At 56.7% G+C, this 112,084-nt stretch carries 109 protein-coding genes; 48 read left to right on the top strand and 61 right to left on the bottom strand.

All coding sequences use genetic code 11. The features are described 5' to 3' along the window. The first annotated feature begins 281 nt into the window (after positions 1-281). Positions 282-890, top strand: coding sequence for a DUF2026 family protein (locus tag G6L28_RS10465; RefSeq protein ID WP_174063694.1), 609 nt, complete (start codon positions 282-284; stop codon positions 888-890). 187 nt (positions 891-1,077) lie between these two features. On the opposite strand, the gene G6L28_RS10460 is transcribed toward G6L28_RS10465, so the two are convergent. Both G6L28_RS10460 and G6L28_RS10455 read right to left on the bottom strand, forming a co-directional pair. Then, positions 1,078-2,127 (bottom strand): bifunctional monoglucosyl/glucuronosyl diacylglycerol synthase, encoded by a 1,050-nt coding sequence (locus G6L28_RS10460; RefSeq protein WP_174063693.1) that lies wholly within the window; start codon positions 2,125-2,127, stop codon positions 1,078-1,080. Between the two features lie 94 nt (positions 2,128-2,221). Then, positions 2,222-3,139 (bottom strand): PfkB family carbohydrate kinase, encoded by a 918-nt coding sequence (locus G6L28_RS10455; RefSeq protein WP_174063692.1) that lies wholly within the window; start codon positions 3,137-3,139, stop codon positions 2,222-2,224. Between the two features lie 164 nt (positions 3,140-3,303). On the opposite strand from G6L28_RS10455, the gene G6L28_RS10450 reads away from it, so the two are divergent. Beyond that, the gene (locus G6L28_RS10450) at positions 3,304-4,971 is read left to right on the top strand and encodes an alpha-glucosidase (protein WP_174063691.1); all 1,668 of its coding nucleotides are present in this window, start codon (positions 3,304-3,306) and stop codon (positions 4,969-4,971) included. A gap of 64 nt (positions 4,972-5,035) precedes the next feature. Here G6L28_RS10450 and ade read toward each other — a convergent pair whose 3' ends face one another. Both ade and G6L28_RS10440 read right to left on the bottom strand, forming a co-directional pair. Beyond that, a complete protein-coding gene (gene ade / locus G6L28_RS10445) occupies positions 5,036-6,730 on the bottom strand; it encodes an adenine deaminase (protein ID WP_174063690.1) in 1,695 nt (564 codons plus the stop codon). Between the two features lie 127 nt (positions 6,731-6,857). After that, positions 6,858-7,961, bottom strand: a complete 1,104-nt coding sequence (locus G6L28_RS10440; RefSeq protein WP_174063689.1) for a branched-chain amino acid ABC transporter substrate-binding protein — start codon at positions 7,959-7,961, stop codon at positions 6,858-6,860. Positions 7,962-8,241: 280 nt separating this feature from the next. Here G6L28_RS10440 and G6L28_RS10435 point away from each other — a divergent pair, with 280 nt between their 5' ends. After that, positions 8,242-9,405: a DUF3095 domain-containing protein gene (locus G6L28_RS10435; protein ID WP_174063688.1), complete on the top strand. Its 1,164-nt coding sequence runs from the start codon at positions 8,242-8,244 to the stop codon at positions 9,403-9,405. A 113-nt stretch (positions 9,406-9,518) separates the two neighbouring features. Here G6L28_RS10435 and G6L28_RS10430 read toward each other — a convergent pair whose 3' ends face one another. From G6L28_RS10430 to G6L28_RS10415, 4 genes are all read right to left on the bottom strand, one after another. Further along, positions 9,519-9,836, bottom strand: coding sequence for an ArsR/SmtB family transcription factor (locus G6L28_RS10430; protein ID WP_174063687.1), 318 nt, complete (start codon positions 9,834-9,836; stop codon positions 9,519-9,521). Between the two features lie 464 nt (positions 9,837-10,300). Continuing rightward, positions 10,301-11,347 (bottom strand): choline ABC transporter ATP-binding protein, encoded by a 1,047-nt coding sequence (choV, locus tag G6L28_RS10425; protein ID WP_174063686.1) that lies wholly within the window; start codon positions 11,345-11,347, stop codon positions 10,301-10,303. Further along, positions 11,344-12,195: a choline ABC transporter permease subunit gene (choW, locus tag G6L28_RS10420; protein WP_174063685.1), complete on the bottom strand. Its 852-nt coding sequence runs from the start codon at positions 12,193-12,195 to the stop codon at positions 11,344-11,346. Before choW ends, choV begins: the two co-directional genes overlap by 4 nt. Positions 12,196-12,285: 90 nt before the next feature. Then, positions 12,286-13,245, bottom strand: a complete 960-nt coding sequence (locus G6L28_RS10415) for a choline ABC transporter substrate-binding protein (RefSeq protein WP_174063684.1) — start codon at positions 13,243-13,245, stop codon at positions 12,286-12,288. A gap of 287 nt (positions 13,246-13,532) precedes the next feature. On the opposite strand from G6L28_RS10415, the gene G6L28_RS10410 reads away from it, so the two are divergent. The 4 genes from G6L28_RS10410 to G6L28_RS10395 all read left to right on the top strand — a co-directional run bounded on the left by G6L28_RS10410 (position 13,533) and on the right by G6L28_RS10395 (position 17,097). Further along, the gene (locus G6L28_RS10410; RefSeq protein ID WP_174063683.1) at positions 13,533-14,117 is read left to right on the top strand and encodes a thymidine kinase; all 585 of its coding nucleotides are present in this window, start codon (positions 13,533-13,535) and stop codon (positions 14,115-14,117) included. 125 nt (positions 14,118-14,242) lie between these two features. Then, positions 14,243-14,692 carry a pseudoazurin gene (locus G6L28_RS10405; RefSeq protein WP_174063682.1) on the top strand — a complete coding sequence of 150 codons (450 nt, stop codon included), beginning with the start codon at positions 14,243-14,245 and terminating at the stop codon, positions 14,690-14,692. Positions 14,693-14,792: 100 nt separating this feature from the next. Further along, positions 14,793-15,818 (top strand): hypothetical protein, encoded by a 1,026-nt coding sequence (locus tag G6L28_RS10400; RefSeq protein WP_174063681.1) that lies wholly within the window; start codon positions 14,793-14,795, stop codon positions 15,816-15,818. Positions 15,819-15,963: 145 nt separating this feature from the next. Then, positions 15,964-17,097 carry a DUF2333 family protein gene (locus G6L28_RS10395; RefSeq protein WP_174063680.1) on the top strand — a complete coding sequence of 378 codons (1,134 nt, stop codon included), beginning with the start codon at positions 15,964-15,966 and terminating at the stop codon, positions 17,095-17,097. Between the two features lie 103 nt (positions 17,098-17,200). On the opposite strand, the gene G6L28_RS10390 is transcribed toward G6L28_RS10395, so the two are convergent. Together G6L28_RS10390 and G6L28_RS10385 are read right to left on the bottom strand one after the other, a co-directional pair. Continuing rightward, complete coding sequence (locus tag G6L28_RS10390) at positions 17,201-17,917, bottom strand: helix-turn-helix transcriptional regulator (protein WP_174063679.1); 717 nt, start codon at positions 17,915-17,917, stop codon at positions 17,201-17,203. Between the two features lie 219 nt (positions 17,918-18,136). Continuing rightward, a complete protein-coding gene (locus G6L28_RS10385) occupies positions 18,137-18,649 on the bottom strand; it encodes a TIGR00645 family protein (protein WP_174063678.1) in 513 nt (170 codons plus the stop codon). Positions 18,650-19,073: 424 nt separating this feature from the next. Between G6L28_RS10385 and G6L28_RS10380 the strand changes: the two genes are divergently transcribed. Further along, complete coding sequence (locus G6L28_RS10380; protein ID WP_174063677.1) at positions 19,074-21,365, top strand: TonB-dependent hemoglobin/transferrin/lactoferrin family receptor; 2,292 nt, start codon at positions 19,074-19,076, stop codon at positions 21,363-21,365. Between the two features lie 53 nt (positions 21,366-21,418). On the opposite strand, the gene G6L28_RS10375 is transcribed toward G6L28_RS10380, so the two are convergent. Beyond that, positions 21,419-22,339: an extensin family protein gene (locus G6L28_RS10375; protein ID WP_174063676.1), complete on the bottom strand. Its 921-nt coding sequence runs from the start codon at positions 22,337-22,339 to the stop codon at positions 21,419-21,421. Positions 22,340-22,723: 384 nt separating this feature from the next. Between G6L28_RS10375 and G6L28_RS10370 the strand changes: the two genes are divergently transcribed. The 6 genes from G6L28_RS10370 to queF all read left to right on the top strand — a co-directional run bounded on the left by G6L28_RS10370 (position 22,724) and on the right by queF (position 28,527). Beyond that, positions 22,724-24,913 carry an anthranilate synthase gene (locus G6L28_RS10370; RefSeq protein WP_174063675.1) on the top strand — a complete coding sequence of 730 codons (2,190 nt, stop codon included), beginning with the start codon at positions 22,724-22,726 and terminating at the stop codon, positions 24,911-24,913. A gap of 58 nt (positions 24,914-24,971) precedes the next feature. Continuing rightward, the gene (locus G6L28_RS10365) at positions 24,972-25,688 is read left to right on the top strand and encodes a TIGR02117 family protein (RefSeq protein WP_174063674.1); all 717 of its coding nucleotides are present in this window, start codon (positions 24,972-24,974) and stop codon (positions 25,686-25,688) included. Positions 25,689-25,794: 106 nt separating this feature from the next. After that, positions 25,795-26,427: a LysE family translocator gene (locus tag G6L28_RS10360; protein WP_174063673.1), complete on the top strand. Its 633-nt coding sequence runs from the start codon at positions 25,795-25,797 to the stop codon at positions 26,425-26,427. 91 nt (positions 26,428-26,518) lie between these two features. Next, positions 26,519-26,914 (top strand): hypothetical protein, encoded by a 396-nt coding sequence (locus G6L28_RS10355; RefSeq protein WP_174063672.1) that lies wholly within the window; start codon positions 26,519-26,521, stop codon positions 26,912-26,914. A 227-nt stretch (positions 26,915-27,141) separates the two neighbouring features. Beyond that, positions 27,142-28,059, top strand: a complete 918-nt coding sequence (locus G6L28_RS10350; RefSeq protein WP_174063671.1) for a cation diffusion facilitator family transporter — start codon at positions 27,142-27,144, stop codon at positions 28,057-28,059. Positions 28,060-28,062: 3 nt separating this feature from the next. Next, positions 28,063-28,527 carry a preQ(1) synthase gene (queF, locus tag G6L28_RS10345; protein WP_027677315.1) on the top strand — a complete coding sequence of 155 codons (465 nt, stop codon included), beginning with the start codon at positions 28,063-28,065 and terminating at the stop codon, positions 28,525-28,527. Positions 28,528-28,543: 16 nt separating this feature from the next. Here queF and G6L28_RS10340 read toward each other — a convergent pair whose 3' ends face one another. Together G6L28_RS10340 and G6L28_RS10335 are read right to left on the bottom strand one after the other, a co-directional pair. Beyond that, entirely contained in the window at positions 28,544-29,302 is a 759-nt protein-coding gene (locus G6L28_RS10340) for a DUF2076 domain-containing protein (protein WP_174063670.1), read from the bottom strand. Positions 29,303-29,456: 154 nt separating this feature from the next. Beyond that, positions 29,457-30,047, bottom strand: coding sequence for a HupE/UreJ family protein (locus tag G6L28_RS10335; protein WP_174063669.1), 591 nt, complete (start codon positions 30,045-30,047; stop codon positions 29,457-29,459). Between the two features lie 236 nt (positions 30,048-30,283). On the opposite strand from G6L28_RS10335, the gene G6L28_RS10330 reads away from it, so the two are divergent. Then, positions 30,284-30,865 (top strand): ATP-dependent Clp protease proteolytic subunit, encoded by a 582-nt coding sequence (locus tag G6L28_RS10330; RefSeq protein WP_174063717.1) that lies wholly within the window; start codon positions 30,284-30,286, stop codon positions 30,863-30,865. A gap of 88 nt (positions 30,866-30,953) precedes the next feature. On the opposite strand, the gene G6L28_RS10325 is transcribed toward G6L28_RS10330, so the two are convergent. Then, entirely contained in the window at positions 30,954-32,015 is a 1,062-nt protein-coding gene (locus tag G6L28_RS10325) for an SDR family oxidoreductase (protein WP_174063668.1), read from the bottom strand. A gap of 98 nt (positions 32,016-32,113) precedes the next feature. On the opposite strand from G6L28_RS10325, the gene G6L28_RS10320 reads away from it, so the two are divergent. Continuing rightward, positions 32,114-32,491, top strand: a complete 378-nt coding sequence (locus G6L28_RS10320) for a winged helix-turn-helix transcriptional regulator (protein ID WP_174063667.1) — start codon at positions 32,114-32,116, stop codon at positions 32,489-32,491. 17 nt (positions 32,492-32,508) lie between these two features. Here the strand turns inward: G6L28_RS10320 and G6L28_RS10315 are convergent, their stop codons facing one another. Next, a complete protein-coding gene (locus G6L28_RS10315; protein ID WP_174063666.1) occupies positions 32,509-33,183 on the bottom strand; it encodes an MnmC family methyltransferase in 675 nt (224 codons plus the stop codon). Between the two features lie 195 nt (positions 33,184-33,378). Between G6L28_RS10315 and G6L28_RS10310 the strand changes: the two genes are divergently transcribed. From G6L28_RS10310 to leuA, 4 genes are all read left to right on the top strand, one after another. Continuing rightward, positions 33,379-34,566 carry a benzoate/H(+) symporter BenE family transporter gene (locus tag G6L28_RS10310; RefSeq protein WP_174063665.1) on the top strand — a complete coding sequence of 396 codons (1,188 nt, stop codon included), beginning with the start codon at positions 33,379-33,381 and terminating at the stop codon, positions 34,564-34,566. Positions 34,567-34,578: 12 nt separating this feature from the next. Next, positions 34,579-34,848: a BrnT family toxin gene (locus G6L28_RS10305; protein WP_174063664.1), complete on the top strand. Its 270-nt coding sequence runs from the start codon at positions 34,579-34,581 to the stop codon at positions 34,846-34,848. Then, positions 34,829-35,071 (top strand): type II toxin-antitoxin system BrnA family antitoxin, encoded by a 243-nt coding sequence (gene brnA / locus G6L28_RS10300; RefSeq protein WP_174063663.1) that lies wholly within the window; start codon positions 34,829-34,831, stop codon positions 35,069-35,071. Before G6L28_RS10305 ends, brnA begins: the two co-directional genes overlap by 20 nt. Positions 35,072-35,385: 314 nt before the next feature. Continuing rightward, positions 35,386-37,095: a 2-isopropylmalate synthase gene (leuA, locus tag G6L28_RS10295; protein ID WP_174063662.1), complete on the top strand. Its 1,710-nt coding sequence runs from the start codon at positions 35,386-35,388 to the stop codon at positions 37,093-37,095. A 141-nt stretch (positions 37,096-37,236) separates the two neighbouring features. Here leuA and G6L28_RS10290 read toward each other — a convergent pair whose 3' ends face one another. After that, the gene (locus tag G6L28_RS10290) at positions 37,237-38,202 is read right to left on the bottom strand and encodes a metallophosphoesterase family protein (protein WP_174063661.1); all 966 of its coding nucleotides are present in this window, start codon (positions 38,200-38,202) and stop codon (positions 37,237-37,239) included. A gap of 131 nt (positions 38,203-38,333) precedes the next feature. Between G6L28_RS10290 and G6L28_RS10285 the strand changes: the two genes are divergently transcribed. Next, positions 38,334-38,777, top strand: coding sequence for an NUDIX domain-containing protein (locus tag G6L28_RS10285; RefSeq protein ID WP_174063716.1), 444 nt, complete (start codon positions 38,334-38,336; stop codon positions 38,775-38,777). A 2-nt stretch (positions 38,778-38,779) separates the two neighbouring features. Here G6L28_RS10285 and G6L28_RS10280 read toward each other — a convergent pair whose 3' ends face one another. Continuing rightward, on the bottom strand, positions 38,780-39,772 hold the full coding sequence (locus tag G6L28_RS10280; RefSeq protein ID WP_174063660.1) for a glutathione S-transferase family protein: 993 nt from the start codon (positions 39,770-39,772) through the stop codon (positions 38,780-38,782). A 294-nt stretch (positions 39,773-40,066) separates the two neighbouring features. On the opposite strand from G6L28_RS10280, the gene G6L28_RS10275 reads away from it, so the two are divergent. Further along, positions 40,067-40,636 (top strand): GNAT family N-acetyltransferase, encoded by a 570-nt coding sequence (locus tag G6L28_RS10275; protein ID WP_174063659.1) that lies wholly within the window; start codon positions 40,067-40,069, stop codon positions 40,634-40,636. A gap of 93 nt (positions 40,637-40,729) precedes the next feature. Beyond that, positions 40,730-42,043, top strand: a complete 1,314-nt coding sequence (locus tag G6L28_RS10270; RefSeq protein WP_174063658.1) for an MFS transporter — start codon at positions 40,730-40,732, stop codon at positions 42,041-42,043. Positions 42,044-42,091: 48 nt separating this feature from the next. On the opposite strand, the gene G6L28_RS10265 is transcribed toward G6L28_RS10270, so the two are convergent. From G6L28_RS10265 to G6L28_RS10240, 6 genes are all read right to left on the bottom strand, one after another. Further along, positions 42,092-42,886 carry an MBL fold metallo-hydrolase gene (locus G6L28_RS10265; protein ID WP_174063657.1) on the bottom strand — a complete coding sequence of 265 codons (795 nt, stop codon included), beginning with the start codon at positions 42,884-42,886 and terminating at the stop codon, positions 42,092-42,094. Between the two features lie 78 nt (positions 42,887-42,964). Next, positions 42,965-43,384, bottom strand: coding sequence for a GNAT family N-acetyltransferase (locus G6L28_RS10260; protein ID WP_174063656.1), 420 nt, complete (start codon positions 43,382-43,384; stop codon positions 42,965-42,967). Positions 43,385-43,387: 3 nt separating this feature from the next. Beyond that, positions 43,388-45,469, bottom strand: coding sequence for a hypothetical protein (locus G6L28_RS10255; protein WP_174063655.1), 2,082 nt, complete (start codon positions 45,467-45,469; stop codon positions 43,388-43,390). A gap of 3 nt (positions 45,470-45,472) precedes the next feature. After that, on the bottom strand, positions 45,473-48,283 hold the full coding sequence (locus tag G6L28_RS10250; RefSeq protein WP_174063654.1) for a DUF4159 domain-containing protein: 2,811 nt from the start codon (positions 48,281-48,283) through the stop codon (positions 45,473-45,475). Then, entirely contained in the window at positions 48,280-49,200 is a 921-nt protein-coding gene (locus G6L28_RS10245) for a DUF58 domain-containing protein (protein WP_174063653.1), read from the bottom strand. The genes G6L28_RS10250 and G6L28_RS10245 overlap by 4 nt, the downstream gene beginning before the upstream one ends. A gap of 36 nt (positions 49,201-49,236) precedes the next feature. Beyond that, the gene (locus G6L28_RS10240) at positions 49,237-50,247 is read right to left on the bottom strand and encodes an AAA family ATPase (RefSeq protein WP_027674222.1); all 1,011 of its coding nucleotides are present in this window, start codon (positions 50,245-50,247) and stop codon (positions 49,237-49,239) included. A 176-nt stretch (positions 50,248-50,423) separates the two neighbouring features. On the opposite strand from G6L28_RS10240, the gene G6L28_RS10235 reads away from it, so the two are divergent. From G6L28_RS10235 to G6L28_RS10225, 3 genes are all read left to right on the top strand, one after another. Beyond that, positions 50,424-51,047 (top strand): DUF1285 domain-containing protein, encoded by a 624-nt coding sequence (locus G6L28_RS10235; protein WP_174063652.1) that lies wholly within the window; start codon positions 50,424-50,426, stop codon positions 51,045-51,047. Positions 51,048-51,228: 181 nt separating this feature from the next. Further along, a complete protein-coding gene (locus tag G6L28_RS10230) occupies positions 51,229-51,876 on the top strand; it encodes a CoA pyrophosphatase (protein ID WP_174063651.1) in 648 nt (215 codons plus the stop codon). Continuing rightward, the gene (locus G6L28_RS10225; RefSeq protein WP_174063650.1) at positions 51,873-53,120 is read left to right on the top strand and encodes a CCA tRNA nucleotidyltransferase; all 1,248 of its coding nucleotides are present in this window, start codon (positions 51,873-51,875) and stop codon (positions 53,118-53,120) included. The genes G6L28_RS10230 and G6L28_RS10225 overlap by 4 nt, the downstream gene beginning before the upstream one ends. 205 nt (positions 53,121-53,325) lie before the next feature. Here the strand turns inward: G6L28_RS10225 and G6L28_RS10220 are convergent, their stop codons facing one another. From G6L28_RS10220 to hemF, 3 genes are all read right to left on the bottom strand, one after another. Beyond that, positions 53,326-53,514, bottom strand: coding sequence for a DUF1059 domain-containing protein (locus tag G6L28_RS10220; protein ID WP_174063649.1), 189 nt, complete (start codon positions 53,512-53,514; stop codon positions 53,326-53,328). A 133-nt stretch (positions 53,515-53,647) separates the two neighbouring features. Continuing rightward, positions 53,648-53,914, bottom strand: coding sequence for a hypothetical protein (locus G6L28_RS10215; RefSeq protein ID WP_174063648.1), 267 nt, complete (start codon positions 53,912-53,914; stop codon positions 53,648-53,650). A 133-nt stretch (positions 53,915-54,047) separates the two neighbouring features. Beyond that, the gene (gene hemF / locus G6L28_RS10210) at positions 54,048-54,959 is read right to left on the bottom strand and encodes an oxygen-dependent coproporphyrinogen oxidase (RefSeq protein ID WP_174063647.1); all 912 of its coding nucleotides are present in this window, start codon (positions 54,957-54,959) and stop codon (positions 54,048-54,050) included. Between the two features lie 123 nt (positions 54,960-55,082). Here hemF and G6L28_RS10205 point away from each other — a divergent pair, with 123 nt between their 5' ends. Beyond that, a complete protein-coding gene (locus G6L28_RS10205) occupies positions 55,083-55,358 on the top strand; it encodes a hypothetical protein (RefSeq protein ID WP_174063646.1) in 276 nt (91 codons plus the stop codon). 1 nt (position 55,359) lies between these two features. On the opposite strand, the gene G6L28_RS10200 is transcribed toward G6L28_RS10205, so the two are convergent. The 3 genes from G6L28_RS10200 to G6L28_RS10190 all read right to left on the bottom strand — a co-directional run bounded on the left by G6L28_RS10200 (position 55,360) and on the right by G6L28_RS10190 (position 57,979). Continuing rightward, a complete protein-coding gene (locus G6L28_RS10200) occupies positions 55,360-57,012 on the bottom strand; it encodes a Na/Pi cotransporter family protein (protein ID WP_174063645.1) in 1,653 nt (550 codons plus the stop codon). 194 nt (positions 57,013-57,206) lie between these two features. Beyond that, positions 57,207-57,665: a tRNA (cytidine(34)-2'-O)-methyltransferase gene (locus G6L28_RS10195; protein WP_174063644.1), complete on the bottom strand. Its 459-nt coding sequence runs from the start codon at positions 57,663-57,665 to the stop codon at positions 57,207-57,209. 17 nt (positions 57,666-57,682) lie between these two features. Continuing rightward, complete coding sequence (locus G6L28_RS10190; RefSeq protein WP_174063643.1) at positions 57,683-57,979, bottom strand: hypothetical protein; 297 nt, start codon at positions 57,977-57,979, stop codon at positions 57,683-57,685. 102 nt (positions 57,980-58,081) lie between these two features. On the opposite strand from G6L28_RS10190, the gene G6L28_RS10185 reads away from it, so the two are divergent. The 3 genes from G6L28_RS10185 (at position 58,082) to G6L28_RS10175 (ending at position 62,182) form a co-directional block, all read left to right on the top strand. Continuing rightward, positions 58,082-59,938: an ABC transporter ATP-binding protein gene (locus G6L28_RS10185; protein ID WP_174063642.1), complete on the top strand. Its 1,857-nt coding sequence runs from the start codon at positions 58,082-58,084 to the stop codon at positions 59,936-59,938. A gap of 111 nt (positions 59,939-60,049) precedes the next feature. Then, entirely contained in the window at positions 60,050-60,199 is a 150-nt protein-coding gene (locus G6L28_RS10180) for a hypothetical protein (protein ID WP_174063641.1), read from the top strand. Positions 60,200-60,322: 123 nt separating this feature from the next. Further along, complete coding sequence (locus tag G6L28_RS10175) at positions 60,323-62,182, top strand: ABC transporter ATP-binding protein (protein ID WP_174063640.1); 1,860 nt, start codon at positions 60,323-60,325, stop codon at positions 62,180-62,182. Here the strand turns inward: G6L28_RS10175 and G6L28_RS22855 are convergent, their stop codons facing one another. After that, positions 62,183-63,118, bottom strand: a complete 936-nt coding sequence (locus G6L28_RS22855) for an endonuclease/exonuclease/phosphatase family protein (RefSeq protein WP_174063639.1) — start codon at positions 63,116-63,118, stop codon at positions 62,183-62,185. It lies immediately after the preceding gene. 308 nt (positions 63,119-63,426) lie between these two features. On the opposite strand from G6L28_RS22855, the gene petA reads away from it, so the two are divergent. From petA to G6L28_RS10145, 5 genes are all read left to right on the top strand, one after another. After that, positions 63,427-64,005, top strand: a complete 579-nt coding sequence (gene petA / locus G6L28_RS10165; RefSeq protein WP_174063638.1) for a ubiquinol-cytochrome c reductase iron-sulfur subunit — start codon at positions 63,427-63,429, stop codon at positions 64,003-64,005. 13 nt (positions 64,006-64,018) lie between these two features. Beyond that, a complete protein-coding gene (locus G6L28_RS10160) occupies positions 64,019-65,302 on the top strand; it encodes a cytochrome b (protein WP_174063637.1) in 1,284 nt (427 codons plus the stop codon). 21 nt (positions 65,303-65,323) lie between these two features. Continuing rightward, positions 65,324-66,208 carry a cytochrome c1 gene (locus G6L28_RS10155; RefSeq protein WP_174063636.1) on the top strand — a complete coding sequence of 295 codons (885 nt, stop codon included), beginning with the start codon at positions 65,324-65,326 and terminating at the stop codon, positions 66,206-66,208. A gap of 252 nt (positions 66,209-66,460) precedes the next feature. Next, positions 66,461-67,003: an adenine phosphoribosyltransferase gene (locus G6L28_RS10150; RefSeq protein WP_174063635.1), complete on the top strand. Its 543-nt coding sequence runs from the start codon at positions 66,461-66,463 to the stop codon at positions 67,001-67,003. 66 nt (positions 67,004-67,069) lie between these two features. Next, entirely contained in the window at positions 67,070-67,792 is a 723-nt protein-coding gene (locus G6L28_RS10145; protein ID WP_234902516.1) for a membrane-anchored protein, read from the top strand. A gap of 43 nt (positions 67,793-67,835) precedes the next feature. Here G6L28_RS10145 and G6L28_RS10140 read toward each other — a convergent pair whose 3' ends face one another. The 8 genes from G6L28_RS10140 to G6L28_RS10105 form a co-directional block, all read right to left on the bottom strand. Then, positions 67,836-68,303 carry a MaoC family dehydratase gene (locus G6L28_RS10140; RefSeq protein WP_174063634.1) on the bottom strand — a complete coding sequence of 156 codons (468 nt, stop codon included), beginning with the start codon at positions 68,301-68,303 and terminating at the stop codon, positions 67,836-67,838. Further along, complete coding sequence (locus tag G6L28_RS10135) at positions 68,300-68,758, bottom strand: MaoC/PaaZ C-terminal domain-containing protein (protein ID WP_174063633.1); 459 nt, start codon at positions 68,756-68,758, stop codon at positions 68,300-68,302. The genes G6L28_RS10140 and G6L28_RS10135 overlap by 4 nt, the downstream gene beginning before the upstream one ends. 176 nt (positions 68,759-68,934) lie before the next feature. Then, on the bottom strand, positions 68,935-70,038 hold the full coding sequence (gene ychF, locus G6L28_RS10130; protein WP_174063632.1) for a redox-regulated ATPase YchF: 1,104 nt from the start codon (positions 70,036-70,038) through the stop codon (positions 68,935-68,937). A gap of 113 nt (positions 70,039-70,151) precedes the next feature. After that, the gene (locus G6L28_RS10125; protein WP_174063631.1) at positions 70,152-70,778 is read right to left on the bottom strand and encodes an exopolysaccharide biosynthesis protein; all 627 of its coding nucleotides are present in this window, start codon (positions 70,776-70,778) and stop codon (positions 70,152-70,154) included. A 115-nt stretch (positions 70,779-70,893) separates the two neighbouring features. Further along, positions 70,894-71,601 carry an aminoacyl-tRNA hydrolase gene (pth, locus tag G6L28_RS10120; protein WP_174063630.1) on the bottom strand — a complete coding sequence of 236 codons (708 nt, stop codon included), beginning with the start codon at positions 71,599-71,601 and terminating at the stop codon, positions 70,894-70,896. Between the two features lie 138 nt (positions 71,602-71,739). Continuing rightward, positions 71,740-72,456 (bottom strand): substrate-binding periplasmic protein, encoded by a 717-nt coding sequence (locus G6L28_RS10115; protein WP_174063629.1) that lies wholly within the window; start codon positions 72,454-72,456, stop codon positions 71,740-71,742. A 19-nt stretch (positions 72,457-72,475) separates the two neighbouring features. Next, on the bottom strand, positions 72,476-74,869 hold the full coding sequence (locus tag G6L28_RS10110) for an EAL domain-containing protein (RefSeq protein WP_174063628.1): 2,394 nt from the start codon (positions 74,867-74,869) through the stop codon (positions 72,476-72,478). Between the two features lie 367 nt (positions 74,870-75,236). Then, on the bottom strand, positions 75,237-75,851 hold the full coding sequence (locus tag G6L28_RS10105; protein WP_174063627.1) for a 50S ribosomal protein L25/general stress protein Ctc: 615 nt from the start codon (positions 75,849-75,851) through the stop codon (positions 75,237-75,239). 308 nt (positions 75,852-76,159) lie between these two features. Here G6L28_RS10105 and G6L28_RS10100 point away from each other — a divergent pair, with 308 nt between their 5' ends. From G6L28_RS10100 to adh, 3 genes are all read left to right on the top strand, one after another. Further along, positions 76,160-78,229 (top strand): putative bifunctional diguanylate cyclase/phosphodiesterase, encoded by a 2,070-nt coding sequence (locus G6L28_RS10100; protein ID WP_174063626.1) that lies wholly within the window; start codon positions 76,160-76,162, stop codon positions 78,227-78,229. Positions 78,230-78,386: 157 nt separating this feature from the next. Beyond that, positions 78,387-79,346 carry a helix-turn-helix domain-containing protein gene (locus tag G6L28_RS10095; RefSeq protein WP_174063625.1) on the top strand — a complete coding sequence of 320 codons (960 nt, stop codon included), beginning with the start codon at positions 78,387-78,389 and terminating at the stop codon, positions 79,344-79,346. A gap of 157 nt (positions 79,347-79,503) precedes the next feature. Then, the gene (gene adh, locus G6L28_RS10090; RefSeq protein ID WP_174063624.1) at positions 79,504-81,021 is read left to right on the top strand and encodes an aldehyde dehydrogenase; all 1,518 of its coding nucleotides are present in this window, start codon (positions 79,504-79,506) and stop codon (positions 81,019-81,021) included. Between the two features lie 111 nt (positions 81,022-81,132). Here the strand turns inward: adh and G6L28_RS10085 are convergent, their stop codons facing one another. The 8 genes from G6L28_RS10085 to lgt form a co-directional block, all read right to left on the bottom strand. Next, on the bottom strand, positions 81,133-82,617 hold the full coding sequence (locus G6L28_RS10085) for a pectate lyase family protein (protein WP_174063623.1): 1,485 nt from the start codon (positions 82,615-82,617) through the stop codon (positions 81,133-81,135). A gap of 145 nt (positions 82,618-82,762) precedes the next feature. Beyond that, complete coding sequence (locus tag G6L28_RS10080; RefSeq protein WP_174063622.1) at positions 82,763-83,227, bottom strand: GNAT family N-acetyltransferase; 465 nt, start codon at positions 83,225-83,227, stop codon at positions 82,763-82,765. Further along, the gene (locus tag G6L28_RS10075) at positions 83,227-84,159 is read right to left on the bottom strand and encodes a ribose-phosphate pyrophosphokinase (protein WP_174063621.1); all 933 of its coding nucleotides are present in this window, start codon (positions 84,157-84,159) and stop codon (positions 83,227-83,229) included. The genes G6L28_RS10080 and G6L28_RS10075 overlap by 1 nt, the downstream gene beginning before the upstream one ends. Positions 84,160-84,404: 245 nt before the next feature. Beyond that, positions 84,405-85,112 carry a hypothetical protein gene (locus tag G6L28_RS10070; RefSeq protein WP_174063620.1) on the bottom strand — a complete coding sequence of 236 codons (708 nt, stop codon included), beginning with the start codon at positions 85,110-85,112 and terminating at the stop codon, positions 84,405-84,407. A gap of 137 nt (positions 85,113-85,249) precedes the next feature. Then, positions 85,250-86,401 (bottom strand): M24 family metallopeptidase, encoded by a 1,152-nt coding sequence (locus G6L28_RS10065; protein WP_174063619.1) that lies wholly within the window; start codon positions 86,399-86,401, stop codon positions 85,250-85,252. A 1-nt stretch (position 86,402) separates the two neighbouring features. Next, positions 86,403-87,194 carry a peptidoglycan editing factor PgeF gene (pgeF, locus tag G6L28_RS10060; protein ID WP_174063618.1) on the bottom strand — a complete coding sequence of 264 codons (792 nt, stop codon included), beginning with the start codon at positions 87,192-87,194 and terminating at the stop codon, positions 86,403-86,405. A 148-nt stretch (positions 87,195-87,342) separates the two neighbouring features. Continuing rightward, positions 87,343-88,443, bottom strand: a complete 1,101-nt coding sequence (locus G6L28_RS10055) for a class I SAM-dependent methyltransferase (protein ID WP_174063617.1) — start codon at positions 88,441-88,443, stop codon at positions 87,343-87,345. Positions 88,444-88,449: 6 nt separating this feature from the next. Further along, positions 88,450-89,271: a prolipoprotein diacylglyceryl transferase gene (gene lgt / locus G6L28_RS10050; protein WP_174063714.1), complete on the bottom strand. Its 822-nt coding sequence runs from the start codon at positions 89,269-89,271 to the stop codon at positions 88,450-88,452. Between the two features lie 300 nt (positions 89,272-89,571). Here lgt and G6L28_RS10045 point away from each other — a divergent pair, with 300 nt between their 5' ends. The 4 genes from G6L28_RS10045 (at position 89,572) to G6L28_RS10030 (ending at position 91,976) form a co-directional block, all read left to right on the top strand. Then, positions 89,572-89,835, top strand: coding sequence for an accessory factor UbiK family protein (locus G6L28_RS10045; protein WP_174063616.1), 264 nt, complete (start codon positions 89,572-89,574; stop codon positions 89,833-89,835). A 458-nt stretch (positions 89,836-90,293) separates the two neighbouring features. Further along, a complete protein-coding gene (locus G6L28_RS10040; protein WP_174063615.1) occupies positions 90,294-90,794 on the top strand; it encodes a YbjN domain-containing protein in 501 nt (166 codons plus the stop codon). A gap of 4 nt (positions 90,795-90,798) precedes the next feature. Continuing rightward, positions 90,799-91,617 (top strand): pyrroline-5-carboxylate reductase, encoded by an 819-nt coding sequence (gene proC, locus G6L28_RS10035; RefSeq protein WP_174063614.1) that lies wholly within the window; start codon positions 90,799-90,801, stop codon positions 91,615-91,617. Positions 91,618-91,634: 17 nt separating this feature from the next. Continuing rightward, a complete protein-coding gene (locus G6L28_RS10030) occupies positions 91,635-91,976 on the top strand; it encodes a tRNA-binding protein (protein ID WP_174063613.1) in 342 nt (113 codons plus the stop codon). An 18-nt stretch (positions 91,977-91,994) separates the two neighbouring features. Here the strand turns inward: G6L28_RS10030 and G6L28_RS10025 are convergent, their stop codons facing one another. The 4 genes from G6L28_RS10025 to G6L28_RS10010 form a co-directional block, all read right to left on the bottom strand. Further along, positions 91,995-93,374 (bottom strand): ATP-binding protein, encoded by a 1,380-nt coding sequence (locus tag G6L28_RS10025; protein WP_174063612.1) that lies wholly within the window; start codon positions 93,372-93,374, stop codon positions 91,995-91,997. Between the two features lie 42 nt (positions 93,375-93,416). Then, a complete protein-coding gene (locus G6L28_RS10020; RefSeq protein WP_174063611.1) occupies positions 93,417-94,130 on the bottom strand; it encodes a response regulator in 714 nt (237 codons plus the stop codon). Further along, positions 94,131-94,670, bottom strand: a complete 540-nt coding sequence (locus G6L28_RS10015) for a MarR family winged helix-turn-helix transcriptional regulator (RefSeq protein WP_234902515.1) — start codon at positions 94,668-94,670, stop codon at positions 94,131-94,133. A 172-nt stretch (positions 94,671-94,842) separates the two neighbouring features. Then, on the bottom strand, positions 94,843-95,451 hold the full coding sequence (locus G6L28_RS10010; RefSeq protein ID WP_174063610.1) for a DUF1236 domain-containing protein: 609 nt from the start codon (positions 95,449-95,451) through the stop codon (positions 94,843-94,845). A gap of 234 nt (positions 95,452-95,685) precedes the next feature. Here G6L28_RS10010 and G6L28_RS10005 point away from each other — a divergent pair, with 234 nt between their 5' ends. Further along, entirely contained in the window at positions 95,686-96,375 is a 690-nt protein-coding gene (locus G6L28_RS10005) for an MBL fold metallo-hydrolase (protein WP_174063609.1), read from the top strand. A gap of 140 nt (positions 96,376-96,515) precedes the next feature. On the opposite strand, the gene G6L28_RS10000 is transcribed toward G6L28_RS10005, so the two are convergent. The 4 genes from G6L28_RS10000 to G6L28_RS09985 form a co-directional block, all read right to left on the bottom strand. Then, positions 96,516-96,731, bottom strand: a complete 216-nt coding sequence (locus tag G6L28_RS10000) for a cold-shock protein (RefSeq protein WP_003494703.1) — start codon at positions 96,729-96,731, stop codon at positions 96,516-96,518. Between the two features lie 437 nt (positions 96,732-97,168). Next, positions 97,169-98,071, bottom strand: coding sequence for a DMT family transporter (locus G6L28_RS09995; RefSeq protein ID WP_174063608.1), 903 nt, complete (start codon positions 98,069-98,071; stop codon positions 97,169-97,171). A gap of 158 nt (positions 98,072-98,229) precedes the next feature. Then, the gene (locus tag G6L28_RS09990) at positions 98,230-98,541 is read right to left on the bottom strand and encodes a hypothetical protein (RefSeq protein WP_174063607.1); all 312 of its coding nucleotides are present in this window, start codon (positions 98,539-98,541) and stop codon (positions 98,230-98,232) included. Positions 98,542-98,678: 137 nt separating this feature from the next. Further along, positions 98,679-99,599, bottom strand: coding sequence for an EAL domain-containing protein (locus tag G6L28_RS09985; RefSeq protein WP_174063606.1), 921 nt, complete (start codon positions 99,597-99,599; stop codon positions 98,679-98,681). Between the two features lie 208 nt (positions 99,600-99,807). On the opposite strand from G6L28_RS09985, the gene G6L28_RS09980 reads away from it, so the two are divergent. Next, positions 99,808-101,010 (top strand): pyridoxal phosphate-dependent aminotransferase, encoded by a 1,203-nt coding sequence (locus G6L28_RS09980; protein WP_174063605.1) that lies wholly within the window; start codon positions 99,808-99,810, stop codon positions 101,008-101,010. A 50-nt stretch (positions 101,011-101,060) separates the two neighbouring features. Here the strand turns inward: G6L28_RS09980 and G6L28_RS09975 are convergent, their stop codons facing one another. Then, on the bottom strand, positions 101,061-102,170 hold the full coding sequence (locus G6L28_RS09975; RefSeq protein ID WP_174063604.1) for a calcium:proton antiporter: 1,110 nt from the start codon (positions 102,168-102,170) through the stop codon (positions 101,061-101,063). Between the two features lie 305 nt (positions 102,171-102,475). Here G6L28_RS09975 and G6L28_RS09970 point away from each other — a divergent pair, with 305 nt between their 5' ends. Continuing rightward, positions 102,476-102,751 carry a DUF2188 domain-containing protein gene (locus G6L28_RS09970; protein ID WP_174063603.1) on the top strand — a complete coding sequence of 92 codons (276 nt, stop codon included), beginning with the start codon at positions 102,476-102,478 and terminating at the stop codon, positions 102,749-102,751. 390 nt (positions 102,752-103,141) lie between these two features. Here G6L28_RS09970 and G6L28_RS09965 read toward each other — a convergent pair whose 3' ends face one another. The 5 genes from G6L28_RS09965 to trxB all read right to left on the bottom strand — a co-directional run bounded on the left by G6L28_RS09965 (position 103,142) and on the right by trxB (position 107,060). Further along, positions 103,142-104,254, bottom strand: coding sequence for an alkene reductase (locus tag G6L28_RS09965; protein WP_174063602.1), 1,113 nt, complete (start codon positions 104,252-104,254; stop codon positions 103,142-103,144). A gap of 52 nt (positions 104,255-104,306) precedes the next feature. Then, on the bottom strand, positions 104,307-104,597 hold the full coding sequence (locus G6L28_RS09960) for an ArsR/SmtB family transcription factor (protein ID WP_174063601.1): 291 nt from the start codon (positions 104,595-104,597) through the stop codon (positions 104,307-104,309). A 215-nt stretch (positions 104,598-104,812) separates the two neighbouring features. Further along, complete coding sequence (locus G6L28_RS09955) at positions 104,813-105,112, bottom strand: hypothetical protein (RefSeq protein ID WP_174063600.1); 300 nt, start codon at positions 105,110-105,112, stop codon at positions 104,813-104,815. Between the two features lie 52 nt (positions 105,113-105,164). Then, positions 105,165-106,061 carry a LysR family transcriptional regulator VtlR gene (locus G6L28_RS09950; RefSeq protein WP_174063712.1) on the bottom strand — a complete coding sequence of 299 codons (897 nt, stop codon included), beginning with the start codon at positions 106,059-106,061 and terminating at the stop codon, positions 105,165-105,167. Positions 106,062-106,085: 24 nt separating this feature from the next. Next, positions 106,086-107,060 (bottom strand): thioredoxin-disulfide reductase, encoded by a 975-nt coding sequence (gene trxB, locus G6L28_RS09945; RefSeq protein ID WP_174063599.1) that lies wholly within the window; start codon positions 107,058-107,060, stop codon positions 106,086-106,088. A gap of 238 nt (positions 107,061-107,298) precedes the next feature. On the opposite strand from trxB, the gene G6L28_RS09940 reads away from it, so the two are divergent. The 3 genes from G6L28_RS09940 to G6L28_RS09930 all read left to right on the top strand — a co-directional run bounded on the left by G6L28_RS09940 (position 107,299) and on the right by G6L28_RS09930 (position 110,298). Next, positions 107,299-107,766, top strand: a complete 468-nt coding sequence (locus G6L28_RS09940) for an Lrp/AsnC family transcriptional regulator (protein ID WP_027674285.1) — start codon at positions 107,299-107,301, stop codon at positions 107,764-107,766. A gap of 81 nt (positions 107,767-107,847) precedes the next feature. Continuing rightward, a complete protein-coding gene (locus G6L28_RS09935) occupies positions 107,848-109,308 on the top strand; it encodes a hypothetical protein (RefSeq protein ID WP_174063598.1) in 1,461 nt (486 codons plus the stop codon). Positions 109,309-109,599: 291 nt separating this feature from the next. Continuing rightward, a complete protein-coding gene (locus tag G6L28_RS09930) occupies positions 109,600-110,298 on the top strand; it encodes an FkbM family methyltransferase (protein WP_174063597.1) in 699 nt (232 codons plus the stop codon). Positions 110,299-110,567: 269 nt separating this feature from the next. Here G6L28_RS09930 and G6L28_RS09925 read toward each other — a convergent pair whose 3' ends face one another. Continuing rightward, positions 110,568-111,947, bottom strand: a complete 1,380-nt coding sequence (locus G6L28_RS09925) for a hypothetical protein (protein WP_174063596.1) — start codon at positions 111,945-111,947, stop codon at positions 110,568-110,570. Positions 111,948-112,084: the final 137 nt, after the last annotated feature.

Genomic DNA, 112,084 nt, shown 5'->3' with positions numbered 1-112,084 from the left:
TCCCAATCCTCGGACGGTCGCCTGTCGCCGGGACTGCGGGCTGTGAAGGGCCCGCAGTCCCGCACCGACAATAACCTCAGAACAACAAACAATCCTCGGGCTTGACCCGAGGATCTACGCAGGTTGCCCCGGCATCAAGCTTGAGGAGGCCGGAGCGGGGTGGATCCTCGGGACAAGCCCGAGGATGACGGCGGAGAGGGTGGTGATCGTCGCTCCAGCGCGCTCCTCAGCGTCCCAGCACACGAAGACGTCACAGACCCGTAATCGACAGGTAAAACACCATGCTGATCAAGCAGAGCGACTATCACCGTATCTATCGCGTCATCAATAGCCTGCTCATCAACGAAAATGCCGACCCAGCCACTGCATCGATGTATTTCAGCACCTTCGGCGCTTTCATCCTAGAGCATCACTACAAGGTCAAGGCGAAGCCGAAAGGCGGGCTCGCGGCCTATAATCTGGGTGGCACGCTGCTGCTGTTTGCCGATCATCGAGAGGACGGTCACGTCACCGGTGCGGGCGAAAACTTCCACTGCTGGGTGGAGGCGGAGGGCTGGGTGATCGATTTCATGGCGCCTGCGTTCCCGCAGGCCGCACGCGAACTATCCGTGCCGCCAAAAATGTTCCAGCGCCCGCTCTCGTCCATGGCTCCGTCCATCAACGCGCTATCGCAATCGGGTGACTTTTTCTACAAGCACGAGCCGGATGCCATGGCCAAGCGCTTCGCAGACTGGCGCAAACACGGCATGATCGGAGACTTGGCCTCCATAGCCGCAGGCTGGTTTCGCACGTCCCCAAAGCATATGCAGAGCGAAATTTCCGTTAGCGATAGCAACGGTAAGAGCCGCACAATTCCACTTTCTGGCAATGTGCTAAGTGGGGCCTGGTAATTTAAGAGATGTATAAGGACGGCCAGCGTATCCTCGCGGCAGCCGCCTGACGTCAATCAGCAGCCCGACCCCGTTCTAAAGATAACGGCAGTCGCGTCCCGCGGCCCTTGTGACAGGAACGGAACGTTTCGTCTACGGCGTATGCGATAATATGTGTGCAGCCCGCAGATGGCATGGCGTTGTGTTGTCAGATGGCGGAGGCGGCGTAGAGCGCGGGCATGCCGTTGCTCGCCGCAGACGTCACGTTTTCCAGAAACTGGCGCGATGCCTTTTCCCATGTGTACTGTCTCGAAAGCGATAGCGCCGCTTCCGGCGAGCAGTCGAGTGCACCAAGGCAGGCTGTGCGCAGATCGTGGCTGAGGGCGCCTGCATCGGGATGTCCGCCAAGAATATCGACGGGGCCGGTGACTGGAAATGCGGCGACGGGTACACCGCTTGCCAGCGCTTCGAGAATGGTGTTGCCGAACGTATCCGTTTTGGAAGGAAACACGAAGACATCTGCCTGCGCATAGGCGTTGGCGAGTTCTTCGCCCGTCTTCACGCCGGTGAAGAGGACGTGCGGATATTTTTCCTGAAGCTCCGCGCGCGCCGGGCCATCCCCAACCACCACCTTCGATCCCGGCAGGTCCAGGTCGAGAAATTCCGGCAGGTTCTTTTCAACGGAAACACGGCCTACGGTCATGAAAATCGGGCGCGGTAGATCGAAGGGTTGCGGCAACTTCTCACCGGGGCGAAAAAGGCTCGAGTCGATGCCGCGGCTCCAGCGTCTCAGGTTCCTGACACCCTTCGATTGCAGCTCGCTTTCAAGACTGGGAGTGGCCACCATGCAGGCGCTGCCGCCATTGTGGAACCATCGAACGAAGGCGTAGAGCCAGCTTTCGGGGATCGGAAACCGCGCTGCGACATATTCGGGAAAGCGCGTGTGGTAGCTGGTGGAAAAGCGCATTCCGTGCTTGATGCACCACCGTCGCGCCATGAAGCCGAGTGGGCCTTCCGTCGCAATATGGACGTAGGACGGCTGGCTTTTCTCGATTTCCTTCGACACGCGACGATAGCCTGCCACCGAAAGCCGTATTTCCGGATAGGTCGGGCAGGGGACGGAATGGAAACTTTGCGGCGTCACCATGCAGACCTCGACGCCCATGCGTTCCAGTTCCGCGTTGGTGTTTTCGATGGAGCGTACGACGCCGTTGACCTGTGGGTGCCAGGCATCCGTTACGATGGTAATTCTGGTCATGCCGTGCCGACCCTCGCGCCGCTTGCGAATCCCGGTGCGTGACCGGCTTGCGCGTGTATGCGGTAGGCGTGTTACAGCATCATGTCAGGCTTGATCAGCTTTTCGGAAGCAGGTCCGGGCTGATCAGAGCGCCGTGATGGCCGATTACCGTGGCTGCGACCTTCGCGGCGTAGGTAGCGGCATCCTGCGGCGTGCTTCCTGAGACGAAGCGGGAGAGGAACGCGCCGTTGAAGCTGTCGCCGGCGCTCGTCGTATCTACAACTTTCACGGCCTCCACGGCAGGCGCATGACTTCTGGTTCCCTCGAAATCCAGCGTTGCGCCCTTTGCGCCGTCCTTCACCACCACATTGGCAACACTTAGCGCGCGGTATCGCGCAATCGTCGCCTCGACATCGGCGTCGCCGAAGTTGCTTGCTTCGTCATCGAAGCTTGGCATTACCAGCGTCGCTGCCCGCGCGCCGTTGGAAATCGTGCCCAGCATGGTTTCCTTGTCCGCCCAGAGGCGCGGGCGGATGTTCGGGTCGAACACCACCTGTTTTCCGGCGGCTTTTGCCCGGCGTAGTTCTGACAGGAACGTGTCGACCGCCAACGGCGTGGCGAGGATCGCCAGCGTGATGCCGGAGAAATAGACGATATCCGCAGTCTCTATGGTTGCGCGCAGATGATCCGCGTCTGCAGCCAGTTGACGGGCGGCGGAGGTGCTGCGCCAGTAGCTGAAGGTACGCTCGCCATCTTTGAGATTGATAAGATATAGCCCCGGCGTACCGCCCATGATGCGGGAAACGCTGGCTGTGCCGATATCGGCCGCCTTGATAAAGCTTAGCATTTCCTCAGACAGCGGATCGTCGCCAACGGCGGTGAAATAGTCGACGGACCAGTCCCGAGGCAGACATGCGCGGGCGTACCAGGCGGTATTTAGAGTGTCTCCGGCAAAGCCTTTCCGTAACAGGCCGTCGCCCGCCTGGGAAAGCTCGACCATGGCCTCGCCAATAGAAAGAAACCGTCCGCCCACTGCATCGCCTCCATTAAATGACGTTCCGCCATTACGACGCCTGTGTGAGGCTGGCAAGGGCAACTCATAATATGAGTGGCGTATCGCGTCTTTCGGCAGACGATTATCGTTTACGGACCGTCGTCAGGTTTATATGGTCGAGCGACGATCATCGGAGATATCCCATGCCGCCCATCGCCTTTCCCGCCACGAATTCCGCACTACAAGCAGACTGGTGGAGGGGAGCGGTGCTTTATCAGGTCTACCCTCGCTCCTTTCAGGATACGACCGGGAACGGATACGGCGATCTCAACGGGGTGACGAAGCATCTGCCCTATATCGCATCGCTCGGCGTGGACGGTATCTGGCTCTCGCCATTCTTCACCTCGCCCATGGCGGATATGGGCTATGACGTGTCCGATTACTGCGATGTTGATCCCATGTTCGGCGCTCTTGCGGATTTCGACACCTTGGTATCCGAGGCGCATCGGCTGGGCCTGAAGGTCATCATCGATCAGGTGATTTCGCACACATCAGACCAGCATCCATGGTTCAAGGACAGCCGTGCCAGCCGCAGCAATCCCAAGGCCGACTGGTACGTCTGGGCGGATGCGAAACCGGATGGCACCGCGCCCACCAACTGGCTTTCCGTCTTTGGTGGCCCCGCCTGGGAATGGGATGGCGTGCGTAAGCAGTATTATATGCACAATTTCCTTGCTTCCCAGCCGGATCTCAATTTCCACAATATGGACGTACAGGACGCGCTTTTGGAAACGGTAAAATTCTGGCTTGAAAGGGGCGTGGATGGTTTTCGCCTTGATACGGTGAATTACTATTTTCACGATCAGTTGCTGCGTAACAATCCGCCGCATGAGCCCGATAGCGACGATGCCGGGCTGGATGCGCCGGATGTGAACCCGTACGGCATGCAAAGCCACCTTTACGACAAGACCCAGATCGAAAATCTTGCCTTCCTCAAGCGTTTTCGCGCGCTGTTGGATCAATATGAGGGCCGCATGACCGTAGGCGAGGTGGGCGATGGTGCCCGCTCGCTCAAAACCGTCGCTGCCTATACGGCGGATAACGACAAGCTCAACATGTGCTACACCTTCGACCTGTTGGGGCCAGACTTTACCGCCAGCCACATTCGCGGCGCGGTCGATGGTTTCCAGAAGGCAGTGACGGATGGTTGGGTCTGCTGGGCCTTTTCCAACCACGACGTCATTCGTCACCTCACACGTTTTACCGAAAGCGTGGAGGAACAGACGCGAGTGGCAAAGCTCGCAATCTCCGTGCTGGCTTCACTGCGCGGTTCCATTTGCCTCTATCAGGGTGAGGAGCTGGCGCTGACGGAAGCCGAGCTTGCCTTCGAGGATTTGCGCGATCCTTACGGCATTCGCTTCTGGCCCGCATTCAAGGGGCGCGACGGGTGCCGTACGCCGATGGTCTGGGAAACCGGCAGCCCGAATGCGGGCTTTACGTCCGCTGAGAAGCCCTGGCTGCCTGTGCCTTACGCCCATGCGATGCTGGCTGCGGACGCGCAGGAGCGCAAGCCGGACTCGGTGTTGAACCACTACAAAGCCACGCTCGCCTTCCGCAAAAACCATGCTACTCTGCGGGACGGAGACATGGAGTTTCTCGAAACCAATCAGGATTTGCTGGTGTTTACGCGACGCAAGGGGGAGGAGACGCAGCTGTTTGTGTTCAACTTGACACGGAGTCCGGTTGAGTTTCGCATTCCACCAGCGCTTAAGGTAACGGGCGTGCAGCCTTTGCCCGGCTTCGAGCCGCTTTTCAGCGGTGAAATGGTAAAGCTGGATGCACTGGATGCATTTTGCGCAAGAGTTGAATGACGAAGTTATAGAGTGAGCGCTGTGACGGTGTCATCGCGCTGCACTCTTGCTGGAAATGTGTTGTTTAAATCAGCATAAACCTGTCCACATCAACCATCCCCTTGTCCGAAATCTTCAGATGCGGAATGACGGGCAGAGGCAGGAAGGCGACCTGCAGGAATGGCTCTTCCAGCGTCGTTCCCAGCGCGTAAGCCGCCTTGCGCAGATCGTGCAGGGTGTCTCGCACCACCTCATAGGGCTCAAGGCTCATCAATCCGGCGACGGGCAGGGCAATTTCGCCCGTCACCTTGCCGTCCTCCACCACCACGAACCCGCCCTTGATCTCGCCGAGGCGGTTTGCGGCCAGCGCCATGTCATCCTCGCTGACACCGACGACGCAGATATTGTGGCTGTCATGGCCAACTGTGGAGGCGATCGCGCCCTTCTTCAGTCCGAAGCCCTGCACGAAGCCATTGGCGTGATTGCCGTTCTTGCCGTGACGCTCGATGACCGCGACCTTGATGATGTCGTTTTCGAGATCGAGGCTGGTCTGATTGCCATCGCTCGGCAGCTTGAAGCGGCGATGTTCGGTAATGATCTTGCCTGGCAACACACCCATCACCGGCGTTTCGCCTTCACTCTTCGGAACGCCGAAGTGGGACGCTAGAACCGGTCGCGCCTTGACGCTGTCCAGCCCAACAGGTGCAACGGGTTTGCGGGTTTCGAACAGCTCTGCCGTAACCTGTCTTCCGGCAGAAAATACCATGCTTGCCTTGCAGTTCTGTAACGTGTCGATCACCACCAGATCGGCCCGCCAGCCGGGCGCGACCAGACCGCGATCCCGAAGCCCGAAAGCTTTTGCAGCGGAGATGGAGGCGGCGCGATAGATCGCCAGTGGCTCTACCCCGGCAGCGATTGCCGTGCGGATCATGTAATCGAGATGGCCCTGTTCGGCGATATCCAGCGGGTTGCGGTCATCGGTACAGAGCGCAAGATATGGGGACAGTCGTTCGGTGATGATCGGCATCAGCGCGTGCAGGTCTTTGGAAACGGAACCTTCGCGCACCAGAATGTGCATACCTTTGCGGATTTTTTCTAACGCTTCATTTGCCGTCGTGCATTCATGCTCGGTGCGAATGCCTGCGGAAAGATAACCGTTCAGCGCAGTGCCGGAAAGAAGCGGCGCGTGTCCATCGATGTGCTGACCCTGGAACGCTTCGAGCTTTGCCATGCAGATCGGGTCTTTATGGATGACGCCCGGGAAATTCATGAATTCCGCCAGACCGATGACATTCGGATGGTTTCGGAACGGCAACAGCTTTTCGATCGGCAAATCCGCGCCTGCGGTTTCCAGATGGGTGGCAGGCACGCAGGACGAAAGCTGGACACGAATGTCCATGATGGTTTCAAGCGCGGAATCAAGGAAGAACTGGATACCTTCCGATCCCAGCACATTGGCGATCTCATGCGGATCGCAGATGACGGTGGTCACACCGTAGGGCAGAACACAACGGTCGAACTCGTGCGGTGTCACCAGCGACGATTCGATATGGAGATGTGTATCGATGAACCCAGGCACCACGATCTTGCCGGTTATGTCGATTTCCAGCACGCCCTCGTAGGCCTCGCATGTGCCGACGATGGTATCTCCGCAAATCGCGATATCGGAAGCGACGAGTTCGCCTGAGACCAGATCGAAAAAGCGTCCGCCTTTCAGAACGATATCGGCCTTCTCCCGGCCTGTTCCCTGATCGATCTTGCGCTCAAGTGACGATACCACGCTTCACCCCATTCAAGTGTTCTATTGAAAATCAATAAAGCCAGACCTGTTATGCGCTTGTCCAGCATGTAAAAAACAAAGCCGGGCGTGGTGGTCACGCCCGGCTTCAATAAGTTTGCAGAGTGGCTTACTCGGCAACGATCTTGCCGTTTTCCCACTTGTAGAGTGCGAAAGCCTGCGAGCTAAGGTCGCCGGTCTCGCCGTATGTCAGGTTGCCAATCGCAGTCTTGACCGGCTCACCGGACTTGAGCGCGGTGGCAACCGCTTCGGAATCCTCTGCGGAACCGGCCTTTTCGATGCCAGCCTTCAGCACTTCGACAGCCGCATAAGCGTTTAGCGTGAAAGCTTCAGCCGGGATGTTGGCTGCTTTCAGCGCGTCGGCGGCAGCCTTGGAGTCTGCGCTCTTGGTAGCGTCTGACGCGTTGGTGAAGATCGTGCCGGTGGAGGCATTGCCGCCGATGTTGGTGAATTCCGAATTGGACAGGCCATCACCGCCGATAACGGTGGCCTTTGCGCCAACATCGTTCAATTGACGGACCAGCAAGCCGGCTTCCGGGTGGTAGCCGCCAAAATACACGACATCCGCGCCTTCGGCCTTCAGGCGCGTGGTCAGCGCGCTCAGATCCTTTTCGCCCGGCGTCAGCGCATCGTAAAACACTTCGGTGACGCCGCCATCGTTGAGCGTTTTCTTGAAGGCGTCTGCAAGACCTTTGCCGTAGGCACCCTTGTCGTGAATGATCGCAATCTTGCGGTCCTTCAGCTGGGCCAGAACGAACTTCGCAGCCACTTCGGCCTGCTGGTCGTCACGTCCGCAGGTGCGCAGGACATTGGTGAGCCCGCGTGCGGTGAGGTCCGGTGCGGTTGCCGTCGGTGTCACCATCAGCACGCCGTTTTCGGCAAAAACGTCAGAGGCAGGAATGGCAACGCCCGAAGTCACAGGGCCAACGACGAAGCGTACGCCTTCGGCAACCAGCTGGTTGGCGGCGGAAACACCCTGCTTCGGCTCGCCGCCGTCATCCGCCAGCTTCAGCACGATCTGCTCGCCCAGAATGCCGCCATTCTTGTTGATGACGTCGACTGCGGTCTGCGCACCGTTCTTGACCTGATCGCCGTAAGCCGCGACCGGGCCGGTCAGCGGAGCGATGAGGCCGATGACGATCTCGGCATGCGCTGCGGGCGCGAATGCAACGGATGCAGCGAGTGCCAGACCCGTAAAAATCTTGCTTTTCATGTAATCTCTCCTTGGTTGGGCTTGTAGCCCTGTTTGACGCGGTTCAGCTTTTCCATCCTGCTGGCGCAAGGGGCCGGTCCGTCAGGCAAAGGAGCTTCGTTCCATCTTTGAATTACGAATCCCCCTTCCGGTCTTACTCGTGTCAGCCACGAGCGCAAGCGGTGTTTGATCCAAATTGCCCGAGGAAGCGTAAAACCTGTGTGATGCGCACGATGCTACAAAATTTCGTAACGTACCGCTTGGGCTGGCTTTTTTGTCTGCGCGGGAGGATATTGTCCCCATGCAATCTACCGACGACGTGTTTCTCGCCGATCTGCCAGTTTTCGCACATTTCGAAGATGTCGCAGACCCTATGCTTTATCGCCCCCTGCCAGAAGGCTGGGCGCTGGCGCTCGCCGATATAGTGGATTCGACCGGCGCAATAGGGCAGGGGCGATACAAGGCGGTCAATATGGCGGGCGCAGGCGTCATATCCGGGCTGCTCAACGCCATGGGTCGGCATGATCTGCCATTCGCATTCGGCGGGGATGGTGCTGCCGTCGCCATCCCACCGGCGTCTGTCGAGACCGCGCGCAATGCCCTGTCGAAACTCCAGAGTTGGGTATCGGACGATATCGGGCTGACACTGCGGGCCGCCATCGTTCCACTGGCCGATATTCGCCGGAATGGTTTCGATGTCCGCGTGGCACGCTTCCAGGCCAGCGAGGACGTTTCCTATGCCATGTTTTCCGGTGGCGGAAATCACTGGGCGGAAAACGAAATGAAGGCGGGCAACTATCTCGTCGATCCCGCAGCGAAGGGTGCTCGACCTGACCTGACCGGTTTGTCCTGCCGCTGGAACCCGATTGCCGCCAGCAATGGCAAGGTCGTGTCCATCATCGCCCTGCCGCGGCTGGATGGGGATATGGCAGCATTTCGAACGCTCGTCATGGATATCGTCAATATTGCCAGCGAAGCAGCTCGCGATGGTCACCCCGTTCCAGAAGATGGGCCTCCGCTCGGCTTCATTCGTGAAGGTCTGGTTATAGAGGCAATGGCGCTTTCAGCGTATCGGGATCGTATTTCGCAGTTCAAAAAGGCGTGTTGGGTTTTCCTCCAGACTGTTCTCATTGCGGTGCTTTACTGGCTGCGAAAGCCGGTCGGTCGCTTCGATCCCATACAGTACAAGAGATCCGTTGCAAGCAATACGGATTTTCGGAAGTTTGAAGACGGGCTGAAGATGACGGTGGACGTCGATGCCATTCAACTCGGTAAAGTAAGATCGCGTCTGGAATCCGCTGCGCGTGACGGGGTCTGCTATTACGGTGTGCACGAGCAGGATTCGGCGTTGATGACCTGTATCGTTCCATCACCGCTATCGCGGGATCACATGCATTTCGTGGACGGCGCGGATGGCGGATACGCGCAGGCTGCGGCCAATCTCAAGGCGCAGATCGACGGGTAGTTAGCGCTTTGGGCTATTATCACGTTAAAGCCGCGCGCCAGATAGCGCACGGCTTTAAACTCAAGGGCGGCATCATCGCTTTAAAAAAAGCGATTAACAGTTATGTCGTTATATCAGGCCGCAGACTTGGCGCTTGCCGTCTCGCAATAAATGCCTTCAAGCGTCGCCAAAATTTTCTTCACCGATTCAGAGGTGCTGGAATAATAGATGGTCTGCGCGTCGCGGCGCGTCTTGACCAGACGCTGTGCGCGCAGCTTGGAGAGGTGCTGCGACAGGGCGGACTGGCTTAGGCCAACCTGGGTAGCAAGAACGCCAACCGGAACCTCACCTTCGACAAGGCTGCAAAGGATCATTAGCCGCTTCGGATTGGCCATTGCGGAAAGAAGTCCCGCCGCCGCCGTCGACTGTTCTGAGAGAGATTGCGTGGTCATATTCCCTATTCTCCTGCGTAAAGCCCGCCCCAGAGCTATCGTTTTTGAAGCAAAATATTTTATGAGTGAAGTGTACCAACTCTGGAAGGTGATTGTATATACCTAAATCTAGGGTAAAGGCTACGCTTTATTAGCATGTATCGAAATGCGCGTAAGTTGAGCGGTCTAGCTGTCAGACGGGTATGATATTTCGTATCGCTGAAATATAAACGATTAAACTACGTTGATGTTTGCGCCTCTCTCGTCTTCGAAGGTATTTTTTTTCAGCTAGTTCGAATGTTCCTCAATTCGAATTATCTGCTGTTATTTTAAGCGATACCCAATTTCTCGCACAGGCCCCGTTGAGCGATAAATAATTCGGCATGCTTTAAGCCTCGTAAATCTGACGAATACCCCAGACCAAACGATGGGTGCGAGCGCCTGTTTCAGCAAGAAAATGCCCCGGAATTTCCGGGGCAATCTTATCATTTTGTGCGGTGTCGGGTCAGTCCGCGAACGATGTCGTCGGACGAAACAGTGCCGACGACTGCGCCTTTCTCGACAATGCCGATCGCGCCTGGCTGCTTTGCCATGGCGTCCAGAATGTCCACCAGTGGGGATTCAGGTCGGGCGGTGGCAGCAATGGAAAGGCTGCCATTTTGGGCGGTTACGCCGCGCTGCATTACATCGGCTGCCGTCAGGACTGAAATCGGGTTCATGTTCTGCACGAAATCGGAAACATACTGATTGGAAGGGTTCTTGACGATCTCCTGCGGTGTGCCGCATTGGATGATCCGTCCCCCTTCCATCATGGCGATACGGTTGCCAATGCGAAACGCTTCGTCCAGATCGTGGCTGACGAAGAGGATCGTCTTTTTCAGCCTGCTCTGGAATTCCAGCAGTTCATCCTGAAGCCTGCTGCGGATGAGAGGGTCGAGCGCGGAGAACGGTTCGTCCATCAGAAGAATGGGGGCGCCTGTTGCAAAGGCACGCGCGAGGCCCACGCGTTGCTGCATGCCACCCGATAACTCGCCGACCTTGCGGTTGGCCCAGTCGGAAAGGTTGACCAGCTCCAGTTGCTCGGTCACCCGCTTCTTGCGCTCCGCGTCCGGTACGCCGGAAAGCTCAAGCCCAAAGCCGACATTGTCGGCTACATTGCGCCATGGCAGCAGCCCGAATTGCTGGAACACCATGGAAACCGTGTGTGTGCGCAAATCACGCAGAACCTTGGAAGATGCCCGGTAAGGATCGACATATCCACCCGGCGTCTTCACGCTGACCTTGCCGCGAACGACGGGCGCCAGTCGATTGACTGCGCGAAGGAGGGTCGATTTTCCCGATCCCGACAGTCCCATCAGCACAAGGATTTCGCCCTCCTTGACCGTAAGCGAGGCATCGGCAACGCCCAGAACCAGACCGGTCTGCGCATTGATTTCCGCCCGTGTCCTGCCCGCATCGACGAGCGGTAGGGCCTGCGAGGGGTTGTCGCCGAAAATGATGTCGATGTTTTCGAAGATGATTGCGTCACTCATACTTCATCCTCCGATCCGGGCAGGCGGAACAGACGATCCAGAATGATCGCCACGATGACGATGCAAAGGCCGGCTTCGAAACCCATTGCGATATTGACCGTGTTCAAGGCGCGCACTACCGGCACGCCAAGTCCATTTGCTCCCACCAAAGCGGATATAACCACCATGGACAGTGAAAGCATGATTGTCTGTGTCAGGCCCGCCATGATCTGCGGTGTCGCGAAGGGCAGCTCCACCTTTCGCAATACCTGCGAGGGTGTTGCACCAAAGGCGACCGCCGCTTCCACGAGGGCCGGGGGCGTTGAGATGATGCCAAGCCGCGTTAGCCGGATTGGCGCGGCGATGGCAAATATGACGGTAGCGATGAGACCGGGTACCATGCCGAGGCCGAAGAGAACCAGCGCCGGGATAAGATAAACGAAGGTCGGGATGGTCTGCATCAGATCGAGTACTGGGCGCATGATGCCGTATACCCATTTGCGTCTGGCTGCGAGGATACCCAGCGGAATTCCGATGACCATGCAGACCGTCGTTGCTGCGATGACCAGTGCCAGCGTTTCCGTCGTCGCCTTCCAGTATCCAAGGTTGATGATGAGCAGAAGGCCGAGCGCCGTGAAGATCGGCATCCCTATCGAGCGTCTCGTCCAGCCCGAAAGACCAGTCAGGATGGCGATGATGATGAATGGATGCGGCGCTTGCAGCAAATAGAGTATCGCGTCGATGACGCTTGAAAAAATAAGGGCTAACCAATCGAAGAAAAATGCCAGATTTCCGGTAAGCCAGTCGATTGCTTCCTTGGCATATCGACCGACCGGTAAACGATTTTGAGATGCGCTGAGCCATTCCACGGTAAGATTTTGCCTTTCGTGAACGGGTTCATGTTGTCGGCTTCCGAGGAGTAACCTTCGGAAGCCGGGCGAAACTTCAAATGACCGGCTTTAAAGCCCGATGTTCTTTTTCGCAGCGGCAAGCGCGTCCTCGCTGCCGTCCCTGGTCTTGACGCCTGCGAGCCATGGCTCGATTGCAGTCGGGTTCGCTTTCAGCCATTCCGTGGCTGCCGCTTCGCCTTCCATGCCGTCGTTCAGGATCTTGCCCATGATCTCGTTTTCCATGGGCAGCGTGAATTGAAGGTTTTTCAGGAACGTGCCGACATTGGCGCATTCATTCAGATAACCGGCTCGAACATTGGTGTAGATCGTCGCGCCGCCCAGGTTGGGACCAAACACATCGTCACCGCCGGTCAGATAGGTCAGCTTGAAATTGCTGTTCATCGGGTGCGGTTCCCAGCCGAGGAAGACGATGGGATCGCCAGATTTGTCCGCACGCGCAACCTGGGCCAGCATGCCCTGCTCGGAGGATTCCACGACCTGGAAATCCTTAAGGCCGAAGGTGTCTTTCTCTACCATGCCGAGGATCAGACGGTTGCCGTCATTACCGGGCTCGATGCCGTAAATTTTGCCGTCGAGTTTGTCGCTATGGGCAGCGATATCCTTGAAATCCTTGATGCCGAGCTCAGCACCCTTGCTGTTGGTGGCCAAAGTGTATTTGGCACCCGTCAGGTTCTCACGCACGGTCTCCACGGATTTGTCATCCCGGTAGGGCTTGAGGTCGCCCTCCATTGTCGGCATCCAGTTGCCGAGAAAGACGTCGATGTCCTTGTTCTTCAGCGAGGTGTAGGTAACCGGAACAGACAGGATTTTCACATCCGTCTGATAGCCCAGGCTCTTGAGTATAACGGATGCTGTCGCGGTCGTTGCGGTGATGTCGGTCCAGCCAACGTCCGAGAAGCGGACCGTGCTGCAGCTTTCAACTTCTGCGGCCATTGCGCCGGTCGAGAAGAGTGTCATTGCAGAAACTGCTGCGGCGAGTGCCAGACAGCGACGATGATGTGCAAGCATTGTGCTTACTCCCTTTTTTGTGTTCCCGAAGTCATGGCCGCAATCTGGCTTTTTTCGGACGCGAAATAAACCCGTCGCTATGACTCTGCCATTATGAATAGCCTCCGCACATAATCAACTCACGCGTATTTGCGTGCGCTGCAGCAATTTTTGCGACACCAACGCAAGAAATCGGCGGTTGGTTCAATCAGGCGGGAACCGCAGGAAAGCTGTGTTTTTCTTGATTGCGGACTTCCCTCCGCAGCTTCCACCCTGCAAAAGACCGTGGATAAGTTTCGGAGGGCATGATGGCCAAGCTCTATTTCAATTATTCGTCGATGAACGCTGGCAAGTCCACGATGCTGCTGCAGGCATCCTATAATTATCAGGAACGCGGAATGCGCACCCTGATTTACACGGCAGCCTTCGATAATCGGGCTGGAACCGGCAAGGTTGCCTCGCGCATCGGCCTGTCTTCCGATGCGCTTGTCTTCGATGAGACCACGGATATCTTCGCGGACGTGCAGTGCCTGCACGGGCAGGAGCCCGTCGCCTGCGTTTTCGTTGATGAGGCGAATTTCCTTTCGGAACATCATGTCTGGCAATTGGCCCGCATCGCGGACGATCTCGGCATTCCGGTTATGACCTATGGCCTGCGCACGGATTTCCAGGGCAAGCTTTTTCCCGCATCCCGGGAGCTTCTGGCCATCGCCGATGAATTGCGGGAAATCCGTACCATCTGCCATTGCGGCCGCAAGGCGACTATGGTGGCACGGTTCGATGAGACTGGAAAGGCCGTGCGTGAAGGCGCGCAGATCGATGTCGGCGGTAATGAAAAATATATTTCCTTCTGTCGCCGCCATTGGTTGGAGACAGTAAACGGCGACACATGATGTCGTTGCGGTACAGATTGCCGCACCTGTCTTTCGGTTGATTTCGGTCAAGGAGCAGCTTGGCATCAGGGCGTAGCACGGTTGGCGAAAGGCCGCGTTATGCGGTCGAAATCAGGAGCAGGCCAATGCGCGACAACGTTCTTAATTTTCTCACCAGTGCAGTCGTTGCCGGATTTTTCACGTTTCCAGCAACTGCTGCGGAAATTGAAGTCAAGATGCTCAACAAGGGTTCGGATGGGCAGGCGATGGTATTTGAGCCCGCTGTCATTAAGGCGAACCCTGGCGACATCATTACTTTCGTTCCTGTGGACAAGGGCCATGATGCCGCAACGATAAAGGATCTCATCCCCGAGGGCGTCCAGGAGACCAAAGGGAAAATGAACGAGGCGCTGCGCATCACGGTGGAAAAGGAAGGTGCCTATGTGTTCAAATGCACGCCGCATTTCGGCATGGGGATGGTTGCTCTCGTCGTCGTCGGTGATGCTCCCGCCAATCTGGAGATGGTAAAAACAGCCAAAATGCCTAAGAAGGCGCGCGAGCGACTCAATGCGGAGCTTGCCAAACTGACGAACTGAGTGTTTCGATCTCCCGTATCCCACAAGAGCGTTTCCCTTCACGCGGAAACGCTTTAGTCCGTCATCGACACAGACCTGTGTGAGTCGGGAGATCAATCTCATGGTGAAGCCGCAATCCATCGGCAGCGATATTGACAGGGCGCAGACCATGAATGCGGCCCTGCTGACCGGGCAGCTCGGGTTCCTGCAGTTGCTCGAAGTCCTGGCACCCGATCAAGTTGCAAAGGCCGATGCCCTGCCGGAACCGGATCGCGCCGCGTTAGAAACCCTTCAACGGCAAGCTCTGGAGGCGGAAGCCACACTTGCCGATATTGTTCACAGACTTTCGCAACGGATCGGTCGGCTTTACGAGGCTTTCGGTTCGATCAACGAAACCACGCGCTATGAACGTTTCCTGTTTTTCTTTTTGAAGCGAAGGAACGACAAGCGTCATGCCGTGCGCACCAAGGAGCGGGCTCTTTCCGTCCAATTGGCCGACGTTCTTCTCCAGTGTGACCGGGCCAGCGTCATTGCCGCTGAAACCAAATCTCATAGCGCTGATTTCTTGAGCCGCTGCGAGGCTGTTGCCGTTTCTCTCATGCAAGTCAGAACGAAGCTGAACGTATCTGTGGAAGATGCGCGCCATGCTTTGAAGGAAACGAACGCATCATTGGCTACGACGCAGTGGAAAGCGGGTAATACGACGGATGAGTTGCGCTCGAAGGCGCTGCTTGCAGAACGGGACGGCCTTTCGCTTGCTCTTGAAAAAGGGGAGTTAGAGTATGGTGAGGCTCGCGGCCGGTTGGACACTCTTGACCGGCAAATCCAGTTATCCCACGATTTCACCGCACTGATTAGCCAGTGCCTGTCAGGCTACAGTCTGCTTTTTAAGATGCTGACATGCGAGATGGAGCGGGCCATACAATTGCATTCTGCGATCTCCGGGTCTTTGGACAGCTTGATCGGTAAGCCGGGTGGCCCGTCTGCTATGGCATCTCCACATCTCTCGGGTTTGTTGGGGCTACACGGTACCCATAGCATCTCCATGGATGAACTGGAGCGACGGAAAGTCCACGCCGACGAAGCGTTTTACGCCCGTTATCGGCTGGAAAAGGATCAGGTCGTCGGTCGGTCAGGCGATGCCTAAGGACCGTTGCGCAGGGACGCGGCCGGGCATTGTGAAAAATAGCCGTTGAAACAAAGCTTATAAAACGTATAGCCCGTCCTTTGCATCATCCGACTTGCGCACTATGTGATGGCTCTGTGGATTTTTGATGAGGAGAGCCAAAGGCATGCTTGAACCGGTCAATGCGTTTTTCAGGCGTGCGTTCGCCGCTATGGTCTGGCCTTTCCGCGCATCGCGCGGCTGGTATGCCGAACGAAACCTCATCATCAAGGTTCCAATAGCCATAGTTGTGATACTACTTGTCGGGCTCTACGGCAATTTCATCTGGCAAACGCAGGTATGGACAGGTTTCAATCCGGATTATGTCGATGACTACAAGCTGTCGGAGCGCACGGTTGGAGCAGGGCAGGAACTGGCCTCAGCCCCAACGGCGGCTGCGGAGGTGGGTTCGGTAGCAACGGCGACGCCATCGACGGCGGCCGCTCGCACATGCCAAAATTCGGCTATCGTTGATGTGTCCGCAGGGCTGATCGATTTTAACGTCGATCAGAATGCATGGATTTCCTCGATGCTGCTCTACAAGATGGGTCTGTTCGGCATGGATTGGGACAGCACGCCATTTCTCGACAACAAGGCGTCCTTCCAGCGCGGCGTCAATCAGGCCATTCGCAGAACGGCAGTCGAGCTTGTCGATACGCTAGGCCGCGTGCGTGGCACGTCGGGCATCAATAACGATTTGCAGAATGCGCGCGGCAATCTGCAGTACGACGAATATTCCTGGTATTTCGGCATCAGCCCTTTCGGACCGAAGACGCCTACGCCCAGCTACTACCGGTCGGCAGCAGAAAGCCTGCGGAAATTCAATGCCAGCCTTGTCCAGTGCACATCCGTCTTCGATACGCGGGCAGATAACCTCATCCAATTCATCGACCGCATTGCCAACGATATCGGCGGGACCTCGGCCATCCTGCGGGAGCGTTCGGAAAACTACAATGGCGGCTGGTTCGACACCCGTGCGGACGATCGCTTCTGGTTCGCCTACGGTCAGCTTTACGGCTACTACGGAATTCTATCTGCAGCTGGCGCGGATTTTTCTCAAGTCATCCGTGAACGCAATGTAACCAGCCTGTGGAACGACACGCTGGCACAGACGCGCGCCGCCTTGCGAATTCAGCCGTTCATGATCTCAAACGGGGATGAGAGCGGCTGGATCATGCCATCTCACCTGGCAACCATGGGCTTCTACGTTTTAAGGGTACGCTCAAACCTCGTGGAACTTCGCTCGGTACTGGACCGATAAGAAGACGGTTTTTGCACCTGAACGCCCGGACTGTTTCCGGGCGTTTGTTGGCGGTTCTAAACTTTGCCTACGCTTTGTCTGACGAGAAATAACGGTCAGCCTGTCAGTTTATCAGCTTGTAGCGGATAGCCTTCGCCACCAGCTGCGTGCGGTTGACACAGTCCAGCTTCTTGATGGCGTTGTTGAGATAGGCGTTGATGGTGTGGTCTGAAAGGTTGAGAATCTGGCCGATTTCGGCGGAAGTCTTGCCATGGGACGTCCATCTGACGACTTCGAGTTCGCGCTTCGTCAACGCCTTTGGGACAATGAGTTCAGCCCGGCGCATCTTGTCGTAAACGTCGAACGCATGAAGCGCTACCATGCCCAGTTCGTTCAGGACGATCTGGCAAGGCGGCGGGCAATCGCCATCGAAACTCAGTATATAACGGTCGCCAGAAAGCGAACTGACCGGCACAAGCACACCGTTGACGATGCCGAAGCGACGCATCAACTGCTGCATTTGTTCAGGGCAGGATTGCATGCTTATATCGTCGTTCAACGACCAGCAGTGAGGCACCAAGGATGAACAGATCTTGGCCTCGACCGGGCATTGCCGCACGTCTCGAAACTGATCGAACTCCCGGAGAAAGCGCATCGGCATCGTCGTTTCGATACGACTACTTGAATTCAGCTCGTCCCACACCTGCGGAACGCGAAACAGGGTGGCATGGCTGAAGCCGAATTTCTTCGCCACATTCTGCAATGCCTGAAGCCACCGAGGACGGCTATCCGCCGCTGAAATTTCCTCGATTAGCAACGACTGACGCTCGATTGTGGCCATTGATATTTCGTTCGTGAGAATGTTGATATGTTAATGGTAAGGAATATACGAATCTGGTCGAATTTCCACCTTTTTTTCCGATATTCCTACGACTTGGTTACTTTAATTTTTCCCCAATGCTAACAATGGTTTACTTCGGTTGTTTTCCCGTCTTTGCCGCCCAATCGACGGTTTGCAGCCCGCGTTACTGTCTGTTTCCGCTTCCTAGGGCAGAGGCGTTCAGCTCTTGTCCTGCGGTTTAGGCTTGGCCATGAGCTTTTCCAGGAAGCCTAACATCACGGCGGAAACGACAAAGGCGAGGTGAATGATAGTGAACCACATCAGTTTGCTGTCGCTATACTGATTGGCATTCAGGAAGATCTGGAGCAGGTGGATAGAAGAGATGGCAACAATGGAGGAGGCCACCTTGATCTTGAGACTTCCCGCGTCCAGCTTGCCGATGAAAGACACTTCGTCCTGGCCTTCGTCAAAACGGCTGACGAAATTCTCGTAGCCGGAGATCATCACCATGACGATCAGGCTTGCCACAAGAGCCGCATCGATCAGCGCCAGCATCGCCAATATCATCTCGGCATCGCTGTAGGTGAAAACGTTCTGTGCGATTTTCAGGAATTTGAAGCCGAAGGACAGCGCATAAACGGCGAGGGCCGCGACCAGCCCGAGGTAGAACACCACAAGGAGCCAGCGGCTGGACAGAATAATGCGCTCTACAAGCAGTTCAAGGGACTTCATGGATCGTTCCGAATGATGTTGACGGGTGCAAACATGATGCGTGGCCTGATCTAGGCCATGAACCCTCAGCCTTCAAGTGGGTCAGAATGGTCTTGCCGTGGGAAATCTCTGCCTGTGTAAAGGCAAAAGAAAACAGCATTTAGCAAGATGCATTTCCAACGGGCATTGAAAAGCGAGTGTCGCCACATGTATGAGCGCCAACGTTGGTCGACCCAATCTGCGACTGTCACTTTTTTGCCACGCATGATTTCGCTACTAAATATGAATGGTAAAATCATATTTTATTAGTTGACACAGATACTCATGTTTCTTAGTTCTGCATCAACGGCGGGGCCGTAAAATTTCAGGGCATTACCGGGCCTCGGAACGTCAGCGACATCATTGCCGCTGCGCGCTTTCGTGCGCTCGTCTTCAGGGGGTTACAATGACGATCACACGCTCCAAATCCACCTTGCTGGTCTGCACCGCGATGACGCTGCTCGCCGCGCATTCGGCAGCCGTCGCGCAGGACGCGGCCCCACAACAGAACGGCGCCATCGTCCTTGAGCGGATCATCGTCAAGGGCAAGCGCGCTGGCACCGGCAATGCAGCGGCAAATGCAGTATCTGACACACCTCTCGCCAGCACGACCACGGCTGACAATATTCGTAAGAAGGAAATCAACAACGCTCGCGATCTCGGCAACACCAGTGAACCGGGCGTCGATTTCATAGAAGCCAAGCCGGGCAAGCCGGGCGGCCTTTTCATTCGAGGTCTGGGCGGCGCGCGCGTCACGACGCTGATCGATAATATTCCGGTTCCTTTCTTTGAGAATTTCGCACGCGCTACCATCGCGACGACTGGTATGAGCGATACCAATAACAGCTACGATTTTTCTTCGCTGTCGCAGGTCGATGTCGTACGCGGTGCCGATTCAAGTCGCATCGGAGCGGGAGCGCTGGGTGGTGCGCTGGTTCTGCGGACGCTCGAGCCTGAAGACCTCATTGAGGACGGTCGTGATTGGGGTGGCGTTGCGAAGCTGACATACGATAGTGAAGATCGCAGCTTTGGTGGATCGGTTGCTGTCGCAAAGAAAATCGAAAATACCTCTGTCCTTTTTCAGGGCGGTTACAAGAAAGGTCATGAGCGTGACAGCAGGGGCTCTGTCAATGTTCTTGGCATAAATCGCACCGAACCGAACCCAAGCGATTACGATCAGTACAATCTTTTGTTCAAGATCCGTCAGGATTTGGAAGGTGGGCATCGTATCGGGCTAACGGCTGAACGCTTCAATCTAGACAGCACGACGGATTTGAAGACGGTTCAGGGACTCATACCGAACCCGCCCGCGCCTCCGTCAAACTTCACCCCTGGAAACTATTGGGGCTACGATGACACAAGGCGAGAGCGCGTATCGCTCGATTATAGCTACGAAGCCGACACCACCGATGGCTTGATCGATGCTGCGGATTTCGCGCTTTACTGGCAACGTCTTCAAAAGAGCGCGGGATCTTACGGCACGCGCGGTATACCGCCAGCAGCGCTGACGCCCTATTCCCGCGATAACGATCTGGAGGAGAGCTCAATTGGCATTACCGGTAACACGCTTACTGAATTCAGTACGGGCACTTTCAACCACGAAGTTCGATTTGGTGGAAGTTTGCAGTTCTCCGAGACGGAACAGTTCCTGCGCGTTGTTCCTGTAACGACCGTGGTTTCCCAATCGGATATGCCGGATGTGGACGGAAAGCGCCTTGGGCTTTATCTCGATGACCGGATTTCATTCGCGGATACGGGTTTTGCGCTAACGCCTGGCGTGCGTCTGGACTGGTACGACTATAGTCCCAAAGAATCTGCGGCATTCAGAAACAACACCGGTTTCCCGGTTTTCGGCCTTCCTGAGGGCCAGGATGGCATTCGTCTCTCACCCAAGCTGCTTGCGACCTACCAGTTGACTCCAGAAGTCGAATTGTTCGGTCAATGGTCCATGGCGTACAGACCGCCGACCATCAACGAACTCTACATCGATTTTCGTAATGGTGCAGCCTATGCCAACCTGGGTAATCCAAACCTAAAGCCAGAGACGGCGCAGGGCTTCGAAATCGGTGCCAACTACTCCAGCAACGATCTCAACGGAAAGCTGACAGTATTTCATAACCGATATTCGAACTTCATCGATACGATCAGCCAACCGGGCAGCGGTATTCCGGGCGAACCAGCGCAGATATTTACCTGGCGTAACCGTAACAGTGTCGAAATTTCTGGTGTTGAAGTCAGCGCGCGTCAGGACTTTGCGAACGGTTTCTTCCTGCACGGCTCGCTTGCCTACTCCTACGGCAAAGATACAGATACCAACGAGTTCATCCGTACCGTCGCGCCCTTCAAGTCTATTCTGGGTGTCGGATACGAGCAGGAGCAATGGGGTCTTGATATGACCACCATCCTTTCCGGCGGAATGAGAAAGGACGGGCTTGCAACAACCGTCACTGGCGCAACCTATGAATCCTTCGATGCTCCCGGCTACGGCATTGTCAACCTCACCGGCTGGTGGGAACCGGAACAGACGAAGGGTCTTCGTATCCAGGCAGGCATCTACAATGTCTTCGACAAAACCTACTGGAATGCCGTGGGTGTAAGAGATGTCAGCACCAGTGCGACATCAACCACAAACCAGCCCGTCGCCTTCTACTCCGAACCAGGCCGCACATTCAAAATCTCCCTGACGCAGAAGTTCTGATCAGAACTCAACAACATAAAAGGCGGGGCCATTATGCTCCGCCTTTTTCTATTTTATCGGCAATACAAATACCCACCCTTGCGCTCCAGCACATCCAGATGCAGGTGGTCCTGATGGGTCGCGTCGCTTCCGGGGGAAAGAACGGTGCGGAAGAATAGGCAGGCGGCGGTGGTGATCGTGCGTTGGAATGCGCCTTCCATAGTACCGTCTTCGTGGCGCGGTTTCATCACCAGCGGTTCGCCCGTGTCGAATGTCATGGTGGCGATGTCGACAGCGTTGCCCTTGGCGTGTTCGGAAATCTTGCCGGTTTCGGCGCTGTTACGGTTGCGGCAGATATAGGTGGAGGCCTGGCCGAAGGCTGTCACCTGCCTGTCCGGCATGGCGATCTTCGCAGTCGGAACCACCACGTTTTTCGCCCAGCGGGAAAGCGCCAGCGCCGCCTCGCAGCGCATCGTGCCCTTCGGCTCCAGCTTGATGCCGGGAATGACGACGGAGAGTTCGAGCGGGGAGGCGATGCCGCATCCCTCTTCCTCGCCCTTGATGGCGTCGATCTGCTTAAACTCCGCACCAAGCTCCTTCAACTCACTCAGACACGCCTTCAGTTCTTCCGGGTTCTCTTCCTTAACAGGCTCAGGCGCAGGTTCTTCCGCCTTTTTTTCTTCTGCCGGTTTCACCTCTTCGGGTTTCGCTTCGACGGGGTTTTCTGCGGAAGGCTTTTTCTCATTAGGCTTGGCTTCATCGGCCGGTGCTGCATCCGGCTTCGCTGGCACCTCCGGCTTTTCCTCGGGCTTCGGAACGGTGTTTTCCGCAGGCGGAGGAGGGGGCGTTTCCCGGCTCTGCTTATCGCTCTCCGGTTTGGTGGCGGGCGCTTCCTGAACCTGCGGCTTTTCCTGTGGAACCGGCACATCTTTCGGCGGTTCGGAAGCGGCGATCAGCAGCATGGATGCTGCCAGCATGAGAAATCGGTAAGCCATCAAGATTGGTCGCTCCCTGTTTGCGCCGCAGCCACAACGCATCAATGCGCCATCGGGTTCAAATCCCGCCTTAAATCCCGCTTGCCAAGCCGCCCTCTTGCCGCTAACAATTCTGCCCATGAACACAGTGTCGAAGAACATTGCTAACTGGTGGTGGGTCAGCTAACGCGGCCTCGACCAGTCATGTTTACAAGACAAGTCCAAGCCGCCCGAAATCTCAGGCGGCTTTTTTGTTGTTATGCCGCCTGTCATCATCGGGTTTAGAGCATTTCCAGCAAAAGTGCGTAGCGGTTTTGCGTGCGGATAATGCGTTAGAACAAAAACTAAGAGCGTTTTCGCGTTTCGAAGAAATGCGGTAAGACTCTAAAAACGGGAACTGCGAGAATGGTAACGATTATTCATGATGACGGGTCCGAGACCTACGAAACCAAAGGCGGCATCAAGGTCACCCGCCAGCGCCGCGCGGCAGACTACGCAGGCGCTATCGACTCTTACGTCGAAGGGCTGGATTCCCGCCGCGGTGCCGTCTTCTCCTCCAATTATGAATATCCAGGCCGCTATACCCGCTGGGATACTGCCATCATCGATCCACCGCTCGGCATTTCCTCGTTTGGCCGCAACATGTGGATCGAGGCCTATAATGGCCGTGGCGAAGTGCTGCTCTCCTTCATTGCGGAAAAGCTGAAGGAAACGCCGGACCTCACGCTCGGCGCATCCACCGCTCGCCGTCTTGATCTCCTCGTTAACGAGCCCGACCGCGTTTTCACCGAGGAAGAGCGCTCAAAAATCCCGACCGTCTTCACAGCACTTCGCGCGGTGGTCGATCTCTTCTATTCCAGCGCGGATTCCGCCATCGGTCTCTTCGGTGCCTTCGGTTACGATCTGGCCTTCCAGTTCGATGCCATCAAGCTATCCCTTCAGCGTCCGGAAGACCAGCGCGATATGGTTCTCTTCCTGCCGGATGAAATTCTGGTGGTGGACCATTATTCCGCCAAGGCCTGGGTGGATCGATATGATTTCGAAAAGGCTGGCGTCACCACCCACGGCAAGGCGGAAGACATCGCGCCGGAGCCGTTCGTGAAGACGGACACCATTCCGCCGCGCGGCGATCACCACCCCGGCGAATATGCCGAACTCGTCACCAAAGCGAAGGAAAGCTTCCGTCGTGGCGATCTCTTCGAGGTCGTGCCCGGCCAGAAGTTCATGGAGCGTTGCGACAGCAATCCCTCGGCCATTTCCCGCCGCCTGAAGGCTATCAATCCATCGCCTTATTCCTTCTTCATCAACCTCGGCCATCAGGAATATCTGGTCGGGGCATCCCCGGAAATGTTCGTGCGCGTCTCCGGTCGCCGCATCGAAACCTGCCCGATTTCCGGCACCATCAAGCGCGGTGACGATCCGATTGCCGACAGCGAACAGATCCTCAAGCTGTTGAATTCCAAGAAGGACGAGTCCGAACTCACCATGTGTTCGGATGTGGACCGTAACGACAAGAGCCGCGTGTGCGAACCCGGTTCGGTGAAAGTCATCGGTCGCCGCCAGATCGAGATGTATTCGCGCCTCATCCACACGGTGGACCACATCGAAGGCCGCCTGCGCGATGATATGGATGCCTTCGACGGCTTCCTCAGCCACGCATGGGCTGTTACCGTCACAGGTGCGCCAAAGCTGTGGGCCATGCGCTTCATCGAAAGCCATGAAAAGAGCCCGCGCGCATGGTATGGTGGCGCCATCGGCATGGTTGGCTTCAATGGCGATATGAACACCGGCCTGACGCTTCGTACCATCCGCATCAAGGATGGCATTGCGGAAGTGCGGGCAGGGGCCACGCTGCTCAACGATTCCAACCCGCAGGAAGAAGAAGCGGAAACCGAACTGAAGGCATCGGCCATGATTTCAGCCATTCGCGATGCGAAAGCCCAGAACTCCACCGCAACCAAGCGGGATGCGGCAAAAGTCGGAACCGGCGTGAAAATCCTGCTGGTGGATCACGAAGACAGCTTCGTCCACACGCTGGCAAACTACTTCCGCCAGACGGGCGCGACCGTCTCCACCGTGCGCTCACCCGTTGCGGCAGAAATCTTCGACCGCTTTCAGCCCGATCTCGTCGTTCTCTCGCCCGGCCCCGGCAACCCCGGTGATTTCGATTGCAGGGCCACCATCAAGGCCGCCCGTGCGCGCGATCTCCCCATTTTCGGCGTCTGCCTCGGCCTTCAGGCACTGGCGGAAGCTTACGGCGGTGAGCTGCGCCAGCTCGCCATCCCCATGCACGGCAAACCCTCGCGCATCCGCGTGCTGGAACCCGGCCTCGTCTTCTCCGGCCTCGGCAAAGAAGTCACCGTCGGCCGCTACCACTCCATCTTCGCCGACCCGGCAACCCTCCACCGCGATTTCATCATCACGGCAGAAAGCGAAGACGGCACCATCATGGGCATCGAACACGCCAAAGAACCCGTCGCCGCCGTCCAGTTCCACCCCGAATCCATCATGACGCTCGGCGGCGATGCCGGTATGCGGATGATCGAGAACGTGGTGACGCATCTGGTAAAGAAGGCGAAGACGAAAGCGGCTTAAGACCAGTCACGATCAACGGCGGCGTTTCGATACGGCGCCATTCTTCCAAGCTTTGGTGATGCTGGTGAAATTCTTCAAATACCTTCGCGTCGCCCTGGCTCTTGTCTTCGGGAGCCTCGCACTCGGTACCCTTGTGCCAAGGCCGCTTACGGGCAAGACCTCTGATCCCACGGTAGAGAACCCCCGCCGCATTCTGGTCCTCAGCAATCCCATCCACACCGATATCGCCTTGCCGGTGGACGCGGAACTGCTGTCGCGCTTTGCGTTTCTTCGGCAAGGCCATCTTGAAATCGATTATCCCGGCTTTCGCTATCTGGTCTTCGGCTGGGGCGGTCGCGCGTTCTACACGCAAACACCAACATGGTCTGATCTCAAGCCGCTTCCATTGCTCAAGGGCGTAACCATCGACAATTCGGTCATGCATATCGCACTTGCCGGAGATATCCCGCTGTCGGATACCAGCGTGACCGCAGTCGATCTGTCGGATGAGGGATACGCAAAACTGCTCGATTTCACTCTCGCCAGCTTCACCCGATCGCAGGGAAAGCAGATACCGCTGATCGGGCAATCCTATGGAAGGGATGACGCTTTCTTCGAAGCGGAAGGTTATTTCAACGCGTTGATGGGCTGCAACACCTGGACCGCCGCCGCCCTTCGCCATGCAGGCGTTAAGACCGGATGGTGGACGCCTCTGCCCCCACTTCTCACAGCGTCGATGCGTCTGCATAATAGCGAGACGGTCATTCCCGCCGATGTCGTCTCGCCCTTGAGATAGAAGGTAAATGTATTCCGTCCGATAGTTCGGCCTCGCCCGAATTGACACCACCCCACCGCTCGGATGACATAGGCTCCGAAACCTCATCTCGAAGAAAGCCAGCCGGATGCTAGACCTCCACCAGCTACTTATCGTCTACATTGCCTATATCATCGCGGTCGCAAGTCCCGGTCCCAGCAACATGACCATTATGGGTGTTGCGATGAGTCAGGGCAGGGCACCGGCGATCATTCTCGCGCTCGGGGTCATGACCGGCTCGCTGTGCTGGGCCACTGTGGCTGCAACCGGCCTATCCGCCGTCCTTGCCACTTTTGCCAACGCGCTCTTCGTTATCAAAATTGCCGGTGGCTTCTACCTTCTTTATCTGGCCTATAAATCCGCCCGTTCGGCCTTCGCGAAAGCACCACAGGCAGAACCCGGCGCGCTCGCCACCAGCCGCGCAGATTACATCAAGCTCTACCGTCGTGGCCTGCTGCTGCACCTCACCAACCCCAAAGCCGTCCTCGGCTGGCTCGCCATCATGTCGCTCGGCCTCAAGCCCGGCGCTGGCCCCGCCACGCTTGCCGCCATCATCGGCGGCTGCGCCATGCTCGGCCTCATCATCTTCTGCGGCTATGCGCTGTTATTCTCCACCGCACCCGCCATCCGCATCTATCAAAAGGCCAAGCGCTATATCGAGGTGACGCTTGCGCTTTTCTTCGGCTTTGCGGGCATCAAGCTGCTACTAAGTAAGGTGTAATTGGTTGTATTTTTTTATATAAAATTTAAAGTTGATTAAGGGTTTGTTTACTGTAAGTATGCCTTTGCCAATAAAGCTAAAGGGGGCAAATATGGCTACACAAGTCGGTGAAATGTGGATGGGGCATGACGCAGGCTATCGCACCAACCATAAAGAGAATCATGAAGTTCGCATCCCGGTATCGAGCCTGACGCCTGGAATAGGCCAAGTTCAGCCCGTATTCAAAAATGCTGGAGGCGGCGACACTTCAAACCTAGCCCCAGGCGATATACCACCGGGAATAATTATCGAATGCGAGGGTACGGAAGGCAGCGGCAGAGGATGGGCGGTAGTAAAGCCTTATAATGGAGTGCCGATCTTGTCCGCCACGGATTTTGACGAAAACTTTAAGCCCGGTACGCTCGTATTTACGCTTGGGCTTTATTTGCATTTTAATGATCCTACGGCACCCGGAGGGCACGTGAGAGTTAAAGTTTACGCTGCCTAATTAAGACGTCCTCCATGGTGAATGCCTTCTCGAGCGAGTAGTAATACGCAGTTTGAAGTTGATAGGCGCTTTGTTTTTTGCTTTGCGGAGCGGGGCTTGACCCCGCGCCCACTTTAAATCATAGAACGCTCAAACAGCGAACCGCCTGCACGAACCCTCGTGCGGGCGGTTCGTGCGTTTTGGGGTCCATTTCTGCAATTCATTCGCATCCGCACGGGGGTCTAGTCATGAACGCTGAAGGTAACGCTCTCGTCAGGAAGCTGGCTTTCTGGGGCATTCCGTTTTCACTTGCGATCCTTGGCCTGAAGCTTCTGGCATGGTGGGTCACGGGGTCTGTTGCGCTGCTGTCCGATGGTCTGGAATCGACCGTCAATGTCGTTGCGGCCTTCATCGCCTATTTCGTCATTCGTTACGCGCAGAAGCCTGCCGATGACGATCATCAGTTTGGCCACCACAAGGCGGAATATATCTCCGCCGTTCTGGAAGGCGTGCTGATCGTCGTTGCGGCGCTGTTGATCGTGAAGGAAGCCTATGCCGGGCTGTTTGAGCCGCGCCTGCCGGAAGCGCCGGTGCTGGGTCTGGCGATTAACGGTTTAGCGGGCGCTCTCAACGCCATCTGGGCGACGATCCTCATCCGGGTCGGCAGGAAGCATGCCTCGCCTGCGCTGACCGCCGATGGCCAGCACATCATGTCGGATGTGGTTACTTCTGGCGGCGTTCTCATCGGTCTCGTGCTGGCGATTTTCACCGGCTATGCCATTCTCGATCCCGTTCTCGCGATCCTCGTTGCCATCAACATTCTCGTCCAGGGCTCGAAAGTCATTCTGCATTCCCTCGGCGGTTTGATGGATAAGGCCGTGGAGCCGGAGGAGGATGAGGCGATCAGGCAGGCGATTTCCGAGAATTCCGCTTGCGTTCTCAACGTGCATGATCTGAAGACCCGCCGCGCCGGTGCCGCCGCCTTCATCGATTTTCACGTCGTGGTTCCGGCCTCGATGTCGGTCGGTAAAGCGCATGAGATTTGCGACCGCCTTGAAGATGCCATAAGGGAGGCCATACCGGGCGCCACGATTGGCATCCATGTGGAGCCTGAAAGTGAAGTGGCGCACGGCGTCAAGGTAGATGTTATCGAAGCAGGAGTTTGAACCATGTCAGTGACGGATGTCTCCGGCCTGTCGCAGCTGGGCGCGCAGGTTGCGTCGCCTGAAAATCCGGAAAGCGCTGTTCTGGAAAAAGTGCCGAACGGTAATGCCGGAACGGATTACGTGGTGCGCTTCACCGCGCCGGAATTCACCTCGCTCTGCCCCATGACGGGCCAGCCGGATTTCGCCCATATCGTGATCGACTACATCCCGGGTGATTTTCTGGTGGAATCCAAGTCGCTGAAGCTGTTCCTGCATTCCTTCCGCAACCATGGCGCTTTCCATGAGGATTGCTCGGTTTATATCGCCAAGCGCCTTGTCGAACTGCTTGCACCAAAATGGCTGCGCATCGGCGCTTACTGGTATCCGCGCGGCGGCATTCCAATCGATGTCTTCTGGCAGACCGGGCCAGCGCCCGAAGGCGTCTGGCTGCCGGATCAAGGCGTGGCGACCTATCGCGGTCGCGGCTGATTGATATCGAGTTGGTTCAGACGAAGGAATCTCCATCGCCTGAATCGAAATCCGTATCGTCGTTGCTGTCGTCATAATCCGCCTGTTGCAGATTATCGTTGTTGTCGGCGGCATCCTGCTGCGGGCGGTCATCATCATTGTAGTAGTTGTTGATGACCGTCTCTTCCACCGGCGCATTGCCGGTTCCCGCGCCGCCAAGGCCACCCCAGCCGGAAGACGCAACGTGGTTGGAGAAGATACCGCTCAGCGAGTTGGCCAGCAGCATACCACCGGCAACACCCGCCGCCGTACCCAGCGCACCCTGCAAAAAGCCGCCGCCACCGCCACCCATGCGGTTGAACGCGGACGTCTGTGGCTGCTGTGTCCACGGGCCGCTCGGCTGCTGTTGAGGCTCGGGGTTGCGGCCCCATGGCCCCGCTGTCTGGCCTGCGGTATCATTGCGATATGTTGGAGTAGGGGCCGCCGGAGCAGGTGGCTGCGATTGGTTGTTCCCGAAAATCGAACTCAGGAAGCCGCCCTGTTGCGCCTGCTGTGGCGCGGATGTACCTGCTTCAAACTGGTGGACGCGCTCTTCCAGCTGGCGAATATGCGCCGCTGCCGCTTCCAACCCTTTTTCCTGCACGATCACGGCTTGCGCGAGGTAGTAAGGTGAAGCTGGTTGGTCGCGCACGGCCTGCGAAATCAGCGTTTCCGCTTCCGGGTCGCGCGGCGTGGATGATGCGGTCTTCACCCTGTCGAACAGGGACTTGAGAAGTTGGGTTTCTTCTGGTGACATCGCTTGCCTCCTTGGTGTGCAGATCCCGTACAACAGAGCGTCTTTTGTGCGCCCTGAAGGACGCACGGCGCTCTGGAAACGCACACCAAGGATTTAGAGTTCAATTCCGGTTTTTAAAAGCCCCGGAAACCTTACATTTCAGTAAGGTGACACCTCATCCGCCAAAGGCCAGCGAAAGGCCTGCAAGAGCCGTTACCGCGCCTGCAATGCGCGCAGCAATCGCGCCAAAGCGCGAGATGCCGAGACCAAGCCCAATGCCCGCCAGATGCAGCAGCGCGGTGGAGATCATGAAGCCGAGGCCGAACTGAAGCGCGCCTGCACTTCCCAGCTCGCCGCCATGGGCATGGCCGTGGAACAGCGCGAAAATGCCGACGATAGCCGCCGCTGCAGAGGTCGGCAGTTTCGCAGCCACCGCCACCAGCAGGCCAAGCCCGATGACCGAGGCTAAGATTGCAGGCTCAACGAATGGCAGGTCGACGCCATAGACCGCCATGAAGAAACCGAGCGCCATTGTGCCGACGAATGCAGCAGGCACGGCCCACAGCGCGCTTCTGCGGCCATCGGTGGTGGAGATTTGCGATGCCCACAGGCCAACGGCAACCATTGCCAGAATGTGGTCCGCGCCGAAAACCGGGTGCGAGATGCCAGCCATGAACGAGCCGTGTTCCGCCGGGTTCAGGTGCGCGAAAGCGGGCAAAGTGGTTGCGGCAAGGCCAGCCGCTGCAAGTGAAAGTCTTTTGAGCATCGTTCCCTCTTTGATTCTTCAAGCGTCGGGTCTGCGGCTCTTGGGGCTGCCTTCAGACTCTGCTTCGCGGACGATAACGCAGTTATGAAGAACCTGTCCATGCGGCATTTGCCGGTGCTGCCACATGTGCCTTGTTTATTAAGCAGTTCCGCGCCTTGTCTTTTTCGCTCATTGTTTTACGACACAAATCACACTATGTCCGATGAGTAATAAATTACGTTGGAGACCGTCGCATGATGAACGAAGAAGAAGACGACAAGAGCAAGGAACTGCCGATCGGTAAGGAAACGGAAGCGAATCTTTTCAAGTCGCGTTCGATCTTCATCTATGGCGGTATCACGCAGGAACTGGCGCAGAAGGTCTGCACCCAGCTCGTGGCTCTTGCTGCTGCCAGCGATGACGATATCCGTGTCTACGTGAACTCGCCCGGCGGCCATGTCGAATCCGGCGATAGCATCCACGACATGATCAAGTTCATCAAGCCGAAGGTTTATATCATCGGCACGGGCTGGGTCGCGTCCGCTGGCGCGCTGATCTACGTATCTGTGCCGAAGGAGCGTCGTCTTTGCCTGCCCAACACCCGCTTCCTGCTTCACCAACCCTCCGGTGGCACACGCGGCATGGCGTCGGACATCGAAATCCAGGCCCGCGAAATCATCAAGATGAACAAGCGCCTGATCAAGATCTTCTCCAAGGCCACCGGTCAGTCGGAAGAAAAGATCGCCAAGGACATCGACCGCGATTACTGGCTCGGCGCAGAAGAAGCCGTCCCCTATGGTCTTGTTGGCAAGATCGTAGAGAACCAGTCGGAAGTCTGAGATTTCTGGATTGGAAGTTTGGAAACCGCGCCGTTGCAAACTGGCGCGGTTTTTTGCGTCTTAGGGGTTATAAGCAGCAATTACCCCCTTACGGAATAAGCTGGCTCTTTCGCAGGCCTTCAAACAGCTCGAAAAATGCATCGTCGGTCGGCTGGTATTCCTTGAATCCCATACGGCGGCTTTTGCCCATGTCGGTCACGACTTCGATGGGGCGACCCAGATCCGCATCCGTATGCCATGGCGAGGCGAGGCGGTTGAGGTCGCTTTCGGCCAGATTTTCACGCTTTGCGATGTCACTCCAGATCGGCGCATCCCGCTCCATTTGTTCCGTCAATGTGCTGATCGTGCCGTCGAAAGGTGCGGGCTCAACGCCGAACCAGCTCGCTATCCGCCCCCACATCCAATTCCAGCGGAAAACATCGCCATTGACCACGTTGAAGGCCTGATTGTGGGCCTGCGGTGTTTCTGTTGCCCAGAGCAGGTGCTTCGCCAGAAGGTTCGCATCCGTCATGTCGGTCAGGCCATTCCATTGCGCGGATGAACCGGGGAATCGGAACGGGCGGCCCGTCTCGCGGCAAATGGTGGCATAGACGGCGAGCGTCGTGCCCATGTTCATGGCATTGCCAACGGCCTGCCCGATTACGGTGTGCGGGCGGTGGACGCTCCAGGTGAAGCCATCGCGTTCGGCAGCGGCAAAAACTTCATCTTCCTGCGCATAATAGAAGTTTTCGATATCGAGACGATCCTGTTCCTCACGAAACGGCGTCTGCGGCAAGGTGCCTTTGCCATAGGCCTCAAAGGGGCCGAGATAATGCTTCAGGCCGGTCACCAGCGCCACATGGTGGGTGGATTTGCCAAGGCTCAAACCATCCAGCAGATTGCGCACCATGGCAGAATTGACGCGGATATTTTCCGCCTCGCTATCCTGCCTTGCCCATGTGGTGATGAAAACGGCGTCGGGGCGCACCTCTTGCAGCGCTTTTGCGGTTTCCACCGCATTTTGCAGATCGGCGGCAACAGGAATGACCTGCGGATGATCCTTGGGTCGCCGCGCCAGCCCATAGACTTTCCAGCCTTCTTTCAGCAAAAGCTCTGACGTTGCGCTGCCGACAATCCCGCTTGCGCCGACGACCAATGCTGTTCTAACCATGATGCTACTCCATTTTTGATCGAACCACAGTTAGGCACCGAACAGGGCGACGAGTAGATGGCACTGTTTGGGGACATGGATACAAAGAGGTAACCACAATGAAGCCGGGCAGCAATGAAGAGGAGTGGCGCGAAGACTGCGCGCCGCGCCGGGTGCTGGAACTTTTCTCGACCAAGTGGACGAGCATGATCCTGCATACGCTGCACAAGCTTCATGATGGCGCGGCCCGAACCGGGGTGCTGGAGCGAAGCCTTCCCGGCATCTCCAAGAAAATGCTGACCCAGACGCTGAAGGAGATGGAGCAGTCCGGTCTCGTCACGCGCCACGTACATTCGACAAGGCCGCCCGCCGTTGAATACCGGCTGACGGATCTCGGCCACCGTTTCATCGAACCGGTCGAGATGCTTTATGCGTGGGGCAGGGATAATGCCGATGCACTGGACGCGCTTAAAAGCCGCGCATCCTCAAAGAGGTAGGGCAGGGGCGCACAGTCTTATGCCTTCGTAGCGAGCCATAGCATATGCCGCGCACCGCCGCGCTTGCCATTGGCACGAACGGGCACTTCATCCGTCGCAAAACCCGCCTGTTTCAGCCTTCGTGTAAATGCCGCATCGGGGGCGGAAGACCAGACGGCCAGAACACCACCGGAGCGTAAGGCCACCTGTGCCGTCGCCAAACCGCTGCGGTCATACAGGCTGTCATTGGATGGCCGTGAAAGCCCGTCCGGGCCATTGTCCACATCCAGCAAGATCGCGTCGTAGGCCGCCTTTTTCGACCGGATCAGCGCACCCACGTCGCCCACGTGAATATCGACGCGGGCATCATCGAGCGTCCCTTTGTGAAGCTCCGCCATCGGCCCGCGCGCCCATTCGACAACCGCTGGCACCAGTTCCGCAACGGTCACGTTCGCATCGTCAGGCAACACACCCAATGCTGCCCGAAGTGTAAACCCCATGCCCAGCCCGCCGATCAGAACGCTCTGCTTCGCCCGGCCCGCAATTCGCTGACAGGAGAGCGTCGCCAGCGCCTCCTCCGAACCGCTCAACCGGCTGTTCATCAGTTCGTTCGAACCGAGCATGATGGAAAACTCCTGCCCCCGTTGCTTCAGCCGCAACTCGGTGCCATCGCCCGGAATGGGTGCGCGGTCCAGTTCTATCCAAGGAAGCATCGATGATCTTTCCGCGTCTTAAAAAACGGACCTCTAGCATGGGCCGAGCCCCTGGAACAGCGGGGTGCATAACGGCTTGTCGAGTGAGGTAGATTTCGCCGTGCAAGCTATGCGAGCGCTTTGGTGTGTAAAACCGCCTTGCCATGTCGGGCGATTTTTGATCTTGGGTAGATGTTGATATTGCAGAGTCCCGCCATGCTAAAAGATTTTTCCGTTCAAGCCCTTTTCATGGGTTGCCTTACCGCTTTTGTAGGCTTTGCCAGCTCCTTCGCAGTTGTACTGCAAGGGTTGAAGGGCGTCGGAGCGACGGATTTCGAGGCGGCATCGGGGCTTATGGCGCTGTCGGTTGCGCTTGGGCTTTGCGCCATCGTTCTCTCCGCGACCAAACGGCTTCCCATCAGCGCCGCATGGTCTACTCCGGGTGCAGCGCTTCTTGCGACGACGGGTGTGATCGAGGGCGGATTTGCGGCAGCGGTCGGCGCTTTCATCATGTGCGCCGTGCTGATCATCATCGCGGGTCTGTTCAAGCCCCTCGGGCGGGCAGTGGCCTCCATTCCAACGCCCTTGGCCAATGCCATGCTGTCTGGCGTCATCGTCGGTCTGTGTTTCGCACCGATCAAGGCCATCGGCTTCGACCCCGCGCTCGGCCTGCCGATCATCCTCGCCTGGATCGTCGTCGGTGCATTCAAGCGGCTGTTCGCGGTGCCCGCAGCACTGGCTGCCTTCGTGCTGGTCATGATCTTCGGTGTCGATATTCCTGCAGGTGCGTTCGATAGCCTTGCTCGATCGCTTGCCCCGCCCATGGAGTTCGTCTCTCCCCTGTTCAACCTGCAAGGTTTCGTCTCGATTGCGCTGCCGCTCTTCATCGTCACTATGGCCTCCCAGAATATTCCCGGCATCGCAGTGCTGAAGGTGAACAACTACGACGCCCCGCCCAGCACGCTTTTCGCAACGACCGGATTGTTCTCCTTGGCTGCAGCCCCGTTCGGCGGTCACGCCGTCAACCTTGCCGCCATTACCGCTGCCATGTGCGCAGGCGAAGATGCCCACGCCGACCCAAAGCGCCGCTATTGGGCGTCACTCGTCAGCGGTTTCGGTTATGTGATTCTCGGGCTGCTCGCAGGCGTCGTCACCGCCTTCGTCGCGCTTGCGCCGCCCATTCTCATTCAGGCCGTCGCGGGACTTGCGCTGGTCGGTGCCTTTTCCGGCTCTGCCGTTGCTGCTTTCAAAGAGCCGGATACGCGAGAAGCCGCCGCCATCACCTTCCTCATTACGGCCTCGGGTCTGTCATTCGCAGGAATTTCCGGCGCGTTCTGGGGTTTGATCGGGGGAGGGGTGATGATGGGATTGCAGCGGCTCGTGAGTGCCAGACGAAACGGATAGCAGGCGGCATAGATGGAATTCGAATTCGATCCTGCGAAAAGCGCTGGTAACAAGGACAAGCACGGCATTGATTTTGTCGATGCCCAGCGTTTATGGCTTGATGAACGAAGGTTAATCGCACCACTCGCAATGGAAGGCGAGGAGCGATATATTATGGTCGCTAAGCTTCATGATAAAATCTGGAGCACGATCTTTACGTATAGAGATGGTCGCGTCCGAATCATTTCCGTCAGACGGGCGCGAGACAAGGAAAGGCAGCATTATGAAGGCGATCAATGCTGAAGAATTCGACCGACGGTTCGATGACGGTGAGGACGTCAGCGACTACGTTGATTGGTCTCAGGCCATTCGCCCTGGCGTTGAAACCGAACATGTCGAGGTCGATCTGCCGAAGTGGCTTTTGAAGAAGGTTGATGCAGAGGCCTCTCGTCTCGGCACGACGCGTCAGTCTTTGCTCGCTGAATTGATCACCGAAAAGCTTGGTGGCGACCAGCCATTGAAATAGATGATTTTTGAGTGCGAAGATTACTTGTCAGATCAAAAACGGCTGTTTATACAAACCTCATGAACAGTTGCACCGAAACTTTTTCCGGCATGAGCGCGCAGATTTCTGCGAGCGCTTCGCCGTGCGGTGCACTCTCGCTTCTTAGCCTCGACCTTACACGCGGTTGCCGGGTCCAGTGAGGAGCGCCCGGCGGCCGAAAGCCCGCTGATGCGAACGCTCCTCAACTCGAAATCTCAATTGATACTGGATTAAGGCCCGTTCGGGCGCGCATCTGCGAAGGCTTTTCAGCCCCGGTGCGTGGAAGGAGCAAGATAATGGACGCGAAAAACAATAAATTTTCCAAAGGCATGCCGGAAGCAGGCGTAAAATATCGCCCATATCCCACCATCAATATTCCTGACCGCACATGGCCGGGCAAGACCATCGAGAAGGCACCGATCTGGTGTTCGGTGGATTTGCGTGATGGCAACCAATCGCTGGTCAACCCCATGGGGCATGATCGCAAGGCCCGCATGTTCAAGCTGCTGCTGGATATGGGTTTCAAGGAAATCGAGATCGGCTTCCCGTCTGCCTCGCAGACCGACTTCGATTTCGCCCGCTGGTGCGTGGAAGAAGGCGGCGTGCCGGAAGATGTGTCCTTGCAGGTGCTGGTGCAGTGCCGCCCGGAACTGATCACCCGCACGTTCGAATCCCTGGAAGGCGCGAAAAACCCGATCATCCACTTCTACAATTCCACCTCCGAGTTGCAGCGCCGGGTGGTGTTTGGCAAGGACGTGCACGGCATCAAGCAGATCGCTGTCGATGCGGCCAAGATGATCACCGACATGGCGGCGAAGGCCGGTGGCGGTTATCGCTTCGAATATTCTCCGGAAAGCTTTACCGGTACCGAGCTGGAAGTTGCGCTGGAAATTTGCAACGCTGTCATCGCGGAAGTTAAGCCAACGGCTGAGAACAAGCTGATCCTGAATCTGCCTTCGACAGTGGAGATGGCGACGCCGAATATCTACGCCGACCAGATCGAATGGATGTGCCGCAACATCGACAACCGCGAAAACGTCATCATCTCGCTGCACCCGCATAACGACCGCGGCACCGGCATCGCCGCAACGGAACTGGGCTTGATGGCAGGTGCGGACCGCGTGGAGGGAACGCTGTTCGGCAATGGCGAGCGCACGGGCAATGTGGACGTCGTGACCTTGGCGCTGAACATGTTCACGCAGGGCGTGGACCCGGAACTGGATTGCGCCGATATCGAACGCATCAAGTCCGTCTATGAGTATTCCAACGAAATGACGATCCCCGAGCGCCACCCTTACGTCGGCGAGTTGGTCTACACTGCCTTTTCCGGCTCGCATCAGGATGCGATCAACAAGGGCATGAAGGCCATCAAGGTCGCCAACCATCCGGTCTGGGAAGTGCCGTATCTGCCCATCGATCCCAAGGATGTCGGCCGTTCCTACGAGGCGATCATCCGCATCAACTCGCAGTCTGGCAAGGGCGGCATCGCCTATATCCTGCAGCAGGATTATGGCCTGAACCTGCCGCGCAATCTCCAGGTGGAATTCCGCGAGGACATCCAGCGCATCACCGATGAGGAAGGCGTAGAACTGCCTGCCAAACGCATCCACGAACGCTTCATCGAGCGTTACGTGACGCAGCCGAGCGCACGCCTGAAATTCGTGGATCACCACACATATCCAGCGGGTGATTTCAAGGGCGTGCGTGTGGTTGCGGCAGAAATCACCGACAATGGCGAGATCAAGCGCATCGAAGGCAAGGGTACGGGCCCCATCGACGGCTTCATCAATGCGCTCTCCACCTATCTCGGCATCGATCTGTCGGTAAACGACTACTCCGAGCACTCCCTCCAACACGGCTCCAACGCCTCGGCCATCGCCTATGTCGAGATGGAGCACCCCGGCGGCAAGCTGTTCGGCGCAGGGGTGAACACGAACATTGTCGCTGCATCGCTGGAAGCAATTGTCTCTGCTGCGAATCGGGTGTTGGAAGAGCGGGCGAAGTAGTTAGTCGTCCTACGATCGTCATGCTCGGGCTTGTCCCGAGCATCTGCTACCTAGAATTTTGTTGAACGTGCGCAGATCCTCGGCACAGGGCCGAGGATGACGGAGTGACACAGTCAGACCCGAGGTCTGGGTGGCCTGCTCTTAGTCCTCCGGCGCCTGCTCCACCGGATTGCCGAACCCAAGCGGCCTACCGTTGTCATAGAACACCCGCACGTCTTCCAGTTCGATGCCCGTCGCCTTCTCGTTAAGGCCGAAGCGTTCGCAGGTGACATTCCAATTGCCGGGACTGCCGGAAATGTGGAAGAGGTTGTAACCTGCGCGGGGCTTTTCGCCACCCGGTCCCTGACTTGCGGAGGCAATGCCCACGACAGGGATATGATCCTGGCCGCGATGGGTGTTGAGCCAGTAAACAGTGTTGAGATGCGTGTGTCCGTGCAGCACGAGTTCCGCACCACCTGTCCCCATGGCGGCGGCGAAGCGGCGGATGCCGATCATGCGTTTGTGGGTGGCGGCGGCGCCTCGGATAGGGGGGTGGTGGATCATCACCACGCGAAACAGCCCCTGTTCACCGGCTTTCTTCAACAAATCCGCTGTGGCGCGGGCCTGACGTCGGCCGAAATAGCCGGTGGCGGAGAAAGGAGGGGTCGCGATGGAGGTCGAGCAGCCAATCAGCGCCACCGGGCCACGAACGCGCAGGTAGGGGAAAATTTTGCGGTCTTCGTCCCAATGATCTTCATCGCCATCGCCGCGCACGTAAGGGTACCAGGCGGCCATGGCCTTGTCATGGGCACCGGGCACGTAGGCATCGTGGTTGCCGGGCACAACCGAAACCTTCAGCGGATCGCCCACTTCTTCCAGCCAGTCGGCGGCTGCGCGGATTTCGATGCCGGTTGCAAGGTTGACGAGATCGCCGGTGATCGCGGTATGATCCGGCACCTTACTCTCCAGATCGTCGAGCAGCCGCTCGAGCGTATCGGTGAAAAGATGCTTGCGGCGATTGAGACGCCAGTTCACAAAACCAGTGATGCGTTTCGATGCCAGTTCGCGAAAGGTGAGTTTCGGTAGCGGACCGAGGTGGATATCGGAGATATGAGCAAGTTTAAACATGCATTCAGCCATAACGTATGGTTTAGCGGGCGTCCAACGCGAAACCCCGATTTTTCAATGGGATAAAGGAGAGTTGAGCGTTGAGTGAAAACATTGTCAGCGGGCAAGGGTTCCGGCGTATTTTTCGAAACATGGCTAAACGCGTCTTGCACCTCTTCTTCTTTTACCGACGCGGCATGACGCTTGGTGTGCGAGGAGCGTGTTTCGATGTGGAGGGCAGGGTCTTTCTGGTGCGCCACACCTATATTTCCGGCTGGCATCTGCCCGGGGGCGGGGTGGAGCGGCACGAAACCGGGCTGCAGGCGCTGCACAAGGAAATTCGCGAAGAAGGCAATCTCGCTGCGACCTCAACGCCTAAGCTTTTTCACGTCTATTTTAACAACCGCACCAGCGATCGAGATCATGTGTTGCTCTACCGGCTGGATGTTCGCCAAACCGCGGCGAAAGTTCCGGATCGGGAGATCAGCGAGAGTGGCTTCTTTTCCCTCGATGCCCTGCCTGAAGGCACGACACCCGCCACCCGCAGGCGACTTACGGAATTGGGTGGCGAGGCGACGCCGGACGATTACTGGTAAGCTTAACCTAGCCGCGCCCGGTCATGAGCCTTGTCCAAATCAAGCTCTGGCCCCACGGGAACGATGCCGGTGGGATTGATGGTTTTGTGACTGCGGTAATAATGCTCCTTGATGTGGCGCATATTGACCGTTTCCGGCACGCCGGGCGTCTGGTAGAGATCGCGCAGATAGCCTGTCAGGTTCGGATAATCGTGAATGCGGCGGATGTTGCATTTGAAGTGACCGACATAGACAGGCTCGAAACGAACCAGGGTCGTGAACAGCCGCCAGTCCGCCTCCGTTTGTTCGGCACCCAGCAAGAAGCGCTTTCTGGTCAGTTTTTCTTCCAGAATATCCAGCGTTTCGAAGACCTTGGTGGCATTTTCCTGATAGGCCTCCTGAGTGGTGGCAAAGCCAGCCTTGTAGACGCCGTTGTTGATGGTGTCGTAGATCAGGTCGTTCAGCTTATCGATTTCGGAGCGGCTTTGCTCAGGGTAATAATCCGTTTCCGATCCCGTGAGGCCGTTAAAAGCGCTGTTGAACATACGGATGATTTCCGCCGATTCGTTCGAAACGATTGTGTTCTGGCTTTTATCCCACAGCACAGGCACAGTCACGCGTCCAGAATATTTCGGGTCTGCCTTGGTGTAGACTTGCCACAGCGTCGACAAGCCGAAGAGATGATCCTCGGTCGCGCCGGGAGTACGTTTGTTCTCTACTTTGAATTCCCAGCCATTTTCCAGCATCAACGGATCGACCACGGACACCGAAATGAAATCCTCCAGCTTTTTCAGCTTGCGGAAGATAAGGGTGCGGTGCGCCCAGGGACAGGCGAGCGAAACATAGAGATGATAGCGGTCTTTCTCCGCCTTGAAACCGCCATTGCCGGAAGGCCCGGGCTCGCCATCCGCCGTCACCCAGTTGCGAAACTGGGAAGCGCTGCGTTTGAAGTGGCCTTTGGTTTCCTTCGTGTCGTACCACACGTCCTGCCAAACGCCTTCAACCAGTCTGCCCATGTTTCGTCTCCTTGCTCGTGATCAAGTTCACTCTAATTGAACGAAGCCGCTAAACGAACCCTCGGATCGTTGAACAGTTCGTTCTTATCTCGTGAATGTAAGGATCAGATGTTTTGTTCTGGACGGTGCCGAATTTTCCTGATAATTGCGATTTCCACAATTTCGAGGAAATTCTTCACTATGATCGCACCACGGACGCTCCGACGACGCTGACGCTTTTCAACGCCCTGTCAGGCTATTGTCAGGTGCACCGTCGCACATCGTCATGTCCGTATCCAAGGTTTCGGTCTCCTCATGTCCAAGCATGAACTTGTCTACCTCACAGAAGACGCGTCCCACGACGCCGTTATCGAACTCATCAACGAAGAAGCTTTTGGTCCCGGTCGGCACACGCGCGCCGCAGCGCGAATTCGCGAGCAGGGGCCGCATGATCGTGCGCTTTCCTACATCTGCGCCGACGATGGCGAGACGATTGCTTCGGTGCGGATGACGCCCGTTCTGGCGGGCGGGGTGAAGGGCCATATGCTTGGGCCGCTGGCCGTGCGGCCTTCGCACAAGAATATGGGCATTGGCCGGGAGCTGGTGCGGATTGCAATTGCAGCGGCCAAACGCAAGGGTTCCGAAGCGGTGATCCTGATCGGCGATCCACCCTATTACATGCCGCTTGGTTTCGAGAAGGTAGCCTACGGCGCGCTTGATTTCCCCGGCCCTGTGGATATGAATCGCGTTCTCGTTGTTCCGCTGAACGAGGATGTACATGCCCGGTTGAAGGGTGCGATCGGCTGGCGCCAGTGCGACACGGATTTATCTGTTGGCGACACACAGGAAATTGCGTTTGAACCGATTTTACTGGCGGCCAGCTGATGAAAGCCTGTTAAACAAGGCTTGACAGCGTCTCTCACCTCCTAGCACTTGTGCCGCAGCGGTGGCACAGGTTGATTTCTCAAGGGGAGCGGGATGACTGCAATCACGATGAACGATGCGCTGGATCGCGCAGGTGCGGGTGCCTATCAGCGACGGTTGATGGGAATTTTCGGTCTCGTATGGGCGGCGGATGCCATGCAGGTTCTGGCTGTCGGCTTCACCGCCGCCTCCATTGCCGCGACCTTCGGGTTAACGGTGCCGCAGGCGCTGCAAACGGGTACGGCATTTTTCCTCGGCATGTTGCTGGGCGCGGTTGGATTTGGACGCCTTGCAGATCGTTATGGACGTCGCCGTGTTCTTATCGGAACTGTCGCCTGCGATGCGGTGTTCGGCGTGCTTTCGATTTTCGCACCGGATTTCACCATTCTTCTGGTACTGCGTTTTCTGACCGGGGCTGCGGTGGGCGGTACGCTGCCGGTGGACTACGCGATGATGGCGGAGTTTCTGCCAGCAAAAAATCGTGGACGCTGGCTGGTCATTCTGGAAGGCTTCTGGGCCGTTGGCACGCTGGTCGTGGCGCTCGCTGCCTGGGGTGCAAGTCTTGCCGGTGTAGAAGACGCTTGGCGCTATATTTTCGCTGTGACGGCCTTTCCTGCATTAATCGGCATCGGCCTGCGTTTCATGGTGCCTGAATCGCCGCTTTATCTTTTGAAAAACGGGCGTCCTGACGAGGCCAAGGTGGTGGTGAATACGATGTTGCGGGTGAATGGCCGGGCAACGTTGGATGCCAAGACCGGACTTGCGCACGCTAACGGAGCCAAGGGGCAGGGCATATTCTCACCCGCTTTACGTCAACGCAGCATCATGATCTTGGCGATCTGGTTTCTGGTATCGGTTTCCTATTATGGCGTCTTCACCTGGATGCCGGCGCGGCTTGCGGGCGAAGGCTTCGGCTTCGTGCGGGGCTATGGATTCCTCGTTCTCGTCGCGCTTGCGCAAATTCCGGGGTATGCCCTTGCTGCATATGGTGTCGAGAAATGGGGCCGCAAACCGACACTCGTCGGCTTCTGCCTGCTTTCCGCACTAGGTTGCCTACTTTTCACGCTGGCTGGTAGCGGTGCGCTCATTGCAACCTCGCTGCTGCTCATGAGCTTTGCGCTGCTCGGCACATGGGGCGCGCTCTATGCCTATACGCCGGAGCTTTACCCAACCGAATCCCGCGCAACCGGCATGGGTGCTGCCGGTGGGATGGCCCGCCTTGGCGGCCTGCTGGCACCATCCCTGCTTGGTTACGCCATCGCGCAGGGCTTTGGCTTTGCGGTGGGAATTTTTGCCGGTCTGCTGGTGATTGCGGCGATTGCAGCAAGCATGATTAATGCCGAGACGCGGCAGGTGGCTCTGTCCTGATACGACTGAGCAAGAGCGGGCGAGGCTCCCTCTTGCTCTTATAGACCGTTAGCCTGAATAAGGCTCGTACCTGAAATATTCGTCTTCGCGCCGGATAAAGCCGATGCCCGGATAGGGCAGATGGGCAGCGGCGATGAGTTCGACGTTTCTTGCCAGATTGGCAAAGGCCTCGATCCGGGCGGCCGCCGCAGCGGGCTGATCATAATCGAACGTGATCGTGACGGACGGATCGTAAAACTGAACGCTGTCGCCATGAACGATATCGCCCACGAAGTTGATTGCTTGCCTGCCGCTTTCAAACCGCACAGAAATGTGGCCGGGCGTATGACCCGCACGAAGGGTTGAGCTGAAGTTCGGCAAGATGATGCCGTCATCGTCAAAATACGACACGCGGCCCTCGGCCATATAGGGGTCGATAGCGGCGTGGGCGCGCTCGATCTGGCCGCGAAGCCTATCCGTCAGGTTCGAACCATCATGCGCGAGCCAGAAGGATGCTTCCGTTCGGGCGATATGAAGTTCCGCATTTGTAAAGACTGGCTCACCGCCGACAATCAGTCCGCCGGAATGATCGGCGTGGATGTGGGTGAGTATGATGTCGTCAACCTCATGGGCACCAATGCCGAAGGCTTCGAGAGCGCCGATCAGCTTTCCATGGTCCGGGCCAAAGAATTCGCCAGAACCGGTGTCGATCAAAACGTTCTTTCCGCCTGTCTGGACCAGAAACGCATTGACGCACAGTCCGTCAGGCGTGTCCGGAAATTCCTCCGGCGTCGGAGAGTCCAAACCACGGCGGTACAATTGGCCGATGGCTGTTGTAAGGAAACCATCAAAGAACGCGGTCACGTGAGCGTCACCAACATTTACGGTGATGGGCGAGAAAGATTCACTGTCTGTCATGACCAGCCATAAAGTTAGGTCGCGTTAAAAGTTCTTCTTCAAATAGGTCATCGTGATGCCGTCGCCGAAATCCTCGATCTGGCCGAAGATTGTATAGCCGCATCTTTGATATAAAGAGAGCGCCTCCGGGCTCATGGTGTCGATATAGGCACCCTTGCAGCCGCGTTGGCGGGCTTCATCTTCTGCCATGCCGAGCAGTTTCGGACCGAGGCCGTGACCGCGCAGTTCCTCTGGGATGAACAAGAGGGCGGTATAGAGCCAGCTCCGGGCCGTTTGACCGGCTAGACCGCCGATCACATTGCCATCTTCGTTTTTCAATGAGATGACGATGTCTTTCCATTCGGCTGAACCGAAGCGGTTGACGTTGTAGTTCTTCAGCGCACCGAGAATAGTGGCTTTGGCTTCGTCGTCTGCGCCATCGGTTAGGTTGATTTCATAGTTCATGCCTTAACGACCCTCACGCCACCACAGCGCGGAGAAGGCGAGCAGCAGGGCGGCGAGACCTGCGAAACCGGCAAAGAGCGGCAGGGTGTTGACGCCCTTGAGCACGGTTTCATCGGTGAGGCGAATGAGCATGCGGTCATTATCGGCCACGCGGACATCGCCTCGAACGGGCAGGATATCCGGCAGCACGACGCGACCATTATCGTTCACCACACGGTGGATGCTGCCGCGTGTGGCATCGATCACCGGCTTAAGATTTTCCGTGCTAGAAATCATCGCCTTGAATTCCGGCGCATCGACCGCGCCGACATGGACCAGCGTGGTGAATTCACCGTTGGCGATTTCGTAGAGCCCGGTTTCGTCCATTCGGCGCTCGATCTTGTAGAGGCCGGGTTCGGTCTGGGTGAAATTCATTGTCTCCGTCTTACCGGAGGGGAATTTCACCGTGGCGTTGCCGGGATTATCGCCGATGGTCTGGCGGGTCACTTCCAGCATGCGGCCATTGGCGCGGGCGGTCAAAGCCTCTTCTTCAAGCTCGGGTTCCTTCATCAGCCAATGCGCGATGCGGCGATAGAGCGCCACATGCGGCCCACCGCCTTCGAAGCCGCGCGCCCAGAGCCAACCCTGATCGGACAGCAGCATGGCGACGCGGCCTTCGCCCTGACGGTTCAGCACCAGAAGCGGGTCTTGCCCGGCACCGAGCATGACCGTCTGGCCCTGCGGCTGATCAACGCCCACGGTGCGGAACCAGCGGCCCCATTGCGGCGGTTCTGCTGCCGAGCCATCAAGACCGCGCGTGACCGGATGTTTCTTCCCGTCGTCTGAGAGGCGGGGATAGAAGGGAGCTTGATTGACCTGACCTGTTGGCTGGGCTGGCAAGACCGATGAGAGTGGGGTCAGTGCGACAGAATCCTGGCCCGCATGTTCGGGGCCAGCGGCAATCAAAAGCGCGCCGCCCTTTTCGACATATTGGGCGATGTAATCGTAATAGAGGATCGGCAGCACGCCGCGATGCTGGTAGCGGTCGAAGATGATCAGGTCGAAATCATTGATTTTTTCAACGAAGAGTTCGCGCGTGGGAAAGGCGATCAGCGACAGTTCGTTGATCGGCGTGCCATCCTGCTTTTCCGGCGGGCGCAGAATGGTGAAGTGCACCAGATCGACCGATGTGTCGGATTTCAGCAGGTTGCGCCATGCGCGTTCACCGGCATGAGGTTCGCCGGAAACCAGCAGTACGCGCAGGTTCTGGCGGATGCCTTCGATGACGTGGACGGCACGGTTGTTGGCGGTGGTGACTTCGCCGGGAAGCTCCGCCACGGAAAATTCCATGACGTTGTTGCCGCCGCGTGGCACCTTGAAACTAAAGGGAATGGGGCGGCCCGGAACGGCTTGGAGATTGGCGATTTCCTGACCGTTCATCTTGACGGTGACGTTGGCCGATCCGCTCTGCGTGCGGCCCTCATCGAAGACGCGGAGCGTCAGCTGCTGTTCTTCATTGACGATGCCGAAGCGCGGGGCGCGGACGACCTCGATGCGACGATCGAACTCATCGGCTCGGCCTGTTATGAGGCCGTGCACGGGGGCTTTGAAGCCGAGGGTCTGTTCGATATTGGGCGTGGCGTTGGGGATATCGTGGATCTGGCCATCGCTGAGGAAAATCGCGCCGCCGACGCGTGAGGGTGAGACATCCGAGACGGCTGCGGCAAGGCTGGAGAAGAGGTTGGTGGCGGGGGAATCGCTATTCGGATCGTTCTCCACCTCCACGACGCGCGGCTCGATTCGAGGGAAGCGGGCGAGGCGTTCGCGCAGCGTTGCCAGTGCCTGATCGGTCTGCTCGTGACGTTGCTGCACGTCCTGACTTTGCGAGCGATCCACGATGACGGGGACGATGGTCGAGAGCGGCTCGCGCTCTTCATTGGTCAGCAGCGGGTTTGCGATGGCGAGCAGCAGGGCCGCAAGCGCCAGCCCGCGCAACCACGCACCGCGCACGCCGCGTAGCAGGCCGATGACGGCGAGGATGAGGCCGGCGACGGCGAGGATGGCGAGAACAGTCCAGGGGAGGAAGGGCGCGAAAGTCAAATTCATGCGTTACTGCCCCAATCTCTGGAGGATATCGGGCACATGTACCTGATCGGCCTTATAATTTCCGGTCAGCATATACATCATGATGTTGACGCCGGAGCGGAAGGCGTGTTCGCGCTGAACCTCATCCGGCGGAACGGTGGGCAGCACGGGTGCGCCATTGTCATCGATGGCCAATGCACCGGCGAAGTCATTGCCGGTGATGATGATGGGCGAAACGCCATCGCCCTGCGACGACACGCCGGAGGTTGAGCGGGTGGCATCCTGTCGGGATTCGACCCAGAGCGGGCTGCCATTATAGCGACCCGGGAAGTTGTTCAGGAGATAGAAGGACCGCGTGACGACGTGGTCCTGCGGGACGGGTTCCAGCGGCGGAATATCGACATTGGCGAGAATTTCCTGAAGGCGCTGGCCGTTGGCGCTGGTGCTGCCGCTTTCGAGGGAAGAGAACTGGTCGCGCGTATCGAACAGCACCGTGCCGCCCGCGCGCATATAGGCATCGATGCGGGAGATGGCCGCGGTCGAGGGCATGGGGGCCGTGGCGGAAATTGGCCAGTAGATGATGGGATAGAAGGACAGCTCGTCCTTGGAAATATCGAGCCCGACAGGCGCGCCGGGTTCCAGCGTGGTGCGCCATGTGAGGAACTCGGTCAGACCCTGCAAGCCCTGCTGGGAAATGCGGTCGACATCGTCCTCGCCGGTGCGGACATAGGCTAGGTGGGTGGTGTCGAGGCTGTTGAGAATGGCCTCGTCGCCCGGCTTTGTGTCATCCGCCTGCACTGGACTGGGCGTCATCAGTGCAAAGGCGCTGGCGACTGCGATGAGGATGGCGGCGGCGGACGAGCGTGCGCGGGGCAAGCGCGAGAAGACGCCGTTCATGAAGAGCATGATGAGGCTATCGGCAAAGAGCATGAGCAGGGCTGCGATGAAGAGGGCAGGGCGCAACGACTTTGCCGCTTCGCCAACAAGGCCTTCCGTCGCGACCGACGTGCCTGCCAGCGCGGTATCGATGGGGCGCAGCGTAGCGCCGGGCGGCAACAGGTTAAGCGCAACGAAACCGGATTCCGTGCCGTAAAGGCCGGGCGGGTTATCGAAGCTGGCAAGCGGGTTCTGGCCGGGGCGTGCTTCCAGCGGGCGGGCGGTGCCGATTTCAGGCGAAAGCGAGCCGGTGGCCGTGAGTACGCGGTAAGGCGGGAGTGCCGCGGCAGGAGCGTTGGCCGAGGCGGAAGAGCCGCCGACCTGCGACAGCTGCACGATACGGCGCAGCATTTCCACGAAATGGCCGGAAATCGGCAGATCGGACCAGCTGGCTTCGGCGCTGACATGGAACAGCACGATGCGGCCCGCATCGACATTGCGGGTGGTGACGAGGGGGGTGCCATCGGCAAGACTTGCCCATGTGCGTTCGGCAAGATCAGGCGTCGGTTCTGCCAGAACCTGCCGCTTGATGTGCACGCCTTCGGCTCTCGCCATGCCTGCAAAGGGGCCGAATTTGGGGAAGTCTGCTAGCGGCTGCGGCTCTGCCCAGGACAGCGCGCCGCCAAGGGCGCGCTCACCCTGACGAAGCGTCACTGGCACCAGCGGGTCTTCCGCCGGAGCGGCGGCAAGGCGTGGGCCTGCGAAGCGGATCAGGGTGCCGCCGCGCGAAAGCCAGCGTTCCAGCGGCGCGTAGGTTTCCTGCGGCAGGCGACCTATATCGGCCATGACGATGACGGAAGGATTGGACTGCAGAAGTTCAGGAATGGCGACGGCGAGATCTGCCTGACGCTGCGGAACGAGATCGACATAGGGCTGAAGGGCGCGGCTGATGTAATAGAGCGGCTGAAGCAGCGGCTGGAAATCATTGCCGGTTTCGCCAGCCAGAAGCGCCACGCGGCGACGGCGGAAGCCATCATCCAGCAAATGGGTGGAACCTGCGGTGGAGAGGCGATCGATGGAGAGGCGGGCGAAATCGTTGCGCAGTTCGAAAGGCGCGCTGAGCGTTGCAGTGGTTTCCGCAGCACCGGGTGCGAAGGTTGCGCCGGCGCTGGCGAGGATGCGACCCTGACTATCCTGCGCATTGACGGTGACATTTGCCGGGCCGCCGGTTTCGAGGCGCGAGAGCGAAACGGTCATCGTCTCGGCCCCGTTTTCCGCGCCGGTGATGGCGGTAACGGCCTGCCCATCGCCCTCGATGACGCGGAACTCGGATGGCTGAATGCTGGCGAGATTGCTGAGTGCGGCGCGGTCTTCCGGTGTTGCCACGCCATCGGTGATATAGGCAAGCGTGCCGGGGGTGGTGCCGTTGAGCGCTTCATGGACCGCCTCTGCGGCGCGCACGCGATCCGGCGTCAGCGGTTGCGGCTTTGCGGCGGCGAGCTTTTCAAGTGCCGCCGCTGTCGTGCCGGGCTCGGCGTCATGATCGCGGTCGGCGGTGAAAGCGATGGAAACGGGGCGCTCGGCGCGTTCGGCATCGCCAATCAAAGCTTCTGCGGTGCGCACGCGGCGCTCCCAGTCCGGCGCGGAAGCCCAGCTGTTATCCACGATCAGCACCAGCGGGCCGCTGCCAGCCAGCGTGTTGTTGCGCGGATTGATGACGGGATCGGCCAGCGCCAGAATGACGGCGGCGGCCAGCAACATGCGCAGAAGGGTAAGCCACCATGGGCTTTTCGAGGGCGTTTCCTCACGCTTCAGCACCGTTGCGAGAATGCGCAGGGGCGGGAAGACTTCCGTCTTCGGGCGCGGCGGCGTGAGCCGCAGCAGCCACCAGATGGCAGGCAGCGCAAGCAGGCCAAGCAGAATGAAAGGGCTGGTGAAGACGAAGGGCAACGCGCTCATGTGCGGCCTCCGTTTCGTCTACCGGCAGGCGCGCCGGAAAGATACATGTGCATGGCGACCAGCGCTTCGGAGGCCAGATGATCCGTTCTGTGAAAGACGAAGTTCCAGCCGAGACGGCGCAGCGATGAGGAGAGAGCGTCGCGCCGTGCGAAATAGGCGCGGGTGTAGTCATCGCGGATGGTTTCGGCGCGGCCAGAGGTCAGCTTTTCGCCGGTCTCGGGGTCCGAGAATTCGGTGCGACCGCTATAGGGGAAGACTTCTTCCGCCGGGTCGGCAATTTCCACCACATGGCCGCGCAGGCCACGGCGGGCGAGTGGGGTCAACCGCTCCATGACGCTTCCAACATCGTCGAGAAAATCGCCGATCAGGACGATATCGCTGGAACCACGGATCATGCGCGTATCTGGAAGGCCAGTTGTGGCGGGGGCATGCATGATGGCGGTTGCCAGACGCTCCGCCGCGTTGCGGGCAGAGACCGGTTCCATGATGCCGGGGCAGCCGATGCGCTCTCCGGAGCGGGCCAGGATTTCCGCCAGCGCCAGCATCAGCACCAGTGCGCGGCTTTCCTTGGAAACGGTGCCGAGCGTGGACTTGAACATCATGGAGGGCGACAAATCCGCCCATAGCCAGATGGTGTGGGCGGCTTCCCATTCACGATCGCGCACATAGGTATGGTCATCGCGGGCGGAGCGGCGCCAGTCGATACGCGACAGGCTCTCGCCGTCTGCATAAGGGCGGAATTGCCAGAAATTCTCACCGATTCCGCGCTTGCGGCGGCCATGCCAGCCAGCTGTGACGGTGTTGGCGATGCGCTTGGCTTCCACCATGCAATCCGGCACCAGAGCGGCGCGCTGGCGCGCGCGGGCCAGCACGTCGCTGCCCGATGTCTGCTCTACGATCTGGCCGATGGATGCCACATGCGCTCCTGTCTGCTTGACGCGACCTATAAGGCGTTAGTGCTTTGCCTGTTCCACGAGGCCGGCGATGACATCGCGGACCGACATGCCTTCCGCACGGGCCGCGAAGGTGAGCGCCATGCGGTGCTCCAGCACGGGTTCGGCCAGCGCATAGACATCATCCAGTGACGGTGCGAGGCGGCCTTCGTACAGGGCACGAGCGCGAGCCGTCAGCATCAGGGACTGGCCAGCGCGCGGGCCCGGGCCCCAAGCAACGTTCTTATCGGTCAATTTGTTGCCCTGTCCGGGGCGGGCGGAGCGAACGAGAGACAGGATAGCATCCACCACCTTGTCGCTAACCGGCATCTGGCGGATCAAGGTCTGGACTTCCATCAGGCGATCGGCATCGATCATCTTGCGGGCTTCGCCGGATGCGGTGCCTGTCGTGTCGAGCAGGATCTGGCGTTCGGCGGCAAGATCGGGGTAATCGACATCCACCTGAAGCAGGAAGCGGTCGAGCTGGGCTTCGGGCAGCGGATAGGTGCCCTCCTGCTCCAGCGGGTTCTGGGTTGCCAGAACATGGAATGGCTTCGGCAGATCGAAACGCTGACCGGCAACCGTGATGTGATATTCCTGCATGGCCTGCAGGAGCGCGGATTGCGTGCGCGGGCTGGCGCGGTTGATTTCATCGGCCATCAGAAGCTGGCCGAAGATCGGGCCTTTGATGAAGCGGAAGGAGCGGCGACCGCTCTCATCCTGATCCATGACTTCCGAGCCGAGAATATCCGATGGCATCAGGTCCGGGGTGAACTGGATGCGGTTGGCATCGAGGCCGAGAACGGTGCCGAGCGTGGTGACGAGCTTGGTTTTGGCAAGGCCGGGAACACCGACGAGAAGCGCGTGTCCGCCGGACAGGATGGCGAGAAGCGTGTTCTGGACCACTTTCTCTTGACCGAAGATGACCTTGGAGACTTCGCCGCGAATGGCCGCGATATCCGAAAGCGCTTTTTCGGCAGCGGCGATGATCGCCTTTTCGTCGAGGGTTTCGCTGGTATTCATAATGCCCATATCGCTCTCCTCAAGACCTCGCCGAAGTTTCCGTCGCTACCGATACTTACCGAATACAGGACGGATTTCGCGCTGCATATAGCTTATTGCCATTGGGGCGGCTGACAAGCATCCTTTGAATGACTATCTCGTTACCCATGCTAGTTATTCAATAGTTGGCAAAGCAGGGCTCGAATATGGCAGATGACAGGATAAATTCGGCGGGCGACGCGGCGGGACTTGCCGCGCTCATCTCCCGTGCCAGCGAGCAAGCCGGTGAAAAACGCCGTGGACCTGCCCCTGTCGAGAAATGGAACCCGCCTTTCTGCGGTGATCTGGACATGGAAATCCGGGCGGATGGCACATGGTTCTACATGGGCACGCCGATTGGCCGCGCCCCGCTGGTGCGGCTGTTTTCCACTGTTTTGCGCAAGGATGAGGACGGCAAGACCTATCTCGTGACGCCTGTGGAAAAGGTCGGTATCCGCGTTGTGGACGCGCCCTTCATCGCTGTCGAGATGAATGTGAGCGTGAAGGGCGGTGAGCCACTTTTGACCTTCCGCACAAATGTTGGTGATGTGGTGGAGGCCGGTGCCGAACACCCGCTTCGTTTCGTGACGGGTGATGGGAATGACGAGCTGAAGCCCTATCTGCTTGTGCGCGGGCGGCTGGAAGCGCTGGTTTCGCGCGCTGTTATGTATGATCTGGTGGAACTCGGTGAGGTTATCGAGATCGATGGCCGGGAGATGTTTTCCGTTCGATCAGGCGGGGAGGCGTTTCCGGTGATGCCTGCGGATGAATTGAGTGAATTGTCGAGATGAATGTTGTTGTTTGTTCTCCCTCATTCCTGTTCCCCGGATCAAGTCCGAGAACGTCACAGGAATCCAGCCAGTCCAGTCTTGGGCTGAAAGAGTCCTTCCGCCGCGCAGACGCGCGTCGACTGGATTCCTGTGACGTTCTCGGACTTGATCCGGGGAACAGGAATGAGGGAGGTTTGCGGTGATGCTTTCTGCGACGAATGACCTCCAGAATTTCTCAGCCGCCGACTTCCGGCGGCGTGTCCTCCAGCAGGGCGAAGGCGTGGCGGAGCGGGAAGACGCGGACCAGGGCGACCATGTGCTGAACCCCGGTGTTCGTCTGTCGGGCGAAGGTATCCGCCTGAAAGATGCGGCGGTGCTCGTGCCGGTTATCGATGACGGGCCAGATGCGCGGGTGATATTCACCCAGCGGACATCGACGCTGCGCAAGCATTCCGGCCAAATCTCCTTCCCCGGTGGCGGGATCGATGCGGAAGATCGCTCTCCGGAAGCGGCGGCGCTGCGTGAGACGGAAGAGGAAATCGGCATTTCGCGGGATTTCATCGAGACCGTGGGGCGGATGCCGGATTATATTTCCGGCACGGGCTTTCGCATCAAGCCGGTGCTTTCGGTGGTGAAGCGCGGCTTTACGCTGGTGCCCAACCCAACCGAAGTGGATGAGGTGTTCGAGGTGCCGCTGTCTTTCCTGATGGACCCGGCCAATCACAGGCGCGGCAGCCGCATGTTTCAGGGGAAGGAACGGTTTTTCTACGAAATGCCCTATGGCGAGCGCTACATTTGGGGCATTACGGCGGGCATCGTGCGCAGCATTTACGAGAGGTTTTATTCATGAGCATTGCCGGGCAGAGCTGGTTTTCCAAACCCGGTCTCACGCGTATTTTCGAGCTTCTGAATGCAGATGGCGGCGAAGTGCGCGTTGTGGGAGGCGCTGTGCGCAACGCGCTGATGGGCTTGCCGGTGGGGGACATTGACCTCGCCACCACGCTGCCGCCGAAGGATGTGGTCGAGCGCGCCAGGGAAGCTGGCATCAAGGCGGTGCCGACTGGCATCGAGCATGGCACGGTAACGCTTGTTGTCGATGGCGAGGGCTATGAAGTAACCACGCTGCGCCGCGATGTGGCAACCGATGGCCGCCACGCGCAGGTGGCTTTCGGAACCGACTGGAGGCAAGATGCTGAGCGGCGCGATCTGACGATCAATGCGCTGTATGCGGATGCCTCGGGCGAGGTCATCGACCTCATCGGCGGGTTGGCGGATATCGAAACGCGCACCGTACGGTTCATCGGCGATGCGGCGACGCGGGTTGCCGAGGATTATCTGCGTGTTTTGCGCTTCTTCCGTTTCTTCGCCTATTATGGCTCCGGTCGTCCCGATGCCGATGGTTTGCGGGCTAGCGCGCGCGCCAAGGACAAGCTTTCCACGCTTTCCGCCGAGCGGGTGTGGAGCGAGATGAAGAAGCTTCTTTCCGCCGACGACCCATCGCGCGCACTTCTCTGGATGCGGCAGGCCGGTGTGCTGACGCAAATTCTGCCCGAGACGGAAAAATGGGGCATCGACGCAATTCATGGTGTGGTAGCGGCGGAGCAGGCGCTGGGCTGGAAGCCGGATGCAATGCTGCGGCTGGCTTCAATCATTCCGCCGGATGCGGACCGCCTTGCGGCAATTTCCACCCGGCTTCGCATGTCGAAGAACGAGGCGGTGCGGCTGGAACAGTGGGCCAAGGCACCCGCTATCGATCCTGCCATGGCGGAGACCGCGCTGGACCGGCTGCTCTATTGGCAGAAACCCGATGGTGTGAAGATGCGTTTGCGGCTGGCGCTTAGCTCCGCACGAGCCGACATTTCCGGCGGTGAGGGTTCGATGCAGAAAATTGCCCGGCTCTCGACGCTGCTGGCGCGTGCGGAGAGGTTCCAGAAGCCGGTATTTCCGTTGAGTGGAGCCGATGTGCTGGCGACCGGTGTTGCGCCGGGCCCGAAGGTGGGTGAGATTTTGGGACAGTTGGAAGACAAGTGGGTGGAGGGAAATTTCGCGCTGGAGCGGGATGGGCTTTTAGAGCGGTTGAAAAATACCCTCTGAATTTGCGGGGGTACCCCCCTCCACCCGGGGAAGCCTATGACTTCGCTTTGCGAAGGTCGACGCTTTCTATCCTCTCCCACAAGGAGACCGTTGCGTAACCACGTGAGCCACGCAACGTTCCCCTGTGGAAGAGAAAGCAATTTCAACATCTTATCTTTAGCTAAGTGTTAGAAATTGCAAGTGAGGGGTTGTCTTTTTCAGACGTTCAAACCCCAACCTCACTCTCATCCCGAATACGCGCCTTGATATTATCCACCATGTTCTCGCGAATAACGGTTTCGCCATGGGCCTGACGCATATGCTCTACCGCACGGCGGACGATTTCGGCGTCTTCATCTGCGCGGGTGTGCCATTCGCAGCCGGGGACGAGGGTTCCGCATTCAAACAATCTCATAACAGCCTCCCTGTATGAATAGCAGACGCAGGCGCGCGAAAGGCGGGCTGGTCTTGTTGGCCAAACGGGTGGGAAGGGGATCGGTTCCCGTTAAGGCGCGCCCGGCCTCCTCAGAACGGGCGCGTTTCGCGGATCAGCCCTGATCGGGCAAAGCCCAGCAATGGAACACGGACGATGTTGCTGCCGCGGGATTTGGCCCCGTTTCGACCTTGTCATCGTTGGCAGCGGCTTCGGTTGCGAGCCTGCGCTTCACCTGCTCGACATAAAAGGACAATGGCAACTCGCGATCGCCCGTGGCTCGCATTTCGGCGGCCAGACGGTCGATCAGTTCCGACGTTTGAATGGAGTGCGGCTGTTCAGTTCCGGCCGCAGGAATGGGCATGCTGTTCGAAGTAATCATGACGATAGCTCCTCCAGTCCATCTACGGATTGGAGACTAGCACCGCCTTTGTGTTTTCATAAGAGCTAATTTTCTAAAAATTGGTGAAGCTCGCTGACAAAAGTCAAACTTTTCGTGATTTCTTGAGAAAGCCTTATGGCCAGCGGACCACCGGTGGAAGAGAGGAGAGAATCGACTCCACATTGCCGCCGGTTTTCAGGCCGAAAATGGTTCCGCGGTCGTAAAGCAGGTTGAACTCCACATAACGGCCACGGCGGATCAGTTGTTCGTCGCGGTCTTCTTCCGTCCATGGATTGTTGAAGTTGCCGCGTACGATGCGGGGATAGGACAGGTTGAAGGCGCGGCCAATGTCCTGCACGAAAGCAAGGTTGGCGTTCCAGTCGCCCTTTTCCTCATCCGGGTGCAGCCAGTCGAAGAAGATGCCGCCGATACCGCGTGGCTCGTTGCGGTGCTTCAGGAAGAAATATTCGTCACACCATTGCTTGTAACGCGGATAATCCGCAATGGCATGGCGATTGCAGGTGATTTCGAAAACGCGGTGAAAAAGCTGCGTATCCGGGTCTTCCTGAGTACGACGACGGTCCAAGACCGGCGTTAGATCCGCGCCGCCGCCGAACCAGTGACTGGTGGTAACGACCATGCGGGTATTCATATGCACGGCTGGCACGTTAGGATTAACAGGGTGGGCAATCAGCGATATGCCGGACGCCCAGAAGCGCGGGTCTTCTTCCGCACCCGGTATCTGTTTGCGGAATTCCTCGGAGAACTCGCCATGAACGGTCGAGGTGTGGACGCCGACCTTTTCGAAGACGCGGCCTTCCATCATGGACATCTTGCCGCCGCCGCCTTCACCGCCCTCGCGCAGCCATTCCTTCTGGATGAAGCGACCAGGCTCCTGATCGGAAAGGGGGCCTTGCAGCTCGTCTTCTAGTGTTTCGAAAGAGGTGACGATTGTGTCTCGCAAGCTCTCGAACCAGGCTTTGGCGAGTGCTTTCTTATCCTCGATATCGTCCGGCAGGCCCTTTGGCAAAATGGGGCGTTCCATATCCGGTCTCCTTCACGCGATTCGTTCCTTGCCAGCCGGTTTAGCAGCCGTGCGTAACAGACACAAATTGGACTCGCCAAGGTCAAGGCCACACACTATGTTTTGAAACGAGAGGTGAATGTCATGACGAAATTTACCGGCCCGCCGCCGCTTGAAGGCCTCAAACGAAGGATCGCCGCGCATCGCCGCGATCAGCAGGCTGGTACACCCAAAAACAGCAAGAACGGCATGTTCGTGCGACAGACATTCTGTCTGACTCGGGATGAGGCACGCGCTAAAGCCCGCGAATGGTTCAGCGAGTTTCCCAAAGCCGCCTACTGGACCGAGGTCGAGAGCTGGCGGCAACTGGAGGGTGACCGGATCGAGTTTACGATGCGGCGATTGCCTTCGGCGGATTAGATCATCCGCGCGTCTCCGCAGCCCTCAATCGGCTTTCAACCAGGACTCCGCTCTCGTCCAGAATGGGATATGCGACAGAAACGATATGCGCGTTGATGCGTTTCAGGTCTCTCAGCATGTCGAGATGGAGCGAGCTGGTTTGAAGGCTCTGCGTCAGGCCATCGCGCAGACGTTCCAGATGGCGGGCGGATGAGCGTTTTTCGAGGTGGCGAATATCGACCTTGATTTCCATGAGACGGCGGGCCAGCGCGAAATCGCCGGTGACGAGAATGCTCTGGGCCGAGCGCAGGTTCTCGATGGTCATATCGAATAGCGTCTTCAGCTCGTCATAGCCCTCATCGGAGAATTTGAAGCCGTTCAGAACTTTCTTGCGGATTTGCTCGCAAATCCCCTTCTCCACGATGTCGCCGATATGCTCCAGATTGATGGCGTAATCGATGAGGGTTATGGAACGGCGCGCATCGTTTTCCTCCAGCCCCTGGCGGCCAAGTTGAGAGAGGTAAATCTTCACTTCCTGCTGCAGCCGGTCCACCTTCTTTTCAAGCGCGGTGATTTCGGCAAGCGGAGCGAGATCGTTATGCTTGAAGGCGTTTTCTGCGCGGATCAGCATCCGTTCAATGGTGTCGCCGACGACCAGAACCTCACGCGTGGCGTTTGCCAACGCGACGACTGGCGTGTCCAGCGCTTCCTTGTCGAGAAAATGAGGTCCGTCATCTGCGCGCGCGGCCTCCGGCACCAGCTTTGCCATCATATCCGAAACCCAGCCGGAAAGGGGCCATGCGACGATTGTCAGCAGAATGTTGAAGATCAGATGCGCATCGACCGGCAGCATCGATGGTGACAGTGAGAGCTTTTGAAGCGCGGTTGCGCCATGGGGGGCGAGCGGTAAAGCGATAACGCAGCCAGCGGCGCGTATCACCAGATTTCCAAGGGTAATGCGGCGGGCAGCCGCCGGACCTGAGAGGGTGGCGATGACCGGAGGGATCGCACCACCAAGATTGGCTCCCAGAATGAGAACGATGATGAGGCCGGTCGAGAGTATTCCAGCCGATGCAAGCGACAGGATCAGCACCACCATGGCAAGGCTGGAGGAGGAGGCAAATGCCATGGTGGCGGACAGGATGAGAGCGACCGGCCAGGCGTCATCGAGAAGGCCGATGAACGCACCGAGTGCCGGTGAGGCGCGCATCGGCTCCGTAGCATTGCTGAGAAGGTGAAGCGAAAGCAGCATCAGGCCGATGCCGACAAGTGCCGTTCCGCCGCCCTGGCGGGCGTTGGAGCTGCCCTTTCGCAGGATTATGCCGGAGAGGATGAGGAGTGGAGAAAGCCATGCGACACCGGTTGCGAAGATCCACGCGGTGACGGCGGTGCCGATGTTTGCGCCAAGGAGCACGATCTGCGCCATGCGCGGACGGATGAGGTCGCGTTCCGCAAACGAGGCGACAGTGAGCGCCGTGGCGGTGGAGCTTTGCAGTGCGATGGTTGCGAAGAAGCCGGAGAGGAAGGAGCGCGGGCCGCTTTTGGTGCTGGCGGCGAGAACCGCTCTGAGCATCACACCGAAGGCGCGGGTTACACCATCCTTGACTTGCGCAAGGCCAAACAGAAGCAGCGCGACGGCGCCGAGCAGATTGACGATAACGATGGTGGATTCCATGAGCGGCCACTCCTTCCCGTCTTGTCTGTCATTATTAAAGAATAGCCTTGCCCGAAGCCTTTCACCGTCTGATGCCAGGGCGGGCGTGGAAAGTCTCGGCGGGGAAATCTTTAGTTGGCTAACAAATATAGGTAGGAAAAGTTCATGCGTATAGTAGAGCCTGAAACAATTTCTTCAGGATCGAGAGATTTTTATCACCAAATTGTTTGACGAAGTGCTTCCCCTGCAATCATTGCGGCCGACATGGCGACATTGATGGAGCGCTGGCCCTCCACCATTGGAATCAGCACACGCTCATCGGCCTTTTCATGCACATGGTCCGGCACGCCCGCACTTTCGCGACCGAAAAGCAGAACATCATCGGCACGGTATTCGATTTTCGTGTAGGGCAGTGCTGCCTTGGTGGACGCGAGTACCAACCGCCGCCCGCTTGCCGTGTGCCACTCCTCGTACCGTTCCCAGTTTACGTGCCGGGTAAGCGACGCCATGGCGAGATAATCCATGCCAGCGCGCTTGAGATTTCGATCCGAGATATCGAAGCCCGCCGGTTCGATAATGTCGACACCAATACCCAGGCACGCGGCGAGCCGCAGGATGGTGCCGGTATTTCCCGGAATGTCCGGTTGATAGAGTGCGATCCTGATATCCGGCATTATCGATGTCTCTCGTTCTACACAGCTTTGCCGTTATCACGGCTGGCCGCGCCTGAACAAGAAGCGCCAGCCTCATGGTTTCGTCGTTGTCGTGCCGCGCCATGCAAACCTGCGATTGAGCGTTTTTTGAAATCCAATTCGTTTCTTGCTGGCCAATGCACAGTTTTTAAGCTAAGAGAAGTCATCTTCAACGCCAGCCATGGAGGTTCTGATGAATATTCACGTTCGATATCGCCTCCCGGCCTTTGTGGTGCCTCTGCAGGCCTAGGTGTTTCCTCGCGGTTTTCCGCATTTTTCCGATAATCAATCGTCATGTGGCTGTTACGGCCGCGTTCCACCTCTTTCCCGTTCAGGCCGTGGGAGCCTCAAGTCCCGTTGCCGCGTTTTTCGGGATTATATTGTCCGGAGCTTGGCCTATGTTTGGCTGGTTTGAAAAACGTCTCGACCCATTTCCCGCATCGGTGCCCACTGTTCCGCCGCAAAATCTTTTGCCGTTCATGTGGCATTATGTGAAACCTGCATGGCCATGGCTGCTGCTTCTCGGGCTGATGTCGATGGGTATCGCGATTGCTGAAGCGATGCTCTACAGCTTTCTCGGCAGCATCGTGGACTGGCTGTCTTCGGCCAACCGGGAGACCTTCTTTGCGGACGAGGGTTGGCATCTAATCGGCATGGGTGCGCTGGTGCTGTTTGCATTGCCGCTCATGGGCGCGATCCACACCATGACGATGCACCAGACGCTGGCCGGAAACTTCGGCATGATTGCGCGCTGGAAGATGCACCGGTTTCTGCTTCGCCATTCCATGACCTTCTTCGCCAACGAATTTGCGGGTCGCGTGTCCACGAAGGTCATGCAGACGGCGCTGGCGATCCGCGAAGTGGCGCTGAAGGTCATCGACGTCTTCGTTTATGCCATCAGCTTCGTCGTCTCGATGCTGGTCATGGTGGCGGCAGCGGACTGGCGGCTGGTCATTCCGCTGCTTGTCTGGCTGGCGATCTATATCTGCATCCTGACCTATTTCGTCCCAAAGCTCGGACGGCTTTCTCAGGAACAGGCGGATGCGCGTTCGTTGATGACTGGCCGCATCGTGGACAGCTATACGAATATCTCGACCATCAAGCTGTTTTCGCATGCGGGCCGCGAGGAAACCTATGCGCGCGAAGGCATGAATGTCTTTCTCGGAACCGTTCACCGCCAGATGCGCAAGATTTCCGGCTTCAACATCATGATCGACATCAACAATGCCATCGTGATGTTCTCGACGGCAGGGCTTGGTCTGTATTTCTGGATGCAGGGTTCGGTTTCTGCCGGTGCAGTTGCCATCGCCATCAGCCTTTCCATGCGCGTCAACGGCATGTCGCAATGGATCATGTGGGAAGTGACGTCGCTGTTCGAGAATATCGGCACGGTCTATGACGGCATGAACATGATGACGAAGCCGCACGATATCGTGGATGCCGCCAATGCTCCGGCGCTGGCCGCACCGAAGGGCGCAATCCATTACGATAATGTCCGCTTCCACTACGGCCAGAACAAGGGCGTCATCGATGGTCTTTCGCTGGACATCAAGCCGGGCGAAAAGGTGGGCCTTGTTGGTCGATCCGGTGCGGGCAAGACGACATTGATGAACCTGCTACTACGCTTCTACGATCTGGAATCGGGCAAGATCACAATCGACGGGCAGGATATCTCGATGGTGTCGCAGGACAGCTTGCGCGCACTGATCGGCGTCGTGACGCAGGACACGTCCCTGCTGCACCGTTCCATACGCGATAATATCGCCTATGGTCATCCGGGCGCCACCGATGGGGAAATCGTCGCGGCGGCGAAACGTGCCAATGCGTGGGACTTCATCGAAACGCTGGTGGACATGCATGGCCGCACCGGTCTCGATGCACAGGTGGGCGAGCGTGGGGTGAAGCTTTCTGGCGGTCAGCGCCAGCGTATCGCAATTGCGCGCGTATTCCTGAAAAATGCACCGATTCTGGTTCTGGACGAGGCGACGTCAGCGCTGGATAGCGAGGTGGAGCAGGCCATTCAGGAAAACCTGTTTGCGCTGATGGAAGGCAAGACAGTGATTGCCATTGCTCACCGCCTTTCGACTCTGACCGAGATGGATCGACTTATCATTCTCGACAAGGGCAATATCGTCGAAGCGGGAACCCACACGGAGTTGGTCGAACAAGGCGGAATTTATGCGGACCTCTGGCACCGTCAATCCGGTGGATTCATTGCCGACGAAGACCTTGAAATGAAGGAGGCGGGGGAGTAAATCCCCGCTTATTCCTTCAAGATCTTTCAATATCGGAAGCGATGCGCTTTCTCGTAAAAGGCTGATGCCCGCTGATGTCGCTTCTCTCGCAGTTCAAGCTCGGTGCGGCGAATGGCAACATTCGTGCGGTGGACATCGCAAGCAGAGATTTTGATGAGCGTGCGTCACCCTCACCGGCGCGCGCTCGGCAAAAGCCTGGTATCTGCCTTCGCTGCGCGCGGTTCCGCCGCCGTCGCGACAGACAGCTGGACGGAGTTTTGACAACGTCGACACTTTTGCGGTCAAAAGGGGCGGGATATTTCCGTCCCTTCATCTCATGCGCATTACCGAAATATAATCTCGCGCCTGCTTTGCTGCCTACAAGAATCCGCCTATACCCATATCATGTTGATCTCACATATTTTCCGCTACTTTGAAAACTGGATCGAGCCCTTCGCGCGCAAGGATGATCTCAGGCCGCCGGAAAACACTTCTTCCTTCATCTGGTTCTATCTTTCGCAGGCCAAGGCGCCGTTTTTTGCAATGCTGGTGCTGGGCGGGCTGACGGCGGCCATAGAGGCGGCCCTGTTCTGGTTCGTGGGACGGCTGGTGGATATTCTCGCCACCGTAAAACCCGGGGAGGGGTGGTCCGGGCTGCTTGCCAGCCATGGGTATGAACTTTTTGGAATGCTGATCCTGATCGCAGGTGTCCGCTTCGTCGTTGCCCTCGTTACGGCGTTGGTGGACCAGCAGATCATCACGCCAGGCTTTTACAACCTTGTGCGATGGCAGTCCTACCTGCATGTGGCGCGGCAGTCGCTTTCCTTCTTTCAGAATGATTTTTCCGGCCGGATCGTCACCAAGGTCTGGTCCGGCGGGCAGGCGGCGGGCGATCTCGTTACATCGCTGATGGAAAGCGTCTGGTTCGTGGGAATCTATTCGGTTTCCATGCTGTTTCTGATTGGTGGGCTCGACTGGCGGCTGGCTCTGGTGGTCATTATCTGGGTCGCAACATTCTCGATGCTGGTGCGCTACTTCGTGCCGCGCATCCGTTTCCATTCCAAGGAGACCGCCGAGGCTGCCTCCATGCTGAGCGGGCGGATGGTTGATGCCTACAGCAACATCCAGACGTTGCGGCTCTTCGGTCGCAACGATGCCAATGACCGCTACATGCAGCAGGGCTTCGACATCTTCCAGCGCACGACGATGATGTTCACCCGCTTCATCACTGGTGTGCGGGCGTCCATGGCGCTGCTGTCCGGCATCATGATCACGTCGATGGCGGCGCTCTGTATCGATCTCTGGCTTTCGGGCAGGATCAGTTCCGGTGCCGTGGCCTTCACCCTTGCGCTGGTGCTTCGGCTGAATTTTCTGCTCGGTCGTCTGATGACGCAGTTCAACGGTATCATGCGCAACTTCGGTACGGTGCAGAATGCGGCGGAGCTGATTTCCCAACCGATTTCCCTGGTTGATGCCGCGGATGCTCAGCCTTTGAAGATCAACGCACCGAGCGTTCGTTTCGAAAATGTCAGCTTCCATTACGGGCGCGGCAAGGGCGTGATCGACAATCTCGATCTTACGATAGAGGCCGGTGAGAAGGTGGGCGTCGTCGGTCGCTCCGGTGCCGGAAAGTCCACGCTCGTTAATTTGTTGCTGCGTTTCTACGACGTGGAAAAGGGCCGCATCCTGATTGACGGGCAGGACATCGCCCATGTGACGCAGGAAACCCTTCGGTCCCACATCGGCATGGTAACGCAGGATACGTCGTTGCTGCACCGCTCCATCCGCGACAACATCATCTTCGGGCGCGTTGATGCGACAGAGGAGCAACTGTTGGAAGCGATGCGGCGGGCGAAAGCCGATGACTTCATCGCAAGACTGGAAGACCAGCGCGGGCGCAAGGGTCTCGATGCCCATGTCGGTGAGCGTGGGGTTAAGCTTTCAGGCGGCCAGCGCCAGCGCATCGCTATTGCTCGCGTGATGCTCAAGGACGCGCCTATCCTCATTCTCGACGAAGCGACCTCTGCGCTGGATTCCGAAGTCGAGGCTGCGATCCAGAGTAATCTGGATGAGTTGATGCAGGGGAAAACCGTTCTCGCCATCGCGCATCGCCTCTCCACCATCGCAGCGCTTGATCGCCTTGTGGTGATGGATGCCGGTCGCATTGTGGAGCAGGGAACGCATGGCGAACTTGTGGTTCGGGGCGGGCTCTATGCGGAACTTTGGGCGCGCCAGTCTGGCGGATTTCTCGACGCGGAGCAGTGATTATTGCGAGGCGACCATGAAGTCCGCGACCAGCCCGTAATGATTTGAACCCAGTGCATCCGGCAATCTCTGCAAATTCATCAGTGTTGCCGGCTTGCGCGCAAAGATATGGTCGATGGCGATGCCGAGCGGACCTGCGTCGATCGGCCACGTCGCGGGCTCCCAAGCCACCTTATTCAGATCGTTGTCACGCAGGAATGCGCGAACATCCGGCGCGAGGCTTGCGGCGTTGAAATCTCCGCCGACAATCAGCGGGCCGGTGATGCCAGACAGAGCCGCACCGGCACGTCGCAGTTCGTTCGTATGGAATTCATCGAAATAGGGCTTGGTGAGGTGCATGGCGGCGAGCGTCACTTGCACACCATCGATATTGACGGACGCCACGCCGAAACGGTCACGACTGACGAAGCTGAGGCTGCCGATGCTTGCGCTTTCCAACGGGTGCTTCGAAAGCATCAGGAGGTCGCAGGAGAGTGTGCCAATTCCGCATCCAAGACGATATGGATAAGTCTGTTGCAGGCGAGGCAGAACGCCGACAAGCGCAGCCGCCTCCATAACGTAAACAGCGTCTGCCCTAGAGGCGATGATGGTGTCGGCAATTGATTCGGCGTTGGCGCGGTTTTGCATCAGCACGTTGAAGGAAAGCAAACGGAACGGTTTTGCATCTGCGGCGGCGATGGCGTCAGTTTTAAATTGCTGGCTCATATAAGCGGCATGTGCACCGAGCAGAATGGCCCAGACGAGCAGAAAAACGAACACGCGAAACCGCAGGACGAGTAAGCAGAAGAGAGCGGCGATACTGGCCAGAATAGCGATATGTAGCTGGAAGCTGTTGACGAAGGCCAGCAGCCAGAAATCTTTGAGATATCGAATGCTTATCGAAAAAACTGCGATGAAGATCGCGCAGGAGGCGATGCAGGCAAGCCGTGCTTTCACGTAAAAAGTCCTGTCCTCTTGCTCTCCCGCGCTTCGCTTAACACGGCCAATCATGCCGCACAATGTTGCAGGATGGACAGCCGGGACGGAAAAGGCGCGGAAAAACATCGAGCAAGGCGAAATTACGGCAGCTTTGTGAGCTTTCCTCTTGCCAAGGTCGGGGATAGTTTGCGATCAAATGCAATGAGCGCGGATTTGTCATCGCGCAATATGACCGAGACCTTGGGGATGGAGTTTGTCTTGGATCAAATCATAGCGGGAGGACTCATGCGATTTTCAACGACATTAGCGCAGAGGATGGTGTAGCGGTGAGCGAACACGTAAATGACCATGACACGTCGGGAGAACCAACCCGTCGTGATTTTCTTTATCTTGTAACGGGTATGGCGGGTGCCGTTGGCGCTGCAGCCGTTGCCTGGCCATTCATCGACCAAATGCGCCCGGATGCCTCCACCCTTGCGCTCGCTTCCATCGAGGTCAATGTCGCGAGCGTCGAGCCCGGCATGTCCCTGACAGTGAAGTGGCGCGGCAAGCCGATCTTTATCCGCAACCGCACAGAAAAGGAAATTCAGGAAGCCAATGCCGTTCAGCTTGGTGACCTGAAAGATCCCGTTGCCCGCAATGCCAACCTTGCCGCCGATGCGCAGGCGACGGATGTCGACCGTTCTGCAGGTCAGGGCAAGGAAAACTGGATCGTCATGATTGGCTCCTGCACCCATCTCGGTTGCGTTCCGCTCGGTCAGGCCGGCGATTTCGGCGGATGGTTCTGTCCCTGCCATGGCTCGCACTACGATACGGCGGGCCGCATTCGCAAAGGTCCGGCACCGGAGAACCTCCACATTCCGACCTTCGCATTCACATCCGATACCGTGATCAGAATCGGATAAGGGGACATTTGAAATGAGTGGTCATTCCAGTTACCAGCCCTCGACCGGTATCGAAAGATGGGTCGATTCCCGCCTGCCGCTTCCACGGATGATATACGACAGTTTCGTCGCCTATCCGGTTCCGCGCAACCTGAACTATGCCTATACCTTCGGCGCGATGCTATCCGTCATGCTGATCGTGCAGATCCTAACCGGCGTTGTGCTGGCCATGCACTATGCCGCCGAGACGACCGTGGCATTCACCTCCGTCGAAAAGATCATGCGCGACGTGAACCACGGCTGGCTGCTGCGCTACATGCACGCCAATGGCGCGTCGTTCTTCTTCATCGCGGTGTATCTCCACATCGCCCGTGGCCTCTACTACGGCTCCTACAAGGCTCCGCGTGAAATCCTCTGGATTCTCGGTTGTGTTATCTTCCTGCTGATGATGGCGACTGGCTTCATGGGCTACGTTCTGCCTTGGGGCCAGATGTCGTTCTGGGGCGCGACGGTTATCACCGGCTTCTTCACTGCCTTTCCGGGCGTCGGTGAGTGGATTCAGCAGTTCCTGCTCGGTGGCTTTGCCGTCGACCAACCGACGCTGAACCGCTTCTTTGCGCTGCACTATCTGCTGCCGTTCATGATTGCAGGCGTGGTTATCCTGCATATCTGGGCACTGCACGTTACCGGCCAGACCAACCCCACCGGTGTCGAAGTGAAGAGCAAGACGGATACGGTTCCGTTCACGCCTTACGCAACGCTGAAAGATGCGCTCGGCGTTTCCGTGTTCCTGCTCGGCTACGCATGGTTCGTGTTCTACATGCCGAACTTCCTGGGGCACCCCGACAACTACATCATGGCGGACCCATTGAAGACACCGGCGCATATCGTGCCTGAATGGTACTTCCTGCCGTTCTACGCCATGCTGCGCGCCATCACCTTCAATGTCGGCCCGATCGATTCCAAGCTCGGTGGCGTTCTGGTGATGTTCGGTGCGATCGTCGTGCTGTTCTTCCTGCCATGGCTCGATACGTCCAAGGTTCGCTCTGCGGTGTATCGCCCATGGTACAAGCTGTTTTTCTGGATCTTCGTTGCCAACTCGATCATGCTCGGCTGGCTCGGTTCCCGTCCGGCGGAAGGCCTGTACGTATCGATGTCGCAGCTCGGCACGCTTTACTACTTCGGCTTCTTCCTCATCATCATGCCTCTTCTCGGCCTGTTCGAGACGCCAAGGCGCATTCCGAATTCGATCACCGAAGCTGTTCTCGAAAAGAACGGCAAGGCCACCACTGCCCCTCCGGCAGCGGTCAAGATCTGAGTGCGAGAGAGGACTATAACAATGAAGAAGCTTGTAACGGGCATCGTGCTCATTGCCGCTCTCGGTGGTTTTTCCGCCGCAAGCGCACAGGAGGGCCATGACGATCTGGCCGCCAAAACCGAACATGCAATCGCGGGCGGGCATTTCCCCATCCTGAAACCGCATGAGGAAAGCTGGTCTTTTGCCGGTCCCTTCGGGAAGTACGACAAGGGCCAGCTTCAGCGCGGCCTCAAAATCTACAAGGAAGTCTGTTCCGCCTGCCATTCGATGAGCCTCGTATCTTTCCGCACGCTGGAAGATCTCGGTTACTCGGAAGATCAGGTAAAGGCTTTCGCAGCGGAATATGAAGTGCAGGATGGTCCGAACGGCGATGGTGAAATGTTCACCCGCAAGGCCGTTCCATCCGACCACTTCCCGTCGCCTTATCCGAACAAGGAAGCGGCGGCAGCCTCGAACGGCGGTGCTGCTCCTCCGGACATGTCGCTGCTTGCAAAGGCGCGTGGCGTGGAGCGTGGCTTTCCACAGTTCCTGATCGACATGATCCCGATCGTGGGCGGTTATCAGGAAGGTGGACCGGACTACATCCACGCTCTGCTGACCGGTTATCAGGATCCACCAGCAGGCATCGAGGTTGCGGAAGGCACGCACTTCAATCCGTATTTCGCAGGCGCTACCTCACTGAAGATGGCGCCGCCGATCAGCGCGGATCAGGTCACCTACGACGATGGCACGCCGCAGACACTCGATCAGTATTCTCGAGACGTGTCGGCGTTTCTGATGTGGGCGGCGGAACCGCATCTGGAAGAGCGCAAGCGCACTGGCTTCATGGTCATCGTGTTTTTGCTGATCTTTACGGCACTGCTCTACCTGACCAAAAAATCGGTCTACGCAAGCAAGGAACATTGAGCGTAGATTTATTGCGGTAAAAGCTATGGCCCTCACGAGAAATCGTGAGGGTTTTTGTTTTGTTCATTTCATCGCGAATGCTGATAAGGCCTTAGCAAAAAATCCTGTTCGCCTGAGGGTAACTCATACGGACCATCACGGCTGGCAGTGGCGAGTGAGTGGCTTTAACGCTAAGGCTTCTTTTCGTTTGGTGCGGCGGTACCAAGTTGATATGGTCGCGCCCGAACACTCCCCTATACCATTGGAATTATCATGACCGTCATCTCATCGGAACTTGCTGCTGCCATTCGCTCTATTCCCGATTATCCGAAGCCGGGCATCATCTTCCGAGACATTACAACGCTGCTGGGCAATCCGCGTGCTTTCCGCCGTGCGGTGGATGAACTGGTTCAACCCTATGCTGGAACGAAGATCGACAAGATCGCCGGCATGGAGGCGCGCGGTTTCATTTTGGGCGGCGCAGTTGCGCACCAGCTTTCCGCCGGTTTCGTGCCGATCCGCAAGAAAGGAAAGCTACCGCACACCACTGTCCGCGTGGCCTATAGCCTGGAATATGGCGTGGACGAAATGGAGATGCATGTGGATGCCGTGCAGCCGGGCGAAAAAGTGATTTTGGTCGATGACCTGATTGCGACCGGTGGAACAGCGGAGGGGGCTGTAAAGCTGCTTCGCCAGATGGGTGCGGACATCGTCTCCGCCTGCTTCGTCATCGATCTTCCCGATCTCGGGGGACGCAAGAAGCTGGAAGATCTGGGCGTTGAAGTGCGGACGCTGGTGGAGTTTTCGGGTCACTGAAGTTCGCCAAGATGGCCGCCAGCGTTCAGCGCGGATCATCGCTCACCAGTCATGGAGACCGTTTCATTGCAGAAGCTTAAAGACTTCAAGTCGTGGCTTTTCCGCTACCTGAAATACATCTGGCTCAAGCCAAAGCCTTGGAGTGATTCTTCGATCAGCGGGCGAAACGTGATGGTGGTGGGGTCCGCGCCGAACTCCACCAAACCCGCGGATTTTGGGTCATCCTATATGGTGATCTCCATCAACGCATCGCAGATCGTGGCGAAGAAGTGGGGCGTGGAAAAGCCGGACATCACGCTGATGATGTTCCACCAGATCGAGGGCAAGTACAAGAATGCGCAGGAGGTTCGCCGGGTACTGAACGGCGAGCGCACCGGGCATCTTTGTATGCTTTTATGGCGGCACGATCTTCGACGCCTGCAAGAGGGGCTCGCACGTATCAATTACGGTTACGACGCCTTGTCGATGGTGGACAGGTACAGCCGCGTTGCCCTCGTTCGCGCCATGACGGGCAAGTTGAATTTCGAAATCAGCCCGGAATCAAAGTATTCGAACGGGGTGATTGCTGTCATGCTGGCGCTGCACAGCGGGGCGGAGCGCGTTGTGATTTCTGGTATCAACCCGGCTTCGACCGGTCACGTCTATAACTCGGAAAACCTCTATCGCAAGCATAGCGGGCCCGACCTGGAAGCACTGCAGCATATGCAGCAAAAGGGTTTGCCGGTCTACACCGCCGATCCTGAGGTCGCCAAGGCAACGGGGCTGCCTCTTTGGACCGGAGAAGTGTAACGGACGGCTGTAACCCGGCGGTTCGATAAGGCGAAAATTCGCCTTACTCGAATTCCAGCACGCTACTTTCAAAGCTGACGACCAATTGGCCGCGCTGGTTGACGCCTTCGTTAAAGGTCGTGTTCATCAGCAGGCCCGGGCGCGAAGCAAGCGGCCGCGATGCTAGAAGAGTTGCGAAATACGTCACGTCATCCCCCGCATAAACCGGGCGAAGCCATTTCATATCCTTGAAACCGGGCGAGGGGCCAAGCTTTGGCGGCTCAATGCCCTCGGCCTTCAGTCGCTTCACGTCTTCGACCCAATAAGCGAGAAAGCATTTCATCCATGAGGCACTGGTCTGCCAGCCGGAGGCGCACAAGCCTTCGAAGACGGAGTTTTTTGCCGCTTCGACATCTAGATGAAACGGCTGTGGGTCGAATTTTTCAGCGAATTTCGTGATGAACTCGGTCGAAAAGTTGACCGTGCCGAGTTTAAGCCTTTCGCCAACCGGGTAGAGTTCCATGAATTTCATAGCGCGGCCTTCTCCCCCAGGGTTGTCAGCATCGCATTCAACTCAGCCACACACACCGTCTCCCCACGCTGATTCTGCAGTTCGTGACGCAGTTTGACGATGCCCGTGCCGGGACGGGATTTCGAGACGCGCTGTTCAACCACGGTTGACGTGCCGGTCAAGGTATCGCCAGCCAGAACGGGTCTCTTCCATTCGATGAAATCGACGCCGAGACCGGCCTGCGAGGGTGATTTGCCGATGTAGCTATCCACGGTCATACGCATCAACATGCCGCAGGTGTGCCAGCCGGAAGCCGCAAGGCCACCGAGTATGCTGGCTTTTCCAGCCTCTTGCGAAAGATGCATTGGCTGGGCGTCGTACTCGGACGCGAACTCGATGATTTCTTCCGCTGTGACAGCTTTCGGCCCAAGCGCAAAGCTGCGCCCCGGCGTAAAATCCTCGAAACTATACTGCACGAGCTTACTCCTCCGTCCTGTAATCGGGTTGAAGGTTACCCCAACTCTTTCTTTTACGTAAAGGTAAAATTTGTGGTTGCTAGATGAAATCCGTTGATACAAAAAAGCCCGCGATGTGATCGCGGGCCATATGCACAGGCGACATGCCAAACTCCTGAGAGTTGTGCGTGCAAGCGTTAGGTATTGAAGCGGAAGTGGATAACGTCGCCGTCGTGGACGATGTATTCCTTGCCTTCGTCACGTCCCTTGCCCGCTTCCTTGGCACCGACTTCACCCTTGTAGGCCACGTAATCGTCGTAGCCGATGGTGAAGGCGCGGATGAAACCCCGTTCGAAGTCCGTGTGAATGACGCCGGCGGCCTGCGGAGCCTTGGTGCCGCGAACGATGGTCCACGCGCGTGTTTCCTTCGGGCCGACCGTGAAGTAGGTGATGAGGTCCAGCAGATGGTAGCCAGCGCGGATGAGGCGGTCGAGACCGGCTTCTTCTAGACCGAGAGCCGACAGGAATTCTTTCGATTCCTCTTCGGGAAGCTGCGCTACCTCGGATTCGATTGCAGCGGAAATGATGACGCATTCTGCCCCTTGCGCCTTTGCCATTTCGGCAACGGCCTTGGTGTGCTCGTTGCCGTCAACGGCGTCGGCTTCCGCTACATTGCAAACGTAGAGGACCGGATGCGAGGTCAGGAGATTGAGGCTTTTTAGCACTTCGATCTCGTCTGCGGCGAGCGTCTTCAGAAGCAGACGTGCGGGCTTGCCGTCGTTGAGCAGCTTGATGACCGCTTCCATGACCGGGAGCTGCGCCAGCGATTCCTTGTCTTTGGACATAGCGCGCTTGCGGGTTTGCTCTACGCGCCGCTCAAGGCTTTCGAGGTCGGCGAGCATCAGTTCCGTTTCAATCGTATCGGCATCGCCGACCGGGTTGATGCGACCTTCGACATGGGTGATGTCGTCGTCTTCGAAACAGCGCAGGACGTGAACAACCGCGTCGACTTCGCGGATGTTGGCGAGAAACTTGTTCCCGAGGCCTTCACCCTTGGAGGCGCCACGCACGAGGCCGGCAATGTCCACGAAGGAAATGCGCGTGGGGATGATTTCCTTGGAACCTGCTATATCAGCCAGCACCTTCATGCGCGGGTCCGGCACGGCCACTTCGCCGGTATTCGGCTCGATCGTGCAGAAAGGATAGTTTGCCGCCTGTGCTGCCGCCGTTTTTGTCAGCGCATTGAAAAGGGTGGACTTGCCGACATTCGGCAGGCCAACGATACCGCATTTGAAGCCCATGGCTTGAACCTGTCTCTATCTCAAAGAATTCTGTTTGCCAGCCTTTTGCGGAATGGGCACGTCAAGGTCAAGTCTTGATGCCGTAAACCGCACCGATTCCGCTAAAACAGGCCTCAAGCGACAGGTTGGCCGAAGCCAAACCACGTCGATAGCAGCGCCCAGCCGCCATAAACGATGCCGATGCTGAAGAGAACGGAAATGACCGCGAGGACCAGCCCACCCAAAAGCGCGAGGTCGTCCCGCTGGGCGAGCGCAAGCGCGATGACGAGCACGGTTATTCCCGGCAGAGTATTGCCAAATGGAATTGGCAAGGCGATGAGTATGGCCATCAGAAAAATGACCACGCCGATGAAGGCTGGTCCAGCAAAGCGCGCAAGAAAGTGGCCGCGCGGTTTCAGCAGTGTCTCCAGCTTTTCCAGCCGTGGCGCGGCCTTATCCGCCGTCAGTTGAATGATGGAGCGCGAAACAGACAGGCGGCCCAGAAATCCGGGCAGCACCAGCTTGCGCGCACGGAAAATGATTTGCAGCGCAAGGATGGCGAGCGCCGTTCCAAAAATCATTCCTGCGGGAATGCCAGGTGTCGGGACAATGGCAGGAATCGCGAAGACGAGCAGCACGAATGCGATCGCCTTGTCGCCCAGTTGCTCCAGCAGCCGGTCGAGCGAGACTTTTTCCGGAAGATCATCGGGCAGGCGTCTTAACGCGGCGGCCATACTGTGGTGCGTTGCGGTTTCAGCCATGTCCAGGCACTTCCGGCGAAAATTCAGATCGGTTGAAAGTCGTCGTCGTCGTCATCATGGAACGTCAGATGGTGACGGTGAGGCCGGTTTCAAGCAGGCAACTTGCCGAACTTCATCAATCTTTCTTGCCAAACATCTTTCTGAGCATCTCCGCCATCGGGCCTGTTTCCGGCAGCTTTTTCGGCTGGGCATTGTTGCGAGCTTGATGGATATGTGACTTGGCCGCTGGCTTTACAGGCTTTTCCGTTTCCGGTTTTGCACCAGTTGCGAGTGCCAGCTTGTTCATCAACTGTGAATCTTCGCCCTTCACCAGCATGGCGGCGTTATCGGCAATTGCATCGATCAGGGGTTCGAGCCAAACCTTGTCTGCCTTGGCGAAATCGCCCAGCACGTGACCGTGGACGCGCTCCTTGTCGCCCGGGTGACCTATGCCAAGGCGCAGGCGTCGGTATTCCTTGCCGCAATGGGCATCGAGCGATTTCAATCCGTTATGCCCGCCATGCCCCCCGCCGATCTTGATGCGGGCGCGCCCGGCAGGCAGATCGAGTTCGTCATGGATGGCTATGATGTCCGCGGCCTTCAATTTGAAGAAACGCGCAGCTTCGCCGACGGATTCGCCTGAAAGATTCATGTAGGTCAGCGGCTTCATCAGCAGGATTTTTTCGCCTGCGATCTCACCTTCGGAAATCTCCGCCCTGAACTTCTTCGACCATGGAGTAAAGGAGGGCAGGCGTTGCAGGGCATCCACCGCCATGAAGCCGATATTGTGCCGGTTTCCCGCATATTGCGTGCCGGGATTGCCGAGGCCAGCAATGATAATCATCGAAATATCCGCGTTGTGCGTGTCAGTTTGCTCTTCACCATCCTGAAACGCGGCGGGTGTCAACTTTTTTATCATTGAATGGCGCGCGGTTGATCCCTGTAGAAGGTGGTGGCCTCGAGCGGATCGCGTGACAAAACGTCAGTCACGAATAACGAGATCGTAATTCTCAAATATGCGCCGCTGTGTGCCATCGGCAATCAGCGTGTCGAGAGCCTGCTGCATTCTGTTGATCAAGGCGTCGGCTACGAGCTTGTTGCAGGCGAGGCCAAGGCTCTGTTCGCTGAAGAGGATCACTTCTTCAAACTCGTCTTTCGGCAGGTTTTTCAAAGCGCTTTCCGACATCGGCATCATGTCGATGCGCCCGGCAGCCAATTTGGAAAGGGTGTTGTTGAAGTCGGCGCTGATATCGATGCGGGGAAAGCCACGATCTCGAAGCAGGGTCTCAGTGTAATCATTCCGCTGAGTGCCGACGGTATAATTCTTTGCCTCTTCCAGATCTTTCAGCCGTAAGTGAGCGCTTTTTCGTGCGACGAGAATGTTCCTGTCCTTGTGGAGCGGCGATACCCACTTGAAGCGTTTTTCGCGTTCCGCCGTCCGGGCGGCTGCGAAAACGCAATGCATCGGCTCATTTTCGGCAAGTGCGATAGCGCGTGCCCAAGGCATCACCGCCGCCTCATAGGTCAGGTTCGAGCGCTTCAGCACGATCTTCAATTGGTCCATGTAGACGCCCGATGGCTGACCCGAGGCATCCCGAAGGTTATAGGGAGGATAATATTCCGCAGATAAAAACAGCTTCTCTGCCCTGACAGGCGCGGCGACAAATAGAAGTAACGATAAAAATCCGAGCCTCCACATGCCTTTCCTCCTCAAAGGGTCACGTCCCCACCATGGCTGATCTATGTCGGTCGTCCTGTACGGTATATGCGGCAATAACGCTTTCAACTGCCTGCGGTCTGGCAAAAAGATAACCTTGGCCGCAGTCCACGCCGATTTCCCGAAGCATGGCCTTTTGCTGGTGCGTTTCAATGCCTTCGGCAATGACGACACAACCCATCTTGTGTGAAATCGCGCTGATACCTTCGACCAACATACGGCTACGCGTGCAGATCTCGGCCACATCGTCGCTGATGGCGCGGGTAAAGGACTGGTCGATCTTTACGATATCGACGGGGAACCGGTTGAGGTAGCTGAGTGAAGAATACCCTGTCCCGAAATCATCGAGCGCGATCCGGCATCCGAGTTGCCGAATGGCGTTGAGAACGGCCAGGATCTGCGGGTCGTCATTCATCAACACGGCTTCAGTAATTTCGACCACAAGCCGATGCGGCAGGATGCCGTGCCTGTAAAGCAGACCCGCCATTCGTGTCGGCAGGCCGGGCTCGAACTGCATCGTTGAGAAGTTCACCGCGACATAGGAATTTTCCAGACCCGGCAACAGCGATACCCGCGCGAGATTTTTGAGGGATTGCTCCAGAATGACGCTGCCGATGCGGGTTATTGCGCCATTTTCTTCGGCAACGCTGATGATGGGACCGGGCGCAAGAATGCCCTTCGTCGGATGGTTGAGACGCATCAACGCTTCGAAGCCGACCGTCGCACCGCCCTCCAGCTTCTGGATCGGCTGGAAATGCGCCTCCAGCCAATCTTCTTCGATCGCCTGCTCGATATCTTTTTCGATCTCTGCCTGCTTGCGCGCCTTGTTCATGATCGCAGGATCGAACATTTGCGCCCCGTTTTTGCCTGCGCGCTTGCGCGTATACATCGCCATGTCGGAGTTCTGAAGCAGTTCGGAAGCATTTTTGGCGTGGGTCGGATAGAGCGCAAGTCCTATGCTTGCGCTGAGACGGACACTTTGTGCCGAGGCCGTAAAGGGCTCGTCGAACATCGTGTTAATCTCGTCGCAAAGCTGCAAGGCGCGCTCCTGTGCCCGCTCTCCGGCCAGAAGCAGTGCGAACTCGTCTCCGCCCAGTCTCGAGGCGCTGTCGATGGGCGTCAGGAGGGGTTCCAACCGTGCGACGAATTCTTTCAGGACTTCGTCGCCAGCAGCATGGCCCAGATTGTCATTAATCGCCTTGAAACGGTCCAGGTCGATGAAGAGACACGCAAGCTCCGTTCCCTCCCGATCTGCCTCTGATATCTTCTGGTCCAGAATAGCTTCGAAACCCTGGCGATTGAACAGGCCCGTCAGGTGGTCGGAAATGGCCTGAAGCCGGTTCTTTTTCTCCGAGCGCCGAAGTTCTGTAACGTTCGTCATGACGCTCAGCACCTCAGCGGGCCGCTGGGCGTCCTTCGCGTCGAGGTTTTTTTCCGAGATCAATACGTCCATCATGTGGCCATCAGCACAAATGAAACGCACTGTCATATCCGCATCAGTGTTCTTGTCATTGCCGCTAGCAGCAAGTGATCTGCGTTTTGTGAAGCTCTGCCGGTCTTTTTCATGGATCAAATCGGAAAAGCTTCGATGAAGAACGTCGGTACGGCTATAGCCCGTCGCCTCCACCCAGTAATCGCTGACGGCGACGATCCGGTCCTGCTGATCGAGTGAAAACAGCATTGCCGGGGTGCGGTTGTATATTTCGGTCGTGCGTCTATGGGCCCGCTTGATTTCGTGCTCCTCACGTTCAAGCTGGATCTGCATTTCGTTGAAACTTCTCGCCAAACGGCCCATTTCGTCCTTCGAGCGCCAGTCGACATGGTGGCGAGAGCCTAGGCGACGTGTCGCTTCTATTGCAGCCGTCAGGCGCAACAGGGGCTTCATGACCATCAGGCGGTTACCAACGATCGCGGCTGCAAAGATCACCAGGATGGCCAGTACGAAGATGGATATGAAAGCAAGCTCAATTTCGCTGAGCGAGGTGAAAAGGCCAACATTGGCGAAGTAGATCGTGATGGTTCCGACCTTCGTTTCTCCGTCGAGGTTTTTATAGGTTATCTCCCGGGAGATGAAGGAGTGATCTTGTGGCTCTTGCGCTCCAGCCGTTTGCGTGACATCGAGCTGGCCGAAATGGTCACGAACCTTCACCATGTAGATAGCCGGGTCCGCGACAAGGGTGCCGGTGATCTGATTGATGCTTTCGTCGTCCAGATCCCAAAGCGGGCGTCCTAGCGCCTGAGAGTTCGCGACGAGCAGAATCTCCAGACGGTCACGCTGGTTGGTGATTGATTCATGATAGGACAGTGTCAGCAAAATCGTGAAAAGGGGAGCCACGACAGCAAGCAGGACGCCGGAAACGATCGCTATGAAGCGGCTTTCTACCGAGTGGGTCATGAATTCAGACTGCCGCCCCCTGCTGCGCTTATCCCCGTTGAAACGCGATCGCTTGCCCTGATGGCAAGTTATGCGCTTTGAAAAATTATGCAGCACATGCGTAGGTAGGCCGCCTTTACCGTGTGTCAGCCCACAGGTTTAAAGTTAAAGTTTTGACTTATCGTTTCCGGGGATGCTTAATCGAAAATAAATCGCAGGCCCCAGCTTTGGGGTGCCAAATCTTTCGGCTCGATCATAAGGCAATGTAGTGCCTTGTTATTATTCAGTGAGATCGGCCATTTGCGTCACCACCAAAAGAAAATGCCCCGCATCGAGATGCGAGGCATTTTATTCCATTCATGCAGAAGCAAACGCTTCCGACGATAGATTACTCGGAAGCTTCTTCAGCAGCCGGAGCTTCGTCTTCAACAACTGCAACGACCGGCGGAACGATGGTTGCGATGGTGAAGTCGCGGTCGGTGATGACCGGAGATACGTTCTTCGGCAGCTTTACCTGAGAAATGTGAATGCTGTCGCCGATCTTGAGACCGTCCAGATCAACCGTGATGGCGTCCGGAATCTCGTTGGCAGGAACGTGAGCTTCAACGGTGTGGCGAACGATGTTGAGAACGCCGCCCTTCTTGATCTCGGACTTGTCGTCGTTGATGAAGTGGACAGGAATTTCAACTGTAACCGTCGAATTGCCGGAAACGCGCAGGAAGTCTACGTGCATCGTGAAGTCACGGACCGGATCAAGCTGGTAGTCCTTCGGCAGAACCTTGTACTTCTGGCCGTTGACATCGATGGTCGCAATCGTCGTCATGAAACCGCCAGCGTGAATACGCTTGGTGATTTCGTTCGTCGAAATCGCGATGGAAACCGGGGCCTGCTTATCACCGTAGATGACAGCTGGAATCAAACCGTTGCGACGAAGTTCACGAGAGGACCCCTTACCAACTCGTTCGCGCGCCTCGGCCTTGAGCTCATAAGTTTCTTTGCTCATGGCATTTTCCTTTTTAAGTTTATATGGAGAGTTCTGACCGGTTTCCCGGACGAACTGGGGAGGGGGCTTACCCGCCATCCCGACCGCGTTGCCTCCAAGGGTGTCTACACGGATGCGCGCGCTATAGTATAAAGCGCCGCTGAACGCAAGTCTGTGATGAATGTCGAGGGTGGCTGATATCCCGACAGAGCGGCCTAAGTAGCCTTCCCGGCTTGCTGCGCACTTAATGTATATTTAGCCATTTCTGTAAACCGGCTGAAAACAAACCTTTATTATATTGCAGAAGTATTTTTGTTCGGGTCGGTGCAATGACGAGATTGTGGAACTGTATAGTCTTCGAGCATGACATCCGATACGTGCTTGCCGCCTGCATTATCTGTGCGTCTGGCAGTTTCCTGACGATCAATCTATTCGCTCGTGCCCGACAACCAAATCTTCTTCAGCGTCTGAACTGGTTATGCCTCGCCTCCGTCATGTGTGGCGCCACCATGTGGGCAACGCATTTCGTAACCATGCTCGGGTATCGTATAGAAGGCGTTGCGGGTTTCGACCCCAATCTGACGGCGTTTTCCTTCATCGTTGCGGTTTGTGCTGCTCTCGCAGGTTTTGCGATTTCGATCTATGGTGGGCGTGGTTTGCTGGTTGAAGCAGGTGGTGCGGTGATCGGTATCGGCGTCGCTTCCACCCACTACGTCGGTATGGCGGCCTATTCCGTACAGGGCAGGCTGGTCTGGGACCACACATACATCATCATATCGATAATGGTTTCCATGTGTCTCGGAATACTGGCGGTCAATCGGGTCTTCCGGTCAACCAGCCGGTACGGCTGCTACGGCGGGGCAACCCTTCTCTTTCTGGCTGTCGTCATAAATCATAATATCGGTATGGCCGCGATGTCGCTGGAGTTCGATCCGGCGGCGCAGCTTCAGGAAAGCTTTCTTTCTCCTGCGGTCGTTGCAAGTGGTGCTATTCTCATCATTGTCGCGCTGATGTCTTCCTGCCTTGCGACCTACAGGATCGACATGCAGTCCACCCGGCAGGCGCTGGAGCGTTACCGCTACCTGTCGCTGCACGATCCTCTCACCGGCATCGCCAACCGGGTTGGCTTCAAGGAGCATCTTGTGGGCGCGATAGACCGCGCGGGATCTACGGTAGCGGGCGTGGCACTTCTATCCTTCGACCTCAACCGCTTCAAGGAAATCAACGACGTTTACGGTCATGCGGCGGGAGATGCCGTCCTTGGCACCATTGCGCGGCGCATATCGGCAGTTCTCGGCGTGCGGGAGTTCGTTGCCCGCATCGGGGGCGATGAGTTCGTTGCCGTAAAAGAGTGCTATTATTCGCGCAACGACAGCCTGGAATTTGCGCGTCGGCTGCAAAAGGAAGTCACCAGCCCAATCGAGTGGGAAGGGCAGACCCTGACCGTTGGTGCAAGTTTCGGCATATCCGAACTTTCTGCCGAGACCAAAAGTGTCGATGCCCTGATCTCGCAGGCCGATGTTGCCATGTACCGGGCGAAGGCGGGTGTTGCTGGTACGATCTGCTTTTATGACAAGCGCATGGATGAAATGGAGCTTGAGCGTAATGCGCTTGCGACGGATATGCGTGCCGGTCTCCAGCGAAATGAATTCGAGCTCTACTATCAGCATCAGAACCTGACCGACACCGGTGTGACGGTCAGTTTCGAGGTGCTCCTGCGCTGGAACCACCCTCAACGGGGCATGGTGTCGCCGGTGCAGTTTATTCCGATCGCAGAAAAGACCGGTTTCATCGTGCCGCTAGGCGAATGGGTGTTGCGGCATGCCTGTCGAGAAGCGGTGAGATGGAAGGCGCCATATGGAATAGCGGTCAACGTCGCGGCCCAGCAACTTGCGGACCGGTCGTTCACGACCAAGGTCGAGCGCATTCTGGCTGAAACGGGCCTCGATCCCCGGCGTCTCGAAATCGAGATTACCGAAAGTAGCATCATCGCCGATCATGAACATGCGCTAATGACCATCCGTGGTTTGAAGTCCATGGGACTGAGGATCGCCATGGACGACTATGGCAAGGGTCATTCATCGCTCTCCACCCTGCAAAGCTTTCCCTTCGACAAGATTAAGTTGGATCGTTCTTTCGTAACAGGGCTGCCTTCCAGCGTCCAGTCAGACGCCATCGTGCGTTCCACGCTTATCCTTGCCAACAGCCTCGATATCGTTGTTCTGGCCGAGGGAGTGGAAACCCAGGAACAACTGGATTTCCTGCGGCGTGAGGGCTGCCACTATGTTCAGGGCTTCTATTTTGGCAGGCCGGGGCCGGTCGAAAATATCTTCCCCCTCGTCAATGAAGTAGACGTGCAGCCGCAATTGGACATATCGCCGCTAAAGGCCGCAAGCTGAGCGATCTCCCCTGCGCGGATGATCGTTCAATACAAAAAGACACTTCCAAGCCGAGGTGATCTTTCGGATTATCCGACCATGTTCTAAACTAGGCTCGTAGCGTACCTTGCCGCAGAACATTTTAACGATTCTGCGTTGGCATGCTTGGGAGGAATGCATGTCGACCGATGCAGCTCACGCAGATCATGTTTATCAAAGCGCAAACAGACCGTCTGCGGCGGCCAGTTCGCCCATAGTCGCATCATGGCGGCGGTGCATGACGATGCATCATCTGGCTCCCGAAGAAAACCGCAAGCCAACCTTCTTCACAGATGCCGAGTTTCGCCGCGTGCGGCAGATGTCCGACCCGCTGATCGCCGAAAGCGCCGATGAACTGGACCGTATTTTTCTTGCGGTCGGAAAAGCTGGCTGCTGTTTACTGCTGACGGATGCACAGGGGGTTGCGCTCGACCGCCGCGGTGCGGTGGCGGATGATGAAGAGTTTCGCGCGCTTGGCCTCTGGTCGGGTGCGCTATGGAGTGAGGCAAGCGTTGGTACGAACGGTATCGGCACCGCACTTGCCGACGAGCGTTCGGTGGTCGTTTATCGCGACCAGCACTTTTTCTCAGCCAACATCAGCCTTTGTTGCACCACAGCGCCGATCCGCGACCATCTGGGACGTGTCACCGGCGCCCTCGATATTTCGACCTGCCGTGACGATATCAATGAATTGACATTTGCGATGGTGACGCAGGCGGTAAGAGATGCGGCCCAGCGGATCGAGGGCAATCTGTTCCGGCGGGCATATCCGGGTGCGCGCATCCTTATGGTGCCGTCTACCAATTCTTCAGCGCTTTCGCTGCTCGCGGTGGATCAGGACGATATCATTCTCGGTGCGACACGCGCCGCGCGGTTGGCGCTTCGTCTGGACGACGCCCATATCGCTCAGGGAATTCCAGCATCAGACGCGTTGCGCGAAGAGCGTCAAGACCGGGGCTCGGATCTTGTCGAGGCGGAAAGGGCAGCTTTGCGGCGGGTGCTTTCGCGCGCCAACGGCAACATTACCCACGCGGCATCTCTTCTCGGCATCAGTCGCGCCACGCTTCATCGCAAGATGAAGAAGCTTTCCGTGCAATAATCAGCATCTCTTATCGTATCTTCTTCACGCTTTGTCGCAGAAGTGAAACAGTGTGCAGTGCGGAATGGCTGCGCCGCCCTTTGCTTTGCGCCCATGCAGGCAGAACCTCTCTGCACGCGACCAAGAAAGGTCGTCGTTCATCAGGGAGGATGAATTCATGAACATTCAGGTCCAGCAAAAGGCCGGAGAGACCCCCTTCAAACTCAAATACGGCAACTATGTCGGTGGAAAATGGGTCGAGCCGAAATCCGGTCGTTACATGGATAACCTTTCACCCGTGACCGGGCAGAAGATTTGCGAAGTGCCGCGCTCCGATGCCGCCGATATCGAAGCTGCGCTGGATGCCGCGCACAAGGCGCGCGAAGCATGGGGACGTACCAGCGTCACAGAGCGCTCCAACATTCTGCTGAAAATCGCCCAGCGTATCGAAGACAATCTCGATCTCATTGCCCGCGCGGAAACGTGGGACAATGGCAAGCCGTTGCGCGAAACCACGAATGCGGATATTCCGCTGGCCATCGATCACTTCCGTTATTTCGCAGGCTGCGTGCGTGCCCAAGAAGGCTCGATCGGGCAGATAGACAATGACACGGTTGCCTATCATTTCCATGAGCCGCTCGGGGTCGTGGGTCAGATCATTCCGTGGAACTTCCCGATTTTGATGGCCGCGTGGAAGCTGGCACCGGCGCTTGCTGCCGGTAACTGCGTGGTGCTGAAGCCTGCGGAACAGACGCCTGCCTCCATTCTGCTCGTGATGGAATTGATCGAAGACCTTCTGCCAGCGGGCGTGATCAACATCGTCAACGGTCTCGGTACAGAGGCAGGAAAGCCGCTGGCGCAGAGCAACCGCATCGCCAAGATCGCCTTTACCGGCTCCACCTCCGTCGGCAAGGAAATCATGCGTTATGCGGCCGATAACGTCACCAACATAACGCTGGAACTTGGCGGGAAGTCACCAAACATCTTCTTTGCGGATGTCATGAACGAAGACGACGCATTCCTCGACAAGGCGCTGGAAGGCTTTGCCATGTTCGCTCTCAATCAGGGTGAGGTCTGCACATGCCCGTCTCGCGCTCTGGTGCATGAATCGATCTATGACCGCTTCATGGAAAAGGCGTTGAAGCGGGTGCAAGCCATCAGCCAGGACGATCCTCTAAACTCCTCGACCATGATCGGCGCGCAGGCTTCGCAGGAGCAGTTCGACAAGATCATGAGCTATCTGGAGATCGGCAAAAACGAGGGTGCAAAAGTCCTGACAGGCGGCGACAAGAAGTCGCTCTCCGGTAATCTGAAGGACGGTTATTACATTCAGCCGACCGTATTCGAAGGCAACAACAAGATGCGTGTCTTCCAGGAGGAAATCTTCGGTCCGGTCGTTTCCGTCACGACCTTCAAAACACTAGAAGAGGCCATCGAGATCGCCAACGACACGGTTTACGGTCTTGGTGCCGGTGTCTGGAGCCGTGATACGAACATCGCCTATCGCGCCGGTCGCGGCATTGAAGCCGGTCGTGTGTGGACCAATTGCTACCATGCATACCCCGCGGGCGCCGCTTTCGGTGGCTACAAACAGTCCGGCATCGGCCGTGAGACCCACAAGATGATGCTCGATCACTACCAGCAGACGAAGAACCTGCTGGTTTCCTATAGCCCGAACAAACTCGGCTTCTTCTAAGGCTTCCTCCCCGGAGCTGGTTGCGCAAGTCGCCAGCGTACTCCCGGAGGCTTCGAGAGCTTCCGGGAGACAGGCTTGAGGGGCGCATGTCGTGAATAAGAAAGCGCGTAGCTACAGCTTCCCCGCGCCCGCATTCGTCGTCACATAATCCGGCACATCCGAAGCCGGAATAGGCTGTTTGCCGTAGAGCGTGGGCTTCCAGCCGACATCGTTCGAGATCGGCTTTTTGACGTCCTTGTTGAGGGCTGTGTGGAAGTCAGCGGCCTCGCCGTTCACTGTTGAACCACTGTCGAAAAATTTTGCGCCACCCTGTACGTTGACGATGTGATGATGGGCTACGTCTTCGACTCTGAAGTGGTTGTTTTCCGAATAAATTGCTGAATCTTTGCCAATTCCGAAAGCGCTGCGGAAGATCGGGGTATCTTTCGGAGCTCCTTTCGCTTTCTGGTGGCTATCCACGGCGCTTGAGGCTTTGCCGGGCGCGCCGGATGCATTGCCGGTAAAGTAATTGTTGAGGCTATGAACCTTGCCGTAGCGAACCCTAGGCATGCGCTGCCCCGCGTCTTCGAACCAGTTGGCGCGGAAGGTGACGTTCAACAGCCCCGCATCCTCCGTTCTGCTGTCACTTCCGCCAATGAGCGATGTTTTGTCGTGGCCCTTGAAGTGATTATAGGTCAACGTCACCCTGTCTGCGCCGTTGGTGATATCCACCTGTCCATCATGGTGCTGGACCTTTTGCTCTACCTGATCGTGAGGGTAGGGGTAGACGGAGGGGAACAGCTTGTCCGGTCTGTCGCCGTCGGTGAAGGTGTTGTGGTCGATCCAGACGTTCTTGCCGCCGTTTATCGAGATATTGTCATATTCCGAATTCCAGCGCCCCCCGGGGCATTTCTGCGGACCGGTCTCAGTATCCGCGAAAGTTTCGTGGCAGCCGGGATAATCTGCGTCGATCTTGAATGAATCGCCCGGATCCCATGCGGGGAAATAGTCGAAAGCGTCTTCGAATGTGATGTTGCGAATAATGACGTTTTCGGTTCCGCTGCCTATCATCAGACTACCCTTGATGATCCTCGCATCCTTCCCAAGGCCGATGATGGTTGTGTTGGACGTCACATCGATAACGATACGCTCTTTCTGGTTTTTGGCGGAACGTTGGCGCGCTTCTTCCAGCGGCCCAGTCAAATCGCGTGCAGGCCGCTTCTTGTCATCGAGTTTCACGTTCCAGACTGCAGGCGCGTAAGCTTTGACATAGGCATCGAAATCATAAGCCGGATCGGCATAATCCTTTTCAAACAGCTCCCGGTTCTCGTCGTCCACGGAAAGATTGATCGTTCCCCTGATCTGGATGATTTTCGGCAGGTTCGGCGTACCACCCGCTTGGAGCGCGCTCAGCAGTTCTGCGCGATTGGTCGCGGTATAGACATGCTCCGCAGCACCTTGTGAGCCGCCAACCGTGCCTGCCGCCCAGCCATCATTTTCTGCAATGACTTGGCGTGCAAGGTCGGGGCTGGAATATGCGTGTTGAACGGATAATGCGATAGATGCAGCAATGACACCCACCGTTGCCAAAGCTGTGTGCTGGCCGCGAAAGCTCATAATATCTCCTCACCAATTACGCTGACGCCTCCTCGCGTCAGAGTTGATAGTGATAAGATAATTTAGCAAAAATATATAGTACTTTTCCGTGAAAAATTCTTTACTTTCAACTTTTTCGATATTTTTTTGCCAAGTCAGACTACTGTCACGTCGCGATTAAAGATACGTCCATACCGTCTACATTCGTCTCGACAAGCGAAAGGCCCTGTTTGAGGTAATAGGCGCGTTTTTCAGGCGTGGCACAGAGGTAACAGGATTTGCAACCGATCTTGCCCGCTTCGATTACGACGGATCTGATGAGTTCAGCCGCAATGCCGCTCCTGCGATATTCTGGCTCGACCCAGAGCGCCGCGATCCACGGCGCATATTGAGGGCGCTCATCGAGATCGTTTTCGATCAGAAGGACAGAGCCGATATAGCGGTCGCCCTCGTGAGCGACGAGACTTAGGGGAACGCCGCCGCCGTCCAGCATTGGCGTCAAAGCGGCACGATAATCTTCAACCGATGAGCCGCTATCCGTCCACCAGGCGTTCCATCCCCGGGCGGCAACGGTATCGGCAAAATCGGGCCGGTCCTTGAGGTTCGATATCCTCAACGGCCCGTGGGGCATCAATCGAATAGGCCGGAAACCGACTGTTCCATCGCGGTACGGTTGATCGCTTCACCGAGCAGGGTGGCGGTGGTGATGACGCGGATGTTGTGGGCGGATTGCACGCCGGTGGTCGGCTGGATGCTGTCGGTGATGACCAGTTCGCGCAGCTTGGAGGACGCCACTCGGGCAACAGCACCGCCGGACAGGACGCCATGGGTGATGTAGGCCGTAACGCTGGTCGCGCCATTCTTGAGAAGGGCTTCCGCCGCATTGCACAGCGTGCCGCCGGAGTCGACGATGTCGTCGATCAGCAGGCAGTCCTTGCCGGTCACGTCACCGATGACGTTCATCACTTCGGATTCACCCGGGCGATCGCGGCGCTTGTCGACGATTGCCAGCAGACAGTCGAGACGTTTTGCAAGCGAACGGGCGCGGACAACACCGCCAACGTCCGGCGAAACGACCATGACGTTCTTCGTGTCGTAATGTTCCTTCACATCGCGCGCCAAAATTGGTGCCGCGAAGAGATTGTCGGTCGGAATGTCGAAGAAGCCCTGAATCTGACCTGCGTGAAGGTCGAGCGTTAAAACGCGGTCGGCACCGGCTTCGGTAATGAGGTTGGCAACGAGTTTTGCCGAAATCGGCGTGCGCGGGCCAGCTTTACGGTCCTGGCGTGCATAGCCGAAATAGGGAAGAACGGCGGTGATGCGCTTTGCCGAGGAACGACGCATGGCGTCGATCATGATCAGCAATTCCATCAGGTGGTCGTTGGCGGGAAAGGATGTGGACTGAACGACGAACACGTCTTCGCCGCGCACGTTCTCACCGATTTCTACGAAGATTTCCTGGTCCGCAAACCGCTTTACCGTGGCATTTCCGAGAGGAACATTGAGATACTTGCAGATCGCTTCGGCCAAATGCCGGTTCGAATTGCCTGCGAAAACCTTCATTGGTGCCGCCTGTTTTCCATGCCATCGCCTGCGACCCGGTAGAGACATTCTACGTGGTCTGTGCGTCGTTCAACGGGGAGGAATACCCGACCCAAAGGGGGTGCCGGACATGCCGTTTTGCCATGCGCGCCTTAATACCGGTGTTGCCCGTGAATGCAAGAGGTCAAGCCGCGTTACCCATGATTTTCGTGAAAACTTTGTGACTCTCGTCTCGCAACCGGTTTTTCAATCGATTGTAGCTGTCTTCAACCCCGCGTCGCCTGCTTCCAGGACTGATAATCGTCCAGAGTTCTTGCGGCAACTTTCTGCATGACGCTATCGTTGACGGCCGCCCACGGATCGCTGCCACGTGCTGCCACGGTTTCCTGCCCTTGCAGGCGATGCAGGCGCGCACCGTTGGCGTCGAGCACGTCCCACACGTAGACCACCGTCACTTTACCGCCGTCGTCGAAGGCGGAGAGATAGCCCTTGAGTATGTTGTCAGCCGACGTGTCGGTGGAGGGGCGAATAGTTAGCCCCTTGGCGCGTGCCTCCGCACCAAGCTGGCGCGAAAGAGGCGTGACGGCTTGAACAGGCGCGCCAATGATCGGTAGAAAGCGGATCGAGCCCGAACCCCCTGTCGCGGGCAGGGCAGCGGTCTGCTGAGGTTGCGGAGCGGGAGCAGGTTGTTGCTGGCGAGCGACCGGTTCACCATATTGCGCGCCATCGTTCAGGGCCTGCGCCTGCGCTTGCAACGAATTTTGCGGTGCATAGGCCTGCACCGGTGAGATCGGACCGGAGGGCGTGCGGTCCGCCGCGGCTGCCATCTGATCGAGATCGCCCTGTGTGACCGGCGTGGATTGCGAAGTGTTGTGGCCGACATCGACTTGCGGGATAAGCGCATCCGTTGTGTTGCAAGCCGTTAGAATAAACGCGGTGCAAGGAATGGAGAGTAAAGCCCCAAGCCTCGTCATCGAAGGTTTGCCTTCATTTATCTCTCCGTCAGTCGGCCCGAGTTATCAGTGCCGGCAGAGAATCGAGATCGATTTTCAACCGGCATGAAGGGGTGGGCTGCAATGTACGGTTTGATTTCGCAGAGAGTCAAATCACGTCAGGCAGTCAGTATGTCGAGGCTGTGGCGAGAAAGCGATTCCGGTGCGCCTTCCGTGGTCAGGTAAGTCTGACCAAGCGTCATGGCCACGCCCGCATCGCTGTCCATGATGATCATATGCACGAAGAGCGTCATATTCGGCAGTATTTCCTGTGTGTTGCCCGCATAAAACATCTGATGCTCCATCCATGACGGAGAGAAGCGCGCGCCCAGCGAATAACCGCATGCGTTCAGACGGTGGCGGGTCAGACCGCGTTCATCCATGACCTTGGCGTGGACATCGAAAACATCGCCAAATGTATTGCCGGGACGCAGAACCTCCTCGATGGCGCGGATGTTCTCAACGCAGGCATTGTAAAGCTCCTTGTGGCGGAACCCCAGCTCTCCGATCACGACGGTGCGCATCATGGCTGCATGGTAATGCGCGCTGACGCCAGCCCATTCCAGCATTATCTGGTCCGTTTCATCCAGCTTGCGCCGACCGGCCTTGTAGCGGCACAGCAAGGCATCGGCACCGGAGCCGATAATGAACTCGTTGGCTGGGTAATCGCCGCCACCCGCAAAAACCGCGCCCTGCATGGCGGCTAGAATATCGGCTTCATTCGCACCGGGCTTGATGAGTGCAAGCGCTGCATCCAACGCATCGTCCGCCAGCTCGCCAGCGCGTTTTGCATAGACGATTTCGGCCTCGCTTTTAACCAGGCGCAATGTGCTGACGAGATAGGAAGCGTCAACGATCTGCCCGAAGCTGGCAAGCTGATTGTCCAGCAGGCGGGCAACGCGACCGGTCATTCCGTGTGTGTCGAACTCCACGCCGATGCGGCAACCGAGCAGGTCCATTTCGCTCAGCAGGTTCTTGAGATCGAGTGTCGGATCGGCATTGAGGCGATCGACCCAGATAACGATGTTTTCGATATTGGAGGTCTGCCGCGCCTGACGCAGATCCGCAGAGCGGGTGAGCAGCGTCATCGTCCCATCGGCCTTGACGATCAGCGTCTGAAAAAAGCAGAAGCCGAACGTGTCGTAGCCTGTCAGCCAGTACATGCTTTCCTGTGCGAAGAGCAGGACGGCGTCCAGCTTTTCTTCCGCCATCTTCTCGATCAATCGCGCTCGGCGAGCCTCGAATTCAGCTTGGTCGAAGTGCAGTGCCATGTCAGTTCTCCAGAATTGCTATCGCCGAAATCTGTCGCCCGTAATCCGGTTCCGACAGATGCGTGGTGCGGCGGAAAGAAAAGAAGCGCTCTTCATCGGAATAGGTGCAGATGCCGAGGTTTTCTGCGCGAACGCCTGCTTTAACGAGACGGTCGACGGTCAGTTGCTTCAGGTCAAAAAAGGCGTGGCCCTTATTGGGTGACGGCGCAAGATAGGTGTCGTAGGCAGGGTCAAGCTCCTTCAAGCTTTCCACCCGTTCAGGGCCGACCTCGTAATTTTCCTGGCTGATGGAAGGCCCAAGGACCGCGACGATGTTTTCGCGCTTTGCGCCAAGACGCAGCATGGCCTCGATGGTGTTTTCCAGTACACCGTAAACTGCGCCCTTCCAGCCCGCATGAGCCGCGCCGATAACGCCAGCATTAGCATCCGCAAAGAGGATCGGGCCACAATCTGCTGCAAGAACGCCAAGCACCATTCGGGGGGTGGCCGTAACCATTGCGTCGGCCTGCGGTCTTTCACCGCTATAATGTTCATCCACCACGACGACATCGGGTGAATGGATCTGATGCACGGTCGCCAGCTTTTCGACCGGCATGGCGAACCAGTCGGCCACGCGTTTACGGTTTTCAAGAACGGCCTCACGCTTGTCTTCCGAGCCGAGACCTACGTTCAATCCGCGATAGATGCCTTCCGATACCCCGCCCTGACGGGTAAAAAAGCCGTGCCGAATGCGGCTTCCGGCTGAGGCGAGCAACGGGCTTTGAACGGGAAGCGGCAGCGTTTCGTCCTGCATGAGGTGATAATTCCTTGGCGATGTCGCTGAGTTTAAACGTGGATCGTTTCGCGCGTGTTTCCAATGAATGCGCCGTGCAACGGCACCCAACGGCAGATTTATCTCTGCTTCGATTTTGCGTGATGTTGGCCCAAGGCCGGTGCCGCTGTCAATCCGAAGAACGGAATGGCAAAAGGTGGACAGCCGGACTGGAGACGGCGAGAACCTTGAACAGTTCGCCCATTTTGCCAGCACCTTCACCGGCCAGACGATTGACAGCTTCGGCAATCTGCAAGGTCTGATCCGGTGTCGCCTTGGCGGCAAGCGCCTGCGCCCTTTCCTTCAAACCGAGGCCGTAAAGAAAATCACCCTGCGCCAGCGACCCGTTGACGTGAACGCCGCAGGCTTCCGCCGTCTTGATCAGGCTTTCAAAGTCCACGTGGCTGGTCAGGTCCGCTTCGCCGGGGTGGGCGAGTACGGGGTCGAATTCGTGCATTCGCAGCGCCTGCATCGTGTCGCCGTAACCTGAAACGATATGGCCGTAATCAATGATGAGCGCGGTGCCGCTGGTCGATTTCAGTCTCTCGCAGATGGCTGTCATTACCGCTTCGCGGGCGGGAGAATATTCGAAAATGGTGCCTAATGGCTGGCGTTCCGCCAAGGGCGGCAGCAAGTGCGGATCGATCCCCGCTACACCCGTCGCAAAGACCAGTTCGTCCTCGGCATCAAGGCTGATCACTCGTTCGCGGAAGCCCTGTGGCGTCTTCACGAACTGCCGTATCGGGATCGCGTCGAACAACTCATTGGCGGCGATCAGCAGGAAGCCGGGAGGAACATCATCGAAGCTATCGTGCCATGTAATTTTGCCGTCGTGCCCGGCGAGCGTCTGACGCTGCGTTTCCGTCATTCGCGGGCTTGTTTCGACGAGATGCACGCTCATGGCATCATAGAGCGGGGCGGCGATGCGTTGGATGACGCGCAGCATATCCGCCATCATGGTGCCGCGACCGGGGCCGATCTCGACCAGCCTCACATTGCCAGGGGTGCCATGACGCTGCCAGGCATGGACAATGAAGACGCCCAGCATTTCACCAAAGAGCTGACTGACTTCCGGGGCAGTGACGAAATCGCCCGTGCGACCAAAAGGCTGGCGCGTCTTGTAATAGCCGTGTTCGGGATCAGCCAGGCAGAGTGAGAAGAAGTCGGTGACGCTTAAGGGGCCGTTGAGGCGGATGAGCGACTTGATGCGACGGGCAAGAGGGGTCGGCATGGCATATCACCCATTCTGCGGGACGGTGGCGGCACGGTTGGCGCGGATAACGGCCCATAGGCCGAAGGCTACCATGGGCGTCGATAGAACCATTCCCATGGTCAGCCAGTTCCCCGCGAGATAACCGATTTGGGCATCCGGCTCGCGGAAGAATTCCACGAAAATGCGAGACAGCGCATAGCCCGCGACGAATACCCCCGTCACGGTGCCGGGTCTCTTCAGTACCTTAACGCCATAGATAAGGATGGCGATGACGATGAGGAGCAGCAGGCCTTCAAGCGCTGCCTCATATAATTGGCTAGGGTGGCGGGCGAAGGGGCCGCCTGTTGGGAACACGACCGCCCATGGCACATCGGTGATGCGCCCCCAGAGCTCTCCGTTGATGAAATTGGCGATGCGCCCGAACAGAAGGCCGACAGGTGCAACGGCAGCGATGATGTCGAACATGCTCCACGCCGGGATGTTGTGGCGTCTTGCAAAGAGAAACATGGCGATTGTCGTGCCGAGGAAGCCTCCGTGGAATGACATGCCGCCGTTCCAGATTTCGATGGCGCGGATGGGGTTTTGCATGACGGCCGGGAAATCGTAGAAAAGGACATAGCCTATACGGCCACCCAGCACGATACCCGCCGCCGCCCAGACGATGAAATCATCCAGATGCACCGGTGTTACCGGTGACTTATTCTGTGGCCAAAGGCTTTCGTTCAGGCTCAGCTTGCGCGCATAATACCAGCCCAGCATGATGCCGACGACGTATGCGATGCCGTACCAGTGGATCGAAAGCGGTCCAAGAGAGAAGGCGATCGGATCGATATTTGGAAATGGCATTATGGAGAACTGGGCAAGCGGTCCGAGCAATTGGCGGGTTCCATTATAATCGTTGACGAAAGGAACCCTTGGATTCCCGGAGGCCGGGCGCATTTCTGCAACCTTTTCGGTGGGCGAAAATGGCGGTTGAAAAGGGTGCGGTCAAGGCGATTCTTTGGCGCATCCAAGGCGGCCGATGGTAAGGTTACCGCAGGCCATATTCCTGTTTTCGCTTGCAAGGCGGCGGGTGAGTGCCTACCTGATCTGCATGAACTGGAAAGAGCAGAGCTGCTCTCCTGACACTGACGAGGACGAAGCGCCATGAGCACGACCGGAACCAATCGCATTTTCGATGAATTCGCAAAACTTATGACGGATGCCGCAGGAGCCGCGCAGGGCGTGCGCAAGGAAATGGAGCAGGCATTTCACGCGCAGGCGGATCGTTGGCTCAATAGCCTCGATGTGGTAAAACGCGAGGAGTTCGATGCGGTGCGCGAGATGGCTATCAAGGCCCGCGATGAAAACGACGCGCTGCGCGCAAGGATAGAAGCACTCGAAGCCCGGCTTTCATCCGACGCCTCCTGACGCGATCCTTAACTCTGATTGAAAATCTGACGCTAGGCCGGGCTCTGAAAAGGGTCCGGCTTTTTCGTTCTGTGTTGTTTTGATGCAGTTTTTTGCCGAGTGCGGATTCGCCTTTAAAGAGCAAGCATTTTCATTCGCATTTTTTTAACGTCTGTGGACACTCCCGAAAAACGCAATCGGCAGAGTCGGTTATGACTCTGAACTGATCCTCCGAACTAAGAGATATCCACGGTTCCCACTGGAAAATGGAGGGGCGGGGGGTGGCGCTGGGACTCGCTCGTTATACACTGATTTTCAACGATGATTCGAAACGAACTCGGTAAGCTCCAGACAGGTTCACTGCGTTAATCTGGCGGCGTCGGGTAATCGTCCTAAACTGATGTAACCGGCATTTGTATGTGCGTTTTTGTGCCTTGCGTGCGGAACAGAACATTCAACTCCGGCTGAAAAGGTGCCGTATGAGCCTGATGGAATTTGAAGTTGAGCGTCACTCCAACCCGGTCGACATGATCGAGTTTGTTGCGGCATCCAACGATTGGACGTTCGAGCGCTCTGGCGAGGACGAAATTGCCATGACGGTGGAAGGTCGCTGGGCAGACTATCATGTCTCGTTTTCGTGGATGGAGCAGTTCGAAGCCCTTCATCTGGCTTGCGCATTCGACATCAAGATTGCGGATCACCGCGTCAACGAAGTTATCCGCCTGCTGTCTCACGTCAACTGCCAGACGCTGATGGGGCATTTCGACCTTTGGCGTCAGGAAGACGTGATCATTTTCCGCCAGTCCCTGCTGCTTGCTGGCGGTGCCGAGCCTACAAACCAGCAGGTGGAGGTGCTGCTTTCCAGCGCGCTTGAAGCTTGCGAACAATATTATCAGGCATTCCAGTTCGTCGTCTGGTCGGGTATGGACGCGAAATCCGCGATGGAAGCAGCCCTGTTCGAAACAGTCGGGGAAGCTTGAAGCCATGATTTCGCTTGCGTCTGGTCCGCTCGTTCTCATCGGTGCTGGAAACATGGGTGGTGCCATGTTGTCCGGCTGGCTGAAAAAGGGCGTGCCGGGTGCGTCGATCATCGTGGTCGATCCGCGGCCATCGGATGCCATGGCCGCGGCAATCGCTGACGCTGGTGCCTCGCATGCGACGAGCGCACCGCAGGATGTGAAGGCGGGAATTCTGTTTCTCGCCGTAAAGCCGCAATTGATGGATGCCGTGCTCCCGCCGCTCAAGCCTTTGGCGGGTGCAGAAACGGTGATTGTTTCGGTCGCTGCGGGCAAGACGCTCTCCTACATCGAAAGCCATCTCGGTAAGGCGGCGACCGTGCGCGCCATGCCGAACACGCCTGCCATGGTTGGTCGAGGCGTGACTGGTGCCTATGCAAACGATGCCGTTTCCGCTGAACAACGGCAGACAGTCGAAGACTTGCTGAAAGTCAGCGGGCCTGTCGAATGGGTGGCGACCGAGGCCGATATCGATGCGGTCACAGCCGTTTCGGGCAGCGGCCCTGCCTATGTGTTTTATCTCGTGGAGTGCATGGCAGAGGCAGGCCGCAAAGCGGGCCTGCCGGCGGACCTTGCCATGCGCCTTGCACGGGAAACCGTCGCGGGGGCTGGTGAGTTACTGCACCAGTCCCCCGAACAGGCTTCGACACTTCGCCAAAATGTAACGTCGCCGGGCGGCACGACGGCGGCAGCGCTTTCAGTGTTGATGGCGGAAGATGGCATGCAGCCGCTGTTCGACAGAGCAATCGCTTCCGCCAAGAAGCGTGCAGAAGAACTGGCAAACTGACAGGATAAGGGGCTGCGATGAGCGGTGAGATAAGCTACGCCGATTTCGAGAAGGTCGATATCCGCGTCGGGACCATCATCGAGGCGGAGCCGTTTCCCGAAGCGCGCAAGCCTGCGTTCAAGATCAAAATTGACTTCGGGCCAGAGATCGGCATCAAGAAGTCGTCCGCGCAAATCACCGTCCATTACACGCTGGAAACGCTGGTCGGCAGGCAGGTGTTGGGTGTCGTGAACTTCCCGCCGCGCCAGATCGGGCCATTTCGTTCGGAAGTCTTGACGCTTGGTTTTGCGGATGAGAATGGTGACATCGTTCTCGCCGCTGTGGAACGGGCTGTTCCCAACGGCGAGAAGATGTGCTGAGCGGCACAAGTTGCCGGATCAAGCCGGGATTTTAACGATCACGCGCAGACCACCCAGTGGGCTTTCGTCCAAAGTCGCATCCCCGCCATGGCTTCGGGCAATATCGCGTACGATGGATAGGCCAAGGCCGGTGCCGGAAGCGTTGAGGTTGCGGGCTTCATCCAGCCGGAAGAATGGCTTGAACACATCCTCTCTAGAGTCCGGTGGAATGCCGGGTCCGTCATCGTCGAAGATGAGAGTGATGGATTTGGGTGCGCGGCGAAGCTCGATTTCCAGCGTGCTCGCGTAACGCTGGGCATTTGCGGCGAGGTTTCCAATCACACGGGAAAAGGCGTTGGGGCGAACGGTCAATTCCTCCACCCCGTTCAACTGATACCGCATTGTCTTGCCGAACATCAGGAAATCGGCATGGATCTTGTCCATGAGGGGTTGAAGCTCAAGATTGCCGACATCTTCTTCCGCATCGTCACGCGCAAAAGCCAGATAGGCCTCAAGCATGGACTGCATATCGTCGACATCCTTGTCCAACCCTTCGAGTTCGGGGTTGTCGCCTGCCAATGCCAGTTGCAGCTTGAAGCGGGTGAGGATGGTGCGCAGGTCGTGGCTGACGCCGTTCAGCATGGCGGTGCGTTGCTCCATCTGTCGCTCGATACGCTCCCGCATCAGGATAAAGGCGAGGCCAGCGCGTCTTACTTCATCCGCCCCTCTGGGCGAATAGGCCATGATCTTTTGACCGCGGCCGAAACTCTCGGCAGCCTTGGCCAGAGCCAGAATAGGGCGGATCTGCCCTCGCAGAAACAGAATGGAAATGCCGAGCAGCACCAGAGAGGCACCCACCATCCAGACCAGAAAGATGTGGGTGTTGGAAGCATAGGCCTGGCTGCGGCGGGTGAAGACGCGGAGCGTCTTGTTTTCGAGCTGAATGCGGATTTCAACCAGAGAGCCGTTCCCATAGGTATCAAGCCAGAAAGGCCTGCCGATCTGGGTCCTGATCTGGTCTGCAAGAATGGTATCGAGGATTGAAAACAGCGGCTCCGGACGAGGGGCGGGGAGGTCGGCTTTCGGCTCGATGTAGACGCTAAGTTCCAGCCGTTGTCGCGCAATCTCGATGACGCGTTGGTAATCATCCTCTTCAGGGTCGGTCTCGATAAGCTCGATGATGGCTGCTATGTCGCGTGTCACTGCTGCGGATAGCCGTTCCGTAACCAACTGCCAGTGCCTCTCCATGAAAACGGCTGCGACCACGGCCTGCAACAGCACCATCGGCAAGATGATGATGAGCAGCGAACGGGTATAAAGACCTGTCGGTAGCCAGTGCCGAAGCCATCTCACAAAAAAACGCCATCCCCTTGCGGGTGCGCTGCTGCGAACTGTTGCTAGAAAATCGAGGCTTGCCATTCGTCGCCTATCCCGCGTCAGCCCATTCAGCCGCGCCTGTCGTCAATCAACGCTCAGACGGTAGCCGATGCCGCGCACCGTCTGCAAGTAAACCGGATTTGCCGGGTCGTCCTCGATCTTGCGACGCAGCCGGTTGATCTGTACGTCGATGGTGCGCTCGCCCACGTCGGCATCGGCATCCACCAGTTCGTGTCGGGGGATCGTATCGCCAGCTCTGATGGCGAAAAGGAGCATGATGTCCTGCTCGCGATCCGTTAGCCGGATGACTTCGGCACCGCGCCGCAATTCCTTCTTCGGAAGAGAGAAGTTGTAGGGTCCGAAAATGATCTGCTCGATCTTTGGCGTATCCGGCGAGGCGTTGCGCCTCAGGATATTGTTGATGCGCAGAACCAGTTCTCGCGGGTCGAAAGGCTTGGCCAGATAATCGTCAGCGCCTGCCTCCAGCCCCGAAATGCGTGCATCGGCTTCCGAGCGAGCGGTCAAAAGGATAACCGGAACGGACTTCTCCTCGTTGAGGGACCGGGTGAGGGAAAGGCCGTTTTCGCCTGGCATCATGACATCAAGGATCAAAAGATCGAAGCGGATGCCTTGCATCTTGCGCCTGGCTTCCGCCGCATCGGCAGCGGCAGTTATGCGGTAGCCCTTGTCGCCAAGAAATCGCTGGAGAAGCTCGCGAATACGCGCATCGTCATCCACGATCAAAAGGTGAGGGGCATCGTCTTCCGCGAGGGGCTGCTTGATGGGGGTAGTCGGCATCTATTCTGCTCCCGCAGTTTCGGTGTCACGCATCCGTGCCAGAAATTCCAGAACGCAGGCCCGCGCATCCGCCGACATGCCTTCGAGAGCCCGTCCGACACGGCGCGACTGAGGGTCGCTGAGCGCAAGAGCAAGTTCGCGACCGGTCAGGGTTGGGTAAAGGCGGCGCTGGCGACGGTCTTCGGGACCTGCCATCTGGCGAATATAGCCATCATCGATCAATTGCTTCAGCACGCGCGCGAGGCTCTGCTTGGTAATTTGCAATGTATCCAGCAGATCGGCCACAGTCATGCCGGGGTTGCGGCAAACGAAGTAGACGACGCGGTGGTGGGCGCGCCCGTAGTCCAGCTTTTCGAGTATGGCATCCGGGTCTGAAACGAAGTCCCGATACGCAAAGAAGAATGCCTCAATCGTATCGAAGTCGATTTTTGCATCATCGACATGGGGCAGCGCCGGTGTCTGTTTCACGGCAGCCTTTTTCAGCGATTGGGCAGGCACTGTCGTTCCTTCGTTTTTATCGGGCAGCAGCACCATTATCATGAGATTAGCCGAAATGGTGTCCAGCCCGAAGGATGCGCGATCATTTTCTGTTGCGTTCGATAATATGCCGCAGATTTAACATCAACGCTAATGTGTAAAGGCCATCCACCAAATACAAAAAGAGCGCGGACGGAAGCCGCGCTCTTTAGAGACCAGCTCCAAGCAGGAGCTATTACTGATAAACGTAAACGATCCGGCGGGTCGATGGATCGACCAATACGCGACGGTCATTGACGTTTACATAGCTGTATTCGTAATCCGGGATTGTCACCAGCTGCGCGCTGCCGGGTATCTCACCGCCGACGACGACGTCGCCTTCGACCCGCACGACTTCACCAGGATGGCGGTCGATATAAGTGATGATCTTTTCCGGCGGGTTCACTTCGCCAACGCGACCGAGGTTCGGATCGCCAGGGTTGGGCTCTGCCTGGACAGTCTCGACGCTTGAGGTCTTTTCATAGGTCACGACCGGAACGTCGATGTCGGCTCTGCGTTCACGGAGAATGACGGGAGAGCCTTCATACATGACGTTGAGATAGTCGGCATTCGCCCAGCCGCGCAGGCCGTTCACTTCGATACGGCACCATGCGCTGCCGTCAAGGCATCCGTCCAGCACGGCGTCGCTGCCGCGGGTGGCAAGACCAACTTCAGGGTAATCTTGGCCCGGGCCGGAACGCACGGAAATGTCAGATGCCGCAGTCGCGACCATGGCTGCGTTGGCATAACCGGCAATGAGCGCAAATGCGCCACCAGCGATCATAAGTTTCAGCTTCTTGTCCATTGCCTCACTCCTTTGAAAGACTGGGGCAAGAACGCGTATTTCGCCAGTCCGTTCCCATTTTCGTGAAGTCTAAAGTAAATTCACGCAGAGTAAGTCTGATCATCTATTTGAATTCGATGATGATTTTATTGAGGATGAGGTGGCGGGTTATGATTTTTTCTCCCGCTTTTCATTGTGCCATAAGTCTGGCCGGTCTATAGAAGCGCTGTTTTTACAGCAGGAGAAGAGGTTATCATGGGTAAGCTGCAGGCAGGCATCATTCCAGTAACGCCGTTTCAGCAGAACTGCACAATCCTCTTTGACGATGCTACGAAAGAGGGCGTGATCGTTGATCCGGGCGGTGATGTGGATGTCATCATCCAGACCGTAACGGAAAACGGCATCACCCTGAAGGAAATCTGGCTGACCCATGGGCATCTCGACCATGCGGGCGGAGCGAAAGAACTCAAGGAAAGACTTTCACTGCCGATTACCGGCCCGCACGAGGACGACCGCCCTTTGCTGGAGCGCATCGAAACGCAGGCGGAGAAATACGGCATAACCGGTCTGCAAAACGTTCTGCCGGATCGATGGCTTGCGGATGGCGAGACCGTATCGTTCGGAGATCATGTTTTCGAGGTCTATCATTGCCCAGGCCACGCACCCGGTCACGTCATCTATTATAATCGCGAGCAGGGCTTTGCGCATTTGGGTGATGTTCTCTTCAGCGGCTCCATTGGACGAACCGACCTTCCCGGTGGTAACCATGATCAGTTGCTGGCTTCGATCCGCGATAAGGTCTTGCCTTTGGGTGACGATGTCGGCTTTATCTGCGGTCATGGTCCCGGCGGCCGTATCGGCGAGGAGCGGCGCACCAACCCCTACTTGCAGGGCATTGAACATGTAGCAGAAAAGCCTCGTCTCGATAACAGCGCCAAGGCTTGAAAGCGGAAGCTCTGAGTTTCGACTGTCTCTATTGCAAAACCGCTGCACAGTTTGCGGGACATGCTTGAAGGCTGAACGCTTCGCATAAAAAAACCCGGCATTCCTGCCGGGCTTCAACTAGAAGAGAAAGTCGTCGTGGCTCAGCCAGCAATCTGAAGATTGACTGCCTTTGGGCCCTTGCCGCGACGATCCGGTTCCGTGTCGAAGCTCACTTTCTGATTTTCTGAAAGACCGGACAGGCCGGAAGCCTGTACAGCAGAGATGTGAACAAAGATATCAGCGCCACCATTGTCTGGCTTGATGAAGCCGAAGCCTTTGTCGGTATTGAAGAATTTAACGGTGCCAGTCTCGGCCATGCATCAGGTCCTTTTCGCTCTGCCCGTGTTCAGCTCCAGGCAGCATTACAGTTTTGCCCGTAAGGGCGTACGGCAGGCAGTTCTTGAATTTTGAGAAATTGGACCTTCGCTGTGGAAGTCTTGACGTTCTGATCAACGTTTTATTGTCCCCACCGCCCGAAGTATGGTCTTCGGTGCATCAATTTTAGGTCTTCCCATGCTCGCAAATTGCCCGAACCGCAATAGAGTGCTGTGTTTATTTGAAATTGGCAAGCAAAAGTTTTTATACACTAATCGCATCAGCGGATTAGCGTAAAAAGTGCAGCGAAGGCACTTGCAGAATTTTTTCCCATCATGGGCTGCTTGCGAAACGAAAACATCGTCAGCGATTAATTTCGATGGTGATTTTCGCGCTGAAACGGTAAATTTTCTCTAAAACGCGCAACACCAAAATGTCTTCAGGTGGCCGCTATTATTTTGTCCCCACGCTTTTTCGTAAGCTCGGGGATCAGTTCCACCAGAAGAATTGCGACAAAGATGATGCCGCAGCCGACATAGCCTGCCGTTCCAATGGTTTCCTGTAGGAAAATCGCCGCAAACATGGCGCCAAACAAGGCTTCCGAAGACAGAAAGATCGCCGCCTGCGGCGCTGTGGTATAGCGCTGCCCTATCACTTGCAGAACGAAAGCCAAGCCAGAAGATACGAGCCCGACGTACAGGATTTCCTTCATGGATGACGCGACGGCCTGATAATCGATCGGCTCCATGGCTGCACCGATCATCATGCTGAGCACCGCGCATATGGAAAACTGAACGCAGGACAGTGCCAGCGGCCTGTTGCTTGCCATGACCGCGCGGCCTGCAAGCGTAATCTGAACCGCCCAGAAGAATGCGCAGACTATACTAAGATAATCTCCGGTCGTGAGTGCGGCAAACTCGCCGCCGGAGAGCAAGAAGATGCCGGTCAGCATCATGAAGGCGCCCGGCCAGACGACCCAGTGCGGGTGGCGGCGATAAATCAGCACCGCGATCACTGGTACGAAAATGACATAGAGTGCAGTCAGAAAGCTGGAATTCGTGACTGTCGTCGTCAAAAGTCCAACCTGCTGCGTGGTGGCGCCCATGAAGAGCGCGAGGCCGACAAGTGTGAACGCCCGCATTTCGCTGAGGGATGGACGACTGCCAAGCTTGCGGCTTTCAATCATCGCGAACGGCAGAACCGCCAACGCCGCAATGGCGAAGCGCAACCCGACAAACCAGAAAGGCCCGATGCTCGCCATCGCCGTGGACTGGGCAACGAAACCGCCGCCCCAGATTGCGGCCGCGAGCAGAAGAACAAGATTAGCCTGAATACGCGTCATGACTGTACCAACTCAAAGATCGTCCTCCGCCCAGAACGATCAAGTCGCGGCCGCATTTCGGGCAACGATCAAAAGCAGAGGAAAATAAGATAAGGCGAAGTGCCTTTTCGCGTCTGCTTTAAAACCTTTCAGGCTTTAAGGGAACCCTTGGGATTTCTTTAATGGCGAAGCTTGCGGGGAGCGCTGTCGCGGATGCTGCTGAGCGTCAGCAGAACGCCGCCAGCGGCCATGGTGAAGAAGCCGGCGGTAACAAGCGCAATGACGAATATTCGGTCGGAAGCTTGCGAGATCGGTGCTGCGGCAATGGCGGAGGTGGTGATGGGATCAACCGCTTGCGCGGCCAAGGATGGCGTTACCATTCCTGCCACAATAGTAATTGTGCCGATCAAAGCGGTCAGCGCGACCCAGAGCGACAGCAGGGATCTTTTCGCTCTCAGTTTGTCTGCGGAGTTCCGGTCGTTCACAAACATTTCCGCGTCCCTTTATTGCTCTTGCCGCGTGTACGAAAAGAGCCTTCGAAGTGGACCTCTTGGAGACGGAATTCGGACAGTCCGGCGTATTTATCGTGGCGATATCAAGGCAAGGGTTAACGAAGGGGAAAGAGCTTTTAAATCCCACGTTTTCCGAAGGTTCTGACGGGTTTTGTGGCCTTTACTTCAAAACCCGGATTGGACGGCTGTTGCGGCGCATCGTCCCGCTTTGCGGAGTAGGAGAGGCGGTTGCCTCCCAGAAGCTCCGGGAAACGCTGGTTGAAGGTGGTTGGTGCGAGTTCCGGCCTCGCCAGCGCATAGCCCTGCATGAGGCTGACGCCGAGTTCGCTGCACAGCTCAACTTCCCGTTCTTCTTCCAGTGCTTCGAAGACGGGCTCTATGCCCTCATCCATGAACTGACCGACGATGACGCGAAGCAACGCGGCACCCGCTGAATTGCGCAAAAATTCGCGCACCCAGGCGGCTTCGAACTTGACGTAATCCGGCTTGATGAGCTTCACGCGTTCTATATCGGAATCGCCCGCACCATAATCATCGATAGCGACGCGAAAACCCATGGCGCGCATGTGCTCCGCGAAATCTGCGACCAGACGCGTGTCGGCGGCGCTTTTCTCGGAAATCTCACAGACGATCCGATCAGGAGACATGCCTGCCTCGTGCGCCGAAAGCCGCATGCGCTCCACTTCCTGACGCATCTTGTCCGGTGTACGAAAGAGGCCGGGATGGAAGTTTACGAAGATCCGCGCGCGGCTGCGCTCAAGCGCACCCGTATTGAGTATATGTATGGTACGAAGAATACTGTCGATGGCTTCGATATCGTCAGGATGGACCTGAGCGAAGAACTGGCCCGGTGAAAGCAGTTGCGAGCCCTGATACGGGCGAACCAGACCTTCGAAGGAATCTATATCGAAACGCCCGTCAGTCAAACGGCGAAAAATCGGCTGGAGGGCCGATTTCAGGATGAACGGGGCGTAAGCGGTCGACCAGGAACCGTCTGCTTCGCGGATTAGATTTGAGAAAATGCTTTTGGCTGCCACTGCTAAAAATCCAGCAAATCATCTCAATCCAGAGATGTTTACATGCAAAGCGTTACCCGTCAGTTAAGCAATGTTTAAATTATACCTGCATGCAATATTTTAGGTTTAGTGGCCTTGAAAGAAACGCCGTCTTTCGACATACCACTTGCCGCAGAAGGTGGCCTTTCGCAAGCTTCTGCTGGTGTCAATCTTATAAGGACCGATGAAAATGGCCTTCCTTGCCGATATTCTTTCCCGCGTAAAGCCTTCCGCCACCATCGCCGTTTCGCAGAAAGCGCGCGAATTGCAGGCGCAGGGCCGCGATGTTATTGGCCTTGGCGCAGGCGAGCCGGATTTCGATACGCCTGACAATATCAAGGAAGCAGCCATTGCCGCCATCAACGCCGGCAAAACGAAATACACGCCGGTTTCCGGCATTCCGGAACTGCGCAAGGCGATCGCCGAGAAGTTCAAGCGCGAAAACGGTCTGGACTACAAGCCGGAGCAGACGATTGTCGGGACGGGTGGAAAGCAGATTCTTTTCAACGCCTTCATGGCGACCCTTAACCCCGGCGACGAAGTTATCATCCCGACACCTTACTGGGTCAGCTACCCGGAAATGGTGTCGATCTGCGGCGGTACGCCGGTTTTCGTTGCGACCACGCTGGAAGGCAATTTCAAGCTGACGGCAGACGCATTGGAAAAGGCAATCACGCCGAAGACAAAGTGGTTTCTGTTCAACTCGCCATCCAACCCTTCGGGCGCGGCCTACACGCATGATGAGTTGAAGGCGCTGACGGATGTGCTGGTCAAGCACCCACATGTCTGGGTTCTGACCGACGATATGTACGAGCATCTGACGTATGGCGACTTCAAGTTCGTGACACCGGTGGAAGTCGAGCCTTCGCTTTATGACCGCACACTGACCATGAACGGCGTTTCCAAAGCCTACGCAATGACCGGTTGGCGTATCGGTTATGCGGCAGGTCCGTTGCAGCTCATCAAGGCCATGGACATGATTCAGGGTCAGCAGACGTCCGGCGCAACATCCATCGCGCAGTGGGCAGCTGTCGAAGCGCTGAACGGCACGCAGGACTTCATTCCAGCCAACAAGAAAATCTTCGAAGGTCGCCGCGATCTCGTCGTTTCCATGCTCAACCAAGCCAAGGGTATCAATTGCCCGATGCCGGAAGGTGCGTTCTACGTCTACCCGTCCTGCGCAGGCCTGATCGGCAAGACTGCGCCTTCGGGCAAGGTCATCGAGACCGACGAGGACTTCGTGACCGAACTTCTGGAAACGGAAGGCGTTGCGGTCGTCCACGGTTCGGCCTTCGGCCTTGGACCTAACTTCCGCATTTCCTACGCAACCTCTGAAAAGTTGCTGGAAGAGGCGTGCAACCGCATCCAGCGCTTCTGCGCAAACTGCCGCTAAGCAATTGATTTGAGACATTGAGCCCGGCAGAGATGCCGGGCTTTTTTATTTTATAGTCCCAGAAACAGCAGCATCAGGAATGTTGCAAACAAAATGAAATGCGTCATCCCTTCGATGGCATTTGTCTCACCATCATTGAGGTTGATGGCAGCGACTATAAGGGTGATGAAGACCATGATCGTTTGCACGGGCGTCATCGCCATGATGAAGGGCTGGCCGGTGTAGAGGGCGATCGCTTCCATGACTGGCACCGTCAGAATGACGGTTGAGAGCGAAGCGCCCATGGCGATGTTGACCACCGATTGCATGCGGTTTCTCAAAGCCGAGCGCATGGCGGTCATGATTTCAGGTGCAGCGGAGATTGTTGCAACGACGACGGCCATCAGTGCAGCAGGCGCGCCGCTTCCTTCCAGCCCATGATTGAGGAAAGCCGACATGAATTCCGCCAATATACCGATCAATACCACCCCGATAAGGATGACGGTGATGGAGCGCGAGGCTGGGCCGTCTTCATCGTCATGCTGCCCATGTCCTTCCGAGGCCGCCTTTTTGCGCTCGGCACGAGGATAGCTGTAACTGAAGAAATAGCTGTGTGGCCCGACCTGCATCTTGAGAAACAGGGCGTAGAGCGAGATCATGGCGCCGATGGTGAACATCGAGTAATAATGCCATTTCGCTTCAGGAATGAACTCCGGCACGATCATCGAGATGCCCATGGCGGTTAAAATCATGACGCCGTAGGTGCGTGCGGAATCGTCATTATAGGGCTGTTCTCCGTGACGAAGGCCACCGAGAAGTGCGGCGATGCCGAGTATGCCGTTGATGTCGATCATCACCGCCGAATAGATCGTGTCCCGAACGAGGGTAGGGGAGGTGGATTCGCTCATAATGATCGCAAGGATCAGGACCTCCACGGCGACCGCAGACAGCGTGAGGATCATGGTGCCGTAGGGATCGCCCACTTTCGAAGCCAATATTTCGGCGTGGTGTGCAACGCGCATGGACACCGCAACGATGACCGCGACCAATGCCGCCGATACAAGAAATGCGAGCGACTTGCCGAGACCCGGCATCGTATGTTCACCGAGATAGGCCGCGATTGCTGCCGGAACGGCGAGCAACAGCATCCGCTCCTGTTTTAACGTATTTGCAAAAGTCATTATGTCCCCTTCCGGCCATTCCCCGGGTTGCCGTGCATAACCGATTGCCGCAGAGCTCTTGATGAGAAGCGTTTGCACTACCGGCTTTTTGGTAGGATAGTGTTCGTCAAGGAGAGGGCTACCGCACAGCGACCTCGTCGTTGAAATGCTTGATTGCGGCATTGGTTGCCACGTTCCAGCGGAGCGTTTGCGAATTTCATGGAAAGGCGAAAACGCTCCCGCGTCTGGTCTCAGCGCACTCTATATAGGCAAAGCTGCGTCGCGCTTTTGCTGGAGATGCGTTCACGCGTGAGGAGGAAGTGTGCATGAGCAAGGTGTTGTACGAAATCGTTGAGCATGATGGCGGGTGGGCTTACCGCATGAATGGCGCCTACTCAGAAACATTTCCCACGCATTCGGACGCTGTACAGGCCGCCAGCATTGCCGCCGCAGAGCAGCAGGTCGGTGGTGAGGATGAGGAGATCAGCTATCAGGATGACCATGGTCGCTGGCATCAGGAACATAGCGATGGCGGAGACCGCCCCGAAGCGGAGGTGGTGGATAATCGCGACGGGCAGGCGCAACGGGGCAGCTCGGCCTGATTTTGATAGTTATGAGCCGCAAACCTTCGCCAGCAGCGAAGGTCGGTGATCGTTTGCTAACATGGCGTAAGCGTTGCGTGTCCAGCGGTGCCTTTGAAGCATAAGGGGCTGCTCGGCGCCGAGTAGATATTGTCTTACATGGCTACCGAAGGCGAAAGTTCCCCACATACCGCTTATCACCCATTCTACAGCGCATCTTAAATCCGATGGGGCTGCAACGCAGTTAACGGCTTGGAGGCGTCAGCTCACGATGCTTTGCGAGCTAAGCGACACTGACCCAAGCTAATCAACCTGCCGCTCCGTATCGTTTATCTCGAGACGCAGAAATTTCCACAGGCGCCCTTGCGCAGAGAAAAATGCCGCGCGGGTAAAATCCGCGCGGCTTGATACTTAGCCGAGTGCAGGATAGTCGGTGTAACCTTCCGCGCCGCCGCCATAAAAGGTAGGCTGGTTTGGCTCGTTCAGCGGAGCATCCTCCTTGAGGCGACGAACCATATCCGGGTTGGCGATGAAGGCTTTACCGAAGGCAATGGCATCGGCCTTACCGATATCAACGGCTTCGATAGCGGATGCGCGGTCGTAGCCGTTATTGGCGATCCACAGACCCTTGCCGCCCGCATTTGTGTATGCCGTCTTCAGCGCTGCATAATCGAACGGCTTGTCGCCCTGCTTGAAATCGCGCGGGCCACCGGTTGCACCTTCGATGACGTGGATGAACGCGAGCCCACGGCTGCCAAGTTCCTTGACCACATATTCGAACAGCGGCTGCGGATCAGCCTCGAATATGTCGTTGGCGGGGGTGACGGGCGAAAGGCGGATGCCGGTGCGACCGGCACCAATTTCCTTCGTGACGGTATCCACCACCTCCAGCAGGAAGCGCGCGCGGTTTTCGATGGAGCCACCGTAATTATCCGTGCGCTGGTTGGTGCCGGACTTCAGGAACTGGTCGATCAGATAGCCGTTGGCCGCGTGGATTTCGACGCCGTCAAAACCGGCTTCGATCGCAGCGCGCGCACCGGCGCGATAGTCCTCCAGAATGACAGGAATTTCTGCCAGCCCGATTTCGCGTGGCTCGGAGGTTTCAGCAAATGCGCCTGTGCCGTCATCGTTCAGGATATAGGTCTTGGACTTCGCTTTGATCGGAGAAGGGGCGACTGGCTGACCGCCATGTGGCTGAAGCGAGGTGTGCGAAATGCGTCCTACATGCCAGATCTGCGCGACGATCTTGCCACCAGCCTTGTGTACGCCATCTGTGACGGCCTTCCAGCCATCGACTGCTTCTTTCTTGTAGAGGCCCGGAACATCCGCGTAACCCTGCGCCTGCTGCGAAATCGGCGTGCCCTCGCTGACGATCAGACCCGCCGTCGCGCGCTGCTCATAATAAGTGGCGTTGAGATTGTTGGGAATTGCGCCCGGAGAACGGTTTCGTGTGAGAGGCGCCATAACGATGCGGTTTGCCAGTTCAATGTCGCCTGCCTGTGCCGGTTCGAACAGTTTTGTCATAAGGTGGCTTTCTCTTCTTGTTGATAGAGAGCGCAGCGTTTGCGCGAATGCATCAAAGATTATCGTTCAGATATGCAAGAAACTTGGCGATGTTTTCCTCGTCCCGTTCGTAGAAGTTCCACTGGCCAACCTTGCGCGAGCGAACCAGACCGGCCGCCTGCAAGGCCGCAAGGTGCGAAGACACCGTGGATTGCGACAGGCCGCTGATTTCGAACTGATGCGCGCACACGCCCATGCTGAACGGGTGCGCCTGGTTGAAATGGTTCTCTGGCTCTTTCAGCCATTTGAGAAACTTCAGCCGCACCGGATGGGCAATCGCTTTCAAGACGTCTTCGGGGTTCATCTCATCCCTACATATCTAAACATAACGATATTTATATCGATCTTTTTCGATATCAAGGAAGGTCCGCAGATTTTTCAAAAAAAAAGGCCGCTGGATTTCTCCGCGGCCTGACAGTTTGAAGGTCATAACCTCCAGAGGGGAACAGCACCCAACGGCAACAGCGTCGTGTGCTGCTTTAAGATATGGAACCACAGGGTGCTGCGAACAAGGGCGTTTTATCCAAATAAAGCAGCATCTAAAGGAAAATTATTGCGGGTAAAAAAAGAGGGCCACCAGATTGCTCCAGGGCCCTTGTAAGTGTGAAGGTTAAAAACCTCCAGAGGGGAACAGCTGATGCGGCGGAACTGGGAGGAAAAGCCGCCATGTGCATCAACTGAGTGCGATATGCTGCTTTTTTGGGCGGGCTTCAACTCTTTTTTGTGCAGGACAGGCATGCGTAGCACGCAATGCTGTCTTTCATTGTCACACTTATTTCGCAAATCTTCGCGCATGCGCAAAGAAATGAGGGCAGGCAACGCCTCTCATCTCCTTGATTTTAAATGACCTCAACGGTCGAACGAGAACGAATCAGAAGTTCCAGTTGCGTGCTTTTGCCACGATGAAATCGCGAAAGGCTTTAAGCTTCGCGGCATTTTTCATTTCGTCCGGGTAGCAGAAATAAGTATCGAAGGATGGAATATCCGCTGGCAGCGACAACTGGATCAAACCAGGGTCACGACCCACAATGTAATCCGGAAGGCAGGCGATGCCGATTCCAAGCAGGCAGGCGCGCTTGATGGAGGTCTGGCTGTTGATCTGCAGATGCGCGATGCGGGTGTTATCGGAAGAGCGCCCGGCGTTCTCCAGCCAGTTCACGTCCAGCAGGTAGTTCGGCGCAGGCTCACCGAAGGAGATGATCTTGTGGTTGTCCAGATCCTCTATCGACTGCGGCTCTCCATATCGGTTGATATAGGAAGGGGCAGCGTAGACATGCATGTGCACGGTAAACAGCTTGCGCTGGATAAGATCCGATTGTTGCGGCTGGCGCAGTCGGATGGCGCAATCAGCATGGCGCATGTTCACGTCCAGCTCCTCATTGTCGAGGATGAGCTGTATCGACATTTCCGGATAGAGCTGGAGGAATTCCTGTACCTTGTCTGTCAACCAGCCCTGACCGAGGCCGACCGTGGTGGTGACGCGCAGCTTGCCGCTTGGCTTTTCCGTCGTTTCCGTCAACTGCATCTTGACGGTTTCGAGCTTCAGAAGAACGTCATGCGCGGTTCTGTAAAGCAACTCGCCCTGTTCGGTAAGGATCAGGCCACGGGCATGGCGGTGGAACAGCTTGACGCCGACATCCTGCTCCAGAGCGCTGACCTGACGGCTGATGGCCGACTGGGACAGGTGCAGCTTATCGGCAGCATGGGTGAACGATCCGGCTTCGGCAGCCGCATGAAATATGCGCAGTTTGTCCCAGTCCAATGGCATAGGCATGCGGTTTGGTGCCTTTCTTTATTCGGCGGCGACAGCAAGCGGCGCTTGTGCTGCCAGAAAACGTTCCGCCTCGAGCGCTGCCATGCAGCCCATGCCCGCGGCAGTTATGGCTTGGCGATAGGTATCGTCCGTCACGTCGCCAGCGGCAAATATGCCTTCGACATCGGTTGCGGTGGAATCGGGCGCGGTCCACATGTAGCCATTGGGCTTCAGTTTCAGTTTGCCCTTGAACAGTTCCACGGCAGGAGCGTGGCCTATTGCGACGAACACGCCGTGGATCGGCATTTCCGTAATCTCACCCGTGTTAACGTCGCGCAGCTTTGCGCCGGTGACGGAAGGCGGCATCGGGGGTTTCGCAGGCGTGCCGGTGATTTCCGCGACTTCGGTGTTCCAGAGAATGTTCACATTCTCTTTGGCGAAGATACGTTCCTGAAGGATTTTCTCCGAGCGGAAGCTATCACGGCGATGCACGACGGTGACCGTCTTGGCGATATTGGCGAGGTATAGCGCTTCTTCGACAGCCGAATTGCCGCCGCCGACCACGATCACATCCCGGTTGCGATAGAAGAAGCCATCGCAGGTGGCGCAAGCGGAAACGCCGAAGCCCTGGAAGTGCTGCTCGCTTTCGATACCCAGCCACTTGGCCTTCGCGCCGGTGGAGATGATCAGCGTATCGGCAGTCCAGACCGCGCCGGAATCCGTCTTTACGGTGAAGGGGCGGCTGGTCGTTACGACTTCGGTGACGAGATCGTTGACGATTTCAGCGCCAACATGCTGCGCCTGCTTCAACATCTGGTCCATCAGAAACGGGCCCTGAATGGGGTCAGCATAACCGGGGTAGTTTTCCACATCGGTGGTGATCATCAACTGGCCACCCTGTTCCATGCCCGCGATCAGCACCGGGTTCAGCATGGCGCGCGCAGCATAGATTGCGGCAGTGTAACCGGCAGGGCCGGAACCGATGATCAAAACCTTTGTATGGCGGGCGGACATGGAACGTTCCTTTCAACAGGGTGCGGGCAAGCCGGAATCAAAATGGCGCCAAGAAGAAACACCCCTTCTTGCGCGGTATTTAAGGGTGTCCAGTGTCGATATTCAAGGGCAGCTATGCATTACCAACAGCGCAGTTGCGGCTGAACACGTAATTTTGTGTCGCGGACATGAAGGATTATTGCGAATCCCGCGGTGAAGAGTAGAAGGAAGCATTCATGCTGATAAAGGAATGTGCGCCGTGGCCAGCGTCGAACTCGATGCCATCGATCTGAAAATCTTGCGGGAATTGCAGCGCGACGGACGCATGACCAATGTCGATCTCGCAGACCGCGTCGGCATTTCCGCCCCGCCCTGCCTGCGCCGCGTGCGCAAGCTCGAAGAGGCGGGCATCATTGAAGGCTACCACGCGATGCTGAATGCGCCGAAGCTCGGCTTCGATCTCGTGGCCTTCTGCATGGTCGGCCTCAAGCGCCAGTCGGAAGCCAATCTAAAAGCCTTCGCCGCCGCCACCGACCGCTGGCCTCTCGTGCGCCAAGCCTGGATGGTCTCCGGCGACAGCGACTTCCTCCTCCACTGCGTTGCCGAAAACCTCACCCAGTTCCAGGATTTCGTTATTGAAGTGCTGACTGCGGACGAGCATGTCGATACAGTGCGGACGATGCTGACCATTCGGCAGGTGAAGCGGGTGGGATTGGTTGAGGTTTGATTTCGCCCGAGATTTACGTGTTCGAAGATAACTCAGCAGCAAGCGACACTTGAACGAAGCTTTCATTAATTGAGACTTTAAATGGTTGTTTTCATAGCTCACCGAACTGATGGCTTTGGTGCCCGTGTCTATAACATGATGATTACCATGATGTTGGCCGAGGCGTATGGTGGCGATTTCCGGTTTACATGGAGAGACACGTCAAAGGAATTTCACGCGCTTGATAGTGCGGAAGAGGTGTTTGAGAAAGATTTCCTTGTCAAGCATTTGGCAAGCGAGCAGGAACTGAAGCATATTACGGCTTCCAGTTATGTCATCGAGCCAGAAACACAGTTGAACCAGGCTTTGTTAGAAGAGGTTTTGAGTGCGGGTCCCCAGTTTATCATTGTCAGCCGTCTTGATGAACCTCAAGAACTATGTTGTCTTCCCGGCTACGATGAAAACGCGGTCGCTAAGATGTTTGAGCGGATCGGTTTCAACTCGGACCTTAAAAAAATCGTTTCTTCCGCACGTGAAGTCGATTTGCCCCTTCGCCCTGCTGCTGTTCATCTTCGCAGTGGGGATATAGTTTTCGGTCATTACAGGCTGGATATCGGCTTTGAAAGTAAAGTCATTCCCCTACCACTCGCCCGCGTAATCATACTTGATTTGAAACGTGATGGTCATAGCCCTGTAATTTTCGGGCAGGATCAAACAACTTGTAATTTTTTGGCAGAGATCACCGATTGTAGGACCGTGGAGCAGGTTGCCGACATGTCCGATATGACCGTTCTGGAGCGCGCGGTTTTCGAGATTGTTGTTCTTTCCAGAATGGAAATTATTCATGCTGGTATGAGCTTGTTTGCTTACGTTCCCGCCGCGATTGGAACCGTGCCGATCCATGACCCGCTACGCATTTACACGCCGCAAGACATCGCATCGCTGACGATGGACGGGCTGCAAACATTCGAATCCAGCAGTCTCGTTTCCCCGTTACAAATTGCGTTCTGTTACCGAATAGCACTTCATTTTGCAGAGGGGTTTCAGAGTGATTGGAAGCTTGCTGCTGTGGACGGCGCAATAAGAAACGATCCTGAAAATGTACTCTACATTTTTATCATGGCGCAGCTTCTGTTTGAGGCTGGGAGAAATTATGAGGGAGATCGTGTACTGGCATCCGCCCTCTCAAAAAATGGTATAATGGTTGCCAGAACTTCAGCTTTCAGATTCTTGTCAAATCGATACCCCGGCGGAAACTTAAAGGCAGAGCCTTGGTTGCAGGCGCTCGAAAATCGCACACTTTTAGAAAGCCCTTTTGCTTGTTTATCTGTTTCGATAGCCGCGATGCGAGTTCTCGCTTACGGGAAGTCCTTGAAATATGCTGTCAGGGCAGCCCGTCTTTCCCCGATGCAGCCAAGCATTATAGGGCAGTTAATTAATCTGATATGGGCATGTATTTCTGGTAAATGGATTAGCAGGTTGCGATCCGTTGATTGGCTTTCAAATCAGCAATGGTTAAAAAAAATTGGGATTGAGCGCGCGCCCATGCGCCGTGAGACGTAATATAAACGGCCCGACGTTCGATTCTCGGACGCAGCTATCTCAGTGCGGATTCGACAAAAAATTTACTTTGTTAGCTAAGAAAATTCCTTAGTGACGACTTTTAAAAAGGTAATTCGATATCGCCGACAATATGCTTTCTGTATTGATCACAAAAAGGTTCCTAGATGTTGGCGAGCTCATTCCATTTCAGCGCGAACTGAGTGGCAAGGGCAATATGCGCAGCATCTCTATTTTTCAATTGTGCCTAGGTTTGATTACTGCAATACACAGCAAAATCTGAGAGGGAACGCTATGAAGAGACTGTCGAGATCAATCCGAAAAAAAATTCGCTATATGTTGGACGCGAAGACAGTTCGCATTAGCGGAGTTAAGTTGATAACCGACAAAGATAGAATTCCCGCCCATTTGCGTGATCTCATTTTTCGGGAAGCGTATGAGGACACTGAAAAAAACGTCCTTTTAAGTGTTTTGAAGCCCGGTATGAAAGTTTTAGAAATCGGAACGGGGGTTGGGTTCATCGCGCTCTTGGCCGCGAGCATTTGTGGCGAGAAAAATGTACTAACCTACGAAGCCAACCCCGACGCTGAGGAATTAATTCGTGAAAACTTTGCGCTAAATAATCTCCATCCCACAATGGAGATGCGCGCAATCACAGTGGATGGGCGCGACTTAACTTTCCACGCTGCAGAGAACGTAATATCGTCTAGTGCGTTTGCCATTGATGCTAAGTCCAAAAACGTAGTAGTTCGTAGTGATCGCTTTATGGATGTGCTCAACTCCTATAAGCCTGATATCGTAATTATGGATGTGGAGGGCAGCGAGTACGAGTTATTACTCGGCGCAACTGAGCTGAAGGCAAATAATATTTTGGTCGAATTGCATCCGGGCATTATCGGTCAGGACAAGGTTGACGAGATTTGTGATCACCTTAAAGACATTGGCTATCAGCAAGGCTTTAGCGACCGCAAAACAGTCCACTTTCGGCGCTGATTGGAGGTAGTTTCGGAAGCAGGGGACCAGAAAGTGCTAGTGAAGTACGCGTGCATTCTGAGTTTAGTCAGGTTTCAAACCTGCAGCTCTGAAACCTAAGATCAGTATCTCAATGCGAAAGGATCAATAATTCTACCCCTCTAAGTGCTATGATAGCCCGACATCCGTTAAAGTGAAACGATGTGCTGTTGGCCTCTGTTTGAAAGCCAACCGCTATTTCATTCAAGCCATTGGGTACGGAGCCATCCCTTTGCTTCTGGCAAATCCTTCTAACTCGCGAGATATTTTACTTCACATAACCACACAACCGAGCGTTGGTTTGCAGTCATTCGGGTTTCTCGAATCTGAAAGCCATTGCCGCGCAGCGTTTCTTCGAAGTCCTTTTGCGACATATGTGTTTTCCAATTCAGACGCCTTAAGGAAGAGGCGCTCATTTTTCTAAAATCACTGACAGCGTGGCTCACTACAAGATACTGCGCGTTATGAGCGAGCATTTGAAGAGGTTTTGAGATGTCGCCCGAATATTCGAGAACGCCTAACACGAACGCAATATCGCATCTTGCGATGGAATCGGTGTTAATATCCATCTTTGTCACGGACTCGCTTTGCGGCACAAGATCGTAACCTTGGTAGGCAACGTTCAGGCTTAGGCGGGAAAGCGCGGCTTTGAGCTTTTGATTGCCGCATCCGACATCTGCCACTGTTACTTCTTTGCCGTTGTCACTCACGACAATCGATGCCAGCTGCGCCGCTATTTCGGCGCGGTCTATCCACGCAGCATCATTCTGCTCACCGCAGTTGAACCGTTTCAAGTCCTTTCGGAGCTTCGTGCGGTAATTACGCCTCAAAGCCCTTAAACGGAGATTTTGATATGAGATGGCAAGCTTTTTCCTCAGCCCGGATGGTCGGTCGGCAGAAAGATGCAGCAACCATGTCGGTTCCATTATTCTCCGGCTCATTCCCTTGAAATGAAAAACCTTTATGCCTGAAGGAAACCCACCAAGATCTGGACGTTCCCCGTTCGGAGAGTAATTATATGTGGCGCAGTCGAGAAGCTTGATCTTGCCTTCATGCCGTTCAACCGTCGGTGATTCATAAATACTGTCAAACGGAAGGTTGATAAGGTTTAACATTGCGAACTGGTCGCCGTACCAAGCTGAGGTGCCGGTATATTTTTCAACATAAATATCGAACAGACGACTAAACAACCGGACACTGTTTTCAGGGCGTTTGTCGTTCACGTAGATAACGCCGCCATTTAGCGGCATTTCATCCGACTTTCTCCATGTGAAGGCAATGTCGAAATCATCGAGGAAAAGATCGGTCAAGTCGCCCGATATAAGAACATCGGTGTCGACGAATACTGTTGGTGAATCGAAATCGCCAGACATAAGAAATTCACGCTGCGCCCGCATCCTCTCGAGCATTATCTGAGAGAGGTCGATAGGGTGGCGCTTTATCGATACTTCGTTTGGCAGGCTCGTCAAATCGGTGAATTCGTCTGTAAGCACCGTAAATCGAGTAGCAGGATGAATTTGCTGCGCGGATTTCACAAGCAAATCGATCTGGCTTGGTCCGTCAAGGTCCCCCGATATAACGGGTTTCGCTTTGCCGCCATCGGCATAAAAGGTGACGAACTTTATTTTCATATACCCAACCCTCGAACTTTGCCCCTAATACATAATCGGGAGAAGGTTGACAATCGCGACATTTCTTTAGAGAAGAGATTCGAGATACATAAGTATATCTCAAAAAAATATGTCATGAGTAAATAATTTTTAGTAAT

Source organism: Agrobacterium larrymoorei, assembly GCF_013322225.1.
In the GTDB taxonomy this organism is placed as follows: domain Bacteria; phylum Pseudomonadota; class Alphaproteobacteria; order Rhizobiales; family Rhizobiaceae; genus Agrobacterium; species Agrobacterium larrymoorei_A.
The sequence above is the reverse complement of the archived record's forward strand: the minus strand, read 5'-3'. Positions and strand labels throughout refer to the sequence as shown.

Excerpts from the sequence above, each read along its gene's own strand:
- G6L28_RS10465 (WP_174063694.1), top strand. The coding sequence starts at position 282 with ATGCTGATCAAGCAGAGCGACTATCACCGTATCTATCGCGTCATCAAT.
- G6L28_RS10460 (WP_174063693.1), bottom strand. The coding sequence starts at position 2,127 with ATGACCAGAATTACCATCGTAACGGATGCCTGGCACCCACAGGTCAAC.
- G6L28_RS10450 (WP_174063691.1), top strand. The coding sequence starts at position 3,304 with ATGCCGCCCATCGCCTTTCCCGCCACGAATTCCGCACTACAAGCAGAC.
- G6L28_RS10440 (WP_174063689.1), bottom strand. The coding sequence starts at position 7,961 with ATGAAAAGCAAGATTTTTACGGGTCTGGCACTCGCTGCATCCGTTGCA.
- G6L28_RS10435 (WP_174063688.1), top strand. The coding sequence starts at position 8,242 with ATGCAATCTACCGACGACGTGTTTCTCGCCGATCTGCCAGTTTTCGCA.
- G6L28_RS10430 (WP_174063687.1), bottom strand. The coding sequence starts at position 9,836 with ATGACCACGCAATCTCTCTCAGAACAGTCGACGGCGGCGGCGGGACTT.
- choV (WP_174063686.1), bottom strand. The coding sequence starts at position 11,347 with ATGAGTGACGCAATCATCTTCGAAAACATCGACATCATTTTCGGCGAC.
- G6L28_RS10415 (WP_174063684.1), bottom strand. The coding sequence starts at position 13,245 with ATGCTTGCACATCATCGTCGCTGTCTGGCACTCGCCGCAGCAGTTTCT.
- G6L28_RS10410 (WP_174063683.1), top strand. The coding sequence starts at position 13,533 with ATGGCCAAGCTCTATTTCAATTATTCGTCGATGAACGCTGGCAAGTCC.
- G6L28_RS10405 (WP_174063682.1), top strand. The coding sequence starts at position 14,243 with ATGCGCGACAACGTTCTTAATTTTCTCACCAGTGCAGTCGTTGCCGGA.
- G6L28_RS10400 (WP_174063681.1), top strand. The coding sequence starts at position 14,793 with ATGGTGAAGCCGCAATCCATCGGCAGCGATATTGACAGGGCGCAGACC.
- G6L28_RS10395 (WP_174063680.1), top strand. The coding sequence starts at position 15,964 with ATGCTTGAACCGGTCAATGCGTTTTTCAGGCGTGCGTTCGCCGCTATG.
- G6L28_RS10390 (WP_174063679.1), bottom strand. The coding sequence starts at position 17,917 with ATGGCCACAATCGAGCGTCAGTCGTTGCTAATCGAGGAAATTTCAGCG.
- G6L28_RS10385 (WP_174063678.1), bottom strand. The coding sequence starts at position 18,649 with ATGAAGTCCCTTGAACTGCTTGTAGAGCGCATTATTCTGTCCAGCCGC.
- G6L28_RS10380 (WP_174063677.1), top strand. The coding sequence starts at position 19,074 with ATGACGATCACACGCTCCAAATCCACCTTGCTGGTCTGCACCGCGATG.
- G6L28_RS10375 (WP_174063676.1), bottom strand. The coding sequence starts at position 22,339 with ATGGCTTACCGATTTCTCATGCTGGCAGCATCCATGCTGCTGATCGCC.
- G6L28_RS10370 (WP_174063675.1), top strand. The coding sequence starts at position 22,724 with ATGGTAACGATTATTCATGATGACGGGTCCGAGACCTACGAAACCAAA.
- G6L28_RS10365 (WP_174063674.1), top strand. The coding sequence starts at position 24,972 with ATGCTGGTGAAATTCTTCAAATACCTTCGCGTCGCCCTGGCTCTTGTC.
- G6L28_RS10360 (WP_174063673.1), top strand. The coding sequence starts at position 25,795 with ATGCTAGACCTCCACCAGCTACTTATCGTCTACATTGCCTATATCATC.
- G6L28_RS10355 (WP_174063672.1), top strand. The coding sequence starts at position 26,519 with ATGGCTACACAAGTCGGTGAAATGTGGATGGGGCATGACGCAGGCTAT.
- G6L28_RS10350 (WP_174063671.1), top strand. The coding sequence starts at position 27,142 with ATGAACGCTGAAGGTAACGCTCTCGTCAGGAAGCTGGCTTTCTGGGGC.
- queF (WP_027677315.1), top strand. The coding sequence starts at position 28,063 with ATGTCAGTGACGGATGTCTCCGGCCTGTCGCAGCTGGGCGCGCAGGTT.
- G6L28_RS10340 (WP_174063670.1), bottom strand. The coding sequence starts at position 29,302 with ATGTCACCAGAAGAAACCCAACTTCTCAAGTCCCTGTTCGACAGGGTG.
- G6L28_RS10335 (WP_174063669.1), bottom strand. The coding sequence starts at position 30,047 with ATGCTCAAAAGACTTTCACTTGCAGCGGCTGGCCTTGCCGCAACCACT.
- G6L28_RS10330 (WP_174063717.1), top strand. The coding sequence starts at position 30,284 with ATGAACGAAGAAGAAGACGACAAGAGCAAGGAACTGCCGATCGGTAAG.
- G6L28_RS10325 (WP_174063668.1), bottom strand. The coding sequence starts at position 32,015 with ATGGTTAGAACAGCATTGGTCGTCGGCGCAAGCGGGATTGTCGGCAGC.
- G6L28_RS10320 (WP_174063667.1), top strand. The coding sequence starts at position 32,114 with ATGAAGCCGGGCAGCAATGAAGAGGAGTGGCGCGAAGACTGCGCGCCG.
- G6L28_RS10315 (WP_174063666.1), bottom strand. The coding sequence starts at position 33,183 with ATGCTTCCTTGGATAGAACTGGACCGCGCACCCATTCCGGGCGATGGC.
- G6L28_RS10310 (WP_174063665.1), top strand. The coding sequence starts at position 33,379 with ATGCTAAAAGATTTTTCCGTTCAAGCCCTTTTCATGGGTTGCCTTACC.
- G6L28_RS10305 (WP_174063664.1), top strand. The coding sequence starts at position 34,579 with ATGGAATTCGAATTCGATCCTGCGAAAAGCGCTGGTAACAAGGACAAG.
- brnA (WP_174063663.1), top strand. The coding sequence starts at position 34,829 with ATGAAGGCGATCAATGCTGAAGAATTCGACCGACGGTTCGATGACGGT.
- leuA (WP_174063662.1), top strand. The coding sequence starts at position 35,386 with ATGGACGCGAAAAACAATAAATTTTCCAAAGGCATGCCGGAAGCAGGC.
- G6L28_RS10290 (WP_174063661.1), bottom strand. The coding sequence starts at position 38,202 with ATGTTTAAACTTGCTCATATCTCCGATATCCACCTCGGTCCGCTACCG.
- G6L28_RS10285 (WP_174063716.1), top strand. The coding sequence starts at position 38,334 with ATGGCTAAACGCGTCTTGCACCTCTTCTTCTTTTACCGACGCGGCATG.
- G6L28_RS10280 (WP_174063660.1), bottom strand. The coding sequence starts at position 39,772 with ATGGGCAGACTGGTTGAAGGCGTTTGGCAGGACGTGTGGTACGACACG.
- G6L28_RS10275 (WP_174063659.1), top strand. The coding sequence starts at position 40,067 with ATGTCCAAGCATGAACTTGTCTACCTCACAGAAGACGCGTCCCACGAC.
- G6L28_RS10270 (WP_174063658.1), top strand. The coding sequence starts at position 40,730 with ATGACTGCAATCACGATGAACGATGCGCTGGATCGCGCAGGTGCGGGT.
- G6L28_RS10260 (WP_174063656.1), bottom strand. The coding sequence starts at position 43,384 with ATGAACTATGAAATCAACCTAACCGATGGCGCAGACGACGAAGCCAAA.
- G6L28_RS10255 (WP_174063655.1), bottom strand. The coding sequence starts at position 45,469 with ATGAATTTGACTTTCGCGCCCTTCCTCCCCTGGACTGTTCTCGCCATC.
- G6L28_RS10250 (WP_174063654.1), bottom strand. The coding sequence starts at position 48,283 with ATGAGCGCGTTGCCCTTCGTCTTCACCAGCCCTTTCATTCTGCTTGGC.
- G6L28_RS10240 (WP_027674222.1), bottom strand. The coding sequence starts at position 50,247 with ATGGGCATTATGAATACCAGCGAAACCCTCGACGAAAAGGCGATCATC.
- G6L28_RS10235 (WP_174063652.1), top strand. The coding sequence starts at position 50,424 with ATGGCAGATGACAGGATAAATTCGGCGGGCGACGCGGCGGGACTTGCC.
- G6L28_RS10230 (WP_174063651.1), top strand. The coding sequence starts at position 51,229 with ATGCTTTCTGCGACGAATGACCTCCAGAATTTCTCAGCCGCCGACTTC.
- G6L28_RS10225 (WP_174063650.1), top strand. The coding sequence starts at position 51,873 with ATGAGCATTGCCGGGCAGAGCTGGTTTTCCAAACCCGGTCTCACGCGT.
- G6L28_RS10220 (WP_174063649.1), bottom strand. The coding sequence starts at position 53,514 with ATGAGATTGTTTGAATGCGGAACCCTCGTCCCCGGCTGCGAATGGCAC.
- G6L28_RS10215 (WP_174063648.1), bottom strand. The coding sequence starts at position 53,914 with ATGATTACTTCGAACAGCATGCCCATTCCTGCGGCCGGAACTGAACAG.
- hemF (WP_174063647.1), bottom strand. The coding sequence starts at position 54,959 with ATGGAACGCCCCATTTTGCCAAAGGGCCTGCCGGACGATATCGAGGAT.
- G6L28_RS10205 (WP_174063646.1), top strand. The coding sequence starts at position 55,083 with ATGACGAAATTTACCGGCCCGCCGCCGCTTGAAGGCCTCAAACGAAGG.
- G6L28_RS10200 (WP_174063645.1), bottom strand. The coding sequence starts at position 57,012 with ATGGAATCCACCATCGTTATCGTCAATCTGCTCGGCGCCGTCGCGCTG.
- G6L28_RS10195 (WP_174063644.1), bottom strand. The coding sequence starts at position 57,665 with ATGCCGGATATCAGGATCGCACTCTATCAACCGGACATTCCGGGAAAT.
- G6L28_RS10190 (WP_174063643.1), bottom strand. The coding sequence starts at position 57,979 with ATGACGATTGATTATCGGAAAAATGCGGAAAACCGCGAGGAAACACCT.
- G6L28_RS10185 (WP_174063642.1), top strand. The coding sequence starts at position 58,082 with ATGTTTGGCTGGTTTGAAAAACGTCTCGACCCATTTCCCGCATCGGTG.
- G6L28_RS10180 (WP_174063641.1), top strand. The coding sequence starts at position 60,050 with ATGGCAACATTCGTGCGGTGGACATCGCAAGCAGAGATTTTGATGAGC.
- G6L28_RS10175 (WP_174063640.1), top strand. The coding sequence starts at position 60,323 with ATGTTGATCTCACATATTTTCCGCTACTTTGAAAACTGGATCGAGCCC.
- G6L28_RS10160 (WP_174063637.1), top strand. The coding sequence starts at position 64,019 with ATGAGTGGTCATTCCAGTTACCAGCCCTCGACCGGTATCGAAAGATGG.
- G6L28_RS10155 (WP_174063636.1), top strand. The coding sequence starts at position 65,324 with ATGAAGAAGCTTGTAACGGGCATCGTGCTCATTGCCGCTCTCGGTGGT.
- G6L28_RS10150 (WP_174063635.1), top strand. The coding sequence starts at position 66,461 with ATGACCGTCATCTCATCGGAACTTGCTGCTGCCATTCGCTCTATTCCC.
- G6L28_RS10140 (WP_174063634.1), bottom strand. The coding sequence starts at position 68,303 with ATGAAATTCATGGAACTCTACCCGGTTGGCGAAAGGCTTAAACTCGGC.
- ychF (WP_174063632.1), bottom strand. The coding sequence starts at position 70,038 with ATGGGCTTCAAATGCGGTATCGTTGGCCTGCCGAATGTCGGCAAGTCC.
- G6L28_RS10125 (WP_174063631.1), bottom strand. The coding sequence starts at position 70,778 with ATGGCTGAAACCGCAACGCACCACAGTATGGCCGCCGCGTTAAGACGC.
- pth (WP_174063630.1), bottom strand. The coding sequence starts at position 71,601 with ATGATTATCATTGCTGGCCTCGGCAATCCCGGCACGCAATATGCGGGA.
- G6L28_RS10115 (WP_174063629.1), bottom strand. The coding sequence starts at position 72,456 with ATGTGGAGGCTCGGATTTTTATCGTTACTTCTATTTGTCGCCGCGCCT.
- G6L28_RS10110 (WP_174063628.1), bottom strand. The coding sequence starts at position 74,869 with ATGACCCACTCGGTAGAAAGCCGCTTCATAGCGATCGTTTCCGGCGTC.
- G6L28_RS10105 (WP_174063627.1), bottom strand. The coding sequence starts at position 75,851 with ATGAGCAAAGAAACTTATGAGCTCAAGGCCGAGGCGCGCGAACGAGTT.
- G6L28_RS10100 (WP_174063626.1), top strand. The coding sequence starts at position 76,160 with ATGACGAGATTGTGGAACTGTATAGTCTTCGAGCATGACATCCGATAC.
- G6L28_RS10095 (WP_174063625.1), top strand. The coding sequence starts at position 78,387 with ATGTCGACCGATGCAGCTCACGCAGATCATGTTTATCAAAGCGCAAAC.
- adh (WP_174063624.1), top strand. The coding sequence starts at position 79,504 with ATGAACATTCAGGTCCAGCAAAAGGCCGGAGAGACCCCCTTCAAACTC.
- G6L28_RS10085 (WP_174063623.1), bottom strand. The coding sequence starts at position 82,617 with ATGAGCTTTCGCGGCCAGCACACAGCTTTGGCAACGGTGGGTGTCATT.
- G6L28_RS10080 (WP_174063622.1), bottom strand. The coding sequence starts at position 83,227 with ATGCCCCACGGGCCGTTGAGGATATCGAACCTCAAGGACCGGCCCGAT.
- G6L28_RS10075 (WP_174063621.1), bottom strand. The coding sequence starts at position 84,159 with ATGAAGGTTTTCGCAGGCAATTCGAACCGGCATTTGGCCGAAGCGATC.
- G6L28_RS10070 (WP_174063620.1), bottom strand. The coding sequence starts at position 85,112 with ATGACGAGGCTTGGGGCTTTACTCTCCATTCCTTGCACCGCGTTTATT.
- G6L28_RS10065 (WP_174063619.1), bottom strand. The coding sequence starts at position 86,401 with ATGGCACTGCACTTCGACCAAGCTGAATTCGAGGCTCGCCGAGCGCGA.
- pgeF (WP_174063618.1), bottom strand. The coding sequence starts at position 87,194 with ATGCAGGACGAAACGCTGCCGCTTCCCGTTCAAAGCCCGTTGCTCGCC.
- G6L28_RS10055 (WP_174063617.1), bottom strand. The coding sequence starts at position 88,443 with ATGCCGACCCCTCTTGCCCGTCGCATCAAGTCGCTCATCCGCCTCAAC.
- lgt (WP_174063714.1), bottom strand. The coding sequence starts at position 89,271 with ATGCCATTTCCAAATATCGATCCGATCGCCTTCTCTCTTGGACCGCTT.
- G6L28_RS10045 (WP_174063616.1), top strand. The coding sequence starts at position 89,572 with ATGAGCACGACCGGAACCAATCGCATTTTCGATGAATTCGCAAAACTT.
- G6L28_RS10040 (WP_174063615.1), top strand. The coding sequence starts at position 90,294 with ATGAGCCTGATGGAATTTGAAGTTGAGCGTCACTCCAACCCGGTCGAC.
- proC (WP_174063614.1), top strand. The coding sequence starts at position 90,799 with ATGATTTCGCTTGCGTCTGGTCCGCTCGTTCTCATCGGTGCTGGAAAC.
- G6L28_RS10030 (WP_174063613.1), top strand. The coding sequence starts at position 91,635 with ATGAGCGGTGAGATAAGCTACGCCGATTTCGAGAAGGTCGATATCCGC.
- G6L28_RS10025 (WP_174063612.1), bottom strand. The coding sequence starts at position 93,374 with ATGGCAAGCCTCGATTTTCTAGCAACAGTTCGCAGCAGCGCACCCGCA.
- G6L28_RS10020 (WP_174063611.1), bottom strand. The coding sequence starts at position 94,130 with ATGCCGACTACCCCCATCAAGCAGCCCCTCGCGGAAGACGATGCCCCT.
- G6L28_RS10015 (WP_234902515.1), bottom strand. The coding sequence starts at position 94,670 with ATGATAATGGTGCTGCTGCCCGATAAAAACGAAGGAACGACAGTGCCT.
- G6L28_RS10010 (WP_174063610.1), bottom strand. The coding sequence starts at position 95,451 with ATGGACAAGAAGCTGAAACTTATGATCGCTGGTGGCGCATTTGCGCTC.
- G6L28_RS10005 (WP_174063609.1), top strand. The coding sequence starts at position 95,686 with ATGGGTAAGCTGCAGGCAGGCATCATTCCAGTAACGCCGTTTCAGCAG.
- G6L28_RS10000 (WP_003494703.1), bottom strand. The coding sequence starts at position 96,731 with ATGGCCGAGACTGGCACCGTTAAATTCTTCAATACCGACAAAGGCTTC.
- G6L28_RS09995 (WP_174063608.1), bottom strand. The coding sequence starts at position 98,071 with ATGACGCGTATTCAGGCTAATCTTGTTCTTCTGCTCGCGGCCGCAATC.
- G6L28_RS09990 (WP_174063607.1), bottom strand. The coding sequence starts at position 98,541 with ATGTTTGTGAACGACCGGAACTCCGCAGACAAACTGAGAGCGAAAAGA.
- G6L28_RS09980 (WP_174063605.1), top strand. The coding sequence starts at position 99,808 with ATGGCCTTCCTTGCCGATATTCTTTCCCGCGTAAAGCCTTCCGCCACC.
- G6L28_RS09975 (WP_174063604.1), bottom strand. The coding sequence starts at position 102,170 with ATGACTTTTGCAAATACGTTAAAACAGGAGCGGATGCTGTTGCTCGCC.
- G6L28_RS09970 (WP_174063603.1), top strand. The coding sequence starts at position 102,476 with ATGAGCAAGGTGTTGTACGAAATCGTTGAGCATGATGGCGGGTGGGCT.
- G6L28_RS09965 (WP_174063602.1), bottom strand. The coding sequence starts at position 104,254 with ATGACAAAACTGTTCGAACCGGCACAGGCAGGCGACATTGAACTGGCA.
- G6L28_RS09960 (WP_174063601.1), bottom strand. The coding sequence starts at position 104,597 with ATGAACCCCGAAGACGTCTTGAAAGCGATTGCCCATCCGGTGCGGCTG.
- G6L28_RS09950 (WP_174063712.1), bottom strand. The coding sequence starts at position 106,061 with ATGCCATTGGACTGGGACAAACTGCGCATATTTCATGCGGCTGCCGAA.
- trxB (WP_174063599.1), bottom strand. The coding sequence starts at position 107,060 with ATGTCCGCCCGCCATACAAAGGTTTTGATCATCGGTTCCGGCCCTGCC.
- G6L28_RS09935 (WP_174063598.1), top strand. The coding sequence starts at position 107,848 with ATGGTTGTTTTCATAGCTCACCGAACTGATGGCTTTGGTGCCCGTGTC.
- G6L28_RS09930 (WP_174063597.1), top strand. The coding sequence starts at position 109,600 with ATGAAGAGACTGTCGAGATCAATCCGAAAAAAAATTCGCTATATGTTG.
- G6L28_RS09925 (WP_174063596.1), bottom strand. The coding sequence starts at position 111,947 with ATGAAAATAAAGTTCGTCACCTTTTATGCCGATGGCGGCAAAGCGAAA.